The sequence below is a fragment of the Extensimonas soli genome, from assembly GCF_029211265.1.
GTDB lineage: Bacteria > Pseudomonadota > Gammaproteobacteria > Burkholderiales > Burkholderiaceae_C > Extensimonas > Extensimonas soli.
Genome location: NZ_JARGEL010000013.1, coordinates 168,231 through 282,992, shown reverse-complemented (window position 1 = coordinate 282,992; position 114,762 = coordinate 168,231). Strand labels below are relative to the sequence as shown.

Genomic DNA, 114,762 nt, shown 5'->3' with positions numbered 1-114,762 from the left:
AGCCCGGCGCTTCGAGCCACACCAGGCGCGTGGCCGGCGTGATCTGCGCGGCAAGGTCGGCCGCGTCCAGCGGGTCGTACAGCCGGTAGCGCACGCCAAAGCGCGCGAGCTCGCCGCGTGCAAATTCCTTGTTCGGGCCGTAGGCGTTGTCGGGGATCAGCACCTCGTCGCCCGGCTGCAGCAGCGCCAGGCCCACGGTGCTGATGGCCGCAAGGCCGCTGGGCACGAGCAGGCAGTGCAAGCCGCCTTCGAGCGTGCACAGGCGCTCTTCGAGCGTGAAGGTGGTGGGCGTGCCGTGCAGGCCATAGGTGTAGCCGCTCTTGTCCTTCCACTCGCGCGAGCGCAGCGCGGCCACGTTCGGGAAGATCACCGTCGAGGCCTTGAACACGCCCGGCTGCGGCGCGGCAAAGCCCGGCGGCGGCGTGTAAGGGTGGTGGATGAGGTGCGTCGTCAGGTCTTGGCGGTCTTGCATGACGGGCATGGTAGCGCGGCTTGGATAATCGCAGCCCATGGCATGGATCACCTTATTGAACGCACAGCTCGCCTTCGGGCACGTGGCCCTGTTGGACCACGCAGACTTTGCCCTCGAAGCGCGCGAGCGCGTGGGCCTGATCGGCCGCAACGGCGCGGGCAAATCGTCCCTTTTGAAAATCCTCGGCGGCCTGATGCAGCCCGACGACGGCACGCTGCAGGTGCAGCAGGGCCTGCGCGTGGCCTACGTGGCGCAGGAGCCGCAGCTGGACGCGCACGACACCATCTTCAGCGCCGCCGCGGCCGGCCTGCGCGACGTGATCGCCGCGCGTGAGCGCTACCTGGCGCACGAAGCCGGGGTGGACCTGGACGCGCTGCAATCCTTCATCGAGCAACACGACGGCTGGAACTGGGAGCAGCGCGTGCAACAGACGCTGCAGCGCCTGCAGCTCGAGCCCGAGGCGCGCATCGCCACGCTCTCGGGCGGCATGAAAAAGCGCGTCGCGCTTGCGCAGGCGCTGGTTGCGCGGCCCGACGTGCTGCTGCTCGACGAGCCCACCAACCACCTCGACCTCGACGCGATCGAGTGGCTCGAAGAGCTGCTGCTCGCCTTCCCCGGCAGCGTGGTCACGATCACGCACGACCGCGCCTTTCTGGACCGCATCGCCACGCGCATCGTCGAGCTCGACCGCGGCAAATTACGCTCTTACCCCGGCAATTTCGCGCGCTACCAGCAACAAAAAGAGGAGCAGCTGGCGCAGGAGGCCACCATCGCCGCCAAGGCCGACAAGCTGCTCGCGCAAGAGGAAGTCTGGATTCGCAAAGGCGTGGAGGCGCGCCGCACGCGCAGCCAGAGCCGCATCCACCGCCTGGAGCAGCTGCGCGCGCACCGCCAGGCCCGGCGCGAGGCCGTGGGCAATGTGCGCATGGACGTGGCCAGCGGCAGCGGCGGCTACCAGGGCAAGATCGTGGCCGAGCTGCAGGGCGTGTCCAAATCGTTTGGCACGCGCTGCGTGGTGCGCGACTTCAGCGCGCTCATCTTGCGCGGCGACAAGGTCGGGCTGATAGGCCCCAACGGCGCGGGCAAGACCACCTTGCTCAAGCTCATCCTCGGTGAACTGCAGCCCGACGCGGGCCAGGTGCGCCGCGGCGCGAACCTGCAGGTTGCCTACTTCGACCAAATGCGCGCCGCGCTCGACCTCGACGCCACGCTCGAAGACTTCATCAGCCCGGGCAGCGAATGGATAGAGATCGGCGGCCAGCGCAAGCACGTCAAAAGCTACCTCGGCGACTTTCTGTTCGCGCCGGCGCGCGCGCACTCGCCCGTGCGCTCGCTCTCGGGCGGCGAGCGCAACCGCCTGCTGCTCGCGCGATTGTTCGCGCGGCCCGCGAACGTGCTCGTGCTCGACGAGCCCACCAATGACCTCGACATCGACACGCTGGAGCTGCTCGAAGACCTGCTGGCACGCTACGACGGCACGGTGTTCCTCGTGAGCCACGACCGCACCTTTTTGGACAACGTGGTCACCAGCACCATCGCCTACGAGGGCGACGGCCGCTGGCGCGAGTACGAAGGCGGCGTGCAGGACTGGCTGCAGCAGTCGCAGCGCAGCCGCGCGCTCGCGCCAGCGGCGGCCCCGGCACCCGGCTCGGGCGGCGCCTCCAAAAATTCGAATGAAAATGCCTCTCAAGGCACAACCAGCAAGCGTGAGCAGCTACCGAAAAAGAAGCTGAGCTACAAAGACCAGCGCGAGCTCGAACAGTTGCCCGAGCGCATCAGCGCGCTCGAGGCCGAGCAAAAAGCGCTGCAGGACGAGCTCGCCGACGGCAGCCTCTACACGCGCGACCCGGCCCGCGCCGCCGCCGCGCTCACGCGCATCAGCACGATCGAAGACGAGCTCATGGCCGCGCTCGAGCGCTGGGAGAGTTTGGCGGGCTGAACGAGCGCACGCTGTGATGAGCAGTTCCAGCAATTCGGCACCCTGCACAGTGCCACCGCCAACCACCGCAGGCGCCGCGCCCCTCACCGGCCTGGCACTCACGGGTGGTGGGGCGCGCGCGGCCTACCAGGTGGGCGTGCTCGGCGCCATTGCCGCGTTGCGCCGTGCGGCCGGCCAGACGCGCAGCGGCAACCCCTTCCCCATCCTCGCGGGCACTTCGGCCGGGGCCATCAACGCCGCCGTGCTCGCCAGCGGCAGCGACCACTTCGACACCGCCGTGCGCCGCCTCACGGACACCTGGCGCAGCTTTCATGCCACGAGCGTCTACCACGCCGGTGCCTTCGAGGCGCTGCGCGCCGGCGCGCGCTGGGTGTCGCTGCTCTCGCTCGGCTGGGCGCTCACGCGCTGGCGCCAGCGCCAGCCGCACTCGCTGCTCGACAACGCCCCACTGGCCGCATTGCTGCGCGCCCAGGTGCCCATGGAGCGCCTGCCCGACCTGTTGCAAGCCGGACACCTGCGCGCGCTCGCCGTCACCGCGTCCAGCTACACCAGCAGCCAACACATCACCTTTTACGACGCCGCCACACCCATGCCGCCGTGGCAGCGCGCACAGCGCCGCGCCGTGCACACGCGCATCGGCGTGGAACACCTGCTTGCCTCGTCGGCCATTCCGTTCCTCTTTCCTGCAGGGCAGGTGCGCGTGAACGGCAGCACGCACTGGTACGGTGACGGCTCGATCCGCCAGATCGCCCCGATCTCACCCGCGATCCACCTCGGTGCCGAGCGCATCCTCGTGATCGGCGCCGGCCGCGCGCACGAAGCCGATGCGGCAGGCACCCACCACGCGCACCCCGCCGCGCACACTACCCCAGACACCGCCCAGCGCGCGCATGCCGCCGCACGCCAGAACGACGCACCCTACCCTTCCCTCGCCCAGGTCGGGGGCCACGCGCTGTCGAGCATCTTTCTCGACGCGCTCTGGGCCGACATCGAGCGCATGCAGCGCATCAACCACACGCTCTCGCTGGTGCCACCCGAAGCGCGCGCGCAAAGCCCGCTGCGCCCCATAGACCTGCTGGTGATCGCCCCCTCACAGCCGCTCGACGCCCTGGCCACGCAGTACGTGGGCGAGTTGCCCGCCTCGGTGCGCGCCCTGCTCGGCATCCTGGGCGTGCAGCCAAACGACCCGCGCACCGGCGCACTGGCCAGCTACCTGCTGTTCGAGCCCGGCTACACCCAGGCGCTGATGGCGCTCGGCTGGGACGACGCCATGCGCCAGCGCACGGAAATTGGGGCGTTTTTTGGCTGGGCGCTGCCTAACGACCCAAAAGTCCGACAGGCTCCTAGTCCAACCCAGCCTCCAACCACATATCGTTGAAGTTGTCGCCCACGCCCCAGCCGACGTTCTGCCCCAGTGCGCGCACCTGCTCCAGCCGGGCAAGAAATGGCGCACGCCGCGCCTCGGGCAAGGCCAGCACGTGCCTCAGCGCCTGCTCGAACATACGCTCCAGCGCGACGTAAAAGCCTTCGTCCTCCATGCTATAACCGGCCAGAAAATCGAACACTTCTTCGCAGTAAAACACCGCCAGCTCCGCCAAGCCCTCGGGCTGGCCCAGCGCCTTTTTGTAGTCGCTGATGGCTTTCTTGGCCTTGGCCACAGACAGCGGCTTGCGGTAGTCGGCAGGGTTGATCCATTGCGTGATCGTCGCCTTGTAAGGCCTGAGCGGGTCGTCGCCCAAGGCAAAGCGGGTGTGCAGAAAAGCCTGGTTCTCCTTGCTGGCCGCGTACATGTCTTGCACCAGCCCGACCAGCCCGGCGCGCTCGAGGTCGGCGAGCCTGGCCTTGACATCGCTCCAGCTCGGGGTGGTTTTTTTCGTGCCTGTGCTCGATTTCGTCATGCAAGTTTCTCCTCGATCCAATCCCAGCGCTTATCTTTGACCATCACGAAGCGGCAGCGCCCTTGCGACAGGCTGGCCCACAGGCCGCCAATCAGGCGGTCATCCTCAAACTCCATTTCACCCATTGCAAGCGCCTCACGCGCCCTGCGCGCCGCTCTCTTTGAGCAAGGGCAACAAGTCCTTGAACGCCGGGTGTTCGCAGCTGCGCAGCCATTCGAAAGCGACCATTTCGGTAGTCACGAGCTCTGCACCGGCCCCGGCGAGGCGATCGAAGGCGGCGTCGCGGTTGCGCTCGGTGCGAGAGCCGCAGGCGTCGGTGACGACCCAGACCTCGAATTCGTCCTCGAGCAGGTCGAGCGCGGTTTGCAGCAGGCACACATGCGCCTCGCAGCCCGCGATGACGATGCTGCCGCGCGCGGGCGCGGCCTGTGGCGGCTTTTGCAGGTGCCGCGGCAGGCTGCGCGCGTTGCCCGCGGGGGCTTTGGCGGGCGGGCGCAGCCATTCACCCAGGCCTTCTTCGACCGCGCTGAAGTGCATCTTGGCAAGGGTCTGCTGGCACAGCGCGCGCAGCGCGGCGTCGTTCGCACCCAGGCGCGAGGGGTTTTGCTCGGTGCCCCACACGGGCACCTGCAGGCGCCGCGCCACCTGCGCAAGCAGCCGTGCACGCGCGAGCACAGCGGCACCTTCAAAAATGGCGGGCATCAGGCGTTCCTGGTAGTCCACCAGAACGAGTTGGGAAGTAGAGGCGTCTAGGAGCATGGGAAGCGGGGTTTGCGGAAAAAAGGTGGTGATTCGCTGCCGCAGTGGCTCAGGCCTTCCAGCCGTCCACACTGGCCAAATAGGGTGCGTTGCCACGCTTGGCAGTGGGAACAGTGCGTGCATCACAGCCCCATCGACCGAGGTGGCGCCGGCAGCGCACAGCAGGCGCGCGGCCTGGGCGAGCGTGCAGCCGGAGCTGGGCAGGTCGTCGAGCAGCACGACGCCCTCAGGGGCGAAAGACTTCCTCCAGGCTGGCGGCATCCAATACGCGGTCGCCCCACTGCTCCAGCTGCACTGCCGTCGCCCCGGCGATCCGCCCGACGATGTCGCTGGGCAAAGTGCCAAAACGGCGCGTCAGCTGACGCTGCAGCAGGAGGGCTTCGCCCTTCTCGATGCCCTTCTCGATGCCCTTCTCGACACCTTTCTCTATGCCTTTTTCAAGCCCTTTTTGCTCGTACTTCTGAGCCCATTGGTCAAAGCGTTCTGCCAGCGTCATTTTCAACTCCTTCAAGTCTTGCACCTTGGGCAGCACCAGAGTGTGCTTGCTCTGGCGCAAGAGTACCGCATGGATCCAGATCGCAAAAGTGCGCTTGAGCTCCGCATTGCCTTGCAGCATGTCGTTGAGCACGTCGATCAACTTCAGCAGCGCTTGTTCGTTTTCCGGGTGCTCGAAGCGGATGATGGCTGCCACGAGGTTTTTCAGCTCCGCAAGGTCCGCTTCGGCGTACTGGTTTTCGTCGATCAGCAGGTATTCGAGCTTGGGCAGATATTGGGACACCAGGCCGGGGGCTTTGGGGATCAGCGTGGCGATGTCGGTGGCGGCCGTCCATTTGGCGTCGCCGTTGTAGAGCACGATGGGCAGCACGGGCGGCAGCCTTTTGCCTTCGAGCGCTTCGCCGCGGCGGATCAGGTCTTGGTACAGCAGGCCCACGTAGGTCCTGATGCGCACGGCCATCCAGGCATCGACGCTGCTTTGGAATTCGATCAGCAGGTACAGGTAGACCCACTCGCCGTCGGCCTTGACGCGCCAGACGACGTCGTCGGCGCGCTGGCGCAGGTCGTCGGTGATGTAGCTGCCGGGCATTTTCTCGAGCGTGGAGTAGTCCAGGCTGTGCAGCCATGCGTCCGGGATGAAGCCCAGCACCAGGTCGCGCACGACTTCGGGCGCGGAGAACAGCAGCTTGTATGAGGCGTCGTCTTCGGTGGGCATGGGCGGCATTCTATGGATGCACGGCGAATGGGAAGGCGCAGCGCCGCATCAACACGACTTACGCAAATCGGGGTCAGGCAAGGCCCTCGTCCCAAGGCAAAACACTTTGCTGCATCCTTGTTTGCGTAAGTCAAGATCAAGATCAAGAGCGCGCCAGCACCTCTCGCAGTGCCCGTGCCAGCGGCCCCGCCATGGAGACGGCGTTGCTCGGATGCGGAATGCAGTCGGTGCTCCAGACTTCGCTAACGCCGGCTTGCGCAAGCGTTTGCAGCGCGTCGCCGACGAACAGCGCATGCGTCACGGCCACGTCGACCGATGCGGCGCCGGCGGCGCGCAGCAGGTGCGCGGCCTGGGCGAGCGTGCGGCCGGTGCTGGCCATGTCGTCGAGCAGCACCACGGCGCGGCCTTGGAGGGCGTGCGGTGCGAGATCGGGCAAGCGGATGCGCACCGCGCGGTCGCCGTGGCGCTCTTTGGTGCACACGGCGTGCGCAAAGCCGTGGCGCGCGGCGGCCTGGGCGATCCACTGCGCGGATTCGGCGTCGGGGCCGACGAGCAAGGCGCCGGGGCGGCGCTGCGCGATCAGGTCGGACAGCGCCTCGGCGCCGCTCAGCGCCACGGCCACAGGCGCGGGCACGGCGTCCTGCAGCCGCGCCACGCGGTGCAGGTGCGGATCGACGGTGATGAGCGCGTCGCACAGGCCCGCGAGAAAGCGCCCCACGATCTGCTGGCTCACGGCCTCGCAGGGGGTGAAGGCTTTGTCCTGCCGCATGTAGCCCAGATAAGGCGCGACGAGGACGATGCGCCGCGCGCCAAGGGAGCGCGCCGTTTGCGCCGCGAGCAGAAGCTCGATGAGCTTTTCGTTCGGCCGGTGCAGGCTGCGCAGCAGCACGACCTGTTCGGGCAGGCGCCCTTGCGCGTCCACGGGCAGGCGCAGCTTGAGCTCGTCGTCGGGGAAGCGGTGGCGCTCAATGCAGCGCGCAGGCAGTTCCGCGGCCTGCGCGAGGCGCTGCGCGGCTTCGGCTTCATCATCAAAATACAGCAGACAGGCAGGTAAATCCATGGCAGGGCGCTATCAAAAACAGATTGGCAAGCGCAGCAGCGCACGCAGGGCCGGCGCTCAGAACTCGACGAAGGCCTGGGGCACCTCGTCCGCCGCGCCTATCGTGTAGCCGCTGCTGCGGCCGCTCGCCTGGCGCGCAAACTCCAGGTCGGCCGGGTAGCTCGCATGCACGCGGTACAGCGGCGCACCTGCGGCGACCTGGTCGCCGAGCTTGTGCAGCAGATCGACGCCGGCCTGCGGCACCTTGGGCGCGCCGGCCAGGCGGGCGATGCGCGCGATCTGGAAGTTGTCTATGCCCGTGACCACGCCGGCCTGCGGCGCGCAGACTTCGAACGTCAGCGCGCCGAGTGCGGGGCGCTGGTAGTCGAAGTGCTTGCTGCCCTGCGCCTCGATGATGGCGTTCATGCGCGCGAGGGCGCGGCCCGAGTCGAGGATGTCGCGCGCAATGCCAAAACCATCGCCGCCGCGCACGTCGGGGTCGAATTCGATGACGCGGCCCGCCAGGCGCAGCGCCTTTTGCCGCAGGTCGTTGGGCGCGGACGGGTCGTTTTGCAGCACGCGCATCACGTCGCGCGCCTCCAGCACCGGCCCCACGCCGTTGCCGATGGGCTGGCGCCCGTCGGTGATGACTACGTCCAGCGTCAGCCCCATGCGCCGCGCCACGTATTCGAACAGGCGGCGCAGGCGCTGCGCCTCGGGCATGGAGCGCACCTTGGCCGTGGGGCCAATGGGGATGTCGAGCACCAGGTGTGTGGAGCCGGCCGCGACCTTTTTCGACAGGATGGAAGCCACCATCTGCCCCGGCGAGTCGATGGCAAGCGGCCGCTCGACCGAGATCAGCACGTCGTCGGCGGGCGAGAGCCGGGCCGTGCCGCCCCAGGCCAGGCAGCCGCGGTAGTCGCGCACGATCTCGGCCAGGCCCTCGAGCGGCAGTTCGACTTCGGCCAGCACTTCCATGGTGTCGGCCGTGCCCGCGGGCGAGGTGATGGCGCGCGACGATGTTTTGGGAAACAGCATGCCGTGCGCCGCGACGATGGGCACCACGAGCATGCTGGTGCGATTGCCGGGAATGCCGCCGATGCAGTGCTTATCGACCACCAGCGGCTCGTGCCAGTCGAGCCGCCGCCCGCAGGCGACCATGGCGTCGGTGAGGAAGTACACCTCCTCGCGGTCGAGCTCGTCGCGGTTGCAGGCCACGACGAAAGCCGTGAGTTCGATCTTGGAATAGTGGTGCTCGGCAATGTCGCGCACGATGGCGCCGAAGTCGGCACGCGAGAGGCGCTCGCCCGCGAGCTTGCGAAACAGCGCGCCCATCGATTCGGGCGGCTCGGCCTGCGCCACGCTCGCGAGGTGCCCGTTGGCCACGCCAAGCTGGGCAAAGGCGTCTTCGGACAGGCCCAGCTCGTTGCTGCCCACGATGGCGTCGTCATCGACCACGTTCAGCGTGGCCAGGATGTGGTTGCCGTTGGCATGGACCTCCACCTTGGAGAGCGCCTGAAAGCCCTCGGCACGATAGACCGCGCAGTCGCGGTGCAGGAAGGCGACGTTTTCCTGCCAGGTATCTATGGCCACGCGGCGCAGCGCGAGCTGCGAGTGCGGCGAATCGGGGTTGGCGGAGGCGGGGCGTGGGACGGGTTCGGTGACTTCGACGTTCATGGGGCTATGGCAGGGCGGCGCGGGCAAATGCGGCGACTATACAAAACGCCCTGCGCGGCCCGGGCACGGCATCCACTCGACCGGACCTCGCCCCGGCCTCGCGCCGCCACCGCTGCGGCCAGGCCCCCGATTCATGATGAAATATGCCTCTAGCCTCCGTCTATCAAGCGCAAGCAGCTATGCTTACAGAAGCATCCACCTCACCAATTCACCTCACGCTCGGGCGTGGCGCCGATCTGGTGGATGGACAAGTCGGCGCCGTCGAACTCCTGCTCCTGGCTCAGGCGCAGCCCCAGCAGCCGCTTGAGCGTGCCATAGACGAGCCACCCCCCGAGCGCCGCCCAGGTCACGCCCAGCAGCGTGCCCATGAGCTGCGCGCCCAGGCTGACGCCGCCCAGGCCGCCCAGCGCCTTGCTGCCGAAGATGCCCGCAGCAATGCCGCCCCAGGTGCCGCACAGGCCGTGCAGCGGCCACACGCCGAGCACGTCGTCGATCTTCCAGCGGTTTTGCGTGCGCGTGAACATGTGCACGAAGATCGCCCCCGCGACGGCGCCCACCACCAGCGCACCGAGCGGATGCATGAGGTCCGAGCCCGCGCACACGGCCACCAGACCCGCGAGCGGGCCGTTGTGCACGAAGCCGGGGTCGTTGCGCCCGAGCAGCAGCGCCGCGAGCGTGCCGCCCACCATGGCCATGAGCGAGTTCACCGCAACCAGGCCGGAGATTTTGTCCAGCATCTGCGCACTCATGACGTTGAAGCCGAACCAGCCCACGATCAAGATCCACGCGCCCAGCGCCAGAAAAGGGATGCTCGACGGCGGGTGCGCCGACATCGCGCCGTCCTTGCGGTAGCGGTTGCTGCGCGCGCCCAGCAGCAGCACGGCCGGCAGCGCAATCCAGCCGCCCACGGCGTGCACCACCACGCTACCCGCAAAGTCGTGGAACTCGGCGCCCGTATGCCGCTGCAGCCAGGCCTGCACGCCGAAGTGCTGGTTCCACGCAATGCCCTCGAAAAACGGATAGACCAGGCCCACGATCACCGCCGTGGCAAGCAACTGCGGCCCAAAGCGCGCGCGCTCGGCGATGCCGCCCGAGATGATCGCGGGAATGGCCGCCGCAAAGGTCAGCAGGAAGAAGAACTTGACCAGCGCATAGCCATGAAACGCCGCAAGCTGCTCGGCCCCGACGAAAAAGTGCACGCCATAGGCCACGCCGTAGCCGACCAAAAAATACGCCACCGTGGAGACGCAAAAGTCCACGAGGATTTTCACGAGCGCGTTGACCTGGTTCTTGCGGCGCACGGTGCCCAGCTCCAGAAAGGCAAAGCCCGCGTGCATGGCCAGAACCATGACAGCACCGAGCAGGACGAACAGGGTGTCGGCACCCTGGGGAATGGTTTGCATGCAATGACCTTTTTGAAATCTATGCTCTGGTTTGGTGCAAGAAAAACGCGCCGGAACCCGGCGCACCAAAGACAAGCAAAAACCGGGCCGGAGTGGAGCCCAGCATCTCTTTGCTTGCACCATCTGCGCACCAGCATGCCCGCCAGCACGGCGTAGTACGCACGCCCAAGACGCAAACCGCGGCGCATGCCCCATGTTGGCGAACTTCTGCAGCGGGATTGCACCATGCTGAGGCAGCGCTGCCGTGTGCGGCCTTCATTGCCCTGTGCCTATCGCCGTGATTGGAAGTTTCGAATGGCCGCCGCAGCCACCCCGCCCTACCATGCTTCCCAGATTGCTACTGCGCGCCACGGTTCATCGTACGGACTTTGGGCGCGGCGACGATCTGGGTTTTTCGGGGCTTGCTCGCAGGCCCATTGCAAACTTTCTTTTGGAGATTCATCCCATGAGCGCAGAAAAAATGGCGGCTGCGGGCAAATGCCCGGTGGTGCACGGTGCGGTGACGCAAGTCGGCATGTCCACCATGGAGTGGTGGCCCAAGGCCCTGAACCTGGACATCCTGCACCAGCACGACACCAAGACGAACCCGCTGGGTGCGGACTTCGACTACCGCAAAGCAGTCCAAAAACTCGACGTCGCCGCACTCAAGAAAGACCTGCTCGCGTTCATGACGCAAAGCCAGGACTGGTGGCCCGCCGACTGGGGGCACTACGGCGGGCTCATGATCCGCATGGCCTGGCACTCCGCAGGCACCTACCGCACGGCCGACGGCCGCGGCGGCGCGGGGCACGGCAACCAGCGCTTTGCGCCGCTCAACTCCTGGCCCGACAACGCCAACCTCGACAAAGCGCGCCGCCTGCTCTGGCCGATCAAGAAAAAATACGGCAACCAGCTCAGCTGGGCCGACCTGATCGTGCTCGCGGGCACCATGGCCTACGAATCGATGGGGCTCAAGACCTACGGCTTTTCGTTCGGGCGCGAGGACATCTGGCACCCCGAGAAGGACGTTTACTGGGGCTCTGAAAAAGAATGGCTCGCGCCCAGCGACGCGCGCTACGCCAAGGTCGATGACCCCGCCTCGCTCGAAAACCCGCTCGCCGCGGTGCAAATGGGCCTGATCTACGTCAACCCCGAAGGCGTCAACGGCAAGCCCGACCCGCTCAAGACCGCGGCGCAGGTGCGCGAAACCTTTGCGCGCATGGCCATGAATGACGAAGAAACCGTGGCCCTCACGGCCGGCGGCCACACCGTGGGCAAAGCGCACGGCAACGGCAACCCCGCGAACCTCGGCCCCGCCCCCGAAGGCGCCGACATCGAAGACCAGGGCCTGGGCTGGGTCAACCACGTCACGCGCGGCATAGGCCGCGACACCGTGACCAGCGGCATCGAAGGCGCCTGGACCACGCACCCGACGCGCTGGGACAACGGCTACTTCGACCTGCTGCTCGGCTACGACTGGTGGCTGCAAAAATCCCCGGCCGGCGCCTGGCAGTGGGAGCCCGTGAACATCCGCGAAGAAGACATGCCCGTGGACGTGGAAGACCCGACGATTCGCTGCAAGCCCATCATGACCGACGCCGACATGGCGATGAAGTTCGACCCGGCGTACCGCAAGATTTCCGAGCGCTTCCACCAAGACCCGGCGTACTTTTCAGAGGTGTTCGCGCGCGCCTGGTTCAAACTCACGCACCGCGACCTGGGCCCCAAGTCGCGCTACATCGGCCCCGACGTGCCCAAAGAGAACTTGGTGTGGCAAGACCCGGTGCCGGAAGGCCGCAAGGATTACGACGTGGCGGCCGTCAAAGCCAAAATCGCCGCGAGCGGCCTGTCCATCAGCGACATGGTCGCCACCGCCTGGGACAGCGCACGCACCTTCCGCGGCTCGGACAAACGCGGTGGCGCCAATGGTGCGCGCATCCGCCTTGCGCCACAAAAAGACTGGGCTGGCAACGAGCCCGAGCGCCTTGCGCGCGTGTTGGCCGTGCTCGAACCCATCGCGGCCCAGGCCGGCGCCAGCGTGGCCGACGTGATCGTGCTCGCGGGCAATGTGGGCATAGAGCAAGCTGCCAAGGCCGCAGGCGTGGCCGTGGACGTGCCCTTTGCGCCGGGGCGCGGGGACGCCACGGCCGAGATGACGGACGCTGCCTCTTTCGCCGTGCTCGAACCGCTGGCCGACGGTTTTCGCAACTGGCTCAAGAAAGACTACGCCGTCACGCCCGAGGAGCTGCTGCTCGACCGCGCGCAACTCTTGGGCCTCACCGCGCCCGAGATGACGGCCTTGATCGGCGGCATGCGCGTGCTCGGCACCAACCACGGCGGCAGCCGGCATGGCGTGTTCACCGAACGCGTGGGCGCGCTGACGAACGACTTTTTCGTGCACCTGACCGACATGGCCTACACCTGGAAGCCTGTCGGCAGCAACCTCTACGAAGTGCGCGAGCGCAAGAGCGGCGCGCCGAAGTGGATGGCCACGCGCGTGGACTTGGTGTTCGGCTCGAACGCCATCCTGCGCGCCTACGCCGAGGTCTATGCGCAGGACGACAGCCGCGAAAAATTCGTGCATGACTTCGTCGCGGCCTGGACCAAGGTGATGAACGCCGACCGCTTCGACCTCGCGTGACGAAACCGCGCCGACTCAAAGCGGGCTGCTAAAATGCCCGCCGCGATGAACGCCTCGATCCACCTCGACTCCAGCCCCCGCCCGAATGTTGTGCGGCGGGTGGCTCGTTGCATCGCACCCCCCTCTCACACCCCCATTACGACGACCAAAAAAGGCTGAACCCAGCCGGTTTCGTCGTGCGCCGCCTTCCGGAGCCTGACGAGCCGGAAGGGCCCAGCAAACAGCATATTTATTGTTTGAAAGGCGCAAAAATGAACATCGGTAATCTCGTGGGCCTCGTCGGCTGGCGCGGCATGGTCGGCTCGGTCCTGATGGATCGCATGCAGGCGGAGGGCGACTTCGACCTGATCGAGCCCGTTTTCTTCTCGACCTCCAACGCCGGCGGCGCGGCCCCAGCGATGGCCAAGAACGAAAAGACGCTGCAGGATGCGCACGACATCGATGCGCTGAAAAAGTGCGACATCATCCTCACCTGCCAGGGCGGCGACTACACCACCGAAGTCTTTCCGAAACTGCGCGCCGCGGGCTGGAAGGGCCACTGGATCGACGCGGCAAGCACGCTGCGCATGAAAGACGATGCCGTGATCGTGCTCGATCCGGTGAACCTGCCCGTGATCCAGAACGCGCTCGCCAAGGGCGGCAACAACTGGGTCGGCGGCAACTGCACGGTCAGCTGCATGCTCATGGGCGTGGGCGCGCTCTACAAGGCCGGCCTGGTCGAATGGATGAGCACGCAAACTTACCAGGCCGCGAGCGGTGGTGGCGCGCAGCACATGCGCGAGTTGCTGACCCAGTACGGCACGCTGTACTCCGAGGTACGTGACTTGCTCGCCGACCCCAAGAGCGCGATCCTCGAAATCGACCGCAAGGTCATTGCCAAGCAGCGTGCCCTCACGCCTGCCGAGACTGCCAACTTCCAGGTGCCCCTGGGCGGCAGCCTGATTCCCTGGATCGACAAGGACCTGGGCAACGGCATGAGCCGCGAGGAATGGAAGGGCATGGCCGAAACGAACAAAATTTTGGGTCAGGGCGAGGGCTTCGACACTCCGGCCATCCCCGTCGATGGCTTTTGCGTGCGCGTGGGCGCGATGCGCTGCCACAGCCAGGCACTGACTTTCAAGCTGAAAAAAGACGTACCCGTGGCCGACATCGAGGCCATGATCGCCGCAGACAACGCCTGGGTCAAAGTCGTCCCCAACCACCGTGAAGCCACGCTGCAGGACCTGACCCCCGTGGCCGTGACGGGCACCCTCACCATCCCCGTGGGCCGCATCCGCAAGCTCGCGATGGGCCCCGAATACCTGGGCGCCTTCACGATCGGCGACCAGTTGCTCTGGGGCGCCGCGGAGCCGCTGCGGCGCATGCTGCGCATCCTGCTGCAGGCTTGAGAAGGTGTGATCGAATCCGCTGCGCCAGCGGATACAGATGTTTACCAGGCGTTGCCTGCTGACAACGCCTGCTCCCGCCTGGCGTACGGGCAAACATCACGTGCAGAACCCATGCACCATGCAGACTTGCCAGGGCCATGCATTGCTGCTATGGTTCTTGCAGCCTGGTTGTTCTAGGGAAGCCTTCCTTCCGCTGGATGGAGCCAAGTCCAAGAAGCAAACCGCCACACCACACCACTTTTGCTGATGAACTCCATGCATCGTTGGAAACTTTCCGCCCTGGCAGCCGCTGCCACACTGTCGCTTGGCTTGTACAGCAGCGATGCATCGGCCCTTGCCCTGGGGCGCCTGAGCGTCAAGTCGGCGCTGGGCGAACCCCTGCGCGCCGAAATCGATCTACCCCAAGTCACGGAAGAAGAGGCGGGCAGTCTGCAGACACGGCCGGCGTCTGCGGAAGTTTTTCGTGCCCAGGGGGTGGAGTTTTCGCCCTTGATGAACGGGGTGCAGATCGTGCTGAAGCGTCGCCCCGATGGCAGCGCTTTTTTGCTGGTGACGAGCTCTCGCACCGTGAACGATCCGTTTCTCGATCTGGTGCTCGACGCCTCCTGGAGCGCGGGCCGACTGGTGCGCAACTACACCATTTTGCTCGACCCCCCGGTATCGCACCGGGCGCCCCCGGAAGTCACCGCGGCGGCACAGCTGCCTGCCCCATCTTCGCAAACAGCCGCTGCCCGTGCTACGGCCGCAGGCACCGGTCCGACCAGCACGGGTAGCTCTGCTGCGCGAGACCGCGCACGCCCGGTGCAACCCGCGCCGGCCTCTGCTGCGGACACAGGAAGCATCACGGTCCGCCCCGGCGACACGGCCAGCCGCATTGCCGAAGCGCATCGCCCGGCGAGCGTTTCGCTGGACCAGATGATCGTCGCCTTGCTGCGCTCCAACCCGAACGCATTCATCGATGGCAATGCCAATCGCATCAAGGCCGGTGCCGTGCTGCAATTGCCCGACGAGGCGGCCGCGCAGTCTGTCGCGCCCGCGCAAGCGCGGCAAATCCTGGCTGCGCAAAGCCGCGACTTCAACAGCTTCCGCCGCAAGCTGGCCTCCGCAGCCCCCAAAACCGACGTCGCGCCTGCGCAGCGCTCCGCCAGCGGCAGCGTGCAAGCCGTGGTCGAAGACAAAAAGCCCGCGGGCGCCGGCCCGGACAAATTGCTGCTCTCCAAAGATGCTGCACCCGGCCAGAAATCGGCGGAAGACCAGCTGGCCAAAGAAAAACAGGCCCGCGAAACCTCCACGCGGGTCGCCGAGCTGTCCCAAAACATCGCGGAACTGAACAAACTCAATGCGGCATCTGCAGGCAACGCCGCGCCTGCGGCTGCAGCCGCCTCCACAGCGGGCACGGCCAGCCCCGCAGCAATGGCCTCCGCCCCGAAGGAAGCCGCCTCCGGGGCCGCCATCGCAAGCGCCGGCCTGGCGCCCGCAGAGCAGGCCTCCGCCGCCTCTGCCGCCGCGCCCACTGCCAGTGCTGCACCCATCGCGGCCGCATCCGCTCCAGCCTCCAAACCCACGCCCGCGCCTGCGCCGGTTCCAGAATCCGGCTTCGTCTCCAGCCTCCTCGAGGAGCCCCTGCTGCCCGCCGCGGGAGGTCTGGCGGTCTTGCTGCTCGGCTATGGTGCCTACCGTGTGGCGCAACAGCGGCGCAAAAAGGAAAGTCTGGACAGCAGCTTCATGGAAAGCCGCCTGCAGCCCGACTCCTTCTTCGGCGTCAGCGGTGGCCAGCGCGTGGACACCGCCAGCAGCGACATGAGCACGGGTGCGTCCTCCATGGCGTACTCACCCAGCCAGCTCGACGCCGTCGGCGACATCGACCCTGTGGCCGAGGCCGACGTCTATCTGGCCTATGGCCGCGACCTGCAGGCCGAGGAAATCCTCAAGGAAGCCTTGCGCCACCATCCCGAGCGTGTGCCCGTCCACGTCAAGCTCGGCGAGATTTACGCCAAAAGGCAAGACCGCAAAGCCCTGGAAGCCGTGGCTACCGAGGTTTTCAAACTCACCCAGGGAGAAGGGCCCGACTGGGCGCGCATTGCCGATCTGGGCCGGGCGCTGGAGCCTGCAAACGCGCTGTACCAACCGGGCGGCGCGCCCAAGGCTGCCACGCAACTCGGCGCCACAGCAGACGCCATCCCCAGCTCACTTCCCAGCGCTTTCCCCAGCACTTTTTCGGGTACTGCTGAAGCATCGGGGGCTGCCTTGCCCGAGCTGGACCTTAACCTGGACGCAGTGGAACCAACGCACGCAGCCAGCCCAGCCACCCCAGCGCCCGCGATGTCCGACGGTCCAACTGCCGCACTGGCCTCTCCGCACGACGCCCAGAAAGATGCTTTTGACCTTACCGCCACAGCAAGTGAGGCCGCTGCACCGCCAGACTCGGGAGTGGCGGCGGAGCATTTTTCCGCGGCCATGGCAGAACCTCCGGTCGCCCCAGCAGAGGCCGCAGCTGAAGCAGCGCCGCAGCAGCCCGCCCCGGACGCAGAACCCATGCTTGCCGAACTCGATTTTTCCACCGGCGACCTGGACTTGCTGGCAACGGCACCCACACCTCTTGGTGGAACGGTGGAAACATCCGCTCCCGAACCGATGGCATTCGACCTCGGCGATCTGTCGCTGGACCTGGACACAAGGCCTGCCAGCGCGGAAGCCCCCACGCCCAGCACGGGCGCCGAAGCCGAACCTTCGGCGCAAGATCCGCTGGCGACCAAACTTGCGCTGGCGCAGGAGTTCCACTCCATTGGCGACACCGAAGGCGCACGCGAGCTGATCGAGGAAGTGCTCGCCGAAGCCTCCGGCACGCTGAAAGAACGTGCACAACGCCTGCTGAATGAAATCGGCTGAGTTGCTGAGGCTGCCCGTACCTGTCGCCTGCCAGAGCGCGCTGCACAGCGATCTTTTCTTGCCCGCCGGATGAGGATCGCGCTCGGCGTCAGCTACAACGGCCAGGCCTATGACGGCTGGCAAAGCCAGCCTTCGGGCAACACCGTGCAGGACAAGCTCGAAGCCGCGCTTGCGCGCTTTGCCGCACAGCCCGCGCCAGTGCGCACGCTGTGCGCGGGCCGCACCGATGCCGGGGTGCATGGGCTCATGCAGGTGGTGCACTTCGACACGCCGCTTGCACGCACGGCGTTTTCGTGGGTGCGCGGCACCAACACCTTTTTGCCGCCCGACATCGCCGTGCAATGGGCGCAACCCGTGCCCGACGCCTTCCACGCACGCGCCAGCGCGGTGGCGCGGCGCTACGCCTACGTGCTGCTGCAGTCGCCCGTGCGCCCCAGCGTCGAAGCCGGGCGGGTCGGCTGGGTGTTTCAGCCGCTGAACCTCGCCGCGATGCAAGAAGCGACCGAATACCTGCTCGGCGAGCACGATTTCAGCGCCTTTCGCGCCGCAGCCTGCCAGGCCAAATCGCCCGTCAAAACCCTGCAGCGCATCGCGATCTCGCGCCGCGGCGCAACGCCGGCAACGTGCCCCGCCAGCGCCGACGCAGCCGCTGGGGGCGGATGGCAGCCCTGCTACTGGCGCTTCGAGTTCCAGGCCGACGCCTTCTTGCACCACATGATCCGCAACATCATGGGCTGCCTCGTCGCCATAGGCCAGGGCAGCCAGCCGCCGCAGTGGATGGCGCAGGTACTCGCGGCGCGCTCGCGCAGCGCCGCCGCGCCCACCTTCGCGCCCGACGGCTTGTATTTTCTGGGGCCGGTCTATGCGCCGCACTGGGGCCTGCCTGAGCGCAGCCCTGCGTATGATTGGCTGCCATGAGTTTTGCTACCGACCTGTCCAGCCAGCCGTTTCAATCCCTGCGCCCCGCCGCACAACGCACGCGCATCAAAATCTGCGGCCTCACGCGCGAGCAGGACGTGGATGCGGCCGTCGCCGCTGGCGCGGATGCGATCGGCTTCGTGCTCTACCAGAAAAGCCCGCGCTACGTGGCGCCTGAACGCGCCGCAGCCTTGGCCAAGCGCCTGCCGCCTTTCGTGACGCCAGTGTTGCTCGTGGTCAACGAAAGTGCTTCTTTTGTGATAGCTTCTTGCAACCTTGTGGCGGGCGCTATCGTGCAATTTCATGGAGATGAGACGACCGAGGAGTGCTGGGCCGCAAGCGGCTGCGGCGCCCGCCCTTACCTGCGCGCGGCGCGCATCCCTATCGGCGCGCAGGCCGCGCAGTTCGACCTCGTAGAATACGCGCAGCAACATTCTCGCGCCCAGGCCATTTTGCTCGACGCCCACGTCGAGGGCTATGGCGGCGGCGGCAAGGCATTCGATTGGTCACTCCTGCCACCAAACGTCAACGCTCACCTCGTTTTGTCTGGTGGACTCACGCCTGCAAACGTGATCGATGGCATCGCCCAGGTGCGCCCACGCTGCCTGTCGCTGGCCGTTGACGTCAGCTCGAGCGTGGAACAGGACGGCCCCGATGGCCGCCCCCTCAAGGGCGTGAAAAGCGCCGAAAAGATCCACCGCTTCGTTGTCGCCGTGCGCGCGGCCGATGCCCAACTCGCCAACAGCACCCATGTCCAGTTACCAGCAACCTGATGCCTCGGGCCACTTCGGCCCCTACGGCGGCAGCTTCGTCAGCGAAACCCTCACGCACGCCATCGACGAGCTGCGCCAAGCCTACGCGCGCTACCAGAACGACCCCGATTTTTTGGCCGAATTCCACTACGAATTGCGCCATTTCGTGGGCCGCCCCACGCCGGTCTATCACGCCGCGCGCACCAGCCGCGAAATGGGCGGCGCGCAGATCTACCTCAAGCGCGAAGACCTCAACCACACGGGCGCGCACAAGATCAACAACGTGATCGGCCAGGCCATGCTCGCGCGGCGCATGGGCAAGCAGCGCATCATCGCCGAGACCGGCGCAGGCCAGCACGGCGTGGCCACGGCCACCATCTGCGCGCGCTACGGGCTCGAATGCGTGGTCTATATGGGCGCCGAAGACGTCAAGCGCCAAAGCCCCAACGTCTATCGCATGAAACTGCTCGGCGCGACCGTGGTGCCCGTGGAGTCGGGCAGCAAGACGCTCAAGGACGCGCTCAACGAAGCCATGCGCGACTGGGTCGCGAACGTGGACGACACCTTCTACATCATCGGCACCGTGGCCGGCCCGCACCCCTACCCCATGATGGTGCGCGACTTCCAGAGCGTGATTGGCAAGGAGTGCATAGAGCAGATGCCCGCCATGCTCGTCGCGCAAAATGCACTCTCGGGCCAGCCCGACGTGGTCGTGGCCTGCGTGGGCGGCGGCAGCAATGCCATGGGCATCTTCCACCCCTACATCCCGTATGAAAACACGCGCCTGATCGGCGTCGAAGCTGCGGGCGCGGGGCTCGACACGGGTCGCCACGCGGCCTCGCTGCAGCGCGGCAGCCCCGGCGTGCTGCACGGCAACCGCACCTACATCCTGCAAGACGCCAACGGCCAGATCATCGAGACGCACAGCGTGAGCGCGGGCCTGGACTACCCCGGCGTCGGCCCCGAGCACGCCTGGCTGCAGCAGATCGGGCGCGCCGAGTACGTGGGCATCACCGACCAAGAGGCGCTCGCGGCGTTCCACTACCTGTGCCGCACCGAGGGCATCATCCCCGCGCTCGAATCGAGCCACGCCGTGGCCTACGCGATGCAGCTGGCCAAGACCATGCGGCCTGAGCAATCCATCCTGGTCAACCTCTCGGGCCGCGGCGACAAGGACATAGGCACGGTGGCCGACCTTGGCGGCGCCGACTTTTTCTGCCGCCCAAGCTGCCAGGGGCAAAGCGTGAAAGGCAGTGAACACAGTGTCAAAGTAGCCAAATGAGCCGTATCGAAACCACTTTTGCCGCGCTGCAGGCGCAAGGCCGCAAGGCGCTGATCCCTTACGTGACCGCAGGCTTTCCGTTTGCCGACATCACGCCGGCACTGATGCTGGGCATGGTCGAGGCCGGTGCCGACATCATCGAACTGGGCGTGCCTTTTTCCGACCCCATGGCCGACGGCCCCGTGATCCAGCGCGCCGGCGAAAAAGCCCTCGCCCTGGGCGTGGGCATGGCGCAGGTGCTGCAGCATGTGCGCGAATTCCGCAAGCACAACGACAGCACGCCCGTGGTGCTCATGGGCTACGCCAACCCGGTCGAGCGCTACGACCAGCTGCACGGTGCAGGCGCCTTCGTGCGCGATGCGGCAGCCGCGGGCGTCGATGGCGTGCTCATCGTCGATTACCCACCCGAGGAATGCGCCGAATTCGCCGCGCAGCTGCGCGCGCAGGGCATGGACCTGATCTTTTTGCTCGCACCCACCTCGACCGAGCAGCGCATGAAGCAGGTCGCGGCGGTGGCGAGCGGCTATGTCTATTACGTCTCGCTCAAGGGCGTGACCGGTTCGGGCGCGCTCGACACCGGCGCCGTCGGGCAGATGCTGCCACGCATCCGCCAACACGTGCACATCCCCGTGGGCGTGGGCTTTGGCATCCGCGACGCGGCCAGCGCGCAGGCGATCGGCCGCGTGGCCGACGCCGTCGTGATCGGCAGCCGCATCATCGAGCTGATCGAGCCCCAGCCCTACGAAAAAGTCGTACCCGTGGCCGTGGACTTTCTGCGCCCGATCCGCAAGGCGCTGGACGCCGCATAATCCCCTCCCCGCCTGCAAAGGAGCACCCCATGTCCTGGCTCGAAAAACTCCTGCCCGCCAAAATCCAGCAAACGCCTGCCAAAGAACGCCGCCAGATGCCCGAGGGGCTGTGGATCAAGTGCCCGAGCTGCGAGGCCGTGCTCTACAAGACCGACCTCGAACACAACCTCAACGTCTGCCCGCAATGCGGCCACCACCACCGCCTTGGCGCACGCGCGCGCCTCAACGCCTTTCTGGACGCCGAAGGCCGCTACGAAATCGGCCAAGAGGTGCTGCCCGTGGATGCGCTCAAGTTCAAGGACAGCCGCAAGTACCCCGAGCGCCTCAAGGAAGCGTTGGAGCAGACCGGCGAAACCGACGCGCTGGTCGTGATGGGCGGCGCCGTGAAGAGCATCAACCTCATCGCCGCGTGCTTCGAGTTCGAGTTCATGGGCGGCAGCATGGGCAGCGTGGTGGGCGAGCGCTTCGTGCGCGGCGTGGAAACCGCGATCGAGCAGAAAGTGCCCTTCGTGTGCTTCACCGCCACGGGCGGCGCGCGCATGCAGGAGGGCCTGCTCTCGCTCATGCAAATGGCCAAGACCAACGCCGCGCTGGGGCGGCTCGCGAAAAAAGGCCTGCCCTACATCAGCGTGCTCACCGACCCGACCATGGGCGGCGTAAGCGCAGGCTTTGCCTTTTTGGGCGACATCGTGATCGCCGAGCCCAAGGCGCTGATCGGCTTTGCCGGCCCGCGCGTGATCGAATCCACCGTGCGCGTAACCTTGCCCGAGGGTTTTCAGCGCGCCGAGTTCCTGCTGCAAAAAGGCGCGCTCGACTTCATCTGCGACCGCCGCGAGCTGCGCAACGTCGTCGCTTCGAGCCTGGCCATGCTGCAGCGCCTGCCAAGCGACGCGGTGGCCTGACGCGCCCATCGCAAAGACTCCCGAAAGATGAGCTGCCAGCGCTTGTCTATCAAGCGCTGACGGCCATTTTCATCTTAAAAGCACGCTGGCCTGCACATGCCCGAGCACGATCAGGGCGATCTGCAGCAGCACCAGTGCCACGAGGGCCGACCAATCCACGCCGCCCAGCGGCGGAATGATGCGCTGCAAGGGCCGCAGCACGGGCGCACACAGCCGCGCGACCACGTCGGCCAGCGGCGCGCGCGCCGGCATCCAGCTGAGCACGGCAAACACGAGCAGCAAGCCCATGAGCCCCGTGATCGCCACGCGCACCAGGCCGAACAAGGCCAGCCACAGCAGCCAGACCCAGGCCACGCCCGCGCCCATGAGCAGCCACAGCAAGCCATACTGCGCCAGCTGCAGCAGCAGCGCCGCCACGAGGCTGGCCCAATCCCAGCCACGCACCGCGCGCAGCACGCGCCGCAGCGGCAGCACCAGCCAGTCGGACAGCGCCATCACCACGCGCCCGAGCGGATTGGCAAACGACACGCGCTGCCACTGCATGTAAAAGCGCAGCAAGCACGCGCCCGTCAGCAGGCCGCCGACGAGGTCGAGCAAAAAAGTGGCAATTTCGTACAACATGGACAACCCGGAAAAAGAAACGCTGCGTGGGATGATAGCGGGCACAATGTTCGGCCCATGACCCAACACCTCACCCTCTCCTCGCTGCCCCTGTTTCCGCTGGGCGCGGTGCTTTTCCCGGGCGGCGAACTGGCGCTGCGCGTGTTCGAGGTGCGCTACCTCGACATGGTGCGCAAGTGCCAGCGCGCCGCGGCGCCGTTCGGCGTGGTCGCGCTGCGCGCCGGGCATGAGGTGCGCCAGGCCGGCGCACCCGAGGAACAGCTCTGCGAAGTAGGCACGCTCGCGCACATCGAACAGCTCCAGACGCCGCAGCCCGGGCTGATCACCTTGCGCTGCCGCGGCGCCGAGCGCTTTCGCATCCTGCACTCTCAGCGCCTGCCGCATGGCTTGTGGGTTGCCGACGTGCAACAACTGCCCGCCGACCCGCCCGTGGCGATTCCGCCCGACCTCGCGCACACGGCCACGGCGCTCGCCCAGCTCCAGGACACGCTGCACGTTCGCACTGCGCAAGACGCCACCGCGCTCCACCCCACGGCAGCACAGCTCAACGACTGCGGCTGGGTCGCGAACCGCTGGGCCGAGCTGCTGCCCGTGCCGCTCGAGCTCAAGCAAAACCTGATGGCGCTGGACAACCCGCTGGTGCGGTTGGAGTTGGTGGGTGACCTGCTGCAAAAGCTGGGCATCGTGCAGTAGCCGCCGCCCCGCGCGGCGCGGCGGCTGAGGCTGTGCCTGCCAAGGCTTGCGATTTTTGAGTGTTTTTGGCCTTTTGCCCTGATAAATAAAGCGCAAGCAGCTATTGTTTTTGTATTAGCCGCAAGCGCAGCGCCCGGGTCTGAAAAGCCGCTCAACGCGGCCGGTATTCCGGCACCAGCGTCTGCAGCCAGGCGCGCAGGGCCGCGGCGTCGGGCGCGGGGCCGGCCTGTTGCAGCCATTGCTCCACCACCTGTGCGGCGAGCCCGCCATCGGCGCCGAGCTTGGCCACGCGCAGCTTGGGGTGCGGCGTGGGTTCGGTGGTTTCGTCGTCGGCGAGCAGCTCTTCGTAGAGTTTTTCGCCCGGGCGCAGGCCCGTGAAGGCAATCGGCACCGCGTCCTCGGTCTGGCCCGACAGGCGAATCATCATGCGCGCGAGTTCGACGATTTTGACCGGCTCGCCCATGTCGAGCACGTAAATCTGGCCCGAGCGCCCCATGAGCCCCGCCTGCAACACGAGCTGCGCCGCCTCGGGGATGGTCATGAAGTAGCGCACCATCTCGGGGTGCGTGACCGTGACCGGCCCGCCGCGCGCGATCTGCGCCGCAAACAGCGGCACCACCGAGCCGCTTGAGCCCAGCACGTTGCCAAAGCGCACCGCCACGCACTGCGTGCCCGGCCACTGCGCCGCCACGCCCTGCAGCACGCGCTCGGCCAGGCGCTTGCTCGCGCCCATGACGCTCGTGGGGTTCACCGCCTTGTCGGTGGACACGAGCACGAAGCGCGCCGCCCCGACCTCGCCCGCCACACGCGCGGCGTGCAGCGTGCCGAGCACGTTGGTGCGCAGCGCCTCGACCTCGTTGCCGTCCTCCATCAGCGGCACATGCTTGTACGCCGCGGCATGGAACACCACGGCGGGGCGGTGCTGCGCGGCAATGGCGCGCAAACGTTCGTATTCGCGCACATTGGCCGTGTAGTAGAGCCCCTGCATCTGCGGGTGCGTGGCGCGCAGCTCCTGCTCGAGCTGGTAGATGGCGATTTCGGACATGTCCACGCACACCAGCCGCGCCACGCCAAAGCGCGCGATCTGCCGGCACAGTTCGGCGCCTATGGAGCCACCCGCGCCCGTGACGAGCACCGTCTGCCCCGCAAACAGCTCCGACAGGCCGCGCACGTCGAGCTGCACGGGCGCGCGGCCTAGCAGGTCTTCGAGCTGGACTTTGCGCGGACCCTCGGTACCAGCACTCAGCCAATCGTCGGGCTGCGGCAAGGTGAGCAGGGTTAAGCCCCCCTCCACCGACTGCAGCAAGGCATCCCGGCGCGCTGCCGAACCCGGCAGACTCGCCACCAGGGCCGTACGCACGCCCATCGCGCGACACGCCTGCGGCAGTGCCGACAGGTCGCCCAGCACAGGCAGGTTTTGCAGCGAGCGCCCCTGCTCCGCAGCCAACGGCGACACGATGCCAACCACCCGCCATTGGCTGCTGCCCTTGAGCGCGCGCAGGGCCGCCGCCGCCTCGTTCAGCGTACCCACCACCAACAGCGGCCGCCCCGTGCGAGCCGCCCCCTCGTGCCGCTCGAAATACAGACGCTGCCCAACCCGCGCCGCACCCAGCAGCAGCAGCGCCAGCAAAGGATGCAACAGCAGCACGGAACGCGGAAAATCCGCAACGCGCGCCATAAAGATCAAGGCCGCCGTGAGCACCGCGCCCAGCAGCACCGCCCCCACCAGGCGCCGCAACTCGGGCAGGCCCGTATGGCGCCACACCTGCCTATACACCCCCAGACCCCACAAGGCCGCGGCATGCGCGGGCAAGGCCAGCACCGCGCCATGCAGCGCCACGCGCAGATATTCGTCGGGTATATCCAGATTGAAGCGCAGCCAGAACGCGGCCCACCAGGCCAGGAGCACGAGCAGGAGGTCCAGCGCCAGGGGCAGGAGCGCGCTAAAGGACAGTTTGGGGCGCACAACGCCCATTTCAGCCACCCACAGACATCAACGCACGGCGCAAGTGCTCTATTACTCTGTCTTGCTGTTCCGCAGACATGTTCGAGCCCGAAGGTAAACAGACCCCCGTACGGAACAAGCGCTGCGCAACGTCCTCTGATGGCGCATGGGCAAAAAACGGTGCACCGGCAAACAACGGCTGCAAGTGCATTGGTTTCCAAACGGGACGCGCCTCTATACTGTGACGCTCCAAGGTTCGCATGATGGCTTCACCGATCGTCGGTTCGTAGGCGTCAATAGTGAAACAACTCAGCCAGCGCGTACTGCACCAGCCTTTGGGCTCGGGCATCCAGTGCACGAAAGACAGATCGCTGAGGGCCGCACGATACCGCTCAAACACTTGCCGACGCTGCGCCACACGCTGCTCCAAAACACGCAATTGTCCGCGCCCAATTCCAGCGAGCACATTGCTCATGCGATAGTTGAAGCCCGTTTCCTTGTGCTCATAGTGCCGAGCAGGCTCACGCGCCTGAGTGGCAAGCTTGCGGGCGCGGATGATCAGTTCAGCATCTTCAGACACCAGCATGCCGCCGCCCGAAGTGGTGATAATTTTGTTGCCATTGAACGAAAAAATACCCACTCGGCCCCAAGTCCCGCTTGCGCGGCCCTTGTAACGCGCACCCAACGATTCCGCAGCGTCTTCAAGCACTGGAACGCCATACCGGTCACAAATTGGCACCAGCGCGTCCATGTCAGCACTCTGGCCATAGAGATTAACAATGATCACGCAACGTGGTAGCCGCCCCGCAGCCTTTGCCCAGGCAAAGGCGCGCTCGAGCGCCGCCGGAGACATATTCCAAGTGTCGGGTTCGGAGTCAATGAACACAGGCTGCGCGCCACAGTAAAGTATGGGGTTGCAGCTGCCGACGAAGGTGAGCGACGAGCAGAACACCGTATCACCCGGCTGCACATGCAGCAGCAGCAACCCCAGGTGAATTGCCGCGGTGCCCGAACTCAGGGCCGCAGCATGGCCCACGCCCACATGGGTGGCGAGTTCCTTCTCGAAAGCATCGACGTGCGGCCCGAGAGGCGCAATCCAGTTGGTGCGGAAGGCCTCCTCGACGAAGGCTGTCTCCTCCTCTCCCAGATGGGGCGACGATAGCCAGATGCGCTGCGAGAGCTCGCGCCGAGTGACTAGGTCGCGCACATGGCCCTCTGCATCGCAGACGGGCACATGGTCGATCGCGTGCATGTCCATGAGACGCAGCAAGACCTCGGCGCCCGCATTCTCATCGGCCACCACGGGCGGCTTGGTCGGCAGCGCGGAAACCGGCATCTGCGTCGCCAACGCAGCAAGCACGGCACGGCGCAGATCGCCATCGGTCACAGTGCGCAGGAGCCGGCCCGAGGCGTCAACGACGAGCAGGATACCGCTCCCCATCTGATTGAGGCGAGCGAGCGCCTCACCCCAGGGCGTATCGGGTGGCAGGCACAAAGGCGTAAGGCTGTCATTCATCGGGCGACGTTCTCAATACGTGTTGACTTTCTCGAGCAGGTCCGCCGCCAACGGCGTCTCGACCAGCAGGCGGATGATGCGCTCGACTGCATGCCCGTCACCGTAAACGTTGGTGGGGGAAGATCGCCCATGGAGCAGCGCCTGCCGCAACGCTCCTTCGATCGCCAGCACGTCGACCCTGCAGTCCCGGGTATTGGCATTGCGTTCACGGCATCGCTGCCGGTCGCCGATGTTGACCACGGGGGTGCCGAGCGACGCCGCCTCGATGATGCCCGAGGACGAGTTACCCACCAGCACCTCGGCGTGGCGCAGCGCTTCGAGGTAATGTTCGCGCGCAAGGTGGGTGATACGAACGAGCCGATCGCCGAGGCGCGCCGTAGCCGCGTCCAGCGCCTGCAAGATGCCGCCTGAGCCCGCATCGGCATTGGGTTCAAGCCAGACGAGATGCAGGTCGTGCTCGCCCGCCACACGCTCAAGCGCCTCAGCCAGTGCATGGGTCTGAGTGGCCGCGTCGTGCATTTGCTGCACCACCGGGTGAAACAACACCAGGGCATAACGCGCGCCAGCCCCAAGGCCGAGACGCGCGAGCGTCTGCTCGCGCGGTGCGTCGAGCACAGCGCCAAGCCCGTCGAGGCTGGGCGCCCCGGTCACCCACACGTGCTCGGGCCGCTCGCCCAGGCGAATCACCCGTTCCCGCGAGGTTGCGGTGGCGACGAAGTGCCAGTGGCTGAGCTTGGTGATGGCATGGCGCACCGGCTCATCGACCGTGCCCGAGCGCTCCCCCCCATGCAGATGCACATTGGGAATGCCCAGATGCAGCGCAGCGATGGCACCAGCAAGCATTTCGCCGCGGTCGCCGACGAGGAGCATCAGGTCAGGGTGTTCGCGTTCGAGCACCTCAGTGAGCGCCACCACCATTTGACCAATGCCGCGCGCCATGGCCGCAGGGCTGCGCGATTCGACCTCGGTCGGGATGCGCGCAACGATTGGCAGGCCACTCGCCTCAATCTCGCGCACCGTATCGCCGAACGCCGGGCTCAGGTGCATGCCGGTGACGGCCAGCTTGAGCTGCAACCCCGGATGAGCATGGATGCGTGCGAGCACATCCGCCATCAAGCCAAAATCGGCGCGGGTGCCCGTGACGTAGAACACACTGCGGGGTGCGATCGGAACGCTCATGGTGCAAGCTGCTCCATCGTAAGCGTCGTCCAGGCCGCTACCGGGCCCTGCAGCCGCCGCCCGGGCAAGAACGCGAGCGCCGATGGCGGCAGGCCTGTGCCGGGCCGGCGCAAAGCGAGGTCGGCCGCGCCGAGCACGTGGCCTGCAGGAAGATCACGTATAACGACCACGCTTCGCCTTGCGACATCGCGCGTGTTCGCCTCAATGGATTGCGGCCGCTTCACTCCGTCGCCCAGCATGGAACTGACCATGCGGATGCCCGCCACCAGTCTCGTGAACTCAGACGGGTCGGCGGACGCGCTGTGGTCGGGGCCGGGCAGGTTTTGGTCGAGCGTGAGGTGCTTTTCGATCACCTGCGCGCCCAGCGCTACGGCAGCCAGCGCTGCCTCGACACCTTGGGAATGGTCCGAATAGCCCACGGGCAGACCCGTGGCCTGTGCGAGCGTCAGAATTGCGCGCAGGTTGAGTGCGTCAGCAGGCGCGGGATAGGCCGAGGTGCAATGCAACACCGTGAGCACAGGCGCAGTGTCGCCGACGTGGCTCGTGGCTGCCCAGCGCGCGCGGATCCAGCCCAGCGCCTCGTGCACCTCACCGAGCGTGGCCATGCCGGTGGAGACGAGCAACGGCAAACCGGCGTCGGCCGCGCGTTCAAGCAGTGGCCGGTTGGTCAACTCGCCCGAGGGCAGCTTGAGACGCCGCACGCCGAGGGTGACAAGTTCGTCGACGGCAGCCTCCGAAAAGGGTGTCGAAAAGAACTCGATACCGATCTGCGCGCAATGCTCAGCGATGCGCGCGTGAGCATCAAAGTCGAGTTCGAGCGCGCGGATCATTTCGAACTGACTCGTCGCTCCGGTGTTGGTGCGCTGGTAGTCAGCCGTCGCAGCGCTCGGCGTCACCACGTCCTCCGCGCGAAAGGTCTGGAACTTGACCGCGTCGGCACCTGCGGCGCGGGCGGCGTCGCAGAGCGCGAGTGCGAGATCGAGACGGCCGTTGTGGTTGACGCCGGCCTCGGCAATGATGAACACGTCGGGCATGGATTCAATCCTCGGAATCGGGGTTGAGCGTGTGCCGGTACAGCCAATTGGCGAGTTCGAGGTCAAACCGGTCATCAATGTCGACCGAACGCGCGCGCGGCATGGCATAGGCCCGCACAGGGACGCTCCAGAAACCGTCTCGCACGGCGCGCGCGATGGCTGCGCGCTGCCAGACATAAATCGCGCCATTGAGCCCCCAGACGGTCGGCGCATCCTGCCGCCGCGCGAAAGCCGCGGGTTTGGACAGTGCAAGCGTGCCGTCGGGCTGCGCCTCGACCAGCGTGTAGTAGGGGTTGTGCGAAGGCTCAGTGACGCTCACGACAAGTTCAGCAGCGGTCTCGGCGAACACGGCCAGCGCGCCGGCAATGTCTTCGGCGGTGCGCAGCGGCGAGGTGGGCTGCAGGTCAACCACTGTGGCAATAGCGAGGCCCGACGCTTCGAGGTGCTGCAAGAGGTGTTCGATGACCGGGAGCTTGCTCGCCTCGTCGGAAGCCAGCTCCGTCGGTCGCCGGTAGGGCACGATGGCCCCTGCCGCCTCGGCCACTGCCGCGATTTCCTCATCGTCCGTCGAAACATACACCCCGGTGATCTGGGCGCAGGCCTGCGCTTGCTCAATGCTGTGCACGATGAGCGGCTTGCCCGCGAACGGCTGCACATTCTTGCGCGGCAAGCCCTTGCTACCGCCGCGCGCGCAGATGGTGGCGATGGTGAGGCTGGTCACGTCGACGCCTTTCTCCCAATGACAACCCATTCGATGTGTATCTTTTGGCGGCCTTCCAGGGTTCGCGATGCCTGCTCGACACTCACCAACTCCCACGACGCAAACAAGAGGGGCAAATCGGACTCCGTTGCAAATCGAGCTATGCCTGTGCCCGAGAATGGCCCCTCCGAGCAACGCCATGCGTGATGACCGCATGCCTCACCGGTCCCTTCGCCCCAAGTCCCTGAAGCCGGAGTTCGAGCATAGAGCCACCCACCAGGCCGACACACTCGATGCATTTCAGCGTAGACCTCGCAGGCCGATGCATGGTCGACACACATGACGGCGTTACAGTCGACCACCGCGTCGAACGTGTCGGTAGCCCACGGCATAGGTTCACACATGTCGCCGACACGCAAACATTCTTCGCTCACGACGCGATTCCATCCAGGCACCTCCAGATCGAGGCGGGAACGAGCCCTTCGGCAGCCCGCTTCGGTACCCTCCAATCCCGCAACAGAATATCCCTCGCGGGCGAAGTACCAAAGATTGGCGCCAGTTCCGAAGCCAACCTCCAGCACCCGCACATCGCTTCGAGGCTGCCGATGGCCTAGCCGCTGTGCACCGAACCGAACGAGGTCCTCGCTGGGGTATCGCCCCCATGCGCGCTCGGTAAAAATTTCTTCCCACAATGGATCGCGCGTCATGAATGCTCCACATGAATGCTGATTAGTCCAGCAGCACTCGTGGCGGCGGCGTCTCGAGACTGTACCCACGCTGCGCCGCGAGCGCCCAATAGGTTTCGGGGTCATGAACCGCTTCGCCGACATAAAAGCTTCGAGTGATCCGAGAAAACCCAAGTTTGTAAAACAACAAAGAGTTGTCTTCTCTCGTATCCGTCCCCCCGCCGAGATAAAGCCAATCGAGCCCCTCAGACTGCGCCGCTTCCGCTGCAACGCATTGCATCAAATAAGGCGTGCCAATCGACTTTCCGCTTGGACTGCTGGCACCGAGGTGATACTCCGCAACACAGCCTCCGAACAAGTAAATACCCGCCGAGAGCCACTCCCCATCCAGTTCGCAGATCAACAGGCGGGACTGCTGCAAAAGACGGATCGCTTCGAAGTATGAATTTTGGAACAGGTAGAACGGCTGCGCGCCCATGGCAACCATCGCCTCAAGGTAAAAGCGGCCAAATCTTTCCCAGTCGAGGGCGTTGCGGCTCCAGCGTGTCAGCACCGCATGCCGCCGCGCGCGGCTGATTTTTCTTTTTGTCAGCAGGTTGAAACCCGCGCTGATCTCCCCGCAGCGAAGGTCTATCGACACCGTTTGCCGATTCAGGTGCACGCGACCGAAAAATGCCGCTTCAGAGGCCAAATGCGGATGAAAACGTCCCAACTCAGCCACAACTCCATGCTCGCAACACCACTGCTGCCAGAACGCCCATGCCTCCTGAAGCCATTCGCGATCCGAGCACGTGGTTAGGATGCCACCGTACCCATAGGGCGAAATGGCACCTCGCCAATCCGAACGGCCCAAAAAGGGCTGCAAGTGCACCGAGGTCATCCATTCAAACTCGCAACACTCAAGAGCCACGTGGATACACCGCAACGCCGAACTTCTCCTCGCGTCGGCAGCTGCGAACGCCGGACTCACACTGGCAACTTGCAAACTCGGCGCAAGCCCCTCGAACCGCCGCTGCGCCTCGTTCAGTTCGATGACGCGAAGCCTCATGAGCCCGTCCCTCCCAATTGGAGTCGTAGCGCAACATTCAACACTGCATCGGTGGCAGAAAGAGCCAAGTCGCTCGGCGGATTCTGGTCCTTGCTCAGCCCCATCAGTGGCCCCGACCATGCACTTCCCAATTCATCCCACCCCACGGTTCGGGTGGCCACGCCCATACGGTCAAACGGACTCAACCCATCGAGGATGGAGCCTCGTATCTGCGTAACCGGCCGTCCGGCAAGCGCCGCTTCGACGCCGACCGTTGAAACCGTCACCAGCACCTCGTCACCCGCGTGCAGCCAGGCGTGCAACGGCACCTCAGCGCCGGCTACGCGGATGCGCGGGTGCGCGAGGGCGTCAACCACGTCGACCGGCGGCTCGCTGGGGTGGCGGCGCAACCAAAGCGCGAGCCGCGGGTCACCCCGGACCGTTTCGATCAGACGCTGCTCGATGCGCCGCGGCCACTGCGGGTCGCCAACGGCGGTGATTCCCGGGACGCGCTCCGGCTCGGGCGAGGTGGCGAGCAAAAGCACGTATTTCCCATCGAACCCCGCCTCACGACGCAGCCCGGCGCCCAGCGCGGGCAGCGTAGGGTCGCTCAGGCCATCAAAGGCGGGGTTGCCCGTGACGAAGACCTGCTCCGGCGGACGCCCTGCAGCGACGAAAGCCGCTCGCACCGCCCCGTTCAAAACACAGAGCGCGTCGGCATAGTCGGCACGGACGAGGCGCTCGCGCTCCCAGATGCCAAAGAGGTCGAGCAGACAAAGGCTAGGGATGCCAAGCGCGCGGGCGGACTCGATCGCAGCCTGCTCCGCGCGCGGCGAGTTGGTGGCGAGCACCAGCGCCGGTTGCACCCGCCGCAATGCCCGCTCGAGGACAGTAAGCGGCAGGAAGGCCAGGCGACCATAGCGCGCGTAGCGCTCGGCAGCCTCGACCGGGCCGTGCCGTTGCTCGAGATCGGTGTAGGACAGGCCCAGGTAGGCCACCGATTCGTCCCGCTCGGCGGCCTGCATGGTGAGTTGATCTGCAAGCCGCTCACCAACCGCGAGCGCGAGGTGGTCACCGGGCTCGAGAAGGTCACGAAAACCGAGGGTGGGCACTCCCCGGGCGCGGGCGATTGGCGCCGCCGTGGTGAGCGCAAGCATCAGCGGCTCGGCCACACCCAGAGCGCGCACGCGCTCAGCCACGGGCAACAGGGCCCGGACGTGCCCGCCGCCATAACAGACGAACAGCCAGATAGGCCGCTGCTTCATGCGCGATCCTCTCCGGTCGGCGCCATGCCTGGCCCAAGTCCCTGGGTCTGCGCCCACAACGCCAGCGCGGCCAGTGCGCGCAACTCGCGCGTGTAGTTGACGCTGCCGGATCGGTGCTTTTCCAGCATCAAATCTATCTCTTTCACTTGAAAAGACTGCATAAGCAGCTCACTATTTTGAAGTAGGTTGCGCAGCCAGGGGTAGCATTCCGTGCGGAACCAGTCGCCTATGGGTACGGTGAACATCTGCTTTTTGCGGTAGGCCAGATCTTCGCCGATCAGCGGGGCCACGGCGCGTTTGAACCAGTGTTTTTTGTCGCCATCCGGCGCCAGCTTGGTCGCGCCGCGGGCGCGGAAGGCAAATTCCATCAGGCGCCAGTCAAGGAAAGGCGTGCGCGCCTCCAGGCCCACGGCCATGCCCATGCGGTCGGGCTTGACCAGGTTGTTGCCGCTCAGCAGCAGTTGCATGTCCAGGTACAGCGCCTGGTTGATGCGGTCGAAGTGCTGCGCCTCTTGCAGCCAGGGCTGCGCAGCGGCGCTGAAGCTGTCCAGTCCTTCGAGCCGTGCGCGCACCTCGGGGCGGTACAGCGCGTTCTTGGCTGCAGGGGTGAAGAGCGAAATGCTGTCGAAGTAGCTACGCTCGAATGCCGGCTGCGGCAGGGCCAGTGCGTCGGGCCGGGCGAAGAACTGGGCGTATTTGTCGTAGCCCGCAAACAGTTCATCGCCGCCGTCGCCGGTCAGCACCACTTTCACGTGCCGCGCCGCGAGTTCGCTCACGCGCAGCGTGGGCATGAAGGATGCGTCGCCGTGCGGCTGGTCGAGCTGGTGCAGCACCTGTGGCCAGCGGCTCAGCATGTTGAGTTCGGCCATCTCGCTGGTGTGCGTGCAGCCAAAGCGCCTCGCCGCCAGTTCGGCATGGGCGGATTCGTCATAGCGCGGATCGGCAAAGCCGATGCTGAAGCTGCGCACCGGCGCCTGCACATGCCGCGCCATGAGGGCGACGATGGTGCTCGAATCCACCCCGCCCGAGAGAAAGGCGCCAAAAGGCACGTCGGCGCGCAGGCGGATGCGCACGGCGTCGTCGAGCAGGGCCAGGAATTCTTCGGCCCAGTCCTCGAAGCACTGCTCGCGCTCGCGCTGGTCTGCCAGGCTCCACCAGCGCTCTGTGTGCACGTGGCGGCCGCGCGTGTATTTGTGCCAGGTGCCGGGCATGAGGTGGCGCACGCCGGCGTAGGCCGTCCAGGGCGGCGGGATGTAGTTGAAGCTCAGGTAATGGTGGATTGCTTCCAGGTCGATAGCTGCTCGTGCTTGCCCTGCAAGCGTTTGCGGCCAAAATGCCTTGATTTCTGAAGCAAACAGCAGCCGCTGCCCGTCGTCGGCCACGTACAGCGGTTTGACGCCGATGCGGTCGCGCGCCAGGTACAGCGCATCTTCGCGCGCGTCGTCGATGGCGATCGCAAACATGCCATTGAGGCGGCGCAGGCAGGCGATGCCTTCGCGCTCGTACAGGCGCAGGATGACTTCGGTGTCGGAGTGTGTGTGCAGCTGCACGCCCTGTGCACGCAGTTCGGCGGCCAGTTCCACGTGGTTGAAGATTTCGCCGTTTTGCACCACGGCGATCCGGCCGCAGTCGCTCACGAAGGGCTGGTGCCCACCGGCGATGTCGATGATCGCCAGCCGCCGGTTGCCCAGGGCCACACCGCGCTGCGGCTGGTGGTGAATGCCCTCGTCGTCCGGCCCGCGGTGCGCGAGCGTGCGCGCCATCGCATGCAGAGCCTCGTGCGGCAAGGCGCGCCGCGCCCGATCCCAGTAGCCGAAGATGCCGCACATGGCCTTATGCCTTCCTCACGACGTCGCTATGTTTGCGGGACACAGCCCGCTGGAGGCTTGGCATCAAACCGCCGCAAGCATCAGATGCCCGACTTCCGCCTTGGCAGGTCGCACCTTGATTTCAATGTCGTAGCCCAGCCGCGTAAGGCAATCCATCAGTTTGCGCTCAGACAGGTTGGTGAAGTCGCCGCGCATCATGTCGGAAACTTTGGGCTGGGTAATGCCCATCCGTTTGGCAGCTTCCTGTTGTGTCAGACCACGGCTGCGCATGGCTTTCCTGATCTCGATGACAAGACCCATTTTGATCTTGAGTTTTTCGGCATCAGCCAAGCCAAGGTCGGCAAACACGTTGCCTGAGCCTTGGCGCACTTCAACGCCATCGACAAGTCGAGTTTTCATTTCCGCGCCCCCTTTACATACGCTTCGGCAATTTTCAGCCTTGCCTCGATGATCTCCATGTCCTCCTTTGGCACGGCAATGCCGCGCTTGCTTTTTTTCTGGAAGCAGTGAAGGACAAACACTGCTTCGGCAAACTTGACGGTGTACACGGCACGGTAGGTGCCGCCTGCATCGTCTTCCACCACCTCCAGCACCCCAGCACCACCAAAGCCTTTGAGCGCCTTGGCCGCGTCATGCTTGTCACCCGCCTGCGCCAACGATAAGGCAAAGCCAAAAAACCGTCGAACGTCCGCAGGCAGAGTCATCAAGTCTTTGTAGCTGCTGCCGATCCATTCAAGAGGCCTTTCGTTTCCGAGCATGACAAAATATATATGAACAGGTATATAAAGTCAATCTTCGATCTTTTATGGCGCCTCGTGCGGCAAGGCGCGCCGCGCCCGATCCCAGTAGCCGAAGATGCCGCACATGTTCAGTTTCCCCCTTTTCCTGACAGGCGTTTGAGCGTCAGGAGCAGGATTTTCAGGTCGAGCCAGCAAGAGGCTTCGCGCGTGTAGCGCAGGTCGGCGGCCAGGCGCTGCGCCTCGGTCGATTCGGATCGGTACAGCGCCTGCGCGAGGCCGGTGATGCCGGGGCGCACGCTGCAGCGCTGCGCCCAGTCGGCGTCGGAATACAGCGCGCGCTGCGCCGGCACGTCGGGCCGCGGGCCGACCAGGCTCATCTCGCCCCGCAGCACGTTGCACAGCTGCGGCAGCTCGTCGATGCTGGTGCGGCGGATGAAGCGCCCCACGCGGGTGATGCGCGGATCGTCGGTTTGCGTGAAGTAGGGGCCGATGGCCGCGGCATTCTGGACCATGCTGCGGAATTTGAGCATGCCGAAGGGCTCTCCGTGCAGCCCCAGCCGGGTCTGGCGGTACAGCACGGGGCAGCCGCTTTCGAGCACGATCGCCAGCGCCGCCAGCAGCAGCAGCGGGCTCAGCAGGCACAGCAAAAGCAGCGACAGGGCCACGTCCAGCAAGCGCTTGCAGCTCATCATTTACGAAGCATTTCCTGCGCTGCAGGCTGGGCCGCGGCGATCGCAGCAATGCGCTCGGCGATGCGTGCGCGGTCGGCCTGTACCTGCTGCGCCGTGCGTCCGGCGAGCGCGGCCTCGGCCTGTCGCAACTCGGCAATGGCTTCCTCGAGGGTGGTCGGCGCGTCGCTGCGGTGAAAGGTGCGCGAGAGGATCACGGCTTGCGAGCCCAGGCGCAGGTGCTCGGCCAGCACGTCGCGCCCCGGCAGCAGCCCCTCGTCGAGCCGCGCAAGCCCGCCGAAGCCAAAGCGCAGGCCCCGCTCCCGCGCCTGTGCCGCCACGGGCTCGAGCAGGCCCAGCGCCAGCGGCTCGAACATGAAGCGGCAGCCGAGCTCGAGGTGCAGGTCGTTGAGCCCGACGAACACCTCACACAAACCGGGCGTGGCTACCCACGCCTCGAGCGAGCGCAGCGCGCCCGCCGTCTCCAGCAATGCGACGATGGGCGCACGCCCCGCGACCAGGGCGCTGAAAGTGCGCAGCTCAGTGGGCGTGTGGAACATGGGCAGCATCAGCCAGTCGGCCCCTTGCGCCAGCACGGCATCGACTTCTCGTGCACTGCCAGAATGCAGGGGATTCACCCGCACCATGAGGCGCGCCTTGTGCGCTTTGGAGCCAGCGTCTTGCGCGTGAAACGGCGCCTGATCGAGGGCGCAACGCATGCGGCCCACGTCGTCCAGGGTGTGCGTGCTGATGAACGTGCTGCGCCCGGCCTGGCGCTCGGCCTTGCCGTGGCGCTCCAGATCGACGAACATGCGCATGCCCGGCAGCGCAGCGCAACGCCGCGCCAGCGCGGGGTCGTTGGTGATCTGCAGAAACTCGATCATGAGGGCGGGATTATGACCGCAAGGCCTCACGCAACTGCGGCGCCCCGAACCAGCTTGCAACTATCACAAGAATAGCTGACCATGCTGAACAGACAAGCATGAATGCCTGATTTCTTCCAAAGTCCCGCACCAGCGCCGCGCGCCCCAGATCGCCCATTGCCGCAGCCCACCACTGGGCGGCGCAGGCCAGGGCGAGCAGCACCGCCAAAGGCACCAGCATGGCACGCACGGGCAGGCACTGGCGCGCCACCGGCCCAAGCCCCCACCAGGCGGCCAAGGCCACGCCGCAAAACAGGATATTGAGCAAACCCATCAGCGCACGCCCTTGGTGCAGGCCCGCCGCGCCTGCCAGCAACAAAACGGCCAGCGCCAACGCGTACGCCCACACCGCCAGGCGCAGCCGCCCCAGCGTGGCCAGCACGGTCAGCGCCACGGCGGCCAACGCCTGCGGCAGCAGCCCCCACGCCCCCGTGGCCCCCCACGCGGCCACTTGCGCGAGCGCCCCGGACTGCATGCGCCCCCAGCCGAACAGCAGGCTGGCCAGCGCCGGCGCGCCGACGACCAGGGCCGCCGCCGCGGCGCAGGCCAGCGTCCACGCCAGCGCCAATGAACTGCGCACGGCCTGGGCCATGGCGGGGCTGTGCAGCCCGTCGGGCACCTCGGGCGTGGCCGCTTGCGCATGCGCGCGCGCGATCGCAGGGAAGGCCAGCGCAGCCACGAGCTGTATGGCCAGCACCAGCGGCAGTTCGACCAATTTCCAGGCGTAATTGAACACGGCCAGAGTGCCTGCGCCTGCTGCCGAGGCCAGGCTGCGCGCGACAAAAGGCAAAGTCAAAGGCAGGCCCGCGGCCAGTGCCGCCCACAGCCAGCTGTGCCAACCCGGGAGCCCGACCGGCTTGGGAAGGGTCGGCGGCAAATGCGCCGCAGGCTCATCCACCGCAGCCACCAAGGCAGGCCCGGATGCCGCCACAGGCGCGCGCTTCGGCATCCTCGCCCGGTGCAGGCGCCAGCCCTGCCAGGCCAGCCGCAGCAGCATCGCGGCCAGCAAGCTCGCGCCCAGCAGGTTACTGACACCCTGCGGCACACCCTGCGCGCCACCCTCGCGGGCAAGCAGAAGCAAGGCCGCGATCACCACGGCGTTCACCACCAGATTGGCGCTGTAGAGCCCGACGAAATCACACTCGTGCTGCAGCCGCGTGCCCCAGAGCCCCGCGAGCAAAGCCGCTGGCAAAGCCAACGCGCTCCAGACCAGCGCAGCGTTGCGTAGCTGCGGGGCCACGCCCGGCAACAGCCATGCGGCCAGCGACCCCTGCGCCAGCCACAACAGCAGAGCAAGCGCTGCCGCCAGCCAAAGCAGGCGCCGCTGCACCCATTTTTGCGTAGCGTCCTGCTGCGCGGGCGTCTCGCGCGCCCAGTGCGGCAGCAGCACATAGGCGAGCGCCCCGCTGCTCAGCACGCCCGCCAGCCAGTCGGGCAGGCTGAGCATCAACACGGCCACGTCGCCCAAACCCGAAGCGCCAAAAGCCGCCGCCTGGGCAGATTCGCGCACCAGGCCGAGCACGCGGCTTGCCAGCAGCAAGGCGAAGGACAAGACCCCGGCTTTGAAAAACATGGGCGGATTATCCCAAGGCCACAAAAACCTAAAATCAGCCGTTTTTGGCCTATCGATCAGCGCCACGCTGATGCCCCCCATGCCGCACACCCCAAAACCCGCCGCCCCCGCCGCTCCCGTCCCTCAGAGTCCCGCCTCCAGCCTCGCACCCCAGGACGACAACCAGCTCATCGCCGAGCGCCGCGAAAAGCTGCGCGCGCTGCGCGAGCAGCAGACCGCAGGCGGCCCGCTGGCGTTCCCGAACGACTTCCAGCCCACGCACCACGCGGCCGAGCTGCACGCCGCCCACGGCGAGACGCCGGCCGAGCTGCTCGAAGGCAGCCCCATTGCCGTCAGCGTGGGCGGGCGCATGATGCTCAAGCGCGTCATGGGCAAGGCGAGCTTTGCCACGCTGCAAGACGGCTCGCTCAGCGAAGTGGGCGAAGGCGGCGGGCGCATCCAGCTCTACATCACGCGCGACGCCGTGGGCGACGAGCTCTACGCGGCCTTCAAGCACTGGGACCTGGGCGACATCCTCGGCGCCGAGGGCACTTTGTTCAAGACCAAGACCGGCGAGCTCTCGGTCAAGGTCTCGAACCTGCGCCTGCTCACCAAGAGCCTGCGCCCGCTGCCCGACAAGTTCCACGGCATGGCCGACCAGGAGCAAAAATACCGCCAGCGCTACGTCGACCTGATCACCGACGAACACGCGCGCCGGCGCTTCGTCGCACGCAGCAAGGCCATCGCGGGGATTCGCGAGTTCATGGTGCAGCACGGCTTTCTCGAAGTCGAAACGCCCATGCTGCACCCGATTCCGGGCGGCGCCAACGCGCGCCCCTTCGTCACGCACCACAACGCGCTCGAGCAGGAGATGTACCTGCGCATCGCGCCCGAGCTGTACCTCAAGCGCCTGCTCGTGGGCGGCTTCGAGCGCGTGTTCGAAGTCAACCGCAACTTCCGCAACGAAGGCATCTCGGTGCGCCACAACCCCGAGTTCACGATGATGGAGTTCTACGCGGCCTACTGGAACTACCGCGACCTGATGGACTTCACCGAACAGCTGATCCGCGACGCAGCACTCAAGGCCGTGGGCAAGCTGCAGCTGTATTACCAAGGCCGCGCGGTCGATCTGGCGCAGCCCTTTGCGCGCCTGACGATACGCGAAGCGATCTTCCAGCACACCGAAGCCGGCGCGCATGTCGATGACCCGGCCTGGCTCATCAGCGCGCTCAAGCGCCTGGGCCGCAGCGAAGAAAAAGACCGGCTCTCTGCCCGCTCGCTCGCCGGCCTGCAGGTGCTCTACTTCGAGGAGGCGGTCGAAGACAAGCTCTGGCAGCCCACCTTCATCATGGAGCACCCGACCGAAATCTCGCCGCTCGCACGCGCCAACGACCTGCGCCCCGAAGTCACCGAACGCTTCGAGCTCTACATCACGGGGCGCGAATTCGGCAACGGCTTTTCCGAACTCAACGACGCCGAAGAGCAGGCCGCACGCTTTCACGCGCAGGTCGCGGCGAAAAACAGCGGCGACGACGAAGCCATGTATTTCGACCACGACTTCGTGCGCGCGCTCGAATACGGCATGCCCCCGGCGGGCGGCTGCGGCATAGGCATAGACCGCTTCATGATGCTGCTGACCGACAGCCCCAGCATCCGCGACGTGATCCTGTTCCCCGCGCTGCGCCGCGAGGGCTGAGGCAGCGGTTGAACCCAGATTGTTCATGAGGACGCGGGATGATGGCGAGGCGGCTGGCGAGGCAGTTTGGTCGCGGCTGAGGAGTGCATGGCCGGTGCCATGAACGACGAAGCCGCGGCCAAAATGACCGGCAGACGTCCGCCAGCACCCGCGTAGGTGCGCAGCACCGCCTCATGGACAATCTGGGTTGAACGCAGCCACTGCACGACCGTTTTCTCTCGGTTTGGCCATTGGGTGTACCCAACGGGCCAAACTGGGTTGCAAAAATCGGCTTACACGCGCCCTTACATGGCACCCAGCCAAGAAAAAAGCACCTAGGCATTTCTGCGCTAAGTGCTTGATTTTATTGGTAGGACGTACAAGATTCGAACTTGTGACCAACGGATTAAAAGTCCGCTGCTCTACCAGCTGAGCTAACGTCCCATTTTTTGCCGCTGCATGCTTACCCGCATGCAGTAAAGCCTTGCATTATAGCGTCTTTTTCAGACACCTTGATTTTTTGCGATGGGCTCGCGAGGCGGTCGAGCACCCAGCCGGCGGCGCACAGGCCGAAGGTCGCGGTCACGGTGACGACCGAGCCGTAGCCGTGGCAACTCAGCGTGCCGTCGCCCTGTACGGCGCAGGAGGCATCTGGCGGGGCGACGGCCTCGCGGCTGAAGACGCAGGGGGTGTTTATGGCTTTACCCGTGCGCGGCGCGCCGTGGTGTTTGCGCAGGCGATAGCGCAGCTGCGCGAGCAGCGGGTCGTGCGTGACGGCGCTGAGGTCGGCAATGTCGACCTTGTGCGCCAGGCGCTTGCCGCCCGCGGCGCCGGCGCAGATGAACATGGCTCCGGTCGCACGCGCCCAGGCAGCCATCGCGGTCTTGGCCTGCACCTGGTCGCAGGCGTCTATGACGGCGTCCGGCGGCTCTGGCAGCAAAGCAGGCCAGTTGTGCGGCGTGGCGAACTCTTCGATGCAGGTGACGCGGCAGCAGGGGTTGATCTCGGCGATGCGCGCCTGCATGGCCAGCACCTTGGCCTGGCCCAGGGTCGAAGACAGGGCATGGATCTGGCGGTTGACGTTGGATTCGGCCACGTGGTCGAAGTCGATCAGCGTGATGCGCCCGACGCCGCTGCGCGCGAGCGCTTCGGCCGCCCAGGAGCCGACGCCACCGACGCCGACCACGGCCACGTGGGCCGCACGGATGCGCTGCGCGCCTGCGATGCCGTAGAGGCGCTCGAGGCCGCCGAAGCGGCGCTGCAAATCTACATCTTGCGGCCCCGCAAGCATTGCAGAATCTGCGTGATCAGCACTCATTTCAATAGCAAAAGACGCTCTTTGGCCGCCACGGCCGCTTCGGACTGCGGATAGCTGCGCAGCAGGTCTTCGAGCGTTTTGCGCGCGCTGCGCGTGTCCTTGAGCTCGATCTGGCAGTTGGCGATGGCAAGCTGGGCCTCGGGTGCCTTGGCATGCAGCGGCGCTTGCGCGAGCAGCTGCTTGAAGCTGTCGATCGCCGCCTTGTAATCGCGCAAGGCGTACTGCGCATTGCCGAGCCAGAAGCGGGACGAGGGGACGTAGCCGCTGCGCGGATATTGCTGCAGGAAACCAGCGAACGCCGTGCGCGCATCGGCAAACTTGCCGGCGCGGAACGTCGCGAGCGCGGCTTCGAAGTCGCGCTTTTCTGCGGGGTCGGCCTGGAAGTCCTGGCCATCGACCGACACCTTGACCGGCTCGAACTGGCGCAAGCGCGCGTCCACCCCTTGCGCCATGTCTTTTTGCTGGCGCTGCAGGTCGGCCACGTCGCGCGTCAGCTGCTCGTTCTGCCCGCGCAGTTTGGCCTGGTCGGCACGCAGCGTCTCGATTTGCGACTGCAGGTCAAGCAGGCCGCGCCGCTGCTGCTCGTTGTCGCTCGTCAGGCGATCGACGCGCTGGCGCAGCTCCAGAATGGCGCGGCGCGCTTCGTCATCCTCGAACAGGGCCGCACGGGCCGCTGGCAAGAACGCACAGAACAAAACCAGCACCAGCAGCGCCTTGGCGGGCCGCAAGCACGACCATGGATGTGCTGCCATGGCCATCAGCGGTAGGAGATTTCGGCGCGGCGGTTCTTCGCCCAGGCGTCTTCGTTGTGGCCTTCGAGGGCGGGCTTTTCCTTGCCGAAACTCACGGCTTCCATTTGGCTGTCGGATACGCCCAGCAGCGCCAGCGCACGGCGCACGGCCTCGGCGCGTTTTTGGCCCAGCGCAAGGTTGTATTCACGCCCACCGCGCTCGTCGGTGTGGCCCTCGATCGAAACCTTGCGGCTCGGATTCGCCTTGAGAAAACGCGCATGGGCTTCGAGCAGCGACTGGAACTCCGGCTTGATGACGTAGCTGTCGAAGTCGAAATACACGAGGCGGCTCACGCCTTGCGGGCCGGCCGCGTCGCGCGCACTTTGCCCCAGGTCCACGCCTGCCACGGCGCTTTGCGCGGTGTTGCCTGCATTGGCACCGCTAGTGGGGACGGCGTTTTTGTCTTCAACGGGCGGCTCGCTCAGCTTGACGCCGGAGCTGCAACCGGCCACGAGGGCGGCAATGGAAATGGCCAGGGTGAGGCGTTGGATCATGGAAGTTCTCCGCAAGGTCATGGATGTGGAACAGGGAATGGGGGAGCAGCGGCCCGATGGACGGTCATTGTTCATTGTTTCTGGAACGGCCCCCAGTCGGGCTCGCGGATGTCGCCGTTCTGCCCGGCCAGGCGCGCCTTGATCTTGCCATCCAGCGTGGTCGTCATGAGCGCCTCGCGCCCCTGGACCTGCGTGGCATAGAGAATCAGCCGGCTGTTGGGCGCGAAACTCGGGCTTTCGTCGGCGCTGGTGTCGGTGATGGCGGTGATCGCGCCCGAGCCCAGCTCCATGACGTGCAGCTTGAAGGCGCCGCCGATGCGCGCGATGTAGGCCATCCAGCGGCCGTCGGCGCTCAACGAGGGCGAAATGTTGTAGTTGCCCGTGAAGGTCACGCGCTCGACGTTGCCGCCGCCACCGGGCATTTTGTAGATTTGCGGCGAGCCGCCGCGGTCGCTCACGAAATAGATGCTGCGGCCGTCCTTGGTGAAGACCGGCTCGGTGTCTATGCCCGCGCTCTGGATCAGGCGGCGCGGCTCGCCGCCGTGCGCGTCGATGAGGTACAGCTGCGAATTGCCGTCGCGCGTGAGCGTGACGGCCAGCGTGCGGCCGTCGGGCGACCAGGCGGGCGCGCTGTTGGAGCCGCGGAAGTTGGCGATCAGCCGGCGCCGCCCCGTGGCCACATCGTGCACATAGACCACGGGCTTGCGCGACTCGAAGGACACGTAGGCGATCTGCGCGCCGCTGGGCGACCAGGCAGGCGAGATGATGGGCTCGGGGCTCGTGAGCGCAGGCTGGGCGTTTTCGCCGTCGGCGTCGGCGATCCAGAGGCTGTAGCGCCCGCCCGCTTTGGTCACGTAGGCGATGCGCGTGGAAAAAATGCCGCGCTCGCCCGTGAGTTTTTCGTAGATGAAGTCGGCGATGCGGTGCGACACCAGGCGCAGGTCGCCCTGCGTGACGACGAAGCCCTGCCCGCCCAGGTCCTGCCCGCGCACCACGTCCCAGAGGCGAAAGCGCACGTCGTAGCGCCCATCGGCCAGGCGCGTGACGCTGCCCGTGGCCAGCGCGTCGGCAGCCTTTTGCCGCCACGGCGCGAGGTCGGGGCGCGACATTTCGTCGAGCGCGGCGCCCGCGGTATCGACGCCGCGAAACTGCCCGCTGCGCTCCAGGTCGGCCTGCACGATCGCGGCGATCTTCTGCGGCGATTGCGCCTCGCCGCGAAACGGTGCAATGACCACGGGCAGCTGCGTCAGCCCCACGCCCGTGACCTCGACGCGAAACTGCGCCAGTGCCGGCAAGGCCGGGCTGACTGCCAAGGCCGCGAGCATCTGGCGACGCAAGAGCCCAGGGCGCTGCGGCAGAGACGAAGGGGAGCGAAGAGAGGAATGTGAGTGATCAGTGGTCATGGACTGCCTGCGAAAACCGCGCATCTGCCGCGCCAAGCTGAAAAGCCTCGAATGGTACACACTGCACCCGCCGCGGGCGTGACAAACGGTGTGCAAAACCATAGCACCCAAAGCCAGTCAGACGTTGGGGTCGCCGGCGGCGAAGGTGCCGCTCTTCGAGAAGAGCATCGCCACCCAAAGTCTGACAATCTGCTTGACTGAACCGTAGAATCCGCGCGCCATGCAAAGTTCCCCATCCCAAAACGCAGCGCAGGAGGGTGCTGGTGCGCCGCCTGCGCCCACCCCGGCCCCATCCTCGGCGCCCGAGACCGGCCTGCGCGCGCGGCTGGCGCGGCTCTCGCCCTACTTCGGCAACCAGCGCCTGGCCTGGATCGTGGCCTTTGCGGCCACCATTGCCGGCGCGGCGACCGAGCCCTTGATCCCGGCACTGCTCAAGCCGCTGCTGGACCACGGCTTTACCGAGCGCGACTTGCCGCTATGGACGGTGCCCGTGGCCATCGTGGGCATTTTCTTCATCCGCGGGCTCGCGCAGTTCGCCGGCCAATATGCGCTCGCGCGCATCGCCAACGACGGCATGCAGAAGCTGCGCCAACGCCTGTTCGAGCGCATCCTGGTCGCGGACATGGCGCTGTTTTCGCGCAAGACGGCGAGCGCGCTCTCGAACGCCGTGGTCTATGAGGTGCAGACAGGCGCGATGCTGCTGGTGCAGGCGCTGCTCGGCATTTCGCGCGACGGCTTCACGCTGGTGGCGCTGCTGGGCTACCTGATTTATCTGAACTGGCAGCTCACGCTGATCGTGGCCGTGATGGTGCCGGGCGTGGGCTGGATCATGAAGACGCTCTCGGGCCGCGTCTATCGCCTGACCAAGAGCAGCCAGGAAGCGACCGACGAGCTCGCCTACGTGGTCGAGGAAAACGTGCTCGCGCACCGCATGGTGCGCCTGCACGGCGCGCAGGCCGGCCAGGCCAAGCGCTTTGCGCACCTGAGCCAGCGCCTGCGCCAGCTCGCGATCAAGTCCACCATTGCCTCGGCGGCGACGACGCCGCTCACGCAGCTGCTGGCCGCAGTGGCGCTGTCGGCAGTGATCTGCATCGCGCTGTGGCAAAGCCAGGGCGCCATAGCGAACCGCGAAGTGACCGTGGGCGGGTTCGTGGCCTTCATCGCGGCCATGCTGATGCTGATCGCGCCGATCCGGCGCATGGCCGACATCACGAGCCCGATCACGCGCGGCGTGGCGGCGCTCGAGCGCGGGCTTGCGCTGCTCGACGAGGCCGGCGCCGAAAGCGGCGGCAGCTACGCCACGCCGCGCGTGCGGGGCGCGATTACGCTGCGCGATGTGAGCGTGCGCTTCGACCCCGAGCGCGCGCCTGCGCTCGAGCACGTGAGCCTGAGCGTGCAGCCGGGCGAAGTGGTGGCGCTGGTCGGCCCCTCGGGTGCGGGCAAGACCACGCTCGTGAACCTGCTGCCGCGCTTCCTCGATCCGACTTCGGGGCAGGTGCTGCTCGACGGCCACGCACTGCCCGAGTGGCGCCTGGACGCGCTGCGCGCGCAGTTTGCTATGGTGAGCCAGGACGTGGTGATGTTCAACGACAGCATCGCCGCCAACGTCGCGCTCGGGCAGGAGGTGGACGAGCAGCGCGTGCAGGCGTGCCTGGCCGCGGCCAACCTCGGCGACTACGTGGCCGCGCTGCCGCAAGGCATGCACACGCGGGTCGGGCACAACGCCACGCAGCTCTCGGGCGGGCAGCGCCAGCGGCTCGCGATTGCGCGCGCGCTTTACAAGGACGCACCCATCCTGATCCTCGACGAGGCGACCTCGGCGCTCGACACCGAATCCGAGCGCCTGGTGCAAGAAGCCCTGCAGCGCCTGATGCAAGGGCGCACCACGCTGGTGATCGCGCACCGCCTCTCGACCATAGAGCACGCCGACCGCCTCATCGTGATGGACCGGGGCCGGGTCGTCGAACAGGGCACGCACGCAGAACTGATGGCGCGCGGCGGCCTCTACGCGCGCCTGCAGACGCGGCCCGGCGGGCTGGAGTCCGAAGATGCTTGAGCGCCGGCGGCTCAACGGTAGCCGCTGAACAGGATCGCGATGTTCACGGCGAGCGCCAGCGTCCACACGGCACTGCGCGCCATGGCCTTGTCGGCCACATAAAGCCAGATATAAATGACGCGCAGCACGATGAAGGCGAGCGCCAGCGCATCGACCAAACCCTGGCGCGCGCCGAGCTGGTGCGCGATGATGACCGCGCCAAGAAAAAACGGCAGCGCCTCGAAGCTATTGGCCTGCGCGGCGTTGGCGCGTGCGGCCGCGCCCTGCTGGCGCGCGAGCCATTCGCGCGGGGCGTGGTTGTCGTAACCGCCCGCTTGCGGCGCGCGGCCAAAGCCGCCTTTTTTCGCCAGCGTGACGCAGACCAGCGGCAGCAGCGCCGCGATCAGCACGCACCAATAGGCCAGGGTGAAATGGGTTGTCGTTGGCATGTTCTCCTCCGTGGGTGTCATTGCGGGGATGGCGATGTTGCCAGAAGCCACACGCCCACGCAGGGCCAGGGCGCCATGGGGAAGAACGAACGGCGCAAGAGGCGGCACACCCTCAGCGCCGGTCGGCAAGCGCGTGTGCGATGGTGCCCAGGTCCACGTATTCGAGCTCGCTGCCCACGGGCACGCCGCGCGCCAGGCGCGTGACGCGCACGCCGCGGCGCTGTAGCGCCTCGCTGAGCACATGCGCCGTGGCCTCGCCCTCGGCGGTAAAGCTCGTGGCAAGGATCACTTCCTGCACCACGCCGTCGCTCGCGCGCGCGATCAGCTCCTGCAGGCCGATGTCCTGCGGCCCCACGCCGTCGAGCGGGCTGAGCCGCCCGAGCAGCACGAAGTAGCGTCCGCGAAACGCCCCGGTGCGCTCGAGCGCCGCCTGGTCGGCCGGCGTCTCGACCACGCACAGCCGCGTGGCGTCGCGCTGCGGATCGAGGCAGGTGCTGCAGACCTCGGCCTCGGTAAAGGTGTGGCAGCGCGCGCAGTGGTGCACCGAGCGCACCGCGTCTTCGAGCGCGCGCGCAAGCTGCTGGGCGCCTGCGCGGTCATGCTGCAGCAGGTGAAAAGCCATGCGCGTGGCCGACTTCACGCCCACGCCCGGCAGGCGCCGCAGCGCCTGGATCAGCGCATCGAGCGCATGGGACTGGGTCATCCGAGCTACAAAAAATCAGAAGAAAACTTGCGCAGAGGCAGATTTGGTGTGCACTTGCAGCTATGAAAACTTTAAAACGGGAACTTCATCCCACCGGGCAGTCCGGCGGTGAGCTTGCCCATTTTTTCGGAGGAGGTCTCTTCGGCCTTGCGCACGGCGGCGTTGAAGGCTGCGGCCACCAGGTCTTCGAGCATGTCCTTGTCTTCGGCGAGCAGACTCGGGTCTATGGTGATGCGTTTGACGTCGTGCTTGCAGGTCATGAGCACCTTGACCAGGCCCGCGCCCGATTCGCCCTCGACTTCGATCAGCGCGAGCTCTTCCTGCGCTTTCTTGAGGTTGTCCTGCATGGCCTGGGCCTGCTTCATGAGGCCGGCGAGCTGTCCTTTGTTGAACATGAAATTTCCTTTGCGAATGAGAAATAGAAGAAAGATGGATCGCGGCGGCCTTCAGTCTGGCCGGATGCTGCCGGGCACGATTTTCGCGCCGAACTCGCGCTGCAGCGTCTGCACGTAAGGGTCGCCCATGACGATTTCTTCGGCCTCGCGCTGGCGTGCACTCGCGGCGGCGGCGTTGCGGCGCGCCGGGCTGTCCGTGACCAGGCCGACTTCCACACTGATCTGGCTGGCGTAGCCCGCGGCCTCGAGCGCGCTGCGCAGGCGCTCGCGCGCCGTGGGCTGGTTCAGCGCCTCGCGCTCCACACGCAAATGCCAATGGCGGCCGTCGCGCGCCACGAGTTGCGCCTGCAAGGCCAGCTCGCGCACGAGCGCACTGACGGCCTCGCTGGCCACGAGCTGCTGCACCGCGGCGTGCCAGATGTCGCCGTCTTCGCCTCCTTCGCCCGCCACGCCTCGCGCACCCGCCACGGCCGGCGCGGGGGCGGCAGCGGCATCGTTGGCGACGCCGGCAACGGTGTGCACATACGTGGGCACGGCTTCGGACACCGCTGCCGAGGCAGTCGGCACCCTCGGCTGCAAGCGCGAGCTCACCGGCTCCGCCATTTGGCGCACCGGAATCGCTATGACAGCAGAAGCTGCTTGCGCTTTATCTGTCTGCCTTAGAGGCGTTTTTTGCCCTATATCGGGAAGCGCCGCAGGCTCCGCTGGGGCATTGTCGGCAGGTGTTTCAGCGACACCTTGCGTCAATGCCTCAGAAGCTACTGAATCCGTAGCTTCTTGCGCTTGTGGGACGGGCGTTAGAGCCTCTTTTTGCTCTAGCAGCCTGTCGGACTTTGGAATCGTCGGCTGCGAATGTGCCGCAGCGGCCCATTTTTTACCGTCTTCTTGCCCCATAGTCCCGCTATGGGGCGGCGAATCCGGCAAAAACTGGCCTCGCTGGGGCACATTCTCGCTTTCGACGTCCAAAGTCCGACAGGCTGCTAGTTTTTGCACAGCAGGCGGCGCCATGGGTACCGCTGCGGCAGGCGCGCGCGCGGCGGTTTCAGGCGGCGTCAGTGTTTTTTTTTCCGCGTGGGCTGCACCGCCAGCGCCGCCCGCCGGTTTGAAGGCCAGCAGGCGCAGCAGCACCATGGTGAGCGCGGCGTATTCGTCGGGCGCGAGGCCCAACTCGGCGCGGCCGTGCAGGCACAGGCTGTAGAGCAGCTGGGTTTCGTCGGCGGGCAGCAGCGCGGCCAGGCGCGCTGTTTCGACAGCCTCGGGGTCTTGCGCATCGACCGCGGCGGCCATTTGCGGCACGGCCTGCAGCACCGCCATGCGCTGCAGCACGGCGCTCATTTCTTCGAGGGTGGAAGCGGCCGAGAGGCCATGCAGGCGCAGCGCCTCGGACGTCTCCACCACCGCGCGGCCATCGCCCTGCGCCAGCGCATCGATCAGGCGAAAGACGTAGCTGCGATCGACGCTGCCCAGCATCTGGCGCACCGCGGCTTCCTGCAGCTGCCCGCTGCCGTAGGCGATCGCCTGGTCGGTCAGCGAGAGCGCGTCGCGCATGGAGCCGCGCGCGGCGCGCGCAATCAAGCGCAGCGCCTGCGGCTCGGCGGGCACGTTTTCTGCGGCGAGCACCTGCGCGAGGTGGCCCTGCACCGTCTCGGGCGCCATGGGCCGCAGGTTGAACTGCAGGCAGCGCGAGAGCACCGTGACGGGCACTTTTTGCGGATCGGTGGTGGCGAGCACGAACTTGAGGTACTCGGGCGGCTCCTCCAGCGTCTTGAGCATGGCGTTGAAGGCCGTGTTCGTGAGCATGTGCACTTCGTCGATCATGAAGACCTTGAAGCGCCCCTGCACCGGCTTGTAAACGGCTTGCTCGAGCAGCGCCTGCACCTCCTCGACGCCGCGGTTCGAGGCCGCGTCGAGTTCGGTGTAATCGACGAAGCGGCCGCTGTCGATCGCCGTGCAGGCCGCACACACGCCGCACGGACTGGCCGTGATGCCGCCCTGCCCGTCGGGCCCCTGGCAGTTGAGCGACTTGGCCAGAATGCGCGACACCGTGGTCTTACCCACGCCGCGCGTGCCCGTGAACAGGTAGGCGTGGTGCAGGCGCTGCTGCGTGAGCGCGTTGCTCAGGGCCTGCACCACGTGCTCCTGCCCCACCATTTCAGAAAAGTTGCGCGGGCGGTACTTGCGGGCGAGCACGACGTAGGACATGCGGCCGATTCTACGGGCAGGCTACAATCGCCGGCGACGGGCCTCCTCGCATGGTGAAGCGGCCAACCGGGTCAGGTGGGGAACCAAGCAGCCCTCACCGTGGAGCCAGTGCCGGGGTCAGGCTCGTCACCTTTCTTCCTTTCCTTTTTTCCGCCTTGCGCCCTTTGCGTGCGCAGGTTCGGTTTTCCATGCGCCAGGCGCTTTTCCCCCAGCGCAAGGCTTTTGCCATCGCTGCGGCTCCAGCCCCTCGCTGCCTCATGCATCACCCCTCCAGCCAGTTCTCCGATTCCTCTCGGCGCAAGTCCTTGTTTTGCAAAGGGCCCGTAAGCCGGCATGGCGGCTGGCAGTTTGCGCTGCTGGCCCTGTGGCTCTGGGCCTGCAGCCTCCCTACGCAGGCTGCGCCGTGGTTGACCGAGGGTCGCCCCACCGCGCGCGCCCACGAGGCCGTGGAAATTCTTGCCGACGCCGCGAGCGAAGGGCTGAAGCCTGAGGATTACAGCGCCACGGCACTTGCGCAGGCCATCAGCACCGCTGCGCAGGGCGCAGTGCTGCATGAGGCCACGGCGCGGCAGCTCGAAGACGCACTCAGCGCCGCACTGCAGCGCTACCTGAGCGACCTGCACTCGGGCCGCGTCGATCCGCGTGCCGTGCACCAGGACTACAGCCTGCCCGCCCCCACGCGCAGCGACCCGGCGCAACTGCTGCAGCAGGCGCTCGCTGCGCCCACATTGCAGGCCGGCGTGCGCGCGGCGGCGCCGCAACTGCCGCAATATGCCCAGCTGCGCAACGCGCTCGCGCAGTACCGCGCGCTCGGCGCGCACCCCGCCTGGGCCGCGCCGCTGCCGCCTTTGCCGGCCCCTGCGGCAGCCACGGCGACCAAGACCACGGCGAAAGTTGCGGCGCGCAAGGCCAGCCGCCCTCTCAAGCTCGAGCTGGGCCAGGAGTGGCCCGGCCTGCCGCTGCTCGTGCTGCGCCTCGTGGCCCTGGGCGACCTGCCGCCGGATACCTCCGTGCCCGCGCGCTACGACGAAAGCGTGCAAAACGGCGTCAAACTGTTCCAGGAACGCCACGCGCTCGAGCCCGACGGGGTGATCGGCCAGGGCACGCTGGAAGCGCTGAACGTGCCGCCCGCCGCGCGCGCGCAGCAGATCGCGCTGGCCATGGAACGCCTGCGCTGGACGCCGTTGCTGCGCGGCCCGCGCATGATCGCCGTGAACGTGCCCGAATTCATGCTGCGCGCCTACGAGCAGCAAGGCAGCCAGACGGTGCTGCGGCTCGCCATGAAGGTCATCATCGGCAAGGCGCTGAACACGCGCACACCCTTGTTCGACGAAGACATGCGCTTCATCGAGTTCAGCCCCTACTGGAACATCCCGCCCTCGATTGCACGCGGTGAAACCATCCCGCGTCTGCGCCGCGACCCGGGCTACTTCACGCGCGAAGGTTTCGAGTTCGTCGATGCCCAGGGCCAGGTGCACACCACGCTGTCCGCAGCCCACCTCGACGCCGTGCAGCGCGGCCAGATGCGCATCCGCCAGCGCCCCGGGCCGCGCAACGCGCTGGGCGACATCAAGTTCATCTTTCCCAACAACAGCAACATCTACCTGCACCACACGCCGGCGCCGCAATTGTTCGCACGCCCGCGGCGCGACTTCAGCCACGGCTGCATCCGCGTCGAAGACCCGGTGGCACTGGCGCGCTTCGTGCTGCAAAACGACCCTGCTTGGCCCGAGGAACGCATCCGCGAAGCCATGGCCGCGGGCAAGTCCAGCACCATCCGCCTGGCCGAGCCCATTCCCGTGGTGATTGCCTACATCACCACGGTGGTTCAGCAAGGGCGGGTATATTTCTTTGCCGACCTTTATGGCCACGACCGCCTATTGGCCCAGGCACTGCGTGCACAGACTGAACAACGCCGCGCTGCGCCGCTGCCCGTACCGCACATCGCGCCATAGAAAAAGAACGTGGAGAACCCGCTTTTCGCTCAGGAAACCGCCATGCCCCCGTCACCGCTCCAAATCCTCCGCCACCCCACGCGCCGCCGCCTCCTCGGCCTGGGCCAGTGGCTGCTCGCCGGCGCCGTGTTGCCACAGGCGCCGCGCGCCTTCGCCAGCGTACCGGACGCGCGCCAGCTGTCGTTCCACCACACGCACACCGGCGAGCGCCTGGCGCTGGTCTATGCAATCGACGACCAGTTCGTGCCCGAGGCGCTGTTCAGCCTGAACCACTTCCTGCGCGACCACTACAGCGGTGCCATCGGCAGCATGGACCCGCAGCTCTTCAACCTGCTGCACCTGGTGCGCCAGGAGCTTGGCACACAGCAGCCCTTCGAGGTGATCTCGGGCTACCGCAGCCCCGCCACCAACAACACCCTGCGCAACACGCGCAGCGGCGGCGTGGCCAAGCACAGCCTGCACATGGTCGGCAAGGCCATCGACGTGCGTCTGCCAGGCGTGCCGCTCACCGAGCTGCGCGACGCCGCGCTCTCGCTGCGCCAGGGCGGCGTGGGCTTTTACCCGAGCGAGCAGTTCGTGCACCTGGACACGGGGCCGGTGCGGCGCTGGTGAGGCGGGCTGCCAACTTCTCAAGCGGCGTTTGCCACTCCCCACGCAACGCGCGCCTTCATGGGCGCCCGCTGTCGGACACCACCACCACGCGCCCGTCCCCGCTGAGAAAAGCCGCGTACACGGGCGCAGCGCTCGTTGGTGCCATGAAGGCTTGCACTGCCGCGCGGTAGCGCTGCAATTGTGCGAGCAACTCGGGCTGCTGCTCGGGTGCGGCGGCGCTTTTGTAGTCGAGCACCCACCAGCCCGCGAGTTCGGCCGGGCTGTGGCGATAGACGAGGCGATCCAGGCGCAGGCTCTGGCCCTGGTAGTGCAGCGGCACCTCGTTCGCGGCCTGCGCGATGCAGACTGGCTCCCAGGCCCAGGCGCCTTCGCCCGCGAGGATGCGTTGCGCGAACGCGGCCGCCTGCGTGGCGGCGGCAAGGCTCAGGCCGTGCGTTTGCGCGAGCAGCGCGAGCCGCGCCGCGGGCCAACCCGCGCGGCGCCAGGTCTGCAGCTGCGGCATGCTTGCGACGCCGGCCTGTTCGAGCAGTTCGTGCATGGCGTTGCCCAGGCGCGCGGCGGGATCATCCGCGGCGGCACCGTCCGTCCCCTGCGCGGGATCGCGGGCGGCGCTGGAAGCTGGGCCTGACACGGCGCCAGCCCCGGCGGCCCCGGCGGCCACGCGCGCAGGCTCAGCCTGGACAAAGACGGGCAGTTCCGGCAGCACGAAAGTCTGGCTTTCGGCAGCACCCGGCAGCAGCATCTCAGACGCTGCCTGCCTGGCGGCGGCGCTCTGGCGCTGGGCGTCGTCGGGCAACGGAGCAGCGGCCGACACCGGAGCCACCGACACCGCAGCCACGGACGACGGGGCGACACCGGACGCAGCCGCAGCCTCCAGCGCCACATCTTCGAGCAAACCGCCCGCCGCGGCGCCGATCTGCTGCCACCAGCTGTCGGCCGCGCTGCGGCTGGTTTGCGTGGCCGAGAGCACGAGGCAGTGGCGTGCGCGCGTCATCGCGACGTAGAGCTTGTTGCGCTCTTCGCGCAGGCGCGCCTGCAGTTCGGCGGCGAGCGTGTCTTGGGCGCTCGGCGGCGGCTCGGACTCCTTGGCCAGAAAGATGAGGCGGCGCGGCACGGCCTGCGCGCCGGGCCAGTCGATCAGCACGCCCATGCTCTCGGCCTTTTGCGCGGGTGCGTCGCAGTCCAGCAGCAGCACGCAGTCGGCCTCCAGCCCCTTGGCGCCGTGCACCGTGAGCAGGCGCACGGCCTGCAGATCGGCGCGCAAGGGCGCGGGCACGCCGCCTTTTTTCATGGCGCGCACGAAGGCGTAGGGCGTGAGGTAACGCCCGCCCGCGTGCTGCAAGGCGGCGCCGAGCAGCGCACGCAACTGCGCCTGCACGAGCTGCCGCTGCACCGCAGGCGCGGCCGCGGCAAAGCGCGCAAGCACGTCGCCGTGCGTGTAGATGGCGTGCAGCGCGTCGTGCGGCGGCAGGCTGCGCACCCAGCCCTGGTATTGCATCAAAATGGGTGCCAGCGCCCTTCCATCCTGCGTGAGCAGCTCCTCTTTTTGAATAATCTCGAACCAGCTTGCCGGCTGCGCACAAGCGCGGCGCAAACACGCGAGCTGCACGAGCTGTGCGTCCGCCAAGCCGAACAGGGGTGACTTGAGCGCACGCGCGAGCGCCAGGTCGTTGCCCGGCGAGACCAGCGCGTCGAGCAGCGCCACCATGTCCTGCACCGCGGGGGCGTCGTAGAGGTCGGCCTTCTCGGGCTGCACGCAAGGGATGTGCAGCGCGCGCAGCGCTTCTTCCATGAGCGCGAGGCGGTCGCGCTTTTGCGCGAGCACCAGCACTTCGCGCGGCGGCGTGCCGCTGGCGATGTGCGCCGCCACCCACTGCGCGGCCTGGGCACATTCGCGCAGGCGCAGGCTTTCCTCGGGCGTGTGGCGCGGCGTCGTGAGGCTGTCGCGCCATTCTGGCTGGAGCGGGGCTTGTGCTTGCGCCGGGGCCTGCGCAGACGCGGGCAGTGCGGCCTGACCCTCGGCGCTGCTTTGCATGCCGCTTCGGATGCCGCTTTCGCCGGCGCCCTCGGCACCATTCACGCTGCCCTCCCCGGCGTCGATGCCCTCCTGCATGTCGCTCGCTTCGGCGGCCGTGGCTGTGATCGGCGGCAGGCGCAGCAGCCGGCCCGCGTCGCGCGACTCGGTGCTGTGCGCGCGAAAGCCGCTCGTGTGGCCCTGCACCTGCGCGGCCTGCATGACCTGGTTCACGGCGGCGAGCACGCGCCGCGCGTTGCGCCGCGTGTGGTCGCAGCTGAGCAAGTCGCCGCCCAGCGCCGTGCGCACAAAGTCCTGCGCCGCGACGAACACCTGCGGCTCGGCGCGGCGAAAGCGGTAGATGCTCTGCTTGGGGTCGCCCACGATGAACACGCTGGGCGCCGCACCGCCGCCCGCGCCCGCGTAGCCCGAAAGCCAGGCGTGCAGCGCCTGCCACTGCAGCGGGTTGGTGTCCTGGAACTCGTCGATGAGCAGGTGGCGCACGCGCGCGTCCAGGCGCTCCTGCACCCAGCCGCTGAGCACGGGGTCGGCGAGCATGCGCTGCGCCATGCGCTCGACGTCGTTCATGTCCACCCAGCCGCGCGCGCGCTTGAGCGCGGCAAACTGCGCAAGCAGGCCGCGTGTGAGCCGCGCCATGCGCTGCTGGTGCAGCCAGGCCGCATGCTGGCGGCGCGCGCGCAAAAGCACTTGCAATTCGGCCTCGGCTTCTTGCGCCGCAGCAAATTTTTGCAAGTGGTTTGTCAGCCGGTCGGAACTCGCCACGAAAAGCGCCTTGCGCAACCTCTCCAGCCGCGCATCGAGGTCTGCGCAGGCCAAGGCATCGACGATCGCGGCGGCGGCTTTTTGCGGCGTCTTGTTGCGCTCTACGGCAAGCGCTTTCGCCCACGCCTGCCAGCGCGCAAGTGCCTCGGGTTGCGCGAGCGCCTGCGCGGGTTCTTCGAACGCCTGCAATGGGGCAAACATCTGCGCGAAATGCGGCACCGATGCCGCGACCACGCCGGCGGCGTCGGCCAGGTCGAATTCCACGCGTTTGGCCAGCACCGCGGCGAGCGCCTTGTGCGTCTGTGTGCGCCCATGCGTGACCACCACGGCTTCATAGTCGGCACGCAGCGCCGCGTCCGCGGCGACGGCCTGCAGAAAAGGCTGCCAGACCTCGCGCACGGCCTGCGCGTCGTCTTCGAGCAGCTCGAAGTGCGCTGGCAGGCCGTGCTCCTGCAGCACCGCGAGTGGCGCCGTGCCCAGAAGCGCGGCAAACCAGCTGTGGAAGGTGCGAATCTGCACGGGGCGCGCGCTCTCGAGCACTTGCCGGTATAAATTGCGTAGCTGCTCACGCTGATTGGATGCGGCCTGCGGGCTCAAACCCCTGTGAATCAGCTCCTGCGCGAGCGCCTCGGGCGGCAGTTGCGCGAACTGTTGCAGCCATTCTTGCAGGCGCTGGCGCATTTCGCCCGCGGCCTTTTTGGTAAAGGTGATGGCCAGGATTTCGTGCGGCGCGCAGCCTTCGAGCAGGGCGCGCAGCATGCGCGAGACCAGCATCCAGGTCTTGCCCGCGCCCGCGCAGGCTTCCACGGCCACGCTGCGCCGCGGGTCGCAGGCGATGGCGTAAAACTCGGCGCGTTCGACGTGGCGGCCATTGTGTTCGTAGGCGGCTTGTTCGGGCAGCAACGTATCTGCATCCGCCTCTTTGTCGGAAGGTTCCATCTCGGTCGGCTTGCTCGTTATTGCCAAAAATCCTTGCGGCACAGGCCGCGCGCGGCGCAAAAGTCGCACACCGGGCCTTCGCCCAGGGCGGGCAGCGGCGCCCCGGCGGCGATGCGGCCCAGGTCGCTGCGGATGCCGGCGCGCAGCAGCGTGCGCAGCGCGAGCACGTCTTGTTGCTCGTAGGTCGCGGTTTCGCCGCGCTCGCCCACGTTCACATAGGCCGCGCGCAGGCGTTCGGCGCCGAGCAAGGCGGCGTAAAACGCGAGCTGCGTGTCCTCGGCACCGTCCGCGATGCGCTGCCTGGTCTTGGTTGCGCTCTCGGTTTTGTAGTCGATCACGAAGGGAATATGCGCGCCTTCTGGAACTTCAGGCGCTTCAGGGGATTCATGCGATTCGGCCACTTCATCGACGCGGTCGAGCTTGCCCACGAGGCGCCACTCGTCAAGTGCCTGTTCGAGCGCAAGCTCGGCCTGCAAAAACACCGCGCCCTGTTCCTCGTGCTGCGCGAGCCAGCGCAGATAGCCGGCGCGCAGCTGCGGCCAGGTCGCGGCAAAGGGCAGAAAGCCGCCCGCGTCCAACCCCAGTTGCGCCGTCGCGCTCTGCGCCGCGGCGTCAAGCAAATCCATGCGCACGGTCGTATCGGACGCAGGCGCATCACGCAGCCGCTCGTGAAAATGCTGCAGCACGAGGTGCAGCCAGCTGCCGAAATCGCGCTTGTCGATCTCGGCTTCGAGCTCGCCCACCTCCTGCACACCGAGCTGGCGCAGCGCAAAAAAGCGGTACGGGCAGGCGCGCAGGTCGGCGTACATGCTCGCAGAAAGCTTGCGCACGGGCAGCGGCGCGGCGCTGGGCGCGGGCCGCAGCGTGGGCGCGGCGCAGACCTCGCGGGCGCAGCGCGCGTCCACGCCTGGCTCAGTCACCCCGTCGCATTGCAAAGCCTGCAGCAAAGGGCTGGGCAACAGTGGCTCGCCGCCCTCGTCGCTGCTGCGCCAGAGCAGGTCCGCCGCTGGCAGCTGCATGGCAGTGCGCCAGGCGGCGCGCTGTGCGGCCGCGAGCTGCGCGCGCGTGGGCAGGCCCCAAGCGCTGCGCTGCGCCTCGCTCCATGGGCCCAGGGGCTCGGGCGCGGCCGGCAGGCGTTTTTCGTCGCAGCCGGGCAGCACCAGCGCATCGAAGGGGCGCGCGAGCAGCTGCGCGAGCGGCAGCACCACCACGCGCGCATCCTCGGGGGCCGGCGGCACATAGCGTGCGGCCTCGAGCACGGCGTCGGCCCAGCGCGTGAATTCGGCCAGCGTGAGGCGCTGCGCCGCGCCGTCCCAGTCGTCCATGCCCAACTGCAGCGCTTCGTGCAAGCGCAGCGCCTGCAGCACGAGCGCGCCCGCCGCATCGCCTTCGAACGGCGCCCACAGGCCGCTGGCCTGCAGCAACTCGCGCAGCGCACGCAGCCAGTCCGCGAGCGGCCGCGCCGCGTGCAGGCGCGCGCGCCAGCGCTCCACCGCAGCGACGAGCTCTGCCTGCGGCGGCAGCTCGCTCCAGTCGCGCGCGACCACGCTGCGCCAGCGCGGCGCGGGGTCGGCGCGCAAGATACGTTCGAACGCATCGCGCGTGGCGCCATCGACCGCCGACGCCTGCTTGAGCGCGTCGAGCACGGCGTCGCTCGCCGCGTCCCACGCGCAGGCCTGCAGCAACGCCATGGTCTGCGCCGCGGCGCGCGTGGTGGAAAGCGTCCAGCCCGTCTCGTCGCGCACGGCCACGCCCGCGCCCTCGAGCTGCGCGCGAATGCGGCGCGTGAGCGCGCGGTCGATCGCGCCCAGCGCCACGCGCGTGCGCCCTTGCACCAGGAGCCTTTCGGACTTTGGAATCGTCGGCTGCGGCGCATTCTCGCTATCGACGCCCAAAGTCCGACAGGCTCCTAGCCGCGCGAGCACGCAGGCGGCCGCGCGCTGGGCCTCGTCCTCGCCGTCGCTCGCGGCGTGCACGGCGATGCGCGGCTTGGCGTCGTCAGTGGCGCGCAAAAGCTCCTCTTTTTGTAGTTGCAGCACGAGCGCGGGCGTGCCACCAGAGTCATTCCAATATGCACACAATGCCTGCGCCAAAGGGTCGGGCTGCAGGCCTTCGAGCAGCACGAGCGCATCCGCCACCGCGCGCACCGCGGGCGTGAACAGCACGTCGGTGGGATGCGACGAGGCCAGCACCCACTCGAGCGCGATGCGCGCCACGGCGGCCTCATAGCGCAAGGGTTGACTGGCCTCCGGCGTGGGTAACAGGCTGCGCGCGTGCTCGCCCCAGGCAGCGCGTTGTGGCGGCGGCACGGCAGCGACGGCCGGAGCGAGCTGCGCGGCGGCCTCCTGCAGCGGCGCGGCCAGCAGCGCGCGCTCAGATCCCAACCCCGCGCGCTCGAGCAGGCTGCGCGCGGTCAAGACGTCGCGCGCCGCTTCGCCAGTGAAATCGCCCGCCGCCGGCACCCAGGCCGCGAGCGTGCGCGCCCAGCTGCGCGTGGTCGCAAAGCGCGGCGCAAAGCCCTCGGGCTGCCAACGCGCCCAAAAGCGCTGCGCCCACGGCAGCAGCTGCGCAAACGGCAGCAGCACCACGGTGCGCGCTTCTGGCACGGCATGCGCGCGCAGATGCTCCGCGAGCCTGGTAAAAACAGGGCGCCAGACGCTTTCGTAGCAATCGTCTGAAGCTATTGCATCCATAGCGTGCGCAGATGCAGCCACACCGCCATGCGCAGAATCGGTTTCTGTCAAAATGTCCCCAGTCAACTTAGAGCCTATTTCCATAGGCTCTTAGCAAGCCCCAGCAACAAGGAATCTCTATGGCCAACGAACTCATCAAACACATCTCCGACGGCAGCTTCGAAGCCGACGTGCTCCAGTCCCCCACGCCGGTGCTGGTGGACTTCTGGGCCGAATGGTGCGGCCCCTGCAAAATGATCGCCCCGATTCTCGACGAAGTCGCAAGCAGCTACCAAGGCAAACTGCAAATCGCCAAGATGAACGTCGATGAAAACCGCGCCATCCCCGCCAAGTTCGGCATCCGCGGCATCCCCACGCTGATGCTGTTCAAAAACGGCCAGCTCGCCGCGACCAAGGTCGGCGCACTGGCCAAGGCGCAGCTCACGGCTTTCATCGACGAGCAACTCGCTTGAGCCTTCTTTTTTGGTTTCCATTGTGCGGTGCGGCAGCGACAAGTGCCGCACCGCCATCGTTTTGCCGCGCGCCCCGCTGAGGGCGTTTTTCCTGTCATAATCAGCGCCCATTCGGCTGGCCCACAGCGCAGCCGGCCCGAGCCCACCGGGCTCACCCTCCGGGCAGACCCGCAGCGCCGACACCGCGCTTTGCCGGGGCCGCTGCCCCCTATTTCCCATCGCTTTCCCAGCCACTCCGCCAGGAGTCCCCTTCATGCACCTCAATGAACTCAAGGCACTGCACGTGTCTGAAGTCCTGACACAAGCCGAAGAGCTTGGCATCGAAAACACCGGCCGCATGCGCAAGCAGGAGCTGATGTTCGCCATCATCAAAAAGCGCGCCAAGACCGGCGAGCAGGTGTTTGCCGACGGCGTGCTCGAAATCCTGCCCGACGGCTTCGGCTTTCTGCGCAGCCCCGACACCAGCTACACCGCGAGCACCGACGACATCTACATCTCGCCCAGCCAGGTGCGCCGCTTCAACCTGCACACCGGCGACATGATCGAGGGCGAAGTGCGCATTCCCAAGGAGGGCGAGCGCTACTTCGCGCTCAACAAGCTCGACAAGGTCAACGACGGCCCGCCCGAGCAGAACAAGCACAAGGTGATGTTCGAGAACCTCACGCCGCTCTTTCCGAAAGAGCAGCTCAAGCTCGAGCGCGACATCAAGAGCGAGGAAAACATCACCGGCCGCATCATCGACATCATCGCGCCCATAGGCAAAGGCCAGCGCGCGCTGATCGTCGCGCCGCCCAAGAGCGGCAAGACGGTGATGATGCAGCACATCGCCCACGCGATCACCGCGAACAACCCCGACGTGCACATGATGGTGCTGCTGGTCGACGAACGCCCCGAAGAAGTCACCGAAATGCAGCGCACCGTCAAGGGCGAGATCATCGCCTCGACCTTCGACGAGCCCGCCACGCGCCACGTGCACGTGGCCGAGATGGTGATCGAGCGCGCCAAGCGCCTGGTCGAGCTCAAGAAAGACGTGGTGATCCTGCTGGACTCGATCACGCGCCTGGCACGCGCCTACAACAACGTCGTGCCCTCTAGCGGCAAGGTGCTCTCGGGCGGCGTGGATGCGAACGCGCTGCACCGCCCCAAGCGCTTTTTCGGCGCGGCGCGCAAGGTTGAGGAAGGCGGCAGCCTGACCATCATCGCCACCGCGCTGGTCGACACCGGCAGCCGCATGGACGAAGTGATCTTTGAAGAATTCAAGGGCACGGGCAACTGCGAAATCCACCTGAGCCGGCGCCTGTATGAAAAGCGCGTGTTCCCGGCGATCGAGCTCAACAAGAGCGGCACGCGGCGCGAAGAGCTGCTCTTGCCGCCCGAAATCCTGCAAAAGACACGCATCCTGCGCCAGTTCCTCTACAACATGGACGAGATCGAGTCCATGGAGCTCATGATCAAGAACATGAAAGCCACGAAGAACAACATCGAATTCTTCGACATGATGCGCCGCGGCGGCTGAGGGCTGAAGCCCGCAAAAAGGCCGTATGCGATAATAGAGGGCTTTTTCTGGCGGAAAGTACGCTCGATTCTCACGGTGCAGGGGTTGCGCCGGGTCAGGCGCGGCTGCCGCAGCACCCATCCAAGGAACGATCATGAAAGAAGGCATCCACCCCAACTACCGCGAAGTGCTGTTCGTGGACCAATCCAACGGCTTCAAGTTCGTCACGCGCTCGTGCGTGAACACCAAGGAAACCGCCAAGACCGACGACGGCCGCGAACTGCCGCTCTTCAAGCTCGACACCTCGAGCGAGTCGCACCCGTTTTACACCGGCACGCAAAAATCGGTGGACAACATGGGCGGCCGCGTCGAGAGGTTCCGCAACCGCTTCGGCAAGACCGGCGCCAAGAAATAATTCCCCGGTCGCTCGGGGCTGGATGCCGACATGGCCAGCGCCCGGCAGGCTGTGCGCAACGCGCCCTCCTGCAGCCCCCACCGAACAAGGCAGCGCGGCAGCTTAGGCCACCGCGCTGCCTTTTTCTTTTTTTCACACGCGGGGACAGCTCAGGGCGCTCGACACGCAGCGCCTTTCCTTGCCCGCATCACCACCTTTTCCTGACCCCGTGAACCCGCCCAACCCCGCCATCGTCAGCCAGGACGCCGCGCGCCCCTTGCCGCGCTGGGCCTTGCTGTTGCTGTGCCTGGCGTACGTCACGTGCGGTTTCGTCGGGCGCAACCCGTGGAAAAGCGTGGATGTGATGTCGCTGGGCTACATGCTCGAACTCGCCCGCGGCCACACGGATTGGTTCGCGCCGCAACTGCTGGGCCTGCCTGCTGCTGCCAGCGACGGGCTGCTGCCGTACTGGCTCGGTGCCTGGGCGATCCAAGTCGCCGCTCCCTGGCTCGATGCGGCCGTGGCGGCGCGACTGCCCTTCATTGCCCTGCTCGGACTTACGCTGCTCGCGACCTGGCGGGGCGTGGTTTACCTCGCCCGCAACCCGCAGGCGCAGCCCGTGGCCTTTGCCTTCGGTGGCGAGGCCAAGCCCTCGGACTATGCACGCGCCATCGCCGACGGCGCGCTGCTCGCACTGCTCGCCTGCCTGGGGCTGGCGCAACTGGCGCATGAGACGAGCAGCTACCTCGTACAGCTTGCCTGCACCGCGCTGGTGTTTTACGGCGCAGCGGCCCTGCCCTACCGCCGCCGGATCGCGCTCGGCAGCTTTGGCATGGGCCTGTGCGGACTCAGCCTTTCGGGGGCGCCCGGCATTTCGGTCCTGCTTGGGCTGGGCAGCCTGATACTTTTGTGGCGCGCACCGGCCGACGCTCTGCCACAAGCATCCATGCTGCGCAAGCGCTGGAGCCTGGCCATATTCACTTGCACGGCGCTTGCCGCTGCGCTCGCGGCCGCATTGGACCTGTGGCATTGGAACGTGGGCGACACCTGGCTCGATTGGCAGGATTGGCGCAATCTGCTGCGGTTGCTGCTCTGGTTCGGCTGGCCCGCGTGGCCATTGGCCTTGTGGACGCTGTGGCGTTGGCGCAAGCAACTTTTGCACACGCCCGGCCCTCCGCATTTGCTGCTGCCGCTGTGGTTCGTGCTGGTTTCGCTGGTCTCCACCTTCACCACCCAACCGGCCGACCGCAGCCTGCTGCTGGGCCTGCCGGCCATGGCCGCGCTCGCCGCTTTTGCCCTGCCCACGCTCAAGCGCGCGATGGCGGCGTTGATCGACTGGTTCACGCTGCTCTTTTTCACCGCGCTGGCACTCACGTTGTGGGTGGTGTGGGTGGCCATGCAGACCGGCGTACCCGCCAAGCCCGCGGCCAACGTCGCGCGGCTGGTGCCGGGCTTCGTGCCCGCATTTTCCTGGCTGCCCTTGCTGCTGGCGCTGGCCGCGAGTTTTTGCTGGTGCGCACTCGTGTGGTGGCGCGCGGCACGCCACCGCGCGCCGATCTGGAAAAGCCTGGTGCTGCCCGCGGGCGGCACTGTCTTGTGCTGGCTGCTGCTCACCACCGTGTGGCTGCCGGCGCTCGATTACGCGCGCAGCTATGCGCCGCAGATGCAGCGCCTGGTACATGCCATCGGCACGGCGCCGGGCTGCGTGCAGGTTGCCGGCGTCGGCCGGTCGCAGGTCGCGGCGCTGCTATACCACACGCGGCTGCAGCTCGAGGCCGCGCGGCCTGCCTCGGCCTGCCGCTGGCTCGTGGTCGATCCAGACAACTGGCCCCGACACACAGACGGCGTTGATGGGCGCCAATGGCAGCTCGCCGCACGCATCGTGCGCCCGACCGACAAGGACGATGCGCTGCTGCTGCTGCGCCGCATCACAAATACCACCGCAGTCGCGCCATGAGCGAGCGCGCCCTCATCGTGCGCCACGCGCTCACGGTGCTCGTGGGGCAGTGGGCACCGCAGCCTTCACCGCTCACGTTCTGGGCCACGAGCGCGCTTGCGCTTGCGCTTGTGGCGGCGCTGTTTTTGGCGCTGCTGCGGCGCGCGCTCAATGGGCGAGCGCAGGCTGCGCGGCCGGACGCAAACGGTTTGCCGGAAAGGTGACCGAAAAGGTCGAGCCTTTGCCCACCGTGCTTGTGATGTGCAACGCAGCGCCGTGGCGCTGCAGCACATGCTTGACGATCGCCAGCCCCAGCCCCGTGCCGCCCGTTTCGCGCGAGCGGCTGCGATCGACTCGGTAAAACCGCTCGGTGATGCGCGGAATGTGCTCGGGCGCAATGCCCACGCCCGTGTCGCGCACACTGAAAACCGCCGTGCCATCGTCTTGCGGCAACCATTCGACCGTGATGCTGCCACCCCCGGGGGTGTAGCGCACGGCGTTGCTGATAAGGTTGGACAGCGCACTTTGCAGTTCAGACTGCGACCCGGCGATCTCCCCTGCCTGCTGCAATACGTCCGCCGATGGGAATTGCAGGGTATGCGGGCGCTGCTGGTGCTTGGTAAGCAGACTGGACAAGGCCCGGGCCTCTTCTTCACAACGCCGCAGCAGCGTTTTCACCGGCGTCCATTCGCCCAGGCCGGGGAAGGGGCTGCCTTCCAGACGCGAGAGCGTCAGCAGGTCTTCCACCACGTGCTGCATGCGCGTCGCCTGCTGCGCCATCATGCTCAGATAGCGCGCACGCTCCTGCACATTCAGGGGCAGCGTCTGCAAAGTCTCCACGAAGCCCGAGAGCACGGTCAAAGGGGTGCGCATTTCGTGCGACACATTCGCCACGAAGTCACGCCGCATCGCATCAGCCTGCTCGAGCGCCGTCACGTCGCGCGCCAACAGCAGCATGCGCCCATCGGCATAAGGAAAGAGTTGCACCGAAAGGCGCACAGGATGTGCAGGCGTGCTGTCGCGCCCTTGCAGGATCACGTCGTGACTGAAGTCTTGCGCGGTCCAATAGGCGCTGAATTCGGGGGCGCGCACCAGATTGCCAATGAATTGCATGAGATCGCGCTGCACATCGAGGCCGAAATAAGCTGCGGCAATCTGGTTGCACCATTCAATACGCCCCTGGGCATCGAGCAGCACGACGCCGTTGGGCGTGGCCTGCAGCGCCGCCAGGACCTCCTGCAGGCGTGCCTGGCTTTTCCCGACCTGTGCCTGCGCTTGGCGCAGCAGACGGCGCGCGCGATCGGCGGCCTCGCCCCACATGCCGCGCAACTGCGGCACAGAAGACAAATCACCCATGCGCAGCCACCGCAGCACCCGTGTGCCGCGCCACAGGTCCAGCGCAAACCAGCCCCAGGCGGCGAACCCGGCCCCCACCAGCGCCCCCCACACCCCTTCCTGCCACCAGCCTATCGCACCGCCGATCAGTTGGAATACCAAAAAATACGCCGAACGCGAAAACATGCCGGGGTCGTGACGCGAAGAAAGAGAGAAAGAAGGAGCAGCGTTCAGGCCTGCAGCAAAGCCGGCGGCTGGCTCGTGAAACGGTATCCCGCGCCGCGCACGGTCTCGACCATCACGCCGGCGGCGCCCAGGGCCTCGCGCAGGCGCTTGACGTGCACGTCGACCGTGCGCTCCTCGATGAACACATGGTCGCCCCACACCTTGTCGAGCAACTGCGCCCGGCTGTGCACGCGCTCGGCATGCTTCATGAAAAAGTGCAGCAGCTTGAACTCTGTCGGCCCGATCTTGAGCGCACGCCCTTGGTAGGTCACGCGGTGCGTGGCAGCGTCGAGCACCAGTTCGCCCTGCGCCACGCTGTCGTTGACCTGCTCGGGCGCGCGGCGGCGCAGCACGGCGCGGATGCGCGCGAGCAACTCCTGCGTGGAAAAGGGCTTGGTGATGTAGTCGTCGGCGCCGGCATCCAGCCCCGCGACCTTGTCAGGCTCGTCGCCGCGCGCCGTGAGCATGATGATGGGGACGGACTTGCTGCGGCTGTCGGCTCGCCACTTTCGCGCCAGGGCCAGCCCGCTTTGGCCTGGCAGCATCCAGTCGAGCAGGATCACGTCGGGCAGCACCGCATCGATCTCCCGCTGCGCCGAATCACCATCTTCCGCCCAGATGGGCTGCAAACCATTGTGGCGCAGATTCACCGCGATGAGCTCGGCAATGGCGGGCTCATCCTCGACGATCAAGACCTGTGGCATTTTTTTCATCCGCACTCTCACTCAATGCATCAAGGTGGATTCGATTTCGTCCATGGTCCTGTGGCGCACATCCTTGCCTTCCACCAAATAGATGATCAACTCGGCCAAGTTCTTGCAGTGATCGCCGATGCGCTCTATGGCCTTGGCCAGGAACAGCAGGTCGAGGCTGGGCGAGATCGTGCGCGGGTCTTCCATCATGTAGGTGATGAGCTTGCGCACGAAGCCGTCGAACTCCTGATCGATCAGGTCGTCTTCTTTGAGAATGGCGATTGCCGCCTTGGTGTCAAGGCGGGCCAGCGCGTCGAGTACCTTGCGCAACTGTCCCGCGGCCATATCAGCCGCCACACGCAGTTCGCCCGCGGGCAAGGAGCGCGCGACGCCGCTCTCTATGATGGACTTGACCATGCGCGCCATGCGGTTGGCTTCATCGCCCATGCGCTCGAGATTGGTCGTGGCTTTGGAAAAGGCAATCAGCAGGCGCAAGTCCCGCGCCGTGGGCTGGCGCCGGGCGATGATGGTAGTCAACTCCTGGTCCACCTCGACCTCCATGGCGTTGACGCGGTGCTCGATCGCCATCACCTGCAGTGCCGCATCGATATTGAACTGCGAAAGCGCATAAATTGCCTGGCGAATCTGCGCCTCGACGAGCCCGCCCATTTCCATGAGGCGCGCGGACACCGTATTGAGTTCGTTGTCGAATTGCGACGAGAGATGCTTTTCTGTCATGGTTTGTCTCCTTGCCTCAGCCGAAGCGGCCGGTGATGTAGTCCTCGGTCTCCTTGCGCTGGGGCTTGAAGAACATCTGTTCCGTCTCGCCGAACTCGACCAGGTCTCCGAGATACATATAGGCCGTGTAATCGCTGACACGCGCCGCCTGCTGCATGTTGTGCGTGACGATCACCACCGTGTATTCGCCCTTGAATTCGGTGATCAATTCCTCGACTTTGCCCGTGGAAATCGGGTCGAGCGCCGAACAGGGCTCGTCGAGCAGCAACACTTCGGGCTTCACCGCGATGCCGCGCGCGATGCACAGGCGCTGCTGCTGCCCGCCCGAAAGGCTGGAGCCACTTTGCTGGAGCTTGTCCTTCACTTCGCCCCACAGCGCCGACTTGCGCAGCGCCCATTCGACGCGATCGTCCATGTCGGAGGCACTGAGGTTTTCGAACAGCTTCACGCCGAAGGCGATGTTGTCGTAGATCGACATGGGAAACGGCGTGGGTTTTTGGAACACCATGCCCACCTTGGCGCGCAGCAAGGCAACATCCTGTTTGCTGGTGAGCAGGTCTTCACCGTCGAGCAATATCTGCCCTTGCGCGCGCTGCTCCGGGTAGAGCTCATACATGCGATTGAATGTGCGCAGCAAGGTCGACTTGCCACAGCCCGAAGGCCCGATGAAGGCCGTGACCTTGTGTTCCGGAATATCCAGCTGGATGTTTTTCAGGGCGTGGAATTTGCCGTAGTAAAAATTCAGGTCACGCACCGCGAGCTTGGGGCGGACGGCTACGGGAGCTGCGGCGGCAGATGCGATGGACACGTTGAAATCCCTTCTTGCTTTGTTCACTTTTGGCGCGTCAGCACGCGGGCCAGGATGTTGAGGCCCAGCACCGCAAGCGTGGTCAAAAACACCCCAGCCCAGGCAAGCTGCTGCCAATTTTCATAGGGGCTCATGGCAAATTTGAAAATGGTCACGGGCAGGCTTGCCATGGGCTTGGACAGGTCGGCGCTCCAGAACTGGTTGTTGAGCGAGGTGAACAGCAGCGGCGCCGTCTCGCCCGCAATGCGCGCTACTGCCAGCAGCACGCCCGTGATCACGCCAGCGCGCGCCGCGCGCAGAGTCACCATGGTGATGACTTTCCACTTGGGCGTACCCAGCGCATAGGCGGCCTCGCGCAGGCTGGAGGGCACCAGCAAAAGCATGTTTTCGGTCGTGCGAATCACCACGGGGATCACGATCAGGGCCAAGGCGAACACCCCTGCATAGGCCGAAAAGCTCCTGAAGCGCGCCACCACCGCGGCATAGACGAAAAGACCGATGACGATGCTGGGCGCGGAAAGCAAGATGTCATTAACGAAGCGCGTGACCGAAGCCAGCCAACTCGTACCCCGGTCATACTCAGCCAGAAACACGCCCGCCATGATGCCTATGGGCGTGCCAACGAAGGTCGCCAGCAGCACCATCATGAACGACCCGAAGATCGCGTTTGCCAAGCCACCGCCATCTTCATTGGGCGGGGGGGTCATTTGCGTGAACAAGCTCAGGCTGAAGCCGCCCAAGCCAAGCCGCAAGGTCTCCCACAATATCCAGAGCAGCCAAAATACCCCGAACGCCATCGCGAGCAGCGACAAGGTCAAGGCAAAATAATTGATGCCCTTGCGTTTGCGATAGAGCGCCATGCGCTGTGCTGCGGTGCTCATGTACGTGCTCCTTCATTTTTTTGCAGACGCATCAGCAAGACCTTGGACAGCGCCAGCACCACAAAAGTCACGAAGAACAGCACCAAACCAAGGTAAATCAGCGACGCCTGGTGCAGCCCCTCGCCCGCTTCGGCGAACTCGTTGGCCAGCGCTGAGGTGATGCTGTTGGCAGCCTCGAAAAACGAAAAAGTCTTGAGCTGGTTCATGTTGCCGATAACGAAGGTCACGGCCATGGTTTCACCCAGCGCGCGCCCCAGCCCCAGCATGATGCCGCCGAGCACGCCAGTCTTGGTGTAAGGCAGCACAACCTTCCACACCACCTCCCAGGTCGTGGAGCCCAGCGCGTAGGCAGACTCCTTGAGCATGGGCGGCGTCACCTCGAACACATCGCGCATCACGGATGCGATGAAAGGGATGATCATGATGGCCAGAATGATCCCGGCCGACAAAATGCCTATCCCCACGGGCGGCCCCGACACCAAATCTCCGAAGAAGGGCACTCCCTGGAACAGGGACTGCAGCGGCTGCTGCACGAAGCGCGAAAGAACGGGGGCGAACACCAGCAGCCCCCACATGCCATACACGATGGACGGCACCGCTGCCAGCAACTCGATTGCCGTGCCCAGAGGGCGCTTGAGCCACGCAGGCGACAGCTCCGTCAAAAACAAGGCGATGCCGAAACTCACGGGCACCGCAATCAACAAAGCGATGAAAGAGGTCGCGAGCGTGCCATAAATCATGACCAGCCCGCCGTACTCGTCCTGCACCGGGTCCCATACGCTGCGCCCCAAAAAACTCAGGCCGTAGCGCGCGATGGAAGGCCACGCCCCCACTACCAGCGACACCATAATACCCACCAGCAGCAGCAAGGTCAGCGTGGCGGCAGCACGCGCGAGCCAGCCAAAAATCTGATCGGCCAGCACATTCGAGATCGCCGGCGGACGAGGCGGCGGTGTGCTGCGTTCGGCGCCAGCCACTGCTTTGGCGGACGGCGCCTGGCTCACAGGTAAGGTAGTGGACACGTCAGCAACCTCTGGACATAAAACAAAAACCGATCCAAACAACCTGTCTTCGCAAGACAAAAGCTGGCGGGGCCGCTCCAGCTACGCTAAACGGCCCCGCCCATGGATCACTTCAACGCGATCGGATGACCCGAGGCATCCTTGATTTCAGCCCAAGACTTCACGACCATGTCCTTCACGCTCGCGGGCAGCGGGACATAGTCCAGATCCGTGGCCGTCTTGTCGCCATTTTTGTACGTCCACTCAAAGAACTTGAGCGACGCAGTGGCTTCGGCAGGCTTTTCCTGCGCCTTGTGCATCAGGATGAACGTGGGGTTCGTGATCGGCCAGGTGGCGTTGCCAGGCTGGTTCGTCAAGATCAGGTAAAAGCTCTTGGGCCACACTGCGCCGGCAGCGGCAGCCTTGAAGGCATCGTCGTCGGGCGAGACGAAGCGGCCGGCAGCGTTCTGCATCTGCACATAGGCCATCTTGTTTTGCTTGACATAGGCGTACTCGACGTAGCCGATCGAATTCGGCAGGCGTCCCACGAAGGCGGCGACGCCTTCATTGCCCTTGCCACCCGCGCCCACGGGCCAGTTCACTGCAGTGCCCTCACCCACCTTGCTCTTCCACTCAGCGTTGACCTTGGAGAGGTAGTTGGTGAACACGAACGTGGTGCCCGAACCATCGGCACGGCGCACCGGCGAAATGGCCGCATCAGGAAGCCCCACTCCGGGGTTCAACGCCACGATGGCAGGATCGTTCCACTTGGTGATCTTGCCCAGATAAATGTCACCGAGCACCTGCCCGTTGAGCTTGAGCTTGCCGGGCTCCATGCCCTTGATGTTGACCACGGGAACCACGCCACCGATCACGGTCGGGAACTGCACCAGGCCCTTTTTCTCGAGCTCATCCTCTTTCAAGGGCATGTCGGACGCGCCAAAAGCCACGGTCTTGGCATCGATCTGCTTGATCCCGGCGCCAGAACCCACAGACTGGTAGTTGACCTTCACGCCCGTCGCCTTGTAGTAATCGGCCGCCCACTTGGAATACAACGGGGCCGGGAAGCTTGCGCCCGCACCGGTAATTTCCTTCACTTCCTGCGCATAGGCGGCAGAAAACATACCAGCAGCTGCAACGCCAGCCGCCAAAACACGAGACAAGGACATCTTCATGGAAAGACCTCTTGAGAGTGAGTAGAGAGGCATGAATGTAGTTGCGCTTTATGACAGTTCCATGACCTCAGCAAATCCATTATGCGCAGCCTGTTTTATTCGTCACGTTTTTGTCACAAACGAAACCTAGCATAGATTGCACATGCGCAGCCCAGGCCAAGGTGTCTGCAGGCTTTTTCTGTCTGTTAAGCTTCCCGGCTGGAATTGGCGCGACCTGCGCAAGAAAATGCACAACGGAACATTGCTCGCAGCTGTGGATCTCGGCTCCAACAGCTTTCGTCTCGAAATCGGCCGCTTCGCTTACGGCCACATCCAGCGCACCGAATACCGCAAAGAAACCGTCCGTCTGGGCAGCGGTCTCGATGAAAACCGCAACCTCACGCCCGAATCCATGCAGCGCGGCTGGGATTGCCTGGCACGGTTTGGCGAACGCCTGGCAGATTTTGCGCCCTCGCAAGTGCGTGCCGTGGCCACGCAGACGCTGCGTGAAGCGCGCAACCGGCAGGAATTCTTGGCGCACGCGCGCGAAATCCTCGGCTACCCTATAGAAGTCATCTCCGGCCCCGAAGAGGCGCGGCTGATCTACCAAGGCGTCTCGCGTCTGCTGCCGCAGTCCGATGAGCGCCGGCTCGTGGTGGACATCGGCGGGCGCTCCACCGAGTTCATCATTGGCCAGCAATTCACGCCCCACGCCATGGCATCGTTTCGTGTGGGCAGCGTCGCTTGGTCCATGCGCTACTTTGCCGACGGCGCTTTCACACCCGAGGCTTTCCTGGCCGCAGAAATTGCCGCCAAGGCCGTGCTCGACGAAGCGCTGGACACCTTCCACCCGGGCGCCTGGAGCGTTGCCTACGGTTCTTCGGGAACGGTAGGCGCCATAAGTGACATTCTGATGCTGGCCAATGTCTGCCCCGCCGACGTCGTGACCCTCGATGGACTGCACTGGCTGCACGAGCGCCTGCTGCGCGCGCAGAGTGCCGACCGCGTGCGCCTCGACGGGCTCAAGGACGACCGCCGGGCCGTGATTGGCGGTGGCCTCAGCGTGCTCAGGGCCATTTTCGAACTGCTGCAGATCGAACAGATGCAGGTGGCGCAGGGCGCGCTGCGCCAAGGAGCGCTGTATGACCTGCTAGACCGCGAACAACCCGACACCGATTTGCGCGACACCACGGTACGGGGACTGATGCAGCGCTTCGCCGTGGATGCCGCCCAGGCCGAGCGCGTGGCACGCACGGCTCAGGCGCTTTTCGTCCAGGCGATGCCCGAGGACCACGCCGGCGCAGCGCGCGAGCTCGAATGGGCCGCACACCTGCATGAAATCGGCAGCCTGATCTCGCACAGTGAAGCGCACCGGCACGGCGCCTACATCCTGGACAACACCGACGTGCCTGGCTTCACCGTGCCCGAGCTGCACCGGCTGGGCCTGCTGGTGTTGGGGCAGCGCGGCAAGGTGCGCAAAATCGAGGCCGAACTGCACAATGACCCCAACCTCGCCCGCCAACTGCTGTGTCTGCGGCTGGCCGTGGCGCTGTGCCATGCACGCCGGGAGCCGGACATGCTCGGATTGACACTGCAAGCGCACAGCGCCAGCCACCACCTCAGCACCCGTCCCGGCTGGACTACCGCCTACCCGCAATCGGCCTATTTGCTGCGCGAGGAAGCCCTGGCCTGGCAAAAAACTCCTTGGGAGCTGCTGCTAGAGTTGCAATAAGCGTCCCAACGCGCCGGAGTTGCCATGCCTTCCACCCAGAGCCACGCATCCCCCACTCCTGCAACTGCTGGCGCCGCCAGCGCTACCCCTGACACATCGTCCTTTCCAGGTGGTCTGAGCAGCACCGAAGCAGCGCGCCGCCTGGCCGCCGACGGCCCCAACCTGTTGCCTGGCAGTGCGCCCAAGTCCATCTGGGCGATCGTGCGCGAGGTGCTGACCGAACCCATGTTCCTGATGCTGCTGGCTGCGGGTGGCATCTATCTGGCGCTGGGCGACCGGGGCGAAGCCATGTTCCTGCTGGGCTTCGTGTTCGTGGTCATCGGCATCACGCTGGTGCAGGAGCGGCGCACGCAACGCGCGCTCGAATCACTGCGCGACCTGTCGGCACCGCGTGCGCTGGTACTGCGCGACGGGAAGGAGCAGCGCATCCCCGGCCGCGACGTGGTGTGCGGCGACCTGCTGGTACTGCACGAAGGCGACCGCATTGCCGCCGATGCCATGCTGCTGGATGGCCAGCTCGAGGTCGATGAATCGCTGCTCACGGGCGAATCCGTCCCCGTGGCCAAGCTGCCGCGCCCGGGCACACCCGGCTCGGCCAACGCCAACGCCAGTGCGCAGGACGAGGAAGCGCAGCAGTTGTACGCCAGCACCGTCGTGACGCGCGGCATAGGCATCGCCCAGGTCTGCGCCACGGCGGCCAAGACGGCCGTGGGGCGCATAGGCGCCGACCTGGCCGCGACCGTCGAGCCGCCTTCGGCGCTGCAACGGGATTCGCGCACCCTGGTGCGTCGCATCGGCCTGCTGGCAAGCCTGCTGGCCGTGGCCCAGGTGCTGCTGGGCTGGTGGTGGGATGGCAGGCCCTTGCTCGAAAGCCTGCTGTCCGGCATCGCGCTCTCCATGGCCATCCTGCCCGAAGAAATCCCCGTGATCCTGACCGTGTTCCTCGCGCTCGGCGCCTGGCGCATCGCACAGCAAAAGGTGCTGACGCGGCGTGTGTCCGCGGTCGAGGCGCTGGGCGCGATCACCGTGCTCGCTGTGGACAAGACCGGCACCCTCACCGTCAACCGCATGGCCGTGGCCGAGCTCGCCACCCCCGAGGCGCATTTCCGCCCCGAAGGGGCGCAAAGCCTGCCTGAGCCATTTCACCCGCTGACCGAATTTGCCATGCTGGCCACGCCGGGCGATCCGTTCGATCCCATGGAAAAAGCCATCCAGGCTTTCGGCCACCACTGGCTCGCGGGCACCGAGCACGTGCACGATGGGCGCGAGCCCGAGTTCGAGTACGCGCTCTCGGGCGAAATCCTGGCCATGACGCGCGTCTATGAGAGCAGCGCCCCGGCGCAGCACCTGCTCGCCACCAAGGGCGCGCCCGAGGCCGTTGCCGATCTGTGCCACTTGGCACCTGCGCAGCGCGAAGCCATCCAGCGCCAGACGCAGGCCATGGCCGAGCGCGGGCTGCGCGTGCTGGGCGTAGCGCGCGGACGCTGGACGGATACGGATACCGCGTCTGCGGCAGACGGCTCGCCGCCCTGGCCGGCGAGCCAGCACAACTTCGAATTCGAATTTCTGGGCCTGGTGGCACTGGCAGACCCGCCGCGCGCCGACGTCCCTGCCGCGCTGGCCGAATGCCGCGCCGCCGGCGTGCGCGTGATCATGATGACGGGCGACCACCCCGCGACGGCGCGAGCCATTGCGCAGCAAGTGGGCTTGTCGGAGCGCCCCGACGTCATCACCGGCGCCGAGATCGAGGCGCTCGACGATGCCGCCTTGCGCGCGCGCCTGCAGCACGTGGACTTGTGCGCACGCCTCAAGCCGCAGCACAAGCTGCGCCTGGTACAAGCGCTGCGCGCGGACGGCGAGGTCGTGGCCATGACCGGCGATGGCGTCAACGATGCGCCAGCGCTCAAGGCGGCGGACGTGGGCATCGCCATGGGCGAGCGTGGCACCGACGTGGCGCGCGAGGCCGCCGCGCTGGTGCTGCTCGACGACAGCTTTGCCCGCATCGTCGCGGCAATCCGCCAGGGGCGGCGCATAGACGACAACATCCGCAAGGCCACGCGCTTCGTCTTTGCCGTGCATGTTCCCATCATTGCGCTGGCGCTCGTACCCACGCTGTTGCACTGGCCAGTGCTGCTACTGCCCGTGCATATCGTGCTGCTGGAACTGCTGATCGACCCGATCTGCTCCATCGTCTTCGAGGCCGAACCCGAAGACGAGGACCTGATGCAGCGCCCGCCGCGGCCCGTTACGGATTCACCCTTTGCCGCCGCACCGCTGCTGCTCGGCGCCGCGCAAGGCGTGGGCATGGGCGCCGCACTGCTGGCCGGGCAAGCCTGGCTGGTGGCCGCGGGCTGGAGCGCCGCGCAGGGCCGCGCCGTGGTGTTCTGCACGCTGGTGCTGGTCGTGATGCTATTGATTCTGGCAAACCGCGACCTCGCGCATCCGCCCTGGCATGGCATTACCGACCCCAACCCCTGGCTGCGGCGCATGGCCGGGGCAATGGGGCTGTTGCTGCTCGCGGTGCTGGGCGTCCCGTGGCTGCGCGAGCTCATGGGGCTGGCCCTGCCGGGCACGCAAGGATGGCTGGCCGGCGCTGCCCTGCTGGCACTGTGCCTGGCCTGGCTCGAACTGTTGCGCCGGGTGAGCCGGCTCTGGCAAGGCCGCCGCGTCAGCCGCTGACAGGCTCAGCCGGGCACCTGATCGCGCCCGCCCTCGGCAATGCGGGGCAGCGGGGCATGGTCCAGGTCTGGCCGGCTCCAGGGGTCGATGTGGCTCATGAGGTTGAGCACGCGATGGCGCTGCAGCACGCGGCGCCGGGCCTCGACGGCGATGTCGTGCCCCGCCTCCACGCTCAGGCTCGCGCCGACTTCCAGGTGCGCATCGACCAGCATCATGTCGCCCATCTTGCGCGTGCGCACGTCGTGTACGCCGCGCACGCCAGGCGTCTCGAGCAAGGTCTGGCGGATCGCCTGCACCTCCTGTTCGTCTGCGGCGCGATCCATCAGGTCGTGCAGCGCATCCCAGGAAAAATTCCAGCCCATGCGCGCCACCATGAGGCCCACGATCAGCGCCGCGATCGGATCGAGCAGCGGGTAGCCCGCCAGATTGCCCGCAATACCTATGCCCACCACCAGCGAAGACGCCGCATCCGAGCGCGCATGCCAGGCGTTGGCCACCAGCATGCTCGACTTCACCCGCTTGGCCACGGCGAGCATGTAGCGGAACAACAGTTCCTTGCCGAGCAAGGCCGCGCCCGCAACCCACAGCGCCACCACGTGCACCTGCGGCAACTCGTGTGGATTTTCGAGCTTGGTCAGTGCCGCCCACAGCATGCCCAGGCCCACGCCCAGCAGCAGCAGCCCCAGTGCCAGCGAGGCCGCCGTCTCGAAGCGCTGGTGGCCGTAGGGGTGGTCGGCATCGGCATCTTTTTTGGCATGGTGGTTCGCCAGCAGCACCACGAAGTCGGCCACGAGGTCGGACAGCGAATGAATGCCGTCCGCCACCAAGCCCTGCGACTTGGACAGAATACCCACGACGATCTGCACCGTCGTGAGCACCAGATTGACCGCCACACTGACCCAGGTGCTGCGCGCCGCCGCCGCCGCGCGCTCTTCGGGCGTGTGCAACGAGTCTTCGGAATCGTCTTCGGGGGTGATCAACATGGGGTGCAAGAGGTGAGTGGCCAAACCCGGATTGTGCATGGTGCACGCGCTGCGGTGGTGCCTCCGGCATGTCCATGGGCTACACAGTTCATCCGTCAGCGCTCCCCCTCGTGCCGGTGCGTGTGGTGCAGGTCCGGCGCATGCGCATGGCGGTGCGCCGTGGGGGCATGCTGGTGCCAGTGGCTGTGGCTGCCCTGCGGCATGGGCTCGTGCGCGTGCGCGTGGTGACCGTCGTCGTGCCGGTGCGCATGCTCGTGCTCCAGCGCCTCATGCACATGCCAATGCGCATGGCGCTCGGTCAGGTGCAGCACCACACCCAACCCCATCAGCAGCCCACCCGGCACAGCCAGCCCGCCCACGGCGCGCTCCCCCCAGGCCCAGGCCCACAGCGCGCCGATGAAGGGCGCAAAGGCAAACACCGAAGCGGTGCGCGCCGCACCGAAAGCACGCTGCGCCAGCAGGTAAAAGCGCAGGCTCAACCCATAGCCCGTGGCCCCCACGGCCAGCAGCCCCAGGGCCACGCCTGGCGCGGGCCAGGGTTCATGCCTGGCCCAGGCCAGCGCGGCCGAAGCTGTGGCCCCCAGGGCGGCCTTGCACCACACCACCTGCGCAGGGTCGCGTTGCGCCAGCGCACGCGACAAGCTGTTGTCCACCCCCCAGGCCACGGTGGCCAGCAGCACGGCCAGCAAGCCCGCCACCTGCGCGCGGCCCTGCAGTCCCTGGTCGAACACCAGCAGCGCGCCCCCGGCCAGCAGCAGGGCCATGGCGGCGCCGGCGCGGCGGCCCAGGCTTTCGCGGTACAACACCCAGGCCAGCAGCGCGGTAAACAAGGCCTCGAGCGTGAGCATCAAGGAAGCACTGGCGCCGCTGGTGCGCTGCAAGCCCCAGGCAAGCGCCACCGGCCCCAGCACCGCTCCGAAACCGGCCATGGCCAGCAGACGGGGCAGGTCCGCACGGCGCAACCGCGCCTCTTTCTCCACGGGCTGGCGCAGCGCCAAGCCCAACAGGGCCGCGCCGGCATACAGGCATGCTGCCGTGCCAAAAGCGCCTATGTCCCGCCCCAGGCGCTGCACCAGCGGCGTGCTCGCCCCGAACAATACCGCCGCGAGCAAGGCCAGCAGCGCACCCTGCCATAGGCCCTCTTTCCTCATACTGGCTCCGCCCTGCACCCCATGGTCTGACGCAGCCTATTACCCACGCCCGTCTGCAGCCACTGCCGCCGGACGCATGCGCACAAAAACCCCCATGGCCGCCAGCGACAGCAGCGCCGCCACGCCAAACGCCCAGGACGGCGCCAGCGCCCAGAGCGCGCCGGCCACGAGCGAAGCCGGCAGGTACAGCACGCCCGTGACCGAGTTGTAGATGCCCATCGCCGTGGCACGACGCTCGGGTTCGAGGTCGGCGATAAAGGCCTTGCTCTGCGACTCTTCCACGGCATAAAACAAGCCGTACACGGCCATCGCCGCCGCCATCTCCCAGCGGCTGGACACCACGATCATCCACAGGTTCACGAGGGCGTACAGCGCATACCCCAACAGCACCACCCGGCTGCGCCCCACCAGGTCGCCGAGCCGGCCCATGAACGGGGCGGCCAGCACGCAGGTGACGTTGAACAGTGCGTAAAGCAGCACCACGTCGCGCATGCCAAAACCCAGTGCATGGGCCTTGAGCAAAAAGAAGCCTAGGCTGAAATACGCGAGCGCAAACACCCCCGCCGGCACCAGAAAGCGCTTGAAGCCGGGGCTCAGCTGGTGCCAGTTCTGGCGCAAACCCTCGCGCGCATGCGGCACGCCACGCTGATCAGGCACGCGCGTGAGCACCAGCACGCTGAGCACCGCCGGCACGAACGCCGCCCAGAACAAAATGTGGTAGGTGTGCGCCGATTCGCCCAGCCAGCTCAGCAGCGCGTAGGCCAGCAGCGGCCCGAGCACCGCGCCGGCCTTGTCGAGCGCCTTGTGCACGCCAAAAGCGTAGCCGCGCTTGTCCGCCGCGGCGATCGAAGACAGCCAGGCATCGCGCGGCGGCCCGCGAAAGCCCTTGCCCAGACGCTCGACGACGCGAAACACCGCCAGCCCCGTGACGGACGAAGTCACGAGCAAAATCATCTTCGCAAGCGTGGAAAAGGCATAGCCCGCCGCTGCAAACCACTTGCGCTGCCCGCTGCGGTCCGACAGCCAGCCCGAGAGGTAGTTGAGCGAGGAGGCCGAAAAATCTGCGAGCCCCTCGATCAACCCGAGCAGCGCGCTCGAGGCCCCGGCCACGGTGGTGAAAAACACCGCAAACACCGAAAAAATCATCTCCGAACTCACGTCGGTGAGAAAACTCACGAAGCCGAGCTTGAGCACGTCGGGGTGCAGCCGCGCGCGCGGCGCAGTCGGTTCGGGAGGGGACTGGGGCGAAGAAGGAGCGGACATCGAATGCCCTCAAGGGGAAGTGAAGAAGCGCCGCAGTCATGCACCGGCAGCAACGCACCGATAGCAAGGAAGCGCACAGGCATAACCCTATCGGCAGAATAGCATGGGGGCGGCCGGCGCGCCTGCGGTCACGATAATCCCTGCCATGCCAGAACGCACCATTCCCGTGCTCGATTGGCGCCGCAGAGCACGGCCTGCCACCATTCCACCCTCCCCCGCCGCACCGACGGGCGTGTTGCACGATGCCCTGGGCCGCCCGCTGCGCGACCTGCGCATCAGCGTCACCGATCGCTGCAATTTCCGCTGCGGCTACTGCATGCCCAAAGAGGTGTTCGGCAAGGACTACCCCTACCTGCCGCACAGCGCACTGCTGCGCTTCGAGGAGATCACGCGCCTCGCGCGCCTGTTCCTCGCGCACGGCGTGCGCAAGATCCGCCTCACGGGCGGCGAGCCGCTGCTGCGCAAGGACATTGAAGCGCTCGTCGCCCAGCTCGCCGCGCTGCTCACCGTCGATGGCCGCGCACCCGAAGTCACCCTGACCACGAACGGCGCGCTGCTCGCACGCAAGGCGCAGGCGCTGAAGGACGCGGGGCTTGACCGCCTCACCGTGAGCCTGGACGCACTCGACGATGCCGTGTTCCGGCGCATGAACGACGTGGACTTTCCCGTGGCCGAAGTGCTTGCAGGCATCGCCGCCGCGCAGCAGGCGGGGTTTGCGCGCATCAAGGTCAACATGGTGGTCAAGCGCGGCACCAACGACCCGCAAATCCTGCCCATGGCGCGGCACTTCCGCGGCAGCGGCATCACGCTGCGCTTCATCGAATACATGGACGTGGGCAACAGCAACGGCTGGCGCATGGACGAAGTGCTGCCGTCCGACGAATTGCTCGCACGCCTGCGCGCCGAATTTTCGCTGGTGCCATTGGCACCAAGCGCCCCCGGCGAAACCGCCGAGCGCTGGGGCTATGCCGACGCGCAAGGTCGCCACGACCCGGCGCTGGGCGAGATCGGCCTCATCAGCAGCGTCACGCACGCCTTCTGCCGCGACTGCAACCGCGCACGCCTGTCCACCGAAGGCCAGCTTTTCCTGTGCCTGTTTGCCCACGAAGGCTGGGACTTGCGCAGCCTGCTGCGCTCGGGCGCCGACGACGGCGCCATCGCCGCGGCCATCGCGGCCATCTGGCAAGGCCGCACCGCGCGCTACTCTGAACTGCGCAGCACCTTGCCAGCCGCACCAGCCCAAGGTGCACGGCGTGTCGAGATGAGTTATATCGGCGGCTGAGAGGCGGTGCGCCGCCTCTCAGAGCAGAAGGCGCCTCCATCGCCCATGCAACCCACACAAGCGCGCCATGGAAATTCAAACTTCGGACATTACCGGCCTGGTACTCGCGGGCGGCCAGGGGGCACGCATGGGCGGGCTGGACAAGGGCTTGCAGCCCTTTCGCGGCGTTCCGCTGGCGCTGCATGCGCTGCGGCGCCTGCAGCCGCAGGTGGGCGCATGCATGCTCAGCGCCAACCGCAACCTCGATGCCTACGCCGCGTTCGGCGTGCCGGTCTGGCCCGATGCCCGGCCGGTTGGCCAGCCCGATCACACCGGCCCCCTTGCGGGGTTCCTGAGCGGCCTCGCGCATTGCCGCACGCCCTGGCTGCTCACCGTGCCCTGTGACACGCCGCTGTTTCCCACCGATCTCGCGGCGCGCATGGTTGCAGCGCTCGCGCGCACGGGTGCGGACATGGCCATGGCCGCGGCACCCGAACTGCCGGCGGGTGGCAGCCCCACCGCGCCCCGCCTGCGCGCCCAGCCCGTGTTCTGCCTGCTGCCCACGCGCCTGCGCTCCAGCCTGGAAGACTACATACGCAGCGGCGGCCGCAAGATCGCAGCCTGGACCGAGCGCCAGCATTGCGCCCTCGTGCCCTTCGACCAGCCCGGCGACACCCCGCGCGCATTTGCCAATGCCAACACCGTGGCCGAGCTGCACGCGCTCGAGCTCGCGCCACAAGTCCCTGCGGGCCTATCCCCTGAGATTGAAGGCGTCCATGACCTGTCCCCGAAGGGAAAACCCAGGCGTTCAGGCTTCATGGATATGACCTGAATCAAGGAAAAACATTTGCCAACAGTTCACGATGCAAAAAAGAGGAGGAAATGAAATGCCTTACAGCGCTCGCCATATGCCCCACCCCCCGACGCGCACAGAGGTCGATGCGTTGCCCTGCCCCGTGCTGCTCGAATTCGGTGCCCCCTGGTGCGGCCACTGCCAGGCGGCCCAGCCCCTGATCGAAGAAGTGTTGCAAGAACACCCGGAGGTCGAGCACCTGAAGATCGAGGACGGGCGCGGCCAGCCGCTGGGGCGCAGCTTCGGCGTTAAGCTCTGGCCCACGCTGATTTATCTGCGTGCGGGGAGCGAGCTGGCGCGTGTCGTGCGTCCACACGATGCCCAGGCCCTGCGCGCAGCCTTGCAAGGCTGAACAACAACAAGCACTCGCACCGCATCTATGCATCTCGAATACGAACCCATGATCCGCGCGCTCGACGAGGCACTCAACGCGCACCTCGCCTGGGGACGACAGGTTTTGCGCAGCGCCCTGACACATACCGTACCTGGGGCGGACGTGCTGGACCCGGCGGCGCACGAAGTTTGCCAGCTCGGACTATGGCTGCGCTCGCACGCGGGCATGCTCCAGGGCATCAACGCACACAAGGCGAAAGCACTGGAAGCCGCGCACCACCGCATGCACGATGCGATCCGCGCCATCATGGAGCAGGCACAGACAGGGCAAGCGGTCTCTGCCGCGCAGGTGGACGCCTTCGAGCAGGCGCAGGACGAACTGATGCGCCTGCTGACGGCGCTCAAGGGACGGCTCGTCACCGAAGCGATCCGGCACGATCCGCTCACCGGATTGCCGCTGCGCCACGGTCTGGAACACGATTTTTCCGACTTCCAGAAAGCCTGCCGGCGCAACCAAGCGTTTTTTTACCTGGCGATGATTGACGCCGACCATTTCAAAGCCGTCAATGACCGCCTCGGCCACCAGGTGGGCGATCAGGCGCTGCGCCATCTGGCGCGCACGCTGCGGAAAAACATGCGAGGCAATGAGCCGATTTACCGCTTCGGCGGCGAGGAATTCGTCGTCCTGCTGCAGACGCACAGCGCCGAAGATGCCCAGCACGCCGCGCAAAGGCTGCTCGAAGCGGTGCGCACCGCACTGATGCCACTGTCGCAACAAGAGCCCCTGGCCCTCAGCGTCACGATCGGTCTGACGCAGGTGCAGGACGAGGACGACCTGAGTTCCGCGCTGCAGCGCGCCGACCAGGCCATGTACGCAGGCAAACAGGCGGGACGCAACCGCTTCATGCTGTTGGATGCACCAGCGCAACCCCCGCTGGCTCAACGCGCCGGCTGACCGCCGTCGGTAGCGCCGGGCATGGCGGCTGCACCCGGCACCTTTCGCGGCGTTGCGCACGCGACGATGCGGCAAGCCTTGCCACTGCGCCCGCGCGGCATGGCTTGGCCCAATTGGCCGCGCACGCGCAGCCGCTCCACGCCTTGCGCTGCCGCAAAGGCCTCGAGCGCAGCGCTGCAGCGTGCCAGCGCGGCCTGTCCGTCCGCACCCTGCAGCCCGAGGCGCAGCACCAGCGTGTGCGCGTCCTGCTGGCGCAGATGAAAGTCGAACACCCCGGCCTCTTCTTCGAGCACGGTGGAAACCGCCATCGGCAGCAAGGTCACGGGCTGGCCGTCGCGCCCTGCCATGACCAGCGGCTCGTCCTGGCGCCCCTGCACCGTGAGCGCGGGCAGCGGCGAGCCGCAGGCGCAGGGCTCGGCATGCAGCGTGACCTGGTCGCCGAGGTCGCAGCGAACCAGCGGCTGCACGCGGTTCGCCAAATTGGTCAGCAGCACGCTGCACGAGGGCTGGCCCGCAGGCACGGGACGGAAGCGCTCGTCCACCGGCTCCAGGATCACCCAGTCGGCATTCAAGTGCAGTTGCCCGTGCGCGCACTCCCAGGCCATGGAGAGGAATTCCGAGGCGCCGTAGCTGCAGCGCACCGCGCCGCCCAAGGCCTCGGTAATGTGCGCGCGTGCTGCAGCGCCCAGGGTTTCACCGCCAAGCCAGATTTCGCGCGGCGCAATACGCAAGCGGCCCTGCTCGGCCTCGTCGGCCAGCACGCTCGCCACCGTGGGGTAGGTGGCGAGCACCGTGGGCGCGAAATCGTTGAGCGCGCACACCAGTTCAGCCAATGGCTGCTGAATGGAAAAGCTGCGCATGCTGGCCGCGAGCCAGGGGTTGAGCGCGCACAGGCGCCGAAACGACACATAGCTCGCAAAATGTCCGCTCGTGGCGCCGATGAAGGCGCTGCGCTCGCTCAGATACCACGGGTCGAACCAGCGCCGCAGCGCCTGCGGTGGCGCGCGGCGCAGGGCTTCGAGCGCGTCGTACACCGCCATCGCCTGCGCGTCCTGCACGAAGATGCCGGGCTCGCCGCTGGTGCCCGAGCTCTCCCACACCAGGTAGCGCCCGAGCCAAGGCTCCGCAATACGCTGCGGGTCGGCCGTGAACGCGCGCAGCGCCGCGAGCTCCAGTTGCGGGTCGGTCACCCAGTCGGCAAAGCTCCCCATCAACTGCCCGCGCGAGACCATGGGCAGCGCAGCCAAGGGCGTAGCAGCCGTTGCACCGCGGGGCCAGTGCTCCCGGTACAGGCGCGAGCCACGCAACGCGGCATCGAGCACGTGCGCAAGCCGCAAACGCTGACGCGCCTCCAGGCCCTGCACCGACCCTCGCTGCACGGCCAGCACATCGAGCGCCACCGCCGACAGGCTCAGGGGGTCGAGAAGATTGTGCATGGCAGCATTCATGCGCACACCGTGAGATGGACGATGAGGGAAGGCGATAAAAACACGGCGGAAAACCCGTCTGGCCTGCCCGGAGGGACTCGAACCCCCGACCTATAGCTTAGAAGGCTATTGCTCTATCCGGTTGAGCTACGGGCAGCTGGGCCACATCGGCACGCTACGGCACGCGGGCCGTACGTCCAACAGCGTACAGCGATCATAACCGTGGCTGCGCGATAGGTGCCGAGGGCACTCTTGCGCATTGGCTGCAATTGGATCGAACCCTTTACATCTCTAGAATGGCCTCGTCTGCGCACAACACCACAAAACCATCGCTGCAGACGGGCCCTCGATCCACCGTTTCTAGGAGACAAACCCCATGAGCATCACCGCGCTCGAAATGAACCTGCTACGCCGCCAAAATCTCGGCGACGGCCTGCGCCGCTCGGCCCTCGCGGCGCCGAAAAAGCCCGCCATCATCTACTACACCACGGATGGTAAGAGCCGCAGCGTCACCTACGCCGAGCTCAACAGCATGGCCAACGCCGTGGCGCACAACTTGACGCAACGCGGCATCGCCAAAGGCGACAAGGTGGCCGCGCTTTCGCGCAACAGCATCGAATTCCTCGTGCTCGGCTACGCGCTGCACAAAATCGGCGCCTGGATGGTGCCGATCAACTTCATGCTGCAGCCGCCCGATGTGCAACACCTGATCACCTTTTCCGAAACCAAATGGTTCTTCGTCGAAGATGCCTTGCTGGGCAATGTGTCCCCCGTGCTCGACAAACTCACTGGCGTGCAGCAGTTCGTGCAATTCGGCCCAAGCCCAAGCCGTCCTGCGGGCTGGATGGCCTTTGACGAGTTGCTGCCAGGCCCCACGCACGAGCCCGAGGTGCTGATCGAAAGCGACGACGTGGCCACGCTGCTCTTCACGAGTGGTACCGAATCCGCGCCCAAGGGCGTTCTCTCCACGCACGCCAATTACTACGCGGCGCACATGGGCTGGTCGATGAACATCGGCTACTCCAAGGATGACCGCTTTTTGGTCAGCATTCCGCTGATCCACATGGCTGCGTACCTTTTTTGCACGCTGTGCCTGACCCACCAGATCACCATCGTGATGACGCAGTCGCCCCAGCCCGTGCAAATGATCGAGCTGATCGAGCGCCACCGCATCACGGCGACGGCGCTGCCGCCCACGCTCTATGTGGCGCTGATCGCCTGCCCCAATTTCAAGACCTGCGACCTCAGCAGCGCCAGCAAGTTTGTGAGCTGGGCCTCGACCATCCCCAAAGCCATGATCGATGGCTGGAAGCAGGTGGCGCCGAATCTGCGTTTTTACTCGGGCCAAGGCATGAGCGAAACCACCGCAGCACCGCAGACGGTGGGCAGCATCGGCAGCTGGGACGAAATGCCCAACGGCGACGGCCGCTGGGTCGGCTGGCCCGCAGCCTATTGCGTGGAACTGCGCCTGGTCGATGACGAGGACAAGGACGTGCCCATAGGCACGGCAGGCGAGCAGATCGTGCGCGGCCCGGCGGTGATGAAGGGCTATTACAAAAATGAAGAAACCAACCAGCGCGTGTTTCGAGGCGGCTGGTTCCACACGGGCGACGTCATGTTCCGCGACGCCGAGGGCAACCATTTCTTCGCCGACCGCAAGAAGGACATGATCAAGAGTGGCGGCGAAAACGTCTATTGCCAGGAGGTCGAAAGCGTGCTCGGCACGCACCCTGCCGTGATGCAGTGCGCCGTGTTCGGCCTGCCCGACGAGCGCTGGGGCGAGGCCGTCGCCGCGGCCGTGATCGCGCGCGCAGGCAGTACCGCCACCGAAGCCGAGATGATCGAATACTGCCGCGAGCGCCTGGCCGGCTTCAAGACGCCCAAGCGCATCTTCTTCCGCACCTCGATGCCCATCAGCGCTGCGAACAAGCTGCTCAAGCGAGAGCTCAAGGCCGAGTACGCGAAGGCTTTCGCATAAGTTGAATTGGCCTGCGCCGGCTTCGCTGTCATGGGCGGGGCCGGCGTTTTTGCGCCGCCTTGCGTGCTGCGCGCTGCGCATCTTCGAGCGCGGCAGCGACCTGCCAGGCGGCAAATTCTTCGGGCGTCTCGAGCGTGATGCGGCCCAGCACGCCGCTGCGAAAGTCGTTGAGCACGATCTCGGCGGCCTTTTGCCGGCTCACGCGCCCGCCCGCCATCACGGCGCCGCGCTTGCGGCCTATGGCTTCGAGCAGTTCTTCGTCGGACAATGCCGCGAGAGCCGCGGGCGCGAGGCCAAGCCGGTAGCGCGCTTCGAGCAGCGGGGCGTAGGGCTGCTGCAAACGGCGCAGCAGCTCTAGCGCCACCAATTCCTCGTCGTAGGCGTTGCGGCCCACGGCGCCGCTCGCGGCCAGGTGGAAACCGCTTTGTGGCACGGCAATGCGCGGCCAGAGCATGCCCGGCGTGTCCCACAGATAAAAGTCGTCGGCGAGCGTGATGCGCTGCTCCTGCTTCGTGATGCCGGCCTCGTCGCCCGTCTTTGCCTGGCGTTTGGCGTTCAAGGTGTTGATCAGTGTGGACTTGCCCACGTTGGGCACGCCGCACACCAGCACGCGCAGGGGCTTGGCCATGCCGCCGCGCTGCGGCGCGAGTGCGCGGCAGCCTTCGATCAGGCGCCTGGCCGGCGCCGCGTCCGAGGCGTCGAGCGCGAGCGCGCGCGTGCCGGGCTGGGCGCCGTACCACGCGAGCCACTGCTGTGTGCGCTCGGGGTCGGCGAGGTCTTGCTTGTTCAGTACCTTGAGCGTGGGCTTGTGGCCCGTGAGCTCGGCGAGCAAGGGGTTCGCGCTCGAGCCCGGCAGGCGCGCATCGAGCAGCTCGATCACCACGTCGATGTCCGCAATGCGCGCAGTGATCGCCTTTTGCGTGCTGCGCATGTGGCCGGGGAACCATTGGATGGCCATGCGAGAGAGTCTTTCGTTCGTTGAGAAAGTTGAAGATTGGAAATTGAAGGTGCCATGCCAAGGCATACCGCACACGGCGGCGGGCTGGCCATGCCATGTGTAGCTTGCACGAATTTTGCATGTCTTTTGCACGATGTCGCACAGGCGATTTTCGCCCAACCCTGCATTGCGACCGCTCAGCCAGGATTCAGTCGATGCCCCCCGCATTCCTGCCCGCCTCCGCTACCGACCGCTTGCGCGACGCGATCGCCGCGGCCACGCGCGCACCCGAGCCTGAATGCGTGCCGGCGCGCGTCGCAGAAAGCGCCTGGCCGGCCGGTCTTTTGCCGCACGTCGAGCAGCTCGCCAGCGAACTCGCGCAGGCGCTGCGCGACAAACAACGCAGGCAAGGCGGCGTGGCCGCGCTGATGGCCGAATTCAGCCTTTCGAGCCGCGAGGGCGTGGCGCTCATGTGCCTGGCCGAGGCGCTGCTGCGCATCCCCGACGTCGCCACGCGCGATGCCCTCATCCGCGACAAGCTCGCGCATGGACATTGGCGCGAGCACCTGGGCCACAGCCGCTCGATCTTCGTCAATGCCGCAGCCTGGGGCCTGCTCGTCACCGGCAAGCTCGCCGCGCTCGTCGAGGAAAGGGCGCTGTCTTCCGCCCTCACGCGCCTGCTCGCACGCGGCGGCGAACCGCTGGTGCGCGGGGGAATGGACCTGGCCATGCGCCTGCTCGGCGAAACCTTCGTCACCGGCCGCACGATCGATGAAGCGCTAGCGCGCGTGCAGCCGCTCGAAAAGCAAGGCTTTCGCTACTCTTTCGACATGCTGGGCGAAGCGGCAATGACGGCGCAAGACGCCGCACGCTACCTGGCCGACTACGCACATGCCATCCACGCCATCGGCCGGCGCGACGCCGGGCGCGGCGTGATCGGCGGCAACGGCATCTCGGTGAAACTGAGCGCCCTGCACCCGCGCTACCACTGGTCCCAGCCCGAGCGCGTGCGCGCCGAGCTGCTGCCGCGCCTGCTGCAGCTGTGCCGGCTCGCCAAACGCTACGACATCGGCCTGAACATCGACGCCGAAGAAGCCGACCGGCTCGAGCTCTCGCTCGACCTGCTCGAAGCGGCGCTCGCCGACCCCGAGCTCGCCGGTTGGGACGGGCTCGGCTTCGTCGTGCAGGCTTACCAAAAACGTGCGCCTTTCGTGATCGACTGGCTCGTGGCGCAGGCGCGGGCCCGGGGGCGGCGCCTGATGGTGCGCCTCGTCAAAGGCGCCTACTGGGACAGCGAGATCAAGCGCGCCCAGGTCGATGGACTCGCTGGCTATCCCGTCTATACGCGCAAGGTCTATACCGACGTTTCCTACCTCGCCTGCGCCAAACGGCTGCTGGCCGCGCGCGACGTGGTCTATCCCCAATTCGCCACGCACAACGCGCATACGCTCGCAGCGATCTTTCACCTGGCTGGCGAGCGCTGGCAGCCCGGCGATTATGAATTCCAGTGCCTGCACGGCATGGGCGAGCCGCTCTATGCATCGCTCGTGGGCCACCCCGAGCGCCACCGCCAGGTGCGCATCTACGCCCCGGTGGGCAGCCACGAGACGCTGCTGCCTTATCTCGTGCGCCGGCTGCTGGAAAACGGCGCCAACACCAGTTTCGTCAACCGCATCGCGGCCGACGTGCCGCTCACAGCGCTGCTCGCCGACCCGGTGGCACGCGCCCAGGCACTCGGCGGCGCGCCACACCCCCGCATCCCTGCGCCGCCCGAACTTTTCGCCCCACAGCGGCGCAATGCGCTGGGACTCGATCTCGCCGATCGCAGCACGCAGCAGCGGCTCGCAGCGCGCATCGCCGCCGAGGCCGCCATCACGCGCACGGCCACCCCACTCGTGGGCGGGACGGTGCGCGCAGGAGCCGTCGGGCTGCCCTGCCGCAATCCGGCCGATAGGTCCGACCTGCTCGGTGCGGCGATCGAGGCCGACGCAGCGGCGATCGAAGCGGCCCTCGAAACCGCCGCCCATGCCCGCTGGGGCGAGACCTCGCCGCAAGAGCGCGCGCAGCGGCTCGAAGCGGCCGCCGACGCGCTCGAAGCCCACACCGACGCGCTGCTTGCCCTCATCGTGCGCGAAGCCGGCAAGACCTGGGCCGACGCTGTGGGCGAGGTCCGCGAAGCCGTCGATTTCTGCCGCTACTACGCCGCCGAGCTGCGCCGCCTTGCGCCCGGAAATCCCCGACCGCTGGGCCCGGTGGTGTGCATCAGCCCGTGGAACTTTCCCTTGTCGATCTTCGTCGGCCAGATCGCGGCGGCGCTCGCGGCGGGCAATGCCGTGCTCGCCAAACCCGCCGAGCAGACCCCGCTCACCGCCTTCGAGGCCGTGCGCCTGCTGCACGAAGCAGGCATCCCGGGCGAGGCGCTGCAGCTGCTGCCGGGGCGCGGCGAGACGGTGGGGGCGCGCCTGGTGGCCAGCCCACGCATCCGCGGCGTGATGTTCACCGGCTCCACCGCCGTGGCGCGTGCCATCCAGAGCACGCTCGCCGCGCGCGCCGAGGAAGTGCCGCTGATCGCCGAGACCGGCGGGCTCAACGCGATGATCGTCGACTCGAGCGCGCTCACCGAACAGGTAGTGGCCGACGCGATGGCTTCCGCTTTCAACTCGGCCGGGCAGCGCTGCTCGGCGCTGCGCGTGCTGTGCCTGCAGGAAGAAATCGCCGACAAGACCTTGAACATGCTGCTCGGAGCGCTGCAGGAGCTGCGCCTTGGCGACCCGCGCGAACTGCGCACCGACGTCGGCCCGGTGATCGATGCCGAGGCCAAAGCGGCACTCGAAGCGCACGTCGCACGCATGGCCCGCGCCGACTACCGCGTGCACAGGCTGGAGCCGCCGCCCGCCTGCACCGCCGGCACCTTCGTCGCCCCCACGGTTATTGAAATTGATAGCATCGAGTCCATAGGCGGAGAGCACTTCGGCCCCATCCTGCACGTGCAGCGCTTTCGCGCCAACGCGCTCGACGCCCTGCTCGAAGAAATCAACGCCACAGGTTACGGACTGACGATGGGCGTGCACAGCCGCATAGCCGCCACGGTGGAATACGTCGCGCAGCATGCCCAGGTCGGCAACCTCTACGTCAACCGCAACCTCATCGGTGCGGTAGTGGGCGTGCAGCCTTTCGGCGGCGAGGGGCTCTCTGGCACCGGCCCCAAGGCGGGCGGGCCGCTGTACCTGCTGCGGCTGCTCGCGCAGGCTCAGTCGCCGCGTTTTGCGCAAGCGCGGCACGCGAAAGACACCCCGGCCGAGGCCCCGGACGTAGCAGCGCTGCGTGACTGGCTCGAAGCGCAGGGCGAGGTGCTTTTCGGCGCTGAGGAGCGGCAACGGCTCCTGGCGCTGCTCGAATTTCACCTGGCCCATATGCTCGCCTCTCTCGAACTCCCACTGCCCGGCCCCACGGGCGAGGACAACCGGCTGCGCCTGCTGCCGCGCCGTCTGCTCGGCGGCAGCGCGGCCACGCCCGCGGGCTACGCCGCGCAGCTCGTGGCCGCGGTCGCAAGCGGTGCGCCGCTCGTCTGGCCAGCCGAGGCGCAAGCGCAAAAAATCTGGCGCACCCTGCCCGCAGCGCTGCAGGCGTGCTGCCGCCTGAGCGAAGACCTGCGCGCCGAACCCATAGACCTGCTGCTCTTCGAGGGCGCGGCCGCGCTCGCTATGGCGTGGCGCCAGCGGCTCGCCGCACGCCCCGGCCCGATCGTGCCGCTGCTCACCCCGCCCTACCGCCCCGAGCGCCTGGTGCGCGAGCGCAGCATCAGCGTCAACACCGCCGCGGTGGGCGGCAACGCGAGCCTGATGACGCTGGAGGATTGAGCCTGATCGCGCTCGCTCAGGCATTTGCAGCCATACCAAACGCATGGTAGGCTGCGTCAGCCAGCAGATTGCCTGCCCCGCCAATTTCAAGGCATGGCGCATCCCACCAAAGCCCTGCACCCCGCTTTTTACCCCTTCAGCCCCATGCAAGCCCCCACCACCCCAGCCCTTGCCGAAACACCCCGCCCCGCCGCCTCCATGGTGCTGCTGCGCCAAGCGCCCACAGGCCTTGAAGTGCTGCTGCTGCGCCGCACGGCGCAGGCTGCGAACATGCCGGGCCTGTACGTTTTCCCCGGCGGCAAGCTCGATGACGCCGATCAGACGCTGGCGGAATCGCTCCTCGACCAGCCGCCCGAAAACCTGCGCGCAGGCCTCAACGAGCCTGGCATAGACGCCGCCACGGCCGCTGGTCTGTACGTCGCCGCCGTGCGCGAGGCGCTCGAGGAATGCGGCCTGCTGCTCGCCGAAGCCGCTGGCGTCCTGGCGCGTCTCGATGCACCGCAGGCGCGGGAGCTGCTGCGCGCGGGCCAGTCTTTTGCCGATGTGCTGAGCACGCTGCAATTGCGCGTGCCCACATGCCAGCTGGTGCCCTGGTCGCGCTGGATCACGCCGCGCGCGCCCACGATCAACACGACGCGCCGCTTCGACACGCGCTTTTTCGTCGCCGAAGCGCCACAGGGCCAAACGGCCGCGCACGACGACGAGGAAACCACCGACAGCGTCTGGATCGCCCCGCGCACCGCGCTCGAACAGTACCGCGACCGGCTCATAGACCTGGCGCCGCCGCAGATCATGGGCCTGGCGCATCTGGCCCGCCACAATGATGTGCAAAGCGTGCTCCAGGAGGCGCGCAGCAAGCGTCCGCCGCTCATAGAACCAGAGCACTACCACCGCGACGGCACGCGCGTGCTGTGCTACCCCGGCGACGCAAAACACTCTGTCTCCCAGCGTGCCCTGCCCGGCCCCACGCGGCTGCTGCACGTCGAAGGACGTTTTACGCCCGAGGAGGGGTTTGAGGCCCTTTTTGCCTGACGTGCGGCTGCCGTTCGCACGCCTTCCAGGCGGGCGGCCCGTCTGATGCGGCCCGTCTGACGCCGTGCGGGTAAAATCGCGCCCCTCACCGGGCGCCCTGCGCGGCGTGGCTTGCGCCTGACGCACCAGGCCACACGGCCCCCTCGTCAGAGGCGGTTTGACCCCCACCGCATGCCGGCACTACAGGCCCCTGCCTGCCGCCCACCACTGCACACAGCCGCCCCAGCCGACTTTTCCCCGAGCTTCATGAACACCCCCCTCCCCCCCGCCCCCATTTCCCCCGTGGAAGACATCGTGGCCGAGCTGCGCGCTGGCCGCATGGTCATCCTCGTCGATGAAGAAGACCGCGAAAACGAAGGCGACCTCGTGCTCGCCGCCGACCACGTCACACCCGAGACCATCAACTTCATGGCCAGGTACGGGCGCGGCCTGATCTGCCTTACGCTCACGCGCGAGCGCTGCGAGCGCCTGCGGCTGCCGCCCATGGTCACGCGCAACGGCACCAAGCACGCCACAGCCTTCACGGTATCTATCGAGGCCGCCGAAGGCGTGACCACGGGCATTTCCGCCGCCGACCGCGCGCGCACCGTGCAGGCCGCTGTGGCGCCGCACGCCATGCCCGAAGACTTGGTGCAGCCCGGCCACATCTTCCCGCTGCAGGCAGTTGATGGCGGGGTGCTCATGCGCGCGGGCCACACCGAGGCCGGTTGCGACCTGGCCGCCATGGCCGGATGCAGCCCCGCCGCCGTGATCTGCGAAATCATGAAGGACGACGGCACGATGGCGCGCCTGCCCGATCTGCAGCTGTTCGCGGCCGAGCATGGCCTGAAAATCGGCACCATCGCCGACCTGATCGAACACCGCAGCCGCCACGAGTCGCTGATCGAAAAAATCGGCAGCCGGCCACTGCAGACCGCGTTTGGCGAATTCATCGTGCACGCCTACCGCGACAAACCCAGCCAGGGCCTGCACCTCGCGCTGGTCAAAGGCCAATGGCACAGCGACGAGAGCGTGCCGGCGCGAGTGCACGAGCCGCTTTCGGTGCTCGATTTGCTCGAAGTGCAGCGCACCATGCATTCCTGGGGCCTGGACGAGAGCCTGCGGCACATCGAGCAACAGGGCCGGGGCGTGGCCGTGCTGCTGAACTGCGGCGAAAGCGCAGCCGAGCTGCTGGCCCAGTTCGAAGGCACGGCACGCGCCACCCAGGCACCCGAGCGCGGCCGCATGGACTTGCGCACCTACGGCATAGGCGCGCAGGTCCTGCGCGAATGCGGCGTACACAAAATGCAACTGATGGGTCATCCGCGCCGCATGCCGAGCATGGTAGGTTACGGTCTCGAAATCACCGGCTACATCGCCAAAGCGAAGGAGTAAAGCATGCAAGACGCGGAACAAGGCAGCGCCCCCGAACTCGACGGCCAGGGCCTGCGCATCGCCATGGTGCAGGCGCGCTTCAACGAAAGCATCACCGACGCGCTGGCGGCCGCCTGCCGCGATGAGCTGTTGGCGCTGGGCGTGGACGCCGAAGACATAGACCTCGTGCGCGTACCCGGTGCGCTCGAAGTACCGCTTGCGCTGCAGGCGCTGGCCGAGAGCGAAAGCTACGATGCGCTGATCGCGCTGGGCTGCGTGATCCGCGGCGAGACCTACCACTTCGAGCTCGTCGCGAACGAGTCGGCCGCGGGCGTGACGCGCGTGGCGCTCGACTACCAGATTCCCATCGCCAACGCCATCCTGACCACCGAAGACACAGCGCAGGCCGAGGCGCGCCAGACCGGCAAAGGGCGCGACGCCGCGCGCGTGGCCGTGGAAATGGCCCGGCTGCTGGAGGACTTGTGATGAGCGACAGCGGCGCCTTCGTTCGCCCGCCCCGCCCCCCGAAGCAGGCGCGCACCGGCCTCAAGAGCAACGGCGCGCGCAAGGCGGCCTCGAAGTCGCAGCGCAGCCGTGCGCGCGAGTTTGCCCTGCAGGCGCTGTACCAGCACCTCGTCGGGCACAACGAGGCCACGGCCATAGACACCTTCACGCGCGACCTGGCAGGCTTTCACAAGGCCGATGCGGCCCACTACGACGCGCTGCTGCACGGCTGCATTGAGGCGGCGCAGGAGCTGGACGCGCTCATCGCGCCGCAGCTCGACCGGCCGCTGGGCGAGCTCTCGCCGATCGAGCATGCCGTGATGTGGATAGGCGCGTACGAATTCCAGCATTGCCTGGACGTGCCCTGGCGCGTGGTGCTCGACGAGTGCATCGAACTGGCCAAGGAGTTTGGCGGCACCGACGGCTACAAATACGTCAACGCCGTGCTCAACGGCCTGGCGCCGCGCCTGCGCGCGGGCGAGGTGGCTACGGACAAGGCCACGTCCAAGCCACGGCCGCAAAGCCAGGAGCCACGCCCCTTGCCCGCCTCTGTGCAGACCGACGAAACCCACGACTGAGCCTCCCTTCGGCTCCGAACCGACCCGCATGAAGTTTTCCACTCGCGCCGCGCACATAGAGCCGTTTTACGTGATGGAGGTGGCCAAGGCTGCCCAGGCGCAGGCACGTGCACTCGCGGGCACGCGCTCGCCCATGATTTTTCTCAACATCGGCGAGCCCGACTTCACGGCCCCGCCGCTGGTGCAGGAAGCCGCCGTGCGCGCCATCCACGCGGGCAGCACGCAATACACGCCCGCACTCGGCCTCGACGCGCTGCGCGAGCGCATCAGCGGCTGGTACCAGGAGCGCTTTGGCGTCAGCGTGCCGGCGCGGCGCATCGTGGTCACGGCGGGGGCTTCGGCGGCGCTGCAGCTCGCCTGCCTGGCGCTGATCGACGCGGGCGACGAAATCCTCATGCCCGACCCGAGCTACCCCTGCAACCGGCACTTCGTAAGTGCTGCCGAAGGCCGCGCCGTGCTGCTGCCCGCCACGGCACAGGAGCGCTTTCAGCTCAGCGCCGCGCAAGTACAGGCCGCCTGGGGCGACAAAACGCGCGGCGTGCTCCTCGCCTCGCCCTCCAACCCCACGGGCACCTCGATCGCGCCCGACGAATTGCGCCGCATCCACGACGTCGTGCAGGCGCATGGCGGCATCACGCTGATCGACGAGATCTACCTTGGCCTGTCCTACGACGCCACGTATGGCCAGACGGCGCTCGCGCTGGGCGAAGACCTCATCAGCATCAACAGCTTCAGCAAATACTTCAACATGACGGGCTGGCGCCTGGGCTGGATGGTCGTGCCCGAAGCCATGGTGCCCGTGGTGGAGCGCCTCGCGCAAAACCTGTTCATCTGCGCAAGCACGGTGGCGCAGCACGCGGCGCTGGCCTGCTTCGAGCCCGAAAGCATCGCCGAATACGAGCGCCGGCGCGCCGAATTCAAGGCGCGGCGCGACTATTTCATCCCGGCGCTGCAGGCGCTGGGCCTTGCCGTGCCCGTGACGCCCGATGGCGCGTTTTATGCTTGGGCTGACTGCAGCGCCGCTGCCGAACGCCTGGGCGTGCAGGGCAGCTGGGACTTCGCCTTGGAGCTGATGCGCCGCGCCCACCTGGCCGTGACGCCGGGGCGCGACTTTGGCAGCTTCGAGACGCAGCGCTTCGTGCGCTTTTCCACGGCCAACGCGCTGCCCCAGTTGCAGGAAGCCATGGCGCGGCTGCAAACCTTGCTGGGCTGAGAGGATGTGCACAATCGACGAACAGGAGGTGCGTCCATGGCATTCGAATGGCCGGTCCGCGTTTACTGGGAAGACACCGATGCCGGCGGCATCGTCTTCCACGCCAATTACCTCAAATACTTCGAACGCGCACGCACCGAATGGCTGCGCGCGCGCGGCATCGAGCAGGGTGCGCTGCGGGAACAAACCGGAGGCGTTTTTGTCGTAACCGACTCCCACCTGCGCTACCTGCGCCCGGCGCGCCTCGACGATGCGCTGATCGTCACCGCCAAAGTGCAGGAAACAGGGCGCGCATCGCTTTCCATGCTACAACAGGTACTCCTCAAAACAGAGCAAGCCGCGCAGCAGACGGCATCCTTGCTGGTCGAAGCCGTCATCCGTGTCGGCTGGGTCGATGCCTCCACCCTGCGTCCTGCGCGCATGCCCCCTTGGCTTCTGGAACGACTTTCATGAATGCACAAAACATGTCCATCCTTACCCTGGTGCTGCACGCCAGCTGGGTGGTGCAACTCGTCATGCTGCTGCTGCTGGGCGTCTCGATCGCCAGCTGGGGCACGATTTTTCGCAAGCTCATCACCGTGCGGCGCGTGAAGGCGCTCAACGAGGACTTCGAGCGCGAATTCTGGTCCGGCACCAGCCTGAACGACTTATACGCCAGCGCGGCGCAGAACGCCCGCCAGGGCGGGCCCATGGAACGCATCTTCGCGAGCGGCATGCGTGAATACCAAAAGCTGCGCGAGCGCCGCATCAGCGACCCGGGCACGCTGCTCGACGGCGCCCGCCGCGCGATGCGCGCGAGCCTGCAGCGCGAGATGGACGTGATCGAATCCGGCCTCTCGCTGCTGGCCTCGGTGGGTTCGGTCTCGCCCTATGTGGGGCTGTTCGGCACGGTGTGGGGCATCATGCACGCCTTCACCGGCTTTGCGGGCATGGAGCAGGTCACGCTTGCCACGGTGGCGCCGGGCATCGCCGAAGCGCTCGTGGCCACGGCCATAGGCCTTTTCGCCGCCATTCCGGCAGTGCTCGCCTACAACCGCTTTGCACACGACATCGACCGCGTGACCCTCCAGCAAGAGACCTTCATCGAAGAGTTCTCCAACATCCTGCAGCGCAACCTGGGCGCGCCCGCACCCAGCGCCGCCACCTCGGCGTCGGGCCGCTGAAACCAACCCAAACGCCAAGGAACCACCGATGCCCGCTCTGGCTTCGCGCGGCCGCGGCCGCCGCACCATCAATGAAATCAACATGGTGCCCTTCATCGACGTCATGCTGGTGCTGCTCATCATTTTCATGGTCACGGCGCCCATGCTCACGCCCGGCACCATCAATGTGCCCAAGGTCGGCAAGGCCAACCGCCAGCCGGTCAAATACGCCACCGTGCTCATCGCCAAGGACGGCCGCCTGCAGTTCAAGGCTGACGGCAGCAGCCGCAGCGTGAGCGAAAAAGAAGCCGCCGAGGCCGCGCTGCGCTGGCAGCAAGGCCAGGCGGACGATCAAGCCGCCGTCATCATCGCGGCCGACAAGAGCGTGACCTACGAAACCGTGGTCAAGGCCATGGGCGCATTGCAAAAAGCCGGCGTGCAGCGCGTGGGCCTGTCGGTCACCCAGGGAGGCGGCTGAAGCCCCCGGCCCCGCCCCTCCCCCACGCCATGACCTCATCCCTGCATCGCGAGCCCCTGGCGCCGCCGCCCGCGCCCGGACGGGGGCCGGCCACCCTGCTGTCGCTGCTCGCGCATGGTTTGCTGCTCGCCGCGCTGGCCTGGGGCGTGCGCTGGAAGGCGAGCAGCGAACAGGCCGTCGTGCAGGCCGAGCTCTGGTCCGCGCTGCCGCAGCAGGCGGCGCCGCGCATGGCGCCGCCCCCGCCCGCACCCCCACCGGCGCCAGAGCCGGCACCACGCGTACCCACGCCGCAGCCGCCCATCCGCACGGCTGCGCCCGACCCGCGCGATGCCGACATCGCCCTGGAACGCCAGAAAATGCGCGAGGAACAGGCCCGCCAGCAGGCGCTGGAGCGGGCCCGCGAGGAAAAGCGCGCACGCGAACAAAAGGAACGCGAGCAAAAAGAAAAAGCAAAAGCCGCGCAGGAAAAAGCGGCGCAGGAAAAGGCCGCGCGCGCCAAGGCAGAGCGCGAGAAAGCCGAACGCGACAAAGCCGCGCAGGAAAGGCTCGCACAGCAGAAAAAACAGGCCGAAGACAAGCGCAAGGCCGAAGCGCAGACGCGCCAGCTCGAAGCGCAGCGCCAGGAAAACCTGCGCCGCATGCAAAGCCTGGCCGGCGCCACCGGTGACGCCAACGCCACGGGCAAAGACCTGCGCAGCGCCGGGCCGTCGGGGCCGTCGAGCAGCTATGCCGGCAAGGTGGTGGCCAAGGTCAGGCCCAACATCGTCTATCCCGACGAGGTCGTCGGCAACCCGCGCGCCGAGGTCGAGGTGCGCACCGCGCCCGACGGCACCATCGTCGGCACGCGCCTGCTGCAGTCCAGCGGCAACAAGGCCTGGGACGATGCCGTGCTGCGCGCGCTGCAAAAGACCGAAACGCTGCCGCGCGACATCGACGGCCGCGTGCCCTCGTCGCTCGTGATCGTGTTCCGGCCCAAAGACTGAGCGCACCCGCCTGGCCCTGCCGCTGCATGGGTTTTTCGCTCGTTTTCCCGATGTTTGGGACAATCGCCCCATGACCCTCCGAAGCCCCGAACTGCTGCTGCCCGCCGGCTCGCTCGACAAAATGCGCGCGGCCTACGACTTTGGCGCCGACGCCGTGTATGCCGGCCAGCCGCGCTACAGCCTGCGTGCGCGCAACAACGAATTCCGCCTCGAGCAAATCGCACAAGGCATTGCCGAGGCGCACGCGCGCGGCAAAAAATTCTTCGTCACGAGCAACCTGCTGCCACACAACGACAAGGTGCGCACCTACCTGCGCGACATCGAGCCCGTGATCGCGTTGCGCCCCGACGCGCTCATCATGGCCGACCCTGGCTTGATCATGCTCGTGCTCGAAAAAATGGAGCACGGCGGCTGGCCCGAGGTGCCCATCCACCTCTCGGTGCAAGCCAACACCATGAACTACGCGGCCGTGAAGTTCTGGCAGAAGGTGGGCATCGCACGCATCATCCTCTCGCGCGAGCTGAGCCTCGACGAAGTCGCCAAAATCCGCGACGAATGCCCCGACATCGAGCTCGAAGTGTTCGTGCACGGCGCGCTGTGCATCGCCTATTCGGGCCGCTGCCTGCTCTCGGGCTACTTCAACCGGCGTGACCCGAACCAGGGCACCTGCACCAACGCCTGCCGCTGGAATTACCAGACGCGCCCCGCCGCGCTCGACCCCAACACCGGCGAGCCCATCGCCCAGCCCATGGAAGCCGACTTCAGCTTCAACCAGGCGCAGGAAGAGGCGCAGGCCACGTTTGCGGCCTGCGGCGGCAGCGCACGCCATCCGCTCGCCGACCAGGTCTATCTGCTCGAAGAAAAAGAGCGCCCCGGCCAGCTCATGCCCATCATGGAGGACGAGCACGGCACCTACATCATGAACAGCAAGGACTTGCGCGCCGTCGAACACGTGCAGCGGCTGGTGGAAATCGGCGTGGACTCGCTCAAGATCGAGGGCCGCACCAAGAGCCTGTACTACGTCGCGCGCACGGCGCAGGTGTATCGCCGCGCGATCGACGACGCCGTGGCCGGGCGGCCGTTCGACCCGACGCTGATCACCGAACTCGAGGGCCTGGCCAACCGCGGCTACACGAGCGGCTTTTTGGAGCGCCGCCCCATGCACGACTACCAGAACTATGAAACAGGCCACTCCACGGCGCGGCGCAGCCAGTTCGTCGCCGAGGTGCGCGCCGTGGGCGATGGCTGGGCCGAGGTGGAAACGAAAAACCGCTTCGACGTGGGCGACCTGCTCGAAGTCATCCACCCGAGCGGCAACCGCCTGCTGCGCCTGACGCAGATGGTTAACCTCGAGGGCCAGCCCGTGCAATGCGCCCAGGGCAGCCCGGTGCGCGTGCGCATTCCGCTCGAAGGACCCGCCGAGGGCGCCTTGCTCGCGCGCGTGCTCGAGTCTGCATAAAGTCCCCCGCAGCAAAAAGCGCCGACATACGGCGCTTTTTTTGTGGGTAAACCAAGTTTCGCTGTTACCGCGCCGCGCGAAAGCGCGGCAGCACCACGCCCGTATCGCCCACGGGCTCGCACACCAGTTCGACCGGCATGTCGAAAGTCACGGCGAGCGGGTCGTCGCCGACGAAGGAGCTGATCATGCGCGGTCCCTCTGCGAGCTCGACCAGCAGTACGGCGTAAGGCGTGTCGTGCTTGAAGGCCGGGCCGGGCGCGCGGTACACCACGCTGAACGAATGCACGGTGCCGCGCCCGCTCGCAGGGCGATGCTCCAAGTGCTCGCTGCCGCACTCACGGCAGATGGCCTGCTGGTAAAACTGCACGTGGCCACATTGCTTGCAATGCTGCAGCAGCAGTTTGCCTTCTCGAATACCGCGCCAATACGCCTCGGAATCGGCATCGGGCATGGGCAGCGGCTTGATGTGGGCTTCTTTGGGATTGATCACAGTGTGGCCTCCGTGCCGAAGATGGTCGTGGCCTGGGTGGCAAACCCGGCGCCCAGGCTGTGCACCAGGCCGAGCTCCGCGCCCTGCACCTGGCGCTCGCCGCATTGCCCGCGCAGCTGGTGAATCACCTCGTAAAAATGGAACAAGGCACCGGGCATGCCCGAGTGCGCGAACGACAGCAGCCCGCCGTGCGTATTGCACGGAATCGCGCCGCCGTAGGTCATCTGCCGGTCTTCGACGAAGCGCCCGCCCTCGCCCTTGGGGCAAAAGCCCAGGTCTTCGAGCATCATGATCACCGTGCCCGTGAAGCAGTCATAGACACCGGCCACGTCCATGTCCTTGGGGCCGTAGCCCGCCATCGCGTAGGCCTTGGCACTCGCCTGCACGGCGCCGGTGGTCGTGATCGAGGGCATGAGGAAAATGTGCTCGTGCGTGTAGCACTCGCCGCCGCCGAGGATGTAGACCGGCTTGGCCACGCCCAGCGCCTTGGCGCGTTCGGCCGAAGTCACGATGAAAGCCGCGCCGCCGTCGGAGATGAGCGAGCAGTCGAGCTTGTGGTAGGGCGTGGTGACCATGCCCGAGTTGAGCACGTCTTCGACCGTGAGCGGCTCGGTCATCTGCGCGCCGGGCGTGCGGCGCGCATGCTCGCGCTGGATCACCGCCACCTGCGCGAACTGCTCGGCCGTTGTGCCGAAGTCGCGCATATGGCGGTGCGCCGTCATCGCAAAGGTGTTGGCCACGGGGATGCCGAAAGGCATTTCGTACTGCTGGTCACGGCTCTCGGTCATGGAGCGCAGCGCGAGGTCGGGCGAGAGGCCCGTGAGCAGGCTGTCGCCGCCGACGACGAGCACCGTCTCGGCCAGGCCGCCGTGGATGGCCGCCGCAGCGACGTTGAACATGGTCGCCGCGGTGGCGCCCGAAACCTGCAAGGTGTTCGAGAACGTGGGCTGTATGCCCAGGTATTCGCTGATGGCGACGCTGAAGCGGTGGAACGGCGAGGCAAAGGCGTGGCTCGAGAGCACACCGTCGATGTCGGTTTTTTTGAGGCCGGCATCGGCCAGGGCTTTGTAGGCAGCATCGGCAGCGAGCGCCAGGGCGCTCTTGCCGGGCACGCGGCCCACGGCAGAGATGCCGCAGCCTATGACCGCCGTCTTGCCGCGCAGACTTCGGCTCGCAGAGGGGGAAGATGTCATGGATTCCTTTCGGTGGTGAGGTTCATGCTTTGGTGATGCGCTGGCGCAGCTGGGCCTTCAGAATCTTGCCCACGGGGTTGCGCGGGATCACATCGGTGTATTCGATGCGCTCGGGCAATTTGTACACAGCCACGCCGATCTGCTTGAGGTGCGCGACGATGTCTTCGAGCGTGGGCGGGTGCGCCTTGTCTTTGGGCACGACGTAGATGCAGGTCTTTTCGCCCATGATTTCGTCGGGCACGGCCACCGCGGCGGCCTCTTGCACGCCGGGGTGCGTGAGCACGAGGTTTTCGACCTCGGCGGCGCTGATGTTGAAGCCGCCGCGGATGATGATGTCCTTCTTGCGGTCGAAAAAGCCCACGTGGCGCTCGTCGCGCACGATGAAGTAGTCGCCCGTGCGAAAGAAGCCATCGGCCGTGAACGAGTTTTGCGCGAGGTCGGGGCGACGGTAGTAGCCCGGGAACACGTTGGGCCCGCGATAGACGAGCTCGCCGATCTGGCCCGGCTGCGTGCATTCGACATCGGCGTCATCGAGCAGCTTGACTTGTATCCCTTGCACTTTGGACGGCCACTGGATGCCGGGCTTGCCCCACCACGGGAAATGGTCGCTGCGCTGGGCAAAGTCGGGCACGTCGAGCGGCCCGGCGGTCAGGTTCGGGCCTTCGGTCTGCCCCCAGAGGTGGCAAATTTCGATATTCCAGCGGCGCTTGAACTCCTCCATGCCCCAACGCGACGGCGGCGCCGAGCCCGTGGCGATCGAGCGGATCGACGACAGGTCGAGGCTGTCCACGTTCGGCAGCTTGAGGATCATGTTCAGGATCGCAGGCACCAGGATGGTGAACTGCACATTTTCCGTGAGCATCTGACGGATCAGCAGCTCGACATTGATCGGGTGGTGCAAGAGCAGCGTGCCACGCCCGGCCAGCCAGCTCATCCAGGCCACGGCCCCCGTCATGTTGACCATGGGAGCGGGAGCGAGCACGCGGTCGCCCTCCTGGATGCCCACCACCTCGGGGATCAGCCGCATCTGGAACAGCCAGTTGTTGTGCGACATGGGGCAGCCTTTGGCGTGCGACTCGGTGCCCGAAGACCAGCACAGGCTGAAGATGTCATTGGCATCGAGCTTGACGCCGGCGAGCAGCGCCGGATCGGGCGCCTGCGCAGCCATGGCGGTGATCTCTTCGAGCGCCAGCGTCTCGTAGCCCACACGCTGCGCCATCGCGATGTGGTCGAACCCTTTGAAGTCCTTGACCCCGATATAGCGCCTGGCCTGGCCGACCTCGGCCACGTTGCGCAGTTCAGAGTCGCGCCACTGCATCGCAATGGGCGAAAGAATGCCGCCAGCGCGCGCCACGGCGAAATACAGTGCTATCAGCTCCCACACGTTGGGCAGCTGCGCGACCACGACTTCGTCTTTTTGCAGCCCCTGGCGCAGCAGCTCCGTCGCGATCGCATCAACCGCAGCACCGAACTGCTGCCAAGTGACCGAAGTAGCGGGCGTGCCTATCAGCTCGGCGCGGTCGGGCGTATCGACGACGCAGGGGCGCTGCGGCACGTCAGCGACATGCTGGGCGAGCAGGTCGAGCAACGTCTTGTGCCCCCAAAAGCCTTGCGAAACATAGTGCTTTATGGTCGCGGCCGAATGCAAAATCATGGGAAGGACTTCCTTTCAAAAAAACGCCCCAGATGCAGCGCATCCAAGGCGCAATAGTGCAGTGTTCGACGCTATCTGCGACATAAAACCGCGTCTTTTCGGCCCGGGCCGCGTTGCAAATCCTCGCGATACCACCCAGTATCGCTGCGGTTTGCGCCTTGCCCAGACCAAAAATCCATCGGTTTTATTTGTCGCATCAAGCATCAAACACTGCACTAGAAAATCAAACGCTCGCTGACAACTGTTTGCGCAAATGCGCCTTCAAAATCTTGCCCACGGGATTGCGAGGGATCACCTCCAGGTACTCGAGACGCTCGGGCAGCTTGTATGCAGCGACACCTATGCCTTTGAGGTGCGTCACGATGTCGTCGAGCGTGGGCGGTTTGGCCTTGTCCTTGGGCACGACGAAGACGCAGGTCTTCTCGCCCATGATCTCGTCAGGCACCGCAATGGCCGCGGCCTCTTGCACGCCGGGGTGCGTGAGCACGAGGTTTTCGACCTCGGCCGCGCTGACGTTGAAGCCCCCGCGGATGATGATGTCCTTCTTGCGGTCGAAAAAGCCGATGTGGTGGGCATCACGCACGATGAAAAAATCGCCGGTGCGGTAAAAACCATCGGGCGTGAATGCGCTTTGGGCCAGGTCGGGGCGACGATAGTAGCCGGCAAACACGTTCGGCCCACGGTACGCCAGCTCCCCGACCTGCCCTGGCTGCGAGCATTCTTCGCCGAGTTCGTCGAGCAGCTTGAGCTCCACCCCGCGCATGCCCGAGGGCCACTCGACGCCAGGGCAGCCCCACCACGGAAAGTGATCGGCGCGTTTGGAAAATTCGGGTACGTCCTTGGCGCCCGCAAAAATCGCCGTGCCTTCGGTCTGCCCCCAGCCGTGCACGATTTCGATGTTCCAGCGGCGCTTGAACTCCTCCATGCTCCAGCGCGACGGCTGTGAAGAGCCTGCAGCGATGCAGCGCACGCTCGCAAAATCGAGCTGATCCACCTGCGGCAGCTTGAGGATCATGTTCAGTACCGCGGGCACCAGCAGGGTGAAGTGCACGTCCTCGTGCATCATCTGCTGCAGCAGCAAAGGCATGTTGAGCGGGTGGTGCAGTAAGGTGGTGCCGCCCACTGCCATCGAAGCCAGCCAGGTGCCCACGCCTGTCATGTTGACCACGGGCGCCGTCGCAAGCACCCTGTCCCCTGGACGCAAGTCGGCCGTCTTGCGAATCAGGTTCATCTGGAAAATCCAGTTGTTGTGCGACATCGGACAGCCTTTGGAGAGGGCCTCGGTGCCCGAAGACCAACACAGGCTGAAAATATCGTTCGCATCAATGCGGATGGCGTCGAGCCGGGCCTTGTCAGCCGCGCCGCGCGCCATCTCGTTGATACGCGCCATGGGGAAGGCTGTGAACCCAAGTTTCTGCGCTATCGCGAGCGGCTCCGCCCCTTTGAACTCGGGCAGGCCAAAGAAAAAGCGCGCCTGCGTGATGTTCTTGACGTTTTGGAATTCATTGTCGCGCCACTGGATGGGCATGGGTGAGAGCACACCGCCGGCGCGGCAGACCGCCAGATACATGGCGATCAGCTCCCAGACATTGGGCAGTTGCACGACGACGATTTCGTCTTTTTGCAAGCCTAAGTCGAGCAAGCCCGTAGCGATCGCATCGACCATGGCCGAAAACTCGCGATAGCTGAATTTTTGCGCCGCGGTGCCGACAAGATCAGGCCGGTCTGCAGGATCGACCACTGCCACGCGCTCGGGCTCTTGCCTTGCCGTGTCGTGGAAGTGATCAAGCAAGGTACGTTGCCCCCAGTGTCCGCTCTGGGTGTAGCGCTGCAATGCCTCGGCACTGTGCAGGATCATGGTTTGCCTCCTTTTTTGGGTGATAGGGTTCTTTGCCGTCGCGCACACCACCAAGGCCTACAGTGTGGGAGACCCGGCCTTTCAGCCTGCGGTGTCGGCTCTTCGACGACGCCCAGACTGTGCTTGGCACTGCCGCCCATTTCCACCCGGGTTATCCCTGCCCCATGCCACAAACACTCAAAACCCGTGCAGGCTGGCGAATTCCTCGAGCGGTGCGCGCTCGGTGATGAAGGCGTTTTCTGGCGCCGAGAGGTCTTCATAACCCAGCGCGATGCCGCAGGTCAGGATTTCATGCTCGCTGATGGGCAGTTGTGCGCGCGCGATCTTGTGGTACCAGGCAAAAGCAGCCTGCGCGCAGGTATGCAAGCCCTGCCCGCGCGCTGCGAGCATGATGCTCTGGATGAACATGCCCAGGTCCATGAAGCTGCCCGTGTTCAGCCGCCGGTCCATGGTCACGAGCAGGCCCACGGGCGCATCGAAAAAGAGGTAGTTGCGCAGCATCTGCTGCTCGCGCGCGAGCTTGTCGTCGCGGCCTATGCCTAAGCTCGCATACAGACCGAGCCCGCAGCGGCGGCGGCGCTCAAGGTAGGGTTCGACCCAGGTCGTGGGATAGTAAGCGTACTCGGGGTGGTGGCGATCGGGCTCGTGCTGGGCGGCGTGGTAGATGGCCTGGCACAGCTGCGCGCGCGCATTGCCGGCCACGGCATAGACCTTCCAGGGCTGCACGTTGTTGCCGCTGGGCGCGCGCGCAGCAACCCGCAAAATGTGTTCGAGCATGGGCAACTCGACGGGCTTGGGCAGGAAACGCCGCACCGACTTGCGGCTCGTGATGGCTTCATCGACATGCATGGGCTGGATCGTCCTTGGGCTGGGGCCGCCGCGAAATTCTGGACTCGCGCGCACAAATACGTTAGGATGGCGCCATGAATTCTAACAAACAACCGTTTGCTTGGGTGCCGACGCCGGAGGACATCGCTTCCGCTCGGTTGACTGCTTTCATACACAAAACCGGCATGCCGGACTTTGACGCGCTGGCCGCACGCGCCGACGCTGACCCGGCCTGGCTGATGCAGCAGGTGTTCGAGTTTTGCGACTTCCGCTTTTACAAGCCCTACACGCAAATGCTCGACATGTCGCGCGGCCTGGAGTGGTCGCGCTGGTGTGTGGGCGGCACCACCAACGTGGTGCTCAACTGCCTCGACCGCCACCGCGGCACGCTCGTGTGGAACCAGGTCTTCCTCGAATGGGAAGGCGAAGACCCGCAGCAGCGCCGCACGCTGACCTACGCCCAGTTCGACGCCGAAGTCTGCCGCCTCGCCGCCGCACTGCAGTCACTGGGCGTGCAGCGCGGCGACCGCGTGGGCCTGTACATGCCCAACCTGCCCGAGACCTTCATCGCGTTCTTTGCCGTGCTGAAGATCGGTGCCATCCTGATGCCGCTGTTTTCAGGCTTCGGGCCGCAGCCCATCGTCTCGCGCCTCAACGACGGCCAGGCCAAGGTGGTATTGACCGTCGATGGCACCTGGCGCCGCGGCACGCCCGGCCAGATGAAGTCCGTGCTCGACGAGGCGCTGGTGGAGGTGCCCAGCGTGCAGCACGTGCTGGTGCTGCGCCACTTGGGCGATGCCATCCCCTGCCCGATGACGCCGGGACGCGACCACGACTGGGCCAGCCTCGTCGCCAAGCAACCGAGCGAACTGCCCACCGCCGAGATGGCCGCAGACGACGCCGCCATCCTGCTCTATACCTCGGGCACCACAGGCAAGCCCAAGGGCTGCGTGTGGACGCACGTGAGCTTCCTCGGCTCCATGGTCATGCGCGACATGCACATCTGCGCAGACTTCAAGTCCACCGACCGCTTCTTTTTCATGAGCGACATGGGCTGGATGGTGGGCGCGATGTGCGCCTGCGTGCCTAGCTATTTCGGCGGCAGTCTGCTCGTGGTCGAAGGCACGCCCGACTTCCCTGACACAGGCCGCTTCTGGCGTCTGGTGCAAGACTACAAGGTCACCTACCTTGGTGTCGCACCCACGCTGATCCGCAGCCTCATGCGTTATGGCGATGAAGAGGTCGAGCGTTACGACCTGTCTTCACTGCGCATTACCTGCTCGGGCGGCGAAGCCTGGACGGAAGCGCCCTGGCGCTGGTTCTTTGAGCACGTGTGCAAAAAGCGCCTGCCCATCATGAACATCGTGGGCGGCACCGAAGTGGGCGGCTGCAACTTCACCGGCACCATGATCCACCCGATGCGCCCCGGCTCCTTCGCCGCGCGCGGCCTCGGTGCGGGCGTGGACATCGTCGATGAAAGCGGCAAGCCCGTGCCGCGCGGCCAGGTGGGCGAACTGGTGCTGCGCAACCCCAACATCGGTTTCACCAAGAGTCTGTGGAACGACGACGAGCGCTATCTCGACAGCTACTGGCGCATCATCCCCGGGTTATGGGTGCATGGCGACTTTGCCATGCAGGACGAGGATGGGCTTTACTACATCCTCGGGCGCAGCGACGACACCATCAAAATCTCGGGCAAGCGCACCGGCCCATCCGAAATCGAAACCCTGCTGACCCAGACCGGCAAGGTTTCCGAGGTGGCCGTGGTGGGCGTGCCCGACGAAGTCAAGGGTTCGGCCATCGTCTGCGTGTGCGTGCCCATGCCCAATGTGCCGCCAGACGCGGCGCTCGAGGCTGAACTTTCGCAAGCAGTGGTGCACGGCATGGGCGCCTCGTACCGGCCCAGGCAGGTCGTCTTCGTGCACGATCTGCCCAAGACGCGCAACATGAAAATCATGCGCCGCGTGGTGCGTGCCGTCTATAAGGGCGACAGCCCCGGCGACTTGTCTTCGCTCGTCAACCCTGAAAGCGTGGCGGAGCTGCAGGGCAAAATCGCTCGGTAAGCAAAAACCCGCGTCGCAAAACAAAAGCCTGCGTTTCACCGCAGGCTTTTGTTTTTGACCGCTGCGGACCCGCCATGGCGGCGTGGTCGCCGCTGCCGCTGCGGGCCCGCACGTTTTCATCGCCGGCGTGAACCGGACCCGGCGTTATCTCCCAAGCCGAAATGCTCTGTGGCGATCTTGCGCAGGATGAACTTCTGGATCTTGCCCGAAGCCGTCATGGGAAATTCCTCGACGAACATCCAGTATTTGGGCACCTTGAAGCGCGCCACGCGCTCCTGCACGAAAGCCGTGAGCTCCTCTTCGCTGCTGCTGGCGCCGCTCTTGAACTGGATGAAGGCCGCGCCGACTTCGCCCATGCGCTCGTCGGGCACGCCGCAGATATAGACCTGGTTGATGGTCTCGTGCTGGCCGATGATTTCTTCGACCTCCTTGGGCGCGACCGACTCACCGCCGATTTTGTACAAGTCCTTGGCGCGGCCCGTGATCTCGAAATAGCCATCGTCGCGCCGGCGGAAGATGTCGCCCGTGCGCAGCCAGCCGTCCTTGTCGATGGCGTCGCCGGTTTCCATGGGCTTTTTGTAGTAGCCGCGCGTGACGATGTTGCCGCGCACGGCAAGTTCACCCTCGTGCACGTCGGGCGGCAGGTCTTCCTTGGTCGAGGGGTCTATGAGCTTAAACTGCGCCTGCAGGCCGCCGAATTCTTCCTCGCCCGAGGCGCCGCCGGGCTTGTCCTTGCCCACTGCCGTGCAGATGAGCTCGAGCGGCGCGCCAAAGGGCGTATACATGGCGGCGGCAGAGACCTCGGTCATGCCCCAAGCCGTGAACAATTCCTGGATGCCGAGCTCGCGCTGCAGCGCCTCCCAGACCCACAAGGGCGTGGCCGCGGCAGCGTTGATCATGGCCCGCAGACTGCCGAGGTCGTGTTTGCGCAGGTCAGGGTGGTTGAGCAGCGCGACGGCCATGGTCGGCACGCTCGCCATGCGCGTCGCCTTGCTGCGGGCCAGCAGTTCCAGAAACTTGCCAGGGTCGAACAAAGTTTGCGGGATATAGGCGCCCCCAACGAACAGCACCGACAGAAAGCAGGCGACGTAGGCGAAGATGTGGTGCAAGGGCAAGGCGCTCGCGAGGCGGTCGCCATCGACATAGCATTCGTTCCACACGGTGCCGTAGGCGCTGCGCATGAGCATGTCGTGCGTCAGCATCACGCCTTTGGGACTGCCCGTGGTGCCCGAGGTGTAGCAGATCAGCGCGACTTCATCGGGGTAGCGCGAGGCTTTTTGGCGCTCCGCCAGCGCTTCGTCAGAAATGCCCTCGCCCAGGCGCAGGAAACTTTCCCAATCCAAGGCGCCGCCATAGCGTGCGCCCGAAGGCGACTGCACGAGCACATGGCGCAGGCGCGGGAAGGATTCGGCACGCCACGCGCCCGGCGTGCCCTGCATCTCGGGCAGCATGTGCTGGAGCTTTTCGATGTAGTGGCGGTCTTCGCAGTGGTCCATCGCAATCAGGCACACGCTGTCGGATTGCTTGACCTGGTAGGCCAGATCGACCGCGCCCATGCGCTCGTTGAGCGGCACGCTCACGCAGCCGATTTTGGCCACGGCAAGCTGCAAAAACGCGAGCTCGGGCACCGTAGGGAACAGCATGGACACATGCTCGCGCCGCTGCACGCCCAGCGCCATCAGGCTCTTGGCGAGCCGATCGACAAGCTGGCGCGACTGGGCGTAGGTGTAGCTTTTTTCTGGCGTGTAGATGTGCTCGCGCTCGGCAAATTCTGCGGCGAGGCGATCAAACCAGTCGCCCATGGTCAGGCGCTGCCAGACCGGCATGCGCTGCGCCAGGGCGGCGCGCCTTTGTGCGACGAGCGCCGAAACGGAGGATGGCTGCATGGGAATGCTCCTTTTCAAGAAAGCGACAAGTGCCCGGCTCCGGGCACCTTGTCCATGACAAAAATAATTCGTTTTCTATAGCGCCAAGTGCTTTCTGCATGAGCACTTTTTGCCAATTTCGCTTATGCGCGCAGGCTGAGCCTGCACGCATTCAGTCGTCGCCTATTTGTCAAAATACGCCGCAAAGTCCTTGCGCACCTGGTTCTTTTGGATCTTGCCCGTGGCCGTCTTGGGCATGGCGTCGACGACGACGACCGCTTTGGGACATTTGAAGGGGCTGAGCTTCTGTTTGACCTTGTGCAGCACTTCCTCGGGGTCCAGGGTCTCGCCCGGGCGCACGGTGACCACGGCGGTCACGGCCTCGCCCCAGCGCTCGTGCGGCAGGCCCACGACCACGACTTCGGCGAGCTTGGGCTCGACAGCGTAGAGCGCCTTTTCGACCTCGATCGAGGCCACGTTTTCGCCGCCGGACTTGATCACGTCCTTGTGACGGTCTTCGAACCAGAGCATGCCGTCCGCGCCGAAATGCCCCACGTCGCCCGAATGGAACCAGCCATGGCGAAAGGCTTCGCGCGTGGCCTTTTCGTCGTGCAGGTATTCGGTCAGCAGGTGTGGGCTGCGATAGACGATCTCGCCCGGCTGCTCGCGCGGCAGCAGATTGCCGGCCTCGTCCATGATGCCGATCTGCACGTTGATGCCGGCCGTGCCGATGGCGCCCGGATGCGACAGCTGGTGCTCGGGGCGAAAGCAGGTCGAGGCCGGGCTCATTTCGGTCTGGCCGAACATCAGCGAGAGCTCGCAGTCGAACACGTCCATGAGGCGGCGCAGATCGTCGTCGGGCATGGGCGCCATCGCATACACGGTGCGCCGCAGGCTGGAGACCTTGCGCGGCTTGTGCTCCTGCTCCTCGAGCAGCGCGCGGAACATCATCGGCAGGCCGAAGAACATGCTGATCTGCTCGGCCTCTATCAGGTCGAGCAGCAGCACGGGGTCGAAGGCTTCGAGGATGTAGAGCGTGGCGTTCGAGGCGATCGTGGGTGTGCAAAAGGCGTTGAGCTGCGCCGTGTGGAACATGGGCATCATGGCCACGACCTTGTCCTTGGCCTTGAGCTCGGTGTCGATGATGACGCCCAGCGTCTCCAGGTAGATCGCCAGGTGGCTGCCGACCACGCCCTTGGGCGCGGACGTGGTGCCGCTGGTGTAGAGGTAGGACAGCGGCGCGCGGTCTTGCACCAGCACCTCGGGATCGGCCTGCGCGCGCCCTTCGCCGAGCTGCGCCAGCGACTGCACCTGCACGCGCTGCGGCAGTGCAACGTCGGCGGGCGCAGGGCCTTCGATCACGATCAGGTCGCGGATCGCCGGCAAGTCGCCAAGCACCTGCGCCAGTTCAGCCAGCCAGCGCTGCTGCGCCACCACGCCGCGCACCTGTGCGTGGCTGAGCACGTAGCTGAGCTCGCCCTGGCGCCAGAACAGATTCAGCGGCGTGCAGACCACACCGATCTTGGCGCAGGCGTAGTAGGTGACGAGAAACTCCATGCAATTGCCCGACATCAGCGCAAGCGCATCGCCCTGGCGGTAGCCGAGCGCAAGCAGGCCGTGCGCCGTGCGGTTGACCCATTGGTTGAAGTCCTGGTAGCTGATGCGGCGCGCGCCTTCGACCAGGGCGGTCTTGTGCGGGTCGCGCGCAGCGCTGCGCGTGAGCATGTCGCCGACGTTGACGCGCTGGCTGAGGTTGAGTTGCAGGGCAAAGTCTGCCGTGGGTGCGGTCATGGGGGTTGTCTCCTGAAGGGTTTTCTTTGGGTGACGCCAGTGTGGCGTCATGGCCGCGTCATGGCGACGTCGTGTGGTTGCGGATTTCGTGCAGGCCGAACTTTTCCGAGGCGAGCTTGCGCAAGAGGAATTTCTGCACCTTTCCCGATGCCGTCATGGGGAAGTCCTCGACGAACACCCAATACTTCGGAATCTTGAAGCGCGCCACGCGCGTCTGCACGAAGGACGTGAGCTCGTCTTCGGTGCAGCTGCGCCCGGCCTTGAACTGCACGAAAGCCGCGCCGACCTCGCCCATGCGCTCGTCGGGCACGCCGCAGATATAGACCTGGTTGATGGTCTCGTGCTGGCAGATCATTTCCTCGATCTCTTTGGGCGCCACCAGTTCGCCGCCGATCTTGTACAAGTCTTTGGCGCGGCCGGTGATGAGGTAGTAGCCGTCACTGCGGCGCGCAAACACGTCGCCCGTGCGCAGCCAGCCGTCCTTGTCTATGGCCTCGCCGGTTTCTATGGGCTTTTTGTAGTAGCCGCGCGTGACGATGTTGCCGCGCACGGCGAGCTCGCCCTCGGGCGCGTCGGGCGGCAGCTCTTCCTTGGTCGAAGGGTCTATGAGCTTGAACTCGACCAGATTGCCGCCAAACTCCTCCAGCCCCGCCACGCCGCCCGGCTTTTCCAGGCCCACGGTGTTGGTGATGACTTCGAGTGAGGCACCAAACGGCGTATACATAGCCGCGGCAGAAGTCTCGGTCATGCCCCAGCCGGTCACCATTTCGGTGATGCCCATGTCGCGCTGCAAAGCCTCCCACACCCACAGCGGCGTGGCCGCGGCGGCGTTTTTCATGGCGCGCAGGCAGAGCTTGCGCTGGGGCAGGTCGGGGTGGTTGAGCAGCGCCACCGCGATCGTCGGCACGCTTTCGATGCGCGTGGCCTGGCTTTGCTCAAGGAGCTGCAAGAACGCGCCGGCGTCGAACAATGCCTGCGGAATGTAGGTGCCGCCGACGAACAGCAAGGCCAGAAAGCCCTCCACGTAGATGAACATGTGGTGCAGCGGCAGCGGGCTTGCGATGCGCTCACCCTCGATGAGGCCCTGGCTGTAGGCCGCGCTGTAGGCGCTGCGCATGAGCATGTCGTGCGTGACCATCACCCCCTTGGGGTTGCCCGTGGTGCCCGAGGTGTAGCAGATCAACACCACCTCGTCGGGGTAGCTCGAGGCTTCCTGGCGTTGGCGCAGCGCCTCGTCGGAAATGCCATCGCCCAATTGCAAAAACGCTTCCCAATCGACTGCACCGCCGTACTGTGCGCCGGACGGCGACTGCACGACCACACTGTGCAGCCGCGGGAACGATTCGGCGCGCCAGCTGCCCGGCGCGCCTTGCATCTCGGGCAGCATGTGCTGGATTTTGTCGATGTAGTGCCGGTCTTCGCAGTGGTCCATCGCGAGCAGGCACACGCTGTCGGACTGGCGCACCTGGTAGGCCAGATCGACGGCCCCCATGCGCTCGTTGAGCGGCACGCACACGCAGCCGATCTTGGCCACGGCAAGCTGCAAGAACGCGAGCTCGGGCACCGTGGGAAAGAGCATGGCCACGTGGTCGCGCCGCTGCACGCCCAGCGCCATCAGACTCTTGGCCAGCCGATCGACGAGCTGGCGCGACGCGGCGTAGCTGTAGCTCTTTTCGGGCGTGTAGATGTGCTCGCGCTCGGAGAATTCGGCCGCGAGACGGTCGAACCAGTCACCGATGGAGAGGCGCGTCCACTGCGGAATGCGCCGCGCGAGGGCGGCGCGGCGCTGTTCGAGGCTGGGCGCGGTTTGCGCTGGGTTCATTTGTGTCTCCATTCGTTGTGGTGCGGCACCCGGCCGTTTAGCGGCCTTTCCACACGGGTTTGCGCTTTTCCGCGAAGGCGCGCGGGCCTTCCTGCGCGTCTTCGCTCGCATAAGCCGCGCGGTAGATGTTGTGCGCGAGCGCCATACCGGCATCGCAGCCCGCGCTCATGGCCGTCATGATCGACTCCTTGCCTGCCATGACCGACAGCGGCGCGTTGTCGCGGATGCGCTCGGCGAGTTTTTGCGCACGCGCGCGCACGGCGTCGGGTGTGTCTTCGAGGTAGTTGATGAAGCGCAGCTCATGGAAGGGCTCGATCGGGTAGAGCTCGCCCGTCAGCACCATTTCCATGAGCAGCGGCTGCGGCAGCATCCACAGCAGTGGAATGGCCCAGGGGCTGCCGCGCCCGGCGATGCGCGTTTCGGTGATCCCCACCTGCGTGCCCTTGAGGCCCACGCGCAGGTCAGAGTTCAGGCTCAGCATCATGCCGCCCGCGATCAAATGCCCCGTCATAGCCGCGATGATGGGCTTGGCCACGCGGCGCTGGCGGCTGTGGAACGGGTCTTTCATCTTGGTGAGGATGTCCACGCCCTCCTCTTTCTTCACGCGCGCGGCTTCGCGCAGGTCCAGCCCTGCGCAGAAGGTGCCACAGTCGGACGAAGTGAGTATGGCCACGCGCACGTCCTTGTCGGCGTCGACGGCGTCCCAGCACTCGTAGAGCCGGTTCGCCGCGGCGGGCGAGAGTGCGTTGCGCATCTCGGGGCGGTTGATCTTCACGGTGGCAATGCCATCGCGCACTTCGTACAGCACGGAATCTGCGTCGCTCATGGGTTTCTTTCTTGCAAAGAGAATGGGAAATCGGTGAATCAGTGAATCAGTGAATTCGAACGGGCGGGCTCAGGCGCGCGTGACTTTCCACGCCGGGGCGCGCTTTTCGAGGAAGGCGGCGATGCCTTCGCGCGCCTCGGGCGTTTCCCAGGCGTCGGCGAGGCAGTTCGCGGTGTAGTCCATGCACTCCACGGGCGGGCGCCCGACCACGTCGTTGAACAGGCGCTTGGTGCGCGCGATCGCGCTTGCGGGCAGGCTCAGCACGAGTGCGAGCTCTTCTTCGATGGCGCGGTCGAGTTCTTCGGGCGGCACCACACGGTCGAGCAGGCCCACGCGCTCGGCCTGCACCGCATCGATGAACTGCGCCGTGAGGCCGTAGCGGCGCGCCTTCGCAAGGCCCAGGCGGCGCGCAACGTAAGGCCCGATGTTCGCAGGCGCCAGACCCAGCCGCGCCTCGGTGAGCGAAAAGCGCGCCGTGGTTGCGCCCACGGCCACGTCGCAAATGCAGGTCAGGCCAAAGCCGCCACCCGTCGCGGGGCCGTTGATGCGCCCGATCACGACCTTGGGCAGGTTGTCGAACTCGTAAAACAGGTCAGCCAGCGGGCGCGAGTCGGCGATGCGCTGTGCGCGGCTCTGGCTCAGCACGGTCTTCATCCAGTTCAGGTCGCCGCCCGCGCAGAAGGTCTTGCCCTCACCCGTGAGCACCAGCGCACGCACTTGCTCTTTGTGCGCCACCACCTGCAGGGCGTGGCGCAGCTCGGCCACGACGTCCAGGCTCAGCGCGTTTTGCATGTCGGGGCGCGCAAGCGTCAGGCGCGCGACGGCGTCGCCCTCGAAGGTGAGTTTGATCGATTGGTAGTTCATGGTTTGTCTCCTCGGTGGTTTTGTGCTATCGGCGGAGCCGGCTCATGCCGCTGCGCCCTCGGTTTTTTCGACGGCCCCTGATTCGCCGCCTTCCTCGGCCTCGATCACGGCAACGACGAGCCCGCGCTCGACCATCTGGCCGGGCTGTACGCTGAGCGCGCGCACCACGCCATCGTGCTCGGCCGTGATGCGCAGCTCCATCTTCATGGATTCCATGGTCGCCACCACGTCGCCCGCGCGCACAGCGTCACCCACGACGACGTGGGTCTGCAAGATCATGCCCATCATGGGCGTGCGCAGCTGGCCGCTGGACTTGCGCGCCGCGGCCACCTGGTTGACGTACGAAGCCATGCCCAGCGTGAACGCGCCCGCGCCGCCCTGCACGAACAGCGCCTCACCTTTGCGTGCGATGTGCAGCGTTTCATAGCAGTCGCCGCGGCGCAGGCGCCACTGGCCGTCTGCCAGGGGTGTGAGCGCCAGGCGCACGGACTCGGCGCCGACCTGCACCGTGATCTCGCCATCGGGCGCGAGCGCGCCTACGCGCACTTCGTGCGTCTGCCCGCCCGAGTGCACGAGCAGCACCGGCAGCGGCGTGATCGAATCGCTGCCCGCGTGCATCTGCCAGCCCGTCACGTCCAGCGCCGTCCAGGCACCGTAGGCCGGGCCAGCGGTGCGCGCGTCGCGCAGCCACCACGCGGCAGCAGCGGCGATGGTGTGCAGCGGTGCGCTGGGCGTGGCGATACGCCACTCGGCCAGCACCTCATCGACCAGGCGCGTGTGGAAAGTGGACGCGCGTGTGTCGGGCAGGCTCAAGAGACGGCGCAAAAAGGCGATGTTGGTCTCCACCCCGAGCACCTGCGTTTCGCCCAAGGCCCAATCGAGCTTGTCGAGCGCAGCCTGGCGCGTGGGCGCGTGCACGATGAGCTTGGCCAGCATGGGGTCGTAAAACGGCGTGACCACCATGTCCGCGCGCACGCCCGACTCGACGCGCACGCCGCTGGCCGCAAAGCGCACCTCGACGAGCTCGCCCGTGGAGGGCATGAAGTTCTGCGCCGCGTCCTCGGCGCACACGCGCGCTTCGACGGCGTGGCCCTGCACCTGCACGTCCTGCTGGCGCACGGGCAGGCCCTCGCCCGCGGCGATGCGCAGCATGAGCTCGACGATGTCCACGCCCGTGACTTCCTCGGTGACGGGGTGCTCGACCTGCAGGCGCGGATTCACTTCGAGGAAGTGGTGCTGCCCGTCGTGCACGATGAACTCCACCGTGCCCACGCCGCGGTAGCGCAGGCGCTCGCCCAGACGCACGGCGTCGCTCAGCATGGCGGTGCGCAAGGAGGCGTCGAGGTTGCTCGCGGGCGCCTCTTCGATCAGTTTTTGGTAGCGCCTTTGCAGCGTGCATTCACGCTCGAACAGGTGAATGACCTGGCCCTTGCCGTCGCCCGCGATC

The 114,762-nt window shown here is 66.3% G+C and carries 95 protein-coding genes, 2 tRNA genes and 1 other RNA gene (2 of these 98 running past the window's edge); 40 read left to right on the top strand and 58 right to left on the bottom strand.

Annotated features, from left to right (window positions below):
- Positions 1–481 carry the start of a PLP-dependent transferase gene (locus PYV55_RS05390; protein WP_407066770.1) on the bottom strand. The gene continues 962 nt to the left of window position 1, outside the view, so 481 of the gene's 1,443 nt are visible here — the first part of the coding sequence; it begins with the start codon at positions 479–481; its stop codon lies beyond the left edge, outside the window.
- A gap of 28 nt (positions 482–509) precedes the next feature.
- On the opposite strand from PYV55_RS05390, the gene PYV55_RS05385 reads away from it, so the two are divergent.
- Positions 510–2,411: an ATP-binding cassette domain-containing protein gene (locus PYV55_RS05385; RefSeq protein WP_275849655.1), complete on the top strand. Its 1,902-nt coding sequence runs from the start codon at positions 510–512 to the stop codon at positions 2,409–2,411.
- A 16-nt stretch (positions 2,412–2,427) separates the two neighbouring features.
- Positions 2,428–3,789 (top strand): patatin-like phospholipase family protein, encoded by a 1,362-nt coding sequence (locus PYV55_RS05380; RefSeq protein ID WP_275849654.1) that lies wholly within the window; start codon positions 2,428–2,430, stop codon positions 3,787–3,789.
- Here the strand turns inward: PYV55_RS05380 and PYV55_RS05375 are convergent.
- From PYV55_RS05375 to PYV55_RS05345, 7 genes are all read right to left on the bottom strand, one after another.
- Complete coding sequence (locus PYV55_RS05375) at positions 3,755–4,309, bottom strand: hypothetical protein (protein WP_275849653.1); 555 nt, start codon at positions 4,307–4,309, stop codon at positions 3,755–3,757. The two genes, PYV55_RS05380 and PYV55_RS05375, sit on opposite strands and share 35 nt — an antisense overlap.
- Positions 4,306–4,434 (bottom strand): hypothetical protein, encoded by a 129-nt coding sequence (locus tag PYV55_RS05370; protein ID WP_275849652.1) that lies wholly within the window; start codon positions 4,432–4,434, stop codon positions 4,306–4,308. Before PYV55_RS05370 ends, PYV55_RS05375 begins: the two co-directional genes overlap by 4 nt.
- Positions 4,435–4,444: 10 nt before the next feature.
- Positions 4,445–5,068, bottom strand: a complete 624-nt coding sequence (locus tag PYV55_RS05365) for an isochorismatase family protein (protein WP_275849651.1) — start codon at positions 5,066–5,068, stop codon at positions 4,445–4,447.
- 226 nt (positions 5,069–5,294) lie between these two features.
- A complete protein-coding gene (locus PYV55_RS05360) occupies positions 5,295–6,278 on the bottom strand; it encodes an Rpn family recombination-promoting nuclease/putative transposase (protein ID WP_275849650.1) in 984 nt (327 codons plus the stop codon).
- Between the two features lie 142 nt (positions 6,279–6,420).
- On the bottom strand, positions 6,421–7,338 hold the full coding sequence (locus PYV55_RS05355) for a ribose-phosphate diphosphokinase (protein WP_275849649.1): 918 nt from the start codon (positions 7,336–7,338) through the stop codon (positions 6,421–6,423).
- A 57-nt stretch (positions 7,339–7,395) separates the two neighbouring features.
- A complete protein-coding gene (locus PYV55_RS05350) occupies positions 7,396–8,994 on the bottom strand; it encodes a thymidine phosphorylase family protein (protein WP_275849648.1) in 1,599 nt (532 codons plus the stop codon).
- Positions 8,995–9,194: 200 nt separating this feature from the next.
- Positions 9,195–10,397, bottom strand: coding sequence for an ammonium transporter (locus PYV55_RS05345; RefSeq protein WP_275849647.1), 1,203 nt, complete (start codon positions 10,395–10,397; stop codon positions 9,195–9,197).
- A 460-nt stretch (positions 10,398–10,857) separates the two neighbouring features.
- On the opposite strand from PYV55_RS05345, the gene katG reads away from it, so the two are divergent.
- The 8 genes from katG (at position 10,858) to accD (ending at position 21,957) form a co-directional block, all read left to right on the top strand.
- On the top strand, positions 10,858–13,017 hold the full coding sequence (gene katG / locus PYV55_RS05340; protein WP_275849882.1) for a catalase/peroxidase HPI: 2,160 nt from the start codon (positions 10,858–10,860) through the stop codon (positions 13,015–13,017).
- Between the two features lie 257 nt (positions 13,018–13,274).
- Positions 13,275–14,405, top strand: coding sequence for an aspartate-semialdehyde dehydrogenase (gene asd / locus PYV55_RS05335; RefSeq protein ID WP_275849881.1), 1,131 nt, complete (start codon positions 13,275–13,277; stop codon positions 14,403–14,405).
- A gap of 255 nt (positions 14,406–14,660) precedes the next feature.
- Positions 14,661–17,294, top strand: a complete 2,634-nt coding sequence (locus PYV55_RS05330; protein ID WP_275849646.1) for a motility hub landmark protein FimV — start codon at positions 14,661–14,663, stop codon at positions 17,292–17,294.
- 69 nt (positions 17,295–17,363) lie between these two features.
- Complete coding sequence (truA, locus tag PYV55_RS05325) at positions 17,364–18,212, top strand: tRNA pseudouridine(38-40) synthase TruA (RefSeq protein WP_275849645.1); 849 nt, start codon at positions 17,364–17,366, stop codon at positions 18,210–18,212.
- On the top strand, positions 18,209–18,985 hold the full coding sequence (locus PYV55_RS05320) for a phosphoribosylanthranilate isomerase (protein WP_275849644.1): 777 nt from the start codon (positions 18,209–18,211) through the stop codon (positions 18,983–18,985). The genes truA and PYV55_RS05320 overlap by 4 nt, the downstream gene beginning before the upstream one ends.
- Positions 18,963–20,246 carry a tryptophan synthase subunit beta gene (trpB, locus tag PYV55_RS05315; protein WP_275849643.1) on the top strand — a complete coding sequence of 428 codons (1,284 nt, stop codon included), beginning with the start codon at positions 18,963–18,965 and terminating at the stop codon, positions 20,244–20,246. The genes PYV55_RS05320 and trpB overlap by 23 nt, the downstream gene beginning before the upstream one ends.
- Positions 20,243–21,055 carry a tryptophan synthase subunit alpha gene (trpA, locus tag PYV55_RS05310; protein WP_275849642.1) on the top strand — a complete coding sequence of 271 codons (813 nt, stop codon included), beginning with the start codon at positions 20,243–20,245 and terminating at the stop codon, positions 21,053–21,055. Before trpB ends, trpA begins: the two co-directional genes overlap by 4 nt.
- 29 nt (positions 21,056–21,084) lie before the next feature.
- The gene (accD, locus tag PYV55_RS05305) at positions 21,085–21,957 is read left to right on the top strand and encodes an acetyl-CoA carboxylase, carboxyltransferase subunit beta (protein ID WP_275849641.1); all 873 of its coding nucleotides are present in this window, start codon (positions 21,085–21,087) and stop codon (positions 21,955–21,957) included.
- Positions 21,958–22,026: 69 nt separating this feature from the next.
- On the opposite strand, the gene PYV55_RS05300 is transcribed toward accD, so the two are convergent.
- Positions 22,027–22,578 carry a YggT family protein gene (locus PYV55_RS05300; protein WP_275849640.1) on the bottom strand — a complete coding sequence of 184 codons (552 nt, stop codon included), beginning with the start codon at positions 22,576–22,578 and terminating at the stop codon, positions 22,027–22,029.
- A gap of 57 nt (positions 22,579–22,635) precedes the next feature.
- On the opposite strand from PYV55_RS05300, the gene PYV55_RS05295 reads away from it, so the two are divergent.
- The gene (locus PYV55_RS05295; RefSeq protein ID WP_275849639.1) at positions 22,636–23,271 is read left to right on the top strand and encodes an LON peptidase substrate-binding domain-containing protein; all 636 of its coding nucleotides are present in this window, start codon (positions 22,636–22,638) and stop codon (positions 23,269–23,271) included.
- A 151-nt stretch (positions 23,272–23,422) separates the two neighbouring features.
- Here the strand turns inward: PYV55_RS05295 and PYV55_RS05290 are convergent, their stop codons facing one another.
- The 14 genes from PYV55_RS05290 to PYV55_RS05230 all read right to left on the bottom strand — a co-directional run bounded on the left by PYV55_RS05290 (position 23,423) and on the right by PYV55_RS05230 (position 38,356).
- Positions 23,423–25,237, bottom strand: coding sequence for a polysaccharide biosynthesis protein (locus tag PYV55_RS05290; protein ID WP_275849638.1), 1,815 nt, complete (start codon positions 25,235–25,237; stop codon positions 23,423–23,425).
- A gap of 10 nt (positions 25,238–25,247) precedes the next feature.
- A complete protein-coding gene (locus PYV55_RS05285; protein WP_275849637.1) occupies positions 25,248–26,732 on the bottom strand; it encodes an aminotransferase class I/II-fold pyridoxal phosphate-dependent enzyme in 1,485 nt (494 codons plus the stop codon).
- Positions 26,733–26,744: 12 nt separating this feature from the next.
- Entirely contained in the window at positions 26,745–27,911 is a 1,167-nt protein-coding gene (gene neuC, locus PYV55_RS05280) for a UDP-N-acetylglucosamine 2-epimerase (protein WP_275849636.1), read from the bottom strand.
- Complete coding sequence (gene neuB / locus PYV55_RS05275) at positions 27,908–28,945, bottom strand: N-acetylneuraminate synthase (RefSeq protein WP_275849635.1); 1,038 nt, start codon at positions 28,943–28,945, stop codon at positions 27,908–27,910. The genes neuC and neuB overlap by 4 nt, the downstream gene beginning before the upstream one ends.
- 4 nt (positions 28,946–28,949) lie before the next feature.
- Positions 28,950–29,666, bottom strand: coding sequence for an acylneuraminate cytidylyltransferase family protein (locus PYV55_RS05270; protein WP_275849634.1), 717 nt, complete (start codon positions 29,664–29,666; stop codon positions 28,950–28,952).
- Complete coding sequence (locus PYV55_RS16315) at positions 29,663–30,352, bottom strand: class I SAM-dependent methyltransferase (RefSeq protein WP_407066769.1); 690 nt, start codon at positions 30,350–30,352, stop codon at positions 29,663–29,665. The genes PYV55_RS05270 and PYV55_RS16315 overlap by 4 nt, the downstream gene beginning before the upstream one ends.
- Before the next feature lie 22 nt (positions 30,353–30,374).
- Positions 30,375–31,379 carry a hypothetical protein gene (locus tag PYV55_RS05265; protein ID WP_275849633.1) on the bottom strand — a complete coding sequence of 335 codons (1,005 nt, stop codon included), beginning with the start codon at positions 31,377–31,379 and terminating at the stop codon, positions 30,375–30,377.
- The gene (locus tag PYV55_RS05260; RefSeq protein ID WP_275849632.1) at positions 31,376–32,623 is read right to left on the bottom strand and encodes a UDP-glycosyltransferase; all 1,248 of its coding nucleotides are present in this window, start codon (positions 32,621–32,623) and stop codon (positions 31,376–31,378) included. Before PYV55_RS05260 ends, PYV55_RS05265 begins: the two co-directional genes overlap by 4 nt.
- Positions 32,620–34,452, bottom strand: a complete 1,833-nt coding sequence (asnB, locus tag PYV55_RS05255; RefSeq protein ID WP_275849631.1) for an asparagine synthase (glutamine-hydrolyzing) — start codon at positions 34,450–34,452, stop codon at positions 32,620–32,622. Before asnB ends, PYV55_RS05260 begins: the two co-directional genes overlap by 4 nt.
- A gap of 63 nt (positions 34,453–34,515) precedes the next feature.
- The gene (locus tag PYV55_RS05250) at positions 34,516–34,851 is read right to left on the bottom strand and encodes a helix-turn-helix domain-containing protein (RefSeq protein WP_275849630.1); all 336 of its coding nucleotides are present in this window, start codon (positions 34,849–34,851) and stop codon (positions 34,516–34,518) included.
- Positions 34,848–35,210, bottom strand: a complete 363-nt coding sequence (locus PYV55_RS05245; RefSeq protein ID WP_275849629.1) for a type II toxin-antitoxin system RelE/ParE family toxin — start codon at positions 35,208–35,210, stop codon at positions 34,848–34,850. The genes PYV55_RS05250 and PYV55_RS05245 overlap by 4 nt, the downstream gene beginning before the upstream one ends.
- Before the next feature lie 110 nt (positions 35,211–35,320).
- A complete protein-coding gene (locus PYV55_RS05240) occupies positions 35,321–35,884 on the bottom strand; it encodes a sugar transferase (RefSeq protein ID WP_275849628.1) in 564 nt (187 codons plus the stop codon).
- A complete protein-coding gene (locus PYV55_RS05235; protein WP_275849627.1) occupies positions 35,881–36,744 on the bottom strand; it encodes an aldolase/citrate lyase family protein in 864 nt (287 codons plus the stop codon). Before PYV55_RS05235 ends, PYV55_RS05240 begins: the two co-directional genes overlap by 4 nt.
- Before the next feature lie 10 nt (positions 36,745–36,754).
- Entirely contained in the window at positions 36,755–38,356 is a 1,602-nt protein-coding gene (locus PYV55_RS05230; RefSeq protein ID WP_275849626.1) for a lipid II flippase MurJ, read from the bottom strand.
- 79 nt (positions 38,357–38,435) lie between these two features.
- Between PYV55_RS05230 and lysS the strand changes: the two genes are divergently transcribed.
- Positions 38,436–40,031 (top strand): lysine--tRNA ligase, encoded by a 1,596-nt coding sequence (gene lysS, locus PYV55_RS05225; RefSeq protein WP_275849625.1) that lies wholly within the window; start codon positions 38,436–38,438, stop codon positions 40,029–40,031.
- A 347-nt stretch (positions 40,032–40,378) separates the two neighbouring features.
- Here lysS and PYV55_RS05220 read toward each other — a convergent pair.
- The 5 genes from PYV55_RS05220 to tolB form a co-directional block, all read right to left on the bottom strand.
- A tRNA-Lys gene (locus tag PYV55_RS05220) sits at positions 40,379–40,454 on the bottom strand.
- 19 nt (positions 40,455–40,473) lie between these two features.
- Positions 40,474–41,328, bottom strand: a complete 855-nt coding sequence (locus PYV55_RS05215) for a tRNA threonylcarbamoyladenosine dehydratase (protein WP_275849624.1) — start codon at positions 41,326–41,328, stop codon at positions 40,474–40,476.
- On the bottom strand, positions 41,325–42,086 hold the full coding sequence (gene ybgF, locus PYV55_RS05210; protein WP_407066768.1) for a tol-pal system protein YbgF: 762 nt from the start codon (positions 42,084–42,086) through the stop codon (positions 41,325–41,327). The genes PYV55_RS05215 and ybgF overlap by 4 nt, the downstream gene beginning before the upstream one ends.
- On the bottom strand, positions 42,086–42,613 hold the full coding sequence (gene pal / locus PYV55_RS05205; RefSeq protein WP_275849622.1) for a peptidoglycan-associated lipoprotein Pal: 528 nt from the start codon (positions 42,611–42,613) through the stop codon (positions 42,086–42,088). The genes ybgF and pal overlap by 1 nt, the downstream gene beginning before the upstream one ends.
- Before the next feature lie 71 nt (positions 42,614–42,684).
- Positions 42,685–44,016 carry a Tol-Pal system beta propeller repeat protein TolB gene (tolB, locus tag PYV55_RS05200; protein WP_407066767.1) on the bottom strand — a complete coding sequence of 444 codons (1,332 nt, stop codon included), beginning with the start codon at positions 44,014–44,016 and terminating at the stop codon, positions 42,685–42,687.
- Positions 44,017–44,236: 220 nt separating this feature from the next.
- Here tolB and msbA point away from each other — a divergent pair, with 220 nt between their 5' ends.
- Positions 44,237–46,072: a lipid A export permease/ATP-binding protein MsbA gene (gene msbA / locus PYV55_RS05195; protein WP_275849621.1), complete on the top strand. Its 1,836-nt coding sequence runs from the start codon at positions 44,237–44,239 to the stop codon at positions 46,070–46,072.
- 11 nt (positions 46,073–46,083) lie between these two features.
- On the opposite strand, the gene PYV55_RS05190 is transcribed toward msbA, so the two are convergent.
- The 4 genes from PYV55_RS05190 to dnaX form a co-directional block, all read right to left on the bottom strand.
- Positions 46,084–46,500 carry an MAPEG family protein gene (locus PYV55_RS05190; protein WP_275849620.1) on the bottom strand — a complete coding sequence of 139 codons (417 nt, stop codon included), beginning with the start codon at positions 46,498–46,500 and terminating at the stop codon, positions 46,084–46,086.
- A gap of 112 nt (positions 46,501–46,612) precedes the next feature.
- Positions 46,613–47,203 (bottom strand): recombination mediator RecR, encoded by a 591-nt coding sequence (gene recR / locus PYV55_RS05185; RefSeq protein WP_275849619.1) that lies wholly within the window; start codon positions 47,201–47,203, stop codon positions 46,613–46,615.
- Between the two features lie 71 nt (positions 47,204–47,274).
- Positions 47,275–47,598 carry a YbaB/EbfC family nucleoid-associated protein gene (locus tag PYV55_RS05180; protein ID WP_275849618.1) on the bottom strand — a complete coding sequence of 108 codons (324 nt, stop codon included), beginning with the start codon at positions 47,596–47,598 and terminating at the stop codon, positions 47,275–47,277.
- Positions 47,599–47,649: 51 nt separating this feature from the next.
- Positions 47,650–49,800 (bottom strand): DNA polymerase III subunit gamma/tau, encoded by a 2,151-nt coding sequence (dnaX, locus tag PYV55_RS05175; RefSeq protein WP_275849617.1) that lies wholly within the window; start codon positions 49,798–49,800, stop codon positions 47,650–47,652.
- Between the two features lie 35 nt (positions 49,801–49,835).
- Here dnaX and ffs point away from each other — a divergent pair.
- The 3 genes from ffs (at position 49,836) to mepK (ending at position 52,367) form a co-directional block, all read left to right on the top strand.
- Positions 49,836–49,931: signal recognition particle sRNA small type (gene ffs, locus PYV55_RS05170), an RNA gene on the top strand.
- A 126-nt stretch (positions 49,932–50,057) separates the two neighbouring features.
- Complete coding sequence (locus tag PYV55_RS05165; RefSeq protein ID WP_275849616.1) at positions 50,058–51,755, top strand: L,D-transpeptidase family protein; 1,698 nt, start codon at positions 50,058–50,060, stop codon at positions 51,753–51,755.
- 42 nt (positions 51,756–51,797) lie between these two features.
- Positions 51,798–52,367 (top strand): peptidoglycan L,D-endopeptidase MepK, encoded by a 570-nt coding sequence (mepK, locus tag PYV55_RS05160; protein WP_275849615.1) that lies wholly within the window; start codon positions 51,798–51,800, stop codon positions 52,365–52,367.
- A gap of 55 nt (positions 52,368–52,422) precedes the next feature.
- Here mepK and PYV55_RS05155 read toward each other — a convergent pair whose 3' ends face one another.
- Both PYV55_RS05155 and PYV55_RS05150 read right to left on the bottom strand, forming a co-directional pair.
- Positions 52,423–56,103, bottom strand: a complete 3,681-nt coding sequence (locus PYV55_RS05155) for a UvrD-helicase domain-containing protein (protein WP_275849614.1) — start codon at positions 56,101–56,103, stop codon at positions 52,423–52,425.
- A gap of 17 nt (positions 56,104–56,120) precedes the next feature.
- Positions 56,121–58,796: a PD-(D/E)XK nuclease family protein gene (locus PYV55_RS05150; protein ID WP_407066766.1), complete on the bottom strand. Its 2,676-nt coding sequence runs from the start codon at positions 58,794–58,796 to the stop codon at positions 56,121–56,123.
- Positions 58,797–58,915: 119 nt separating this feature from the next.
- Here PYV55_RS05150 and trxA point away from each other — a divergent pair, with 119 nt between their 5' ends.
- The 5 genes from trxA to PYV55_RS05125 all read left to right on the top strand — a co-directional run bounded on the left by trxA (position 58,916) and on the right by PYV55_RS05125 (position 63,297).
- A complete protein-coding gene (gene trxA / locus PYV55_RS05145) occupies positions 58,916–59,248 on the top strand; it encodes a thioredoxin TrxA (RefSeq protein WP_275849612.1) in 333 nt (110 codons plus the stop codon).
- Between the two features lie 253 nt (positions 59,249–59,501).
- Positions 59,502–60,764 carry a transcription termination factor Rho gene (rho, locus tag PYV55_RS05140; RefSeq protein ID WP_275849611.1) on the top strand — a complete coding sequence of 421 codons (1,263 nt, stop codon included), beginning with the start codon at positions 59,502–59,504 and terminating at the stop codon, positions 60,762–60,764.
- Between the two features lie 133 nt (positions 60,765–60,897).
- The gene (locus PYV55_RS05135) at positions 60,898–61,158 is read left to right on the top strand and encodes a type B 50S ribosomal protein L31 (protein ID WP_144729202.1); all 261 of its coding nucleotides are present in this window, start codon (positions 60,898–60,900) and stop codon (positions 61,156–61,158) included.
- A 208-nt stretch (positions 61,159–61,366) separates the two neighbouring features.
- The gene (locus PYV55_RS05130) at positions 61,367–63,094 is read left to right on the top strand and encodes a hypothetical protein (protein ID WP_275849610.1); all 1,728 of its coding nucleotides are present in this window, start codon (positions 61,367–61,369) and stop codon (positions 63,092–63,094) included.
- Positions 63,091–63,297 carry a hypothetical protein gene (locus PYV55_RS05125; RefSeq protein WP_275849609.1) on the top strand — a complete coding sequence of 69 codons (207 nt, stop codon included), beginning with the start codon at positions 63,091–63,093 and terminating at the stop codon, positions 63,295–63,297. The genes PYV55_RS05130 and PYV55_RS05125 overlap by 4 nt, the downstream gene beginning before the upstream one ends.
- On the opposite strand, the gene phoR is transcribed toward PYV55_RS05125, so the two are convergent.
- The 7 genes from phoR to pstS all read right to left on the bottom strand — a co-directional run bounded on the left by phoR (position 63,242) and on the right by pstS (position 69,928).
- Positions 63,242–64,594, bottom strand: a complete 1,353-nt coding sequence (gene phoR / locus PYV55_RS05120) for a phosphate regulon sensor histidine kinase PhoR (protein WP_275849608.1) — start codon at positions 64,592–64,594, stop codon at positions 63,242–63,244. The two genes, PYV55_RS05125 and phoR, sit on opposite strands and share 56 nt — an antisense overlap.
- Positions 64,595–64,638: 44 nt before the next feature.
- On the bottom strand, positions 64,639–65,346 hold the full coding sequence (gene phoB, locus PYV55_RS05115) for a phosphate regulon transcriptional regulator PhoB (protein ID WP_275849607.1): 708 nt from the start codon (positions 65,344–65,346) through the stop codon (positions 64,639–64,641).
- A 12-nt stretch (positions 65,347–65,358) separates the two neighbouring features.
- Positions 65,359–66,063, bottom strand: coding sequence for a phosphate signaling complex protein PhoU (gene phoU, locus PYV55_RS05110; protein WP_275849606.1), 705 nt, complete (start codon positions 66,061–66,063; stop codon positions 65,359–65,361).
- Between the two features lie 16 nt (positions 66,064–66,079).
- Positions 66,080–66,865, bottom strand: a complete 786-nt coding sequence (gene pstB, locus PYV55_RS05105) for a phosphate ABC transporter ATP-binding protein PstB (RefSeq protein ID WP_275849879.1) — start codon at positions 66,863–66,865, stop codon at positions 66,080–66,082.
- A 29-nt stretch (positions 66,866–66,894) separates the two neighbouring features.
- Positions 66,895–67,752, bottom strand: coding sequence for a phosphate ABC transporter permease PstA (gene pstA, locus PYV55_RS05100; protein WP_275849605.1), 858 nt, complete (start codon positions 67,750–67,752; stop codon positions 66,895–66,897).
- Positions 67,749–68,729 (bottom strand): phosphate ABC transporter permease PstC, encoded by a 981-nt coding sequence (gene pstC / locus PYV55_RS05095; protein WP_275849878.1) that lies wholly within the window; start codon positions 68,727–68,729, stop codon positions 67,749–67,751. Before pstC ends, pstA begins: the two co-directional genes overlap by 4 nt.
- Positions 68,730–68,881: 152 nt before the next feature.
- Entirely contained in the window at positions 68,882–69,928 is a 1,047-nt protein-coding gene (pstS, locus tag PYV55_RS05090) for a phosphate ABC transporter substrate-binding protein PstS (protein WP_275849604.1), read from the bottom strand.
- Between the two features lie 226 nt (positions 69,929–70,154).
- On the opposite strand from pstS, the gene ppx reads away from it, so the two are divergent.
- Both ppx and PYV55_RS05080 read left to right on the top strand, forming a co-directional pair.
- The gene (ppx, locus tag PYV55_RS05085) at positions 70,155–71,639 is read left to right on the top strand and encodes an exopolyphosphatase (RefSeq protein WP_275849603.1); all 1,485 of its coding nucleotides are present in this window, start codon (positions 70,155–70,157) and stop codon (positions 71,637–71,639) included.
- Positions 71,640–71,663: 24 nt separating this feature from the next.
- A complete protein-coding gene (locus PYV55_RS05080; RefSeq protein ID WP_275849602.1) occupies positions 71,664–74,318 on the top strand; it encodes a cation-translocating P-type ATPase in 2,655 nt (884 codons plus the stop codon).
- 5 nt (positions 74,319–74,323) lie between these two features.
- Here the strand turns inward: PYV55_RS05080 and PYV55_RS05075 are convergent, their stop codons facing one another.
- The 3 genes from PYV55_RS05075 to PYV55_RS05065 form a co-directional block, all read right to left on the bottom strand.
- Entirely contained in the window at positions 74,324–75,301 is a 978-nt protein-coding gene (locus PYV55_RS05075) for a cation diffusion facilitator family transporter (RefSeq protein ID WP_275849601.1), read from the bottom strand.
- Between the two features lie 95 nt (positions 75,302–75,396).
- The gene (locus PYV55_RS05070; RefSeq protein WP_275849600.1) at positions 75,397–76,452 is read right to left on the bottom strand and encodes a DMT family transporter; all 1,056 of its coding nucleotides are present in this window, start codon (positions 76,450–76,452) and stop codon (positions 75,397–75,399) included.
- 39 nt (positions 76,453–76,491) lie between these two features.
- Positions 76,492–77,715 carry an MFS transporter gene (locus PYV55_RS05065; protein WP_275849599.1) on the bottom strand — a complete coding sequence of 408 codons (1,224 nt, stop codon included), beginning with the start codon at positions 77,713–77,715 and terminating at the stop codon, positions 76,492–76,494.
- A 145-nt stretch (positions 77,716–77,860) separates the two neighbouring features.
- Here PYV55_RS05065 and moaA point away from each other — a divergent pair, with 145 nt between their 5' ends.
- The 4 genes from moaA (at position 77,861) to PYV55_RS05045 (ending at position 81,117) form a co-directional block, all read left to right on the top strand.
- Positions 77,861–78,997, top strand: coding sequence for a GTP 3',8-cyclase MoaA (moaA, locus tag PYV55_RS05060; RefSeq protein ID WP_275849598.1), 1,137 nt, complete (start codon positions 77,861–77,863; stop codon positions 78,995–78,997).
- A 67-nt stretch (positions 78,998–79,064) separates the two neighbouring features.
- Positions 79,065–79,808 (top strand): molybdenum cofactor guanylyltransferase MobA, encoded by a 744-nt coding sequence (mobA, locus tag PYV55_RS05055; RefSeq protein WP_275849597.1) that lies wholly within the window; start codon positions 79,065–79,067, stop codon positions 79,806–79,808.
- Positions 79,809–79,863: 55 nt separating this feature from the next.
- Positions 79,864–80,181, top strand: a complete 318-nt coding sequence (locus tag PYV55_RS05050; protein WP_275849596.1) for a thioredoxin family protein — start codon at positions 79,864–79,866, stop codon at positions 80,179–80,181.
- Positions 80,182–80,229: 48 nt separating this feature from the next.
- Positions 80,230–81,117 (top strand): diguanylate cyclase, encoded by an 888-nt coding sequence (locus PYV55_RS05045; protein ID WP_275849595.1) that lies wholly within the window; start codon positions 80,230–80,232, stop codon positions 81,115–81,117.
- Here PYV55_RS05045 and PYV55_RS05040 read toward each other — a convergent pair.
- Positions 81,102–82,553: a phenylacetate--CoA ligase family protein gene (locus PYV55_RS05040; RefSeq protein WP_275849594.1), complete on the bottom strand. Its 1,452-nt coding sequence runs from the start codon at positions 82,551–82,553 to the stop codon at positions 81,102–81,104. The two genes, PYV55_RS05045 and PYV55_RS05040, sit on opposite strands and share 16 nt — an antisense overlap.
- A gap of 71 nt (positions 82,554–82,624) precedes the next feature.
- Positions 82,625–82,701 (bottom strand) — tRNA-Arg (locus PYV55_RS05035).
- 219 nt (positions 82,702–82,920) lie between these two features.
- Between PYV55_RS05035 and PYV55_RS05030 the strand changes: the two genes are divergently transcribed.
- Entirely contained in the window at positions 82,921–84,522 is a 1,602-nt protein-coding gene (locus tag PYV55_RS05030; protein ID WP_275849593.1) for an AMP-binding protein, read from the top strand.
- Between the two features lie 28 nt (positions 84,523–84,550).
- Here PYV55_RS05030 and ylqF read toward each other — a convergent pair whose 3' ends face one another.
- Complete coding sequence (gene ylqF / locus PYV55_RS05025; protein WP_275849592.1) at positions 84,551–85,480, bottom strand: ribosome biogenesis GTPase YlqF; 930 nt, start codon at positions 85,478–85,480, stop codon at positions 84,551–84,553.
- Between the two features lie 194 nt (positions 85,481–85,674).
- On the opposite strand from ylqF, the gene putA reads away from it, so the two are divergent.
- From putA to trhP, 11 genes are all read left to right on the top strand, one after another.
- The gene (gene putA, locus PYV55_RS05020) at positions 85,675–89,319 is read left to right on the top strand and encodes a bifunctional proline dehydrogenase/L-glutamate gamma-semialdehyde dehydrogenase PutA (protein WP_275849591.1); all 3,645 of its coding nucleotides are present in this window, start codon (positions 85,675–85,677) and stop codon (positions 89,317–89,319) included.
- 144 nt (positions 89,320–89,463) lie between these two features.
- Positions 89,464–90,351, top strand: coding sequence for an NUDIX hydrolase (locus PYV55_RS05015; RefSeq protein ID WP_275849590.1), 888 nt, complete (start codon positions 89,464–89,466; stop codon positions 90,349–90,351).
- A gap of 246 nt (positions 90,352–90,597) precedes the next feature.
- A complete protein-coding gene (ribBA, locus tag PYV55_RS05010; protein ID WP_275849589.1) occupies positions 90,598–91,725 on the top strand; it encodes a bifunctional 3,4-dihydroxy-2-butanone-4-phosphate synthase/GTP cyclohydrolase II in 1,128 nt (375 codons plus the stop codon).
- 3 nt (positions 91,726–91,728) lie between these two features.
- The gene (gene ribH / locus PYV55_RS05005) at positions 91,729–92,190 is read left to right on the top strand and encodes a 6,7-dimethyl-8-ribityllumazine synthase (RefSeq protein WP_275849588.1); all 462 of its coding nucleotides are present in this window, start codon (positions 91,729–91,731) and stop codon (positions 92,188–92,190) included.
- Positions 92,190–92,786, top strand: a complete 597-nt coding sequence (gene nusB / locus PYV55_RS05000; protein WP_275849587.1) for a transcription antitermination factor NusB — start codon at positions 92,190–92,192, stop codon at positions 92,784–92,786. Before ribH ends, nusB begins: the two co-directional genes overlap by 1 nt.
- A 28-nt stretch (positions 92,787–92,814) precedes the next feature.
- The gene (locus PYV55_RS04995) at positions 92,815–93,999 is read left to right on the top strand and encodes a pyridoxal phosphate-dependent aminotransferase (RefSeq protein WP_275849586.1); all 1,185 of its coding nucleotides are present in this window, start codon (positions 92,815–92,817) and stop codon (positions 93,997–93,999) included.
- Positions 94,000–94,035: 36 nt separating this feature from the next.
- Positions 94,036–94,452 (top strand): tol-pal system-associated acyl-CoA thioesterase, encoded by a 417-nt coding sequence (gene ybgC / locus PYV55_RS04990; RefSeq protein WP_275849585.1) that lies wholly within the window; start codon positions 94,036–94,038, stop codon positions 94,450–94,452.
- A complete protein-coding gene (gene tolQ / locus PYV55_RS04985) occupies positions 94,449–95,162 on the top strand; it encodes a protein TolQ (protein ID WP_275849584.1) in 714 nt (237 codons plus the stop codon). Before ybgC ends, tolQ begins: the two co-directional genes overlap by 4 nt.
- 28 nt (positions 95,163–95,190) lie before the next feature.
- A complete protein-coding gene (locus PYV55_RS04980; RefSeq protein ID WP_275849583.1) occupies positions 95,191–95,619 on the top strand; it encodes an ExbD/TolR family protein in 429 nt (142 codons plus the stop codon).
- Between the two features lie 29 nt (positions 95,620–95,648).
- Entirely contained in the window at positions 95,649–96,602 is a 954-nt protein-coding gene (gene tolA, locus PYV55_RS04975) for a cell envelope integrity protein TolA (RefSeq protein ID WP_275849582.1), read from the top strand.
- A gap of 70 nt (positions 96,603–96,672) precedes the next feature.
- Positions 96,673–98,061, top strand: coding sequence for a prephenate-dependent tRNA uridine(34) hydroxylase TrhP (trhP, locus tag PYV55_RS04970; protein WP_275849581.1), 1,389 nt, complete (start codon positions 96,673–96,675; stop codon positions 98,059–98,061).
- A 64-nt stretch (positions 98,062–98,125) separates the two neighbouring features.
- Here the strand turns inward: trhP and PYV55_RS04965 are convergent, their stop codons facing one another.
- From PYV55_RS04965 to PYV55_RS04945, 5 genes are all read right to left on the bottom strand, one after another.
- Positions 98,126–98,551, bottom strand: coding sequence for a Zn-ribbon domain-containing OB-fold protein (locus PYV55_RS04965; protein WP_275849580.1), 426 nt, complete (start codon positions 98,549–98,551; stop codon positions 98,126–98,128).
- Positions 98,548–99,744: a thiolase C-terminal domain-containing protein gene (locus PYV55_RS04960; RefSeq protein WP_275849579.1), complete on the bottom strand. Its 1,197-nt coding sequence runs from the start codon at positions 99,742–99,744 to the stop codon at positions 98,548–98,550. Before PYV55_RS04960 ends, PYV55_RS04965 begins: the two co-directional genes overlap by 4 nt.
- A gap of 22 nt (positions 99,745–99,766) precedes the next feature.
- The gene (locus PYV55_RS04955) at positions 99,767–101,398 is read right to left on the bottom strand and encodes a class I adenylate-forming enzyme family protein (RefSeq protein WP_275849578.1); all 1,632 of its coding nucleotides are present in this window, start codon (positions 101,396–101,398) and stop codon (positions 99,767–99,769) included.
- Between the two features lie 223 nt (positions 101,399–101,621).
- A complete protein-coding gene (locus tag PYV55_RS04950; RefSeq protein WP_275849577.1) occupies positions 101,622–103,256 on the bottom strand; it encodes a class I adenylate-forming enzyme family protein in 1,635 nt (544 codons plus the stop codon).
- Between the two features lie 177 nt (positions 103,257–103,433).
- Positions 103,434–104,105: a nitroreductase gene (locus PYV55_RS04945; protein ID WP_275849576.1), complete on the bottom strand. Its 672-nt coding sequence runs from the start codon at positions 104,103–104,105 to the stop codon at positions 103,434–103,436.
- 164 nt (positions 104,106–104,269) lie between these two features.
- Here PYV55_RS04945 and PYV55_RS04940 point away from each other — a divergent pair, with 164 nt between their 5' ends.
- Positions 104,270–106,147, top strand: coding sequence for an AMP-binding protein (locus PYV55_RS04940; protein ID WP_275849575.1), 1,878 nt, complete (start codon positions 104,270–104,272; stop codon positions 106,145–106,147).
- A gap of 116 nt (positions 106,148–106,263) precedes the next feature.
- On the opposite strand, the gene PYV55_RS04935 is transcribed toward PYV55_RS04940, so the two are convergent.
- The 6 genes from PYV55_RS04935 to PYV55_RS04910 form a co-directional block, all read right to left on the bottom strand.
- Entirely contained in the window at positions 106,264–108,033 is a 1,770-nt protein-coding gene (locus PYV55_RS04935) for an AMP-binding protein (protein ID WP_275849574.1), read from the bottom strand.
- Positions 108,034–108,195: 162 nt separating this feature from the next.
- A complete protein-coding gene (locus PYV55_RS04930) occupies positions 108,196–109,803 on the bottom strand; it encodes an AMP-binding protein (RefSeq protein WP_275849573.1) in 1,608 nt (535 codons plus the stop codon).
- Positions 109,804–109,861: 58 nt separating this feature from the next.
- Complete coding sequence (locus PYV55_RS04925; RefSeq protein ID WP_275849572.1) at positions 109,862–111,625, bottom strand: AMP-binding protein; 1,764 nt, start codon at positions 111,623–111,625, stop codon at positions 109,862–109,864.
- A 37-nt stretch (positions 111,626–111,662) separates the two neighbouring features.
- Positions 111,663–112,451 carry an enoyl-CoA hydratase/isomerase family protein gene (locus tag PYV55_RS04920; protein WP_144734987.1) on the bottom strand — a complete coding sequence of 263 codons (789 nt, stop codon included), beginning with the start codon at positions 112,449–112,451 and terminating at the stop codon, positions 111,663–111,665.
- A 69-nt stretch (positions 112,452–112,520) separates the two neighbouring features.
- Positions 112,521–113,315 (bottom strand): enoyl-CoA hydratase-related protein, encoded by a 795-nt coding sequence (locus tag PYV55_RS04915; protein ID WP_275849571.1) that lies wholly within the window; start codon positions 113,313–113,315, stop codon positions 112,521–112,523.
- Between the two features lie 42 nt (positions 113,316–113,357).
- Positions 113,358–114,762: the 3' portion of an acetyl/propionyl/methylcrotonyl-CoA carboxylase subunit alpha gene (locus PYV55_RS04910; RefSeq protein WP_275849570.1), read on the bottom strand. It continues 635 nt past the right edge of the window; only the last 1,405 of its 2,040 coding nucleotides appear in the window; the start codon falls outside the window, past its right edge — the gene reads right to left on this strand; its stop codon occupies positions 113,358–113,360.

Bases quoted from the DNA above. Each gene is read 5' to 3' on its own strand.
- PYV55_RS05385 (WP_275849655.1), top strand. From the start codon at position 510: ATGGCATGGATCACCTTATTGAACGCACAGCTCGCCTTCGGGCACGTG.
- PYV55_RS05380 (WP_275849654.1), top strand. From the start codon at position 2,428: ATGAGCAGTTCCAGCAATTCGGCACCCTGCACAGTGCCACCGCCAACC.
- PYV55_RS05375 (WP_275849653.1), bottom strand. From the start codon at position 4,309: ATGACGAAATCGAGCACAGGCACGAAAAAAACCACCCCGAGCTGGAGC.
- PYV55_RS05370 (WP_275849652.1), bottom strand. From the start codon at position 4,434: ATGGGTGAAATGGAGTTTGAGGATGACCGCCTGATTGGCGGCCTGTGG.
- PYV55_RS05365 (WP_275849651.1), bottom strand. From the start codon at position 5,068: ATGCTCCTAGACGCCTCTACTTCCCAACTCGTTCTGGTGGACTACCAG.
- PYV55_RS05360 (WP_275849650.1), bottom strand. From the start codon at position 6,278: ATGCCCACCGAAGACGACGCCTCATACAAGCTGCTGTTCTCCGCGCCC.
- PYV55_RS05355 (WP_275849649.1), bottom strand. From the start codon at position 7,338: ATGGATTTACCTGCCTGTCTGCTGTATTTTGATGATGAAGCCGAAGCC.
- PYV55_RS05350 (WP_275849648.1), bottom strand. From the start codon at position 8,994: ATGAACGTCGAAGTCACCGAACCCGTCCCACGCCCCGCCTCCGCCAAC.
- PYV55_RS05345 (WP_275849647.1), bottom strand. From the start codon at position 10,397: ATGCAAACCATTCCCCAGGGTGCCGACACCCTGTTCGTCCTGCTCGGT.
- katG (WP_275849882.1), top strand. From the start codon at position 10,858: ATGGCGGCTGCGGGCAAATGCCCGGTGGTGCACGGTGCGGTGACGCAA.
- PYV55_RS05330 (WP_275849646.1), top strand. From the start codon at position 14,661: ATGCATCGTTGGAAACTTTCCGCCCTGGCAGCCGCTGCCACACTGTCG.
- truA (WP_275849645.1), top strand. From the start codon at position 17,364: ATGAGGATCGCGCTCGGCGTCAGCTACAACGGCCAGGCCTATGACGGC.
- PYV55_RS05320 (WP_275849644.1), top strand. From the start codon at position 18,209: ATGAGTTTTGCTACCGACCTGTCCAGCCAGCCGTTTCAATCCCTGCGC.
- trpB (WP_275849643.1), top strand. From the start codon at position 18,963: ATGTCCAGTTACCAGCAACCTGATGCCTCGGGCCACTTCGGCCCCTAC.
- trpA (WP_275849642.1), top strand. From the start codon at position 20,243: ATGAGCCGTATCGAAACCACTTTTGCCGCGCTGCAGGCGCAAGGCCGC.
- accD (WP_275849641.1), top strand. From the start codon at position 21,085: ATGTCCTGGCTCGAAAAACTCCTGCCCGCCAAAATCCAGCAAACGCCT.
- PYV55_RS05300 (WP_275849640.1), bottom strand. From the start codon at position 22,578: ATGTTGTACGAAATTGCCACTTTTTTGCTCGACCTCGTCGGCGGCCTG.
- PYV55_RS05295 (WP_275849639.1), top strand. From the start codon at position 22,636: ATGACCCAACACCTCACCCTCTCCTCGCTGCCCCTGTTTCCGCTGGGC.
- PYV55_RS05285 (WP_275849637.1), bottom strand. From the start codon at position 26,732: ATGAATGACAGCCTTACGCCTTTGTGCCTGCCACCCGATACGCCCTGG.
- neuC (WP_275849636.1), bottom strand. From the start codon at position 27,911: ATGAGCGTTCCGATCGCACCCCGCAGTGTGTTCTACGTCACGGGCACC.
- neuB (WP_275849635.1), bottom strand. From the start codon at position 28,945: ATGCCCGACGTGTTCATCATTGCCGAGGCCGGCGTCAACCACAACGGC.
- PYV55_RS16315 (WP_407066769.1), bottom strand. From the start codon at position 30,352: ATGACGCGCGATCCATTGTGGGAAGAAATTTTTACCGAGCGCGCATGG.
- PYV55_RS05265 (WP_275849633.1), bottom strand. From the start codon at position 31,379: ATGAGGCTTCGCGTCATCGAACTGAACGAGGCGCAGCGGCGGTTCGAG.
- PYV55_RS05260 (WP_275849632.1), bottom strand. From the start codon at position 32,623: ATGAAGCAGCGGCCTATCTGGCTGTTCGTCTGTTATGGCGGCGGGCAC.
- asnB (WP_275849631.1), bottom strand. From the start codon at position 34,452: ATGTGCGGCATCTTCGGCTACTGGGATCGGGCGCGGCGCGCCTTGCCG.
- PYV55_RS05250 (WP_275849630.1), bottom strand. From the start codon at position 34,851: ATGAAAACTCGACTTGTCGATGGCGTTGAAGTGCGCCAAGGCTCAGGC.
- PYV55_RS05245 (WP_275849629.1), bottom strand. From the start codon at position 35,210: ATGCTCGGAAACGAAAGGCCTCTTGAATGGATCGGCAGCAGCTACAAA.
- PYV55_RS05240 (WP_275849628.1), bottom strand. From the start codon at position 35,884: ATGATGAGCTGCAAGCGCTTGCTGGACGTGGCCCTGTCGCTGCTTTTG.
- PYV55_RS05235 (WP_275849627.1), bottom strand. From the start codon at position 36,744: ATGATCGAGTTTCTGCAGATCACCAACGACCCCGCGCTGGCGCGGCGT.
- PYV55_RS05230 (WP_275849626.1), bottom strand. From the start codon at position 38,356: ATGTTTTTCAAAGCCGGGGTCTTGTCCTTCGCCTTGCTGCTGGCAAGC.
- lysS (WP_275849625.1), top strand. From the start codon at position 38,436: ATGCCGCACACCCCAAAACCCGCCGCCCCCGCCGCTCCCGTCCCTCAG.
- PYV55_RS05215 (WP_275849624.1), bottom strand. From the start codon at position 41,328: ATGAGTGCTGATCACGCAGATTCTGCAATGCTTGCGGGGCCGCAAGAT.
- ybgF (WP_407066768.1), bottom strand. From the start codon at position 42,086: ATGGCCATGGCAGCACATCCATGGTCGTGCTTGCGGCCCGCCAAGGCG.
- pal (WP_275849622.1), bottom strand. From the start codon at position 42,613: ATGATCCAACGCCTCACCCTGGCCATTTCCATTGCCGCCCTCGTGGCC.
- tolB (WP_407066767.1), bottom strand. From the start codon at position 44,016: ATGACCACTGATCACTCACATTCCTCTCTTCGCTCCCCTTCGTCTCTG.
- msbA (WP_275849621.1), top strand. From the start codon at position 44,237: ATGCAAAGTTCCCCATCCCAAAACGCAGCGCAGGAGGGTGCTGGTGCG.
- PYV55_RS05190 (WP_275849620.1), bottom strand. From the start codon at position 46,500: ATGCCAACGACAACCCATTTCACCCTGGCCTATTGGTGCGTGCTGATC.
- recR (WP_275849619.1), bottom strand. From the start codon at position 47,203: ATGACCCAGTCCCATGCGCTCGATGCGCTGATCCAGGCGCTGCGGCGC.
- PYV55_RS05180 (WP_275849618.1), bottom strand. From the start codon at position 47,598: ATGTTCAACAAAGGACAGCTCGCCGGCCTCATGAAGCAGGCCCAGGCC.
- dnaX (WP_275849617.1), bottom strand. From the start codon at position 49,800: ATGTCCTACGTCGTGCTCGCCCGCAAGTACCGCCCGCGCAACTTTTCT.
- PYV55_RS05165 (WP_275849616.1), top strand. From the start codon at position 50,058: ATGCATCACCCCTCCAGCCAGTTCTCCGATTCCTCTCGGCGCAAGTCC.
- mepK (WP_275849615.1), top strand. From the start codon at position 51,798: ATGCCCCCGTCACCGCTCCAAATCCTCCGCCACCCCACGCGCCGCCGC.
- PYV55_RS05155 (WP_275849614.1), bottom strand. From the start codon at position 56,103: ATGGAACCTTCCGACAAAGAGGCGGATGCAGATACGTTGCTGCCCGAA.
- PYV55_RS05150 (WP_407066766.1), bottom strand. From the start codon at position 58,796: ATGGATGCAATAGCTTCAGACGATTGCTACGAAAGCGTCTGGCGCCCT.
- trxA (WP_275849612.1), top strand. From the start codon at position 58,916: ATGGCCAACGAACTCATCAAACACATCTCCGACGGCAGCTTCGAAGCC.
- rho (WP_275849611.1), top strand. From the start codon at position 59,502: ATGCACCTCAATGAACTCAAGGCACTGCACGTGTCTGAAGTCCTGACA.
- PYV55_RS05135 (WP_144729202.1), top strand. From the start codon at position 60,898: ATGAAAGAAGGCATCCACCCCAACTACCGCGAAGTGCTGTTCGTGGAC.
- PYV55_RS05125 (WP_275849609.1), top strand. From the start codon at position 63,091: ATGAGCGAGCGCGCCCTCATCGTGCGCCACGCGCTCACGGTGCTCGTG.
- phoR (WP_275849608.1), bottom strand. From the start codon at position 64,594: ATGTTTTCGCGTTCGGCGTATTTTTTGGTATTCCAACTGATCGGCGGT.
- phoB (WP_275849607.1), bottom strand. From the start codon at position 65,346: ATGAAAAAAATGCCACAGGTCTTGATCGTCGAGGATGAGCCCGCCATT.
- phoU (WP_275849606.1), bottom strand. From the start codon at position 66,063: ATGACAGAAAAGCATCTCTCGTCGCAATTCGACAACGAACTCAATACG.
- pstA (WP_275849605.1), bottom strand. From the start codon at position 67,752: ATGAGCACCGCAGCACAGCGCATGGCGCTCTATCGCAAACGCAAGGGC.
- pstS (WP_275849604.1), bottom strand. From the start codon at position 69,928: ATGAAGATGTCCTTGTCTCGTGTTTTGGCGGCTGGCGTTGCAGCTGCT.
- ppx (WP_275849603.1), top strand. From the start codon at position 70,155: ATGCACAACGGAACATTGCTCGCAGCTGTGGATCTCGGCTCCAACAGC.
- PYV55_RS05080 (WP_275849602.1), top strand. From the start codon at position 71,664: ATGCCTTCCACCCAGAGCCACGCATCCCCCACTCCTGCAACTGCTGGC.
- PYV55_RS05075 (WP_275849601.1), bottom strand. From the start codon at position 75,301: ATGTTGATCACCCCCGAAGACGATTCCGAAGACTCGTTGCACACGCCC.
- PYV55_RS05070 (WP_275849600.1), bottom strand. From the start codon at position 76,452: ATGAGGAAAGAGGGCCTATGGCAGGGTGCGCTGCTGGCCTTGCTCGCG.
- PYV55_RS05065 (WP_275849599.1), bottom strand. From the start codon at position 77,715: ATGTCCGCTCCTTCTTCGCCCCAGTCCCCTCCCGAACCGACTGCGCCG.
- moaA (WP_275849598.1), top strand. From the start codon at position 77,861: ATGCCAGAACGCACCATTCCCGTGCTCGATTGGCGCCGCAGAGCACGG.
- mobA (WP_275849597.1), top strand. From the start codon at position 79,065: ATGGAAATTCAAACTTCGGACATTACCGGCCTGGTACTCGCGGGCGGC.
- PYV55_RS05050 (WP_275849596.1), top strand. From the start codon at position 79,864: ATGCCTTACAGCGCTCGCCATATGCCCCACCCCCCGACGCGCACAGAG.
- PYV55_RS05045 (WP_275849595.1), top strand. From the start codon at position 80,230: ATGATCCGCGCGCTCGACGAGGCACTCAACGCGCACCTCGCCTGGGGA.
- PYV55_RS05040 (WP_275849594.1), bottom strand. From the start codon at position 82,553: ATGCACAATCTTCTCGACCCCCTGAGCCTGTCGGCGGTGGCGCTCGAT.
- PYV55_RS05030 (WP_275849593.1), top strand. From the start codon at position 82,921: ATGAGCATCACCGCGCTCGAAATGAACCTGCTACGCCGCCAAAATCTC.
- ylqF (WP_275849592.1), bottom strand. From the start codon at position 85,480: ATGGCCATCCAATGGTTCCCCGGCCACATGCGCAGCACGCAAAAGGCG.
- putA (WP_275849591.1), top strand. From the start codon at position 85,675: ATGCCCCCCGCATTCCTGCCCGCCTCCGCTACCGACCGCTTGCGCGAC.
- PYV55_RS05015 (WP_275849590.1), top strand. From the start codon at position 89,464: ATGCAAGCCCCCACCACCCCAGCCCTTGCCGAAACACCCCGCCCCGCC.
- ribBA (WP_275849589.1), top strand. From the start codon at position 90,598: ATGAACACCCCCCTCCCCCCCGCCCCCATTTCCCCCGTGGAAGACATC.
- ribH (WP_275849588.1), top strand. From the start codon at position 91,729: ATGCAAGACGCGGAACAAGGCAGCGCCCCCGAACTCGACGGCCAGGGC.
- nusB (WP_275849587.1), top strand. From the start codon at position 92,190: ATGAGCGACAGCGGCGCCTTCGTTCGCCCGCCCCGCCCCCCGAAGCAG.
- PYV55_RS04995 (WP_275849586.1), top strand. From the start codon at position 92,815: ATGAAGTTTTCCACTCGCGCCGCGCACATAGAGCCGTTTTACGTGATG.
- ybgC (WP_275849585.1), top strand. From the start codon at position 94,036: ATGGCATTCGAATGGCCGGTCCGCGTTTACTGGGAAGACACCGATGCC.
- tolQ (WP_275849584.1), top strand. From the start codon at position 94,449: ATGAATGCACAAAACATGTCCATCCTTACCCTGGTGCTGCACGCCAGC.
- PYV55_RS04980 (WP_275849583.1), top strand. From the start codon at position 95,191: ATGCCCGCTCTGGCTTCGCGCGGCCGCGGCCGCCGCACCATCAATGAA.
- tolA (WP_275849582.1), top strand. From the start codon at position 95,649: ATGACCTCATCCCTGCATCGCGAGCCCCTGGCGCCGCCGCCCGCGCCC.
- trhP (WP_275849581.1), top strand. From the start codon at position 96,673: ATGACCCTCCGAAGCCCCGAACTGCTGCTGCCCGCCGGCTCGCTCGAC.
- PYV55_RS04960 (WP_275849579.1), bottom strand. From the start codon at position 99,744: ATGACATCTTCCCCCTCTGCGAGCCGAAGTCTGCGCGGCAAGACGGCG.
- PYV55_RS04955 (WP_275849578.1), bottom strand. From the start codon at position 101,398: ATGATTTTGCATTCGGCCGCGACCATAAAGCACTATGTTTCGCAAGGC.
- PYV55_RS04950 (WP_275849577.1), bottom strand. From the start codon at position 103,256: ATGATCCTGCACAGTGCCGAGGCATTGCAGCGCTACACCCAGAGCGGA.
- PYV55_RS04945 (WP_275849576.1), bottom strand. From the start codon at position 104,105: ATGCATGTCGATGAAGCCATCACGAGCCGCAAGTCGGTGCGGCGTTTC.
- PYV55_RS04940 (WP_275849575.1), top strand. From the start codon at position 104,270: ATGCCGGACTTTGACGCGCTGGCCGCACGCGCCGACGCTGACCCGGCC.
- PYV55_RS04935 (WP_275849574.1), bottom strand. From the start codon at position 108,033: ATGCAGCCATCCTCCGTTTCGGCGCTCGTCGCACAAAGGCGCGCCGCC.
- PYV55_RS04930 (WP_275849573.1), bottom strand. From the start codon at position 109,803: ATGACCGCACCCACGGCAGACTTTGCCCTGCAACTCAACCTCAGCCAG.
- PYV55_RS04925 (WP_275849572.1), bottom strand. From the start codon at position 111,625: ATGAACCCAGCGCAAACCGCGCCCAGCCTCGAACAGCGCCGCGCCGCC.
- PYV55_RS04920 (WP_144734987.1), bottom strand. From the start codon at position 112,451: ATGAGCGACGCAGATTCCGTGCTGTACGAAGTGCGCGATGGCATTGCC.
- PYV55_RS04915 (WP_275849571.1), bottom strand. From the start codon at position 113,315: ATGAACTACCAATCGATCAAACTCACCTTCGAGGGCGACGCCGTCGCG.